The following is a 112,623-nucleotide window of genomic DNA, read 5'->3' on the forward strand; positions in this document are numbered from 1 at the left end:
CCAGCACCCCTATCTGATCATGGAACTCTGCGACGGCTCGTACGCGGAACGGATGCGCACCTCGCCGCTCGGCCCGGCGGAGACCCGCGACCTCGGCGTGAAGATCGCCGACGCGCTGGCCCACTCGCACGCCGCAGGAGTGCTGCACCGCGACGTCAAGCCCGCGAACATCCTGCACTCCGAGTTCAACTCGGCGGTGCTCGCCGACTTCGGGCTGGCGGTGCTGGCCGAGGTGCGCGACGCCTCGGTCACGCTTGAGGTGCTCACCCCCGCGTACGCGCCGCCGGAGATGTTCAGCCACAGCCCGCCCAGCCCCGCCGTGGACGTCTACGCGCTCTGCGCCACGCTCTACGCGGTGATGCACGGCCGGCCGCCGCGCTGGCAGTCCGAGCGCAATCCGAGCCTGGTCACCGTGCTGGAGATGTTCCAGCACCCGATCCCCGGCCTGCCCGGGGTGCCCGAGGAACTGATCGACGTGCTGCGTCTGGGCATGTCCAACGACCCGGGCGAGCGTCCCTCCGCGGTGGAACTGCGCGGCATGCTCGCCGCGCTCCCGCTCGACCCGGGCACCCCGGCGGCCCCGTTCGTCGGCACCGGCGGCCCGTACGGCCGCCCCGGTGGGCCGAGCCCGCGGCAGCCGGTCAAGGACGACCACCCGACCGTGCCGGCCCGGAGCCGGCGCTGGCCGAGGCGCTGGTTCCTCGGCGGGGCCGGCGTGCTCGCGCTGGCCGCCTCCGCCGGCGGTGGCGCCTGGCTGGCCGGCGGTTCACCACCGGCGGTCTCGCCGACCGTGCTGGCCACCGGCGTGGCCGGGGCGACGACGCTGCCCGGGTGCGCGTCCGCCGACGTCCGGCTCCCGACCGGCGCGCGCTGCGGGTCCGAGTTGGAGTGCTACGGCCCGGTGCGGCTGCGCCGCGACCGGGCCGAGGCGAGCCGGGTGCCGTGCGACGGGCAGCACACCTGGGAGACGTACGCCGCGGGCGACCTGCCGGCCTCGCTGGCCGGGGCGGCGCACGACGCGGTCACCGCCGACCCGGGCGTCCGCAGGATCTGCAACACCGGCACGTTCCGGCTGGTCAGCGGCGTCAAGAAGGCGACCGGGTGGAACCTGGAGGTGTTGCCGCCGGCCGCGACCGAGGCCGACCGCACCTACCGCTGCCTGGCCGGGCAGGGCGTGAACGCGCTCGCCCGCCCCACCCTCACCGGTCGCTGAGCCCGTTCCCGGCCCGCTGCTGCTGGCGTACCGACCTCGGGTCGAGCGTCTCCAGCGTGTCCGCGTCGACCGGGTGACCGGCCGGGGCGCGCAGGTTCCGCACCGCGCGCGGGTCGATCGCCTGGAGCGTGTCCGCGTCCACCCCGAGGCCCGGGTCGGAGACCGGCCAGCCCTCGGCTCGCGGGGGTTCGGCGCCGCCGGACTGTCGGGCGGAGGTGACGGTCACGCCGGCGATCATGCCGAGCACGACGCAGACCAGGGCCAGCACGACCGACAGGATGCCGGGCGGCCGCCAGACCGCCAGCGTCACCAGCGCGGCAAGCGTCGCCACGGACGCGACGACGGCCTTCGTCCGCGCACTCGACCTCGGGAACGAACTCACCCGACAAGCATGGCTGAGCGCGTCGACCTGTCAACCGCCGGCATGCGACGGCTTCCCGTCACACGCGTGCTCCACTTCGGAGCGCCAAAAGCGTCGATCGAGAAAAATCGTTACATCGCTTGGTCTTTTGCCGTGTTGGTCCGTGTTCGGGGGCCACCTCGGATGGCCGACAATCCCTAAAGTGGCGGGGGTCGAGGTGTCCTCGACGGATCTGTTCCCCACCGGAAGGCAGCCACATGCCCCGAGTAGTCCGGTCCCTCGCCGCAACAGGGATCGCCGGGATCCTCCTCGCCGGATCGGCGGTCGCGCCCGCCGCGGCCGCCACCCCGCAGCCGCCGACCTACGACCGCACCAGCGCGGCCGAGGCGCGCCGGGTGGATCGCGTGCCGACGCCGAAGCTCGACTGGTACGCCTGCTACGACTACGCCGAGTGCGCCACGGTCCGGCTGCCGCTGGACTACGACCAGCCCAAGGGCGCCACCACCGAGGTGGCGCTGCTCCGGGTCAAGGCCCGCGACCAGCAGCACAAGGTCGGCAGCCTGTTCCTCAACCCGGGCGGCCCGGGCGGCTCCGGCACGGACATCGCGCTCGCCGCGCCCTACTTCCTCGGCGACGACCTGCTCGACCGCTTCGACGTCGTCGGCGTCGACCCGCGCGGCGTGGCGGCCAGCGACAACATCAAGTGCTTCCCGTCCGTGAAGGACCAGGCCAAGGCGTACGCCGGGCTGAACGTCGCCTTCCCGTGGACGAAGGCCGAGGAGAAGGCGTACGTCGCCTCGTCCAAGGCGGTCGGCAGGGCGTGCTCGACCACCGGCAAGCCGCTGACCGGCGCGGCGTCCACCGCCGAGGTGGCCCGCGACATGGACGTGCTGCGCCGGGCGGTAGGCGACAAGAAGCTCAGCTACCTGGGCTTCAGCTACGGCACCGCGCTCGGGCAGTACTACGCCAACATGTTCCCGGACCGGTTCCGCGCGCTCGTCGTGGACGGCGTGCTCAACCCGAACGCCTGGGTCGGTCAGGGCAAGGCCCGCGACCAGCTCCAGGAGACCCGGCTGCGCAGCGCCGACGGCGCCTACAAGGCGCTGCACGAGATCCTGGTCCGGTGCGGCAAGGTCGGCGCCGACAAGTGCGAGCTGGCCGCCAAGGGCGACCCGGTCGCCGCCTACGAGACGGTCGCGAAGCGGCTGCGCAAGAAGCCGGTGGTGATCGACGACCCGGACTACGGCTCCTACACCGTCAGCTACGCCGACTTCGTCGGCGCCACGCTCGGCGCGCTCTACGACCCGTACGGCTGGTCGTCGGTCGTGGAGATCACCGTGCAATTGCTGGCCGCCACCGACCCGGCCGCCGGCAAGGCCGCCACCGCCTCGGCCCGCAAGGCGCTCGCCGCCCGCGCCGCCCAGGCCCGGCAGCAGCGGGGCTACGACTTCCCCTACAACAACGGGCTGGAGACGTTCCTGACCGTCGACTGCACCGACGCCTACCACCCGAAGAGCGCGGACGCCTGGCCGGCGCTGTCGGCCAAGGAGGACCAGCGGGCGCCCTACTTCGGGCGGGCCTGGGCCTGGGGCACCTCGCCCTGCGCCCGCAACACCTGGACGGTGCGCGACGAGGACGCCTACACCGGCCCGTTCAACCGCACCACCGCAGCCCCGGTGCTGGTGGTCGGCAACTACTGGGACCCGGCGACCAACTACCAGGGCGCGGTCGGCTCGGCCCGACTGCTGCCGAACAGCCGGCTGCTGAGCAGCGACAGCTGGGGCCACACCGCGTACGGCACCTCGGCGTGCGTGACCGGCAAGGTCGACGCGTACCTGCTCACCGGCAAGCCGCCGGCCAAGGGCACGCGCTGCGTCGGTGACTCCCAGCCGTTCCAGGACGACCCGTCGGCCGAGCGGGCGGACGCGTCCAAGAGCGAGCTGGCCCGTGCCGGCGAGCCGGGCCGGGGCGAGCCGAAGCGGCTGCCGCCGGTGGCCACCCCGCGGCCCGCGGTCGGCACGCTGACCGTCCGCTGACGGACCCCCGGGGTACGGCGGGCGATCGGGCGCCCGCCGCACCCCGGGCCCGCAGCGACACTGCCCATTGTGTGTCGACCGCTACTCTGGGTGCCCCTGTCGACGTGTCCGTGATCGAGGTGCCCGATGCCCGAGGTTCCGCCCCGCCACCGGCTCCGCTCGCTCGCCACCACGCTGGCCGTGGCGGTCACGCTCACCCTGGCCGCCGCCGCGGGCTGCGACAACCGGCGCGAACCCCCGCTGCCGTCGGTCCTCGACAAGCTGCACGAGTCGCACGTCGACGGCCAGGCGAAAATCAAGATCGGGATCTCCGAGACCGAGCCGCTGATGGGCGAGCTGCGCGACGGCGCGCACACCGGCTTCGACGTCGAGATCGCCCGCTACATCGCCGCGTCGCTCGGCTTCCAGGGCGAACAGCGCATCCAGTGGGTGGCGCTGGACACCGAGGACCGCATCCCCGCGCTCCAGGGCGGCACCGTCGACCTGGTCGTGTCCAGCTTCTCGATGACCGAGGAGCGGGAGAAGCTGATCAGCTTCGCCGGGCCGTACTTCGTCACCACCCAGGAGGTGATGGTGCCGAAGCGGCTGCGGGACCGCGTCCGCACCATCGAGGACCTGCGCCGGCCGGAGCTGAAGATCTGCACCAGCGGCGGCTCCACCACCGAGGCGGAGCTGGAGAAGCACCAGGTCCGGGCGTACGTGGTGAAGACCGTCGGGGACTGCGTACGGGGCATCCGGGAGGGGCGCTACGACGCGGTCAGCTCCGACGAGACCATCCTGGCCGGCTTCCTGTCGCAGTACCCGACCGAGTTCGAGATCGTCGACATGCCGTTCGGCACCAGCGAACTGCTCGGCGTCGGCGTGCCGATCGGCGACCCGGCGCTGCGTGACCTGGTCGCGTTCGCCCTGCAGAAGAGCTACCTGGAGGGTCGGGACGGGATCAGCAGCCCCTGGCTGACCGCCTACAACCGCACGCTCGGGCCGTGGCTGAAGGCGGACAAGTCCCAGCCGCAGCCGCTGAACGTGCCGAAGCTCGTCGACTTCGACGACAAGGCGCCCCGGCGATGACCGCCCCGCCCGAGGCCGCCCCGCCCGAAGGCGACGTGCCGGGCGCCGCCCCGCCGCCCCGTCGGACCCCGACCGGTTCCGGGTCGGTCGGCGCGCCGCCCGCCCGACCCGTACCGCCGCCGGCCGACCCGGCCGAACGCCGCGCCCGGGCCACCCAGTCGTTCTGGACCGCGGTGGTCGGCGTGCCGGCGGTCTTCTCGGTGCTCCGGCTCGGCGTCGAGGCGGGCGGCGAGTTGCAGACCACGCTGCTGCTGGTGGCCAACGTCGGCACCGTCAACCTGCTGGCCGGCTTCCTCACCACGGCCGCCGCGCTGCTCTCCACCGCCCTGGTCGCGGTCTTCGCGCTCGGCGCGGTGCTGCGGGTGAGCGTGGAGCGGATGCCGCCCGGCACCCGCCGCCCGCTCTTCGCCCGATGGGTGGACAGCACCCCCGCCTGGTTCGCGGTGGCCAGCTTCCTGCTCGCGCTGGGCACCTGGCCGCTGCTGTACCTGCCGCTGCTGCTCCCGGCGTTCGTGGCCGCCTTCCAGCTCAGCCCGGAACGGCTGCACGAACAGCGGGCACCCCGCCTGCTGCTGCTCGCCGCCGGCTTCGCCGGATACCTCTGGCTGCTCGGGCCCACCCTGCTCGACGCCGTCCGGCAGCGGGAGGCGCTCGCGTTGACGCTCCTGGTCGTACCCCCGGTGCTGGCGCTCTTCGTGACCGGCCCGCTGCCGGCGGCGGTGATCCGGCCGCTCGCCTCGATCACCGAGGCGGCGGTGCTGGCCATGCTGGTCTGGGCCGCGCTACCGGTGATCACCACGCCGGTGCTGCCGCTGACCGTGACCACCGTCGAGTCGTCACCAGGCGTCATGGAGGACGTCCGTGGCCACGTGGTCACCGTGGACGACGTCGACGTGGTGCTCCTCCAGGAGCGCGGCGGCGTGCGTTACCTGCCGGTCGGCCAGGTACGCGCGCAGGTGCTCTGCCCGAGCGAGGACGAACTGCCCCGGCGGCAACTGCGGGTGCGCGACTTCCACGTGGAGGACTCGCTGTTGGAGGGGCTGGGCCGCCGGGTCCGCCCGGTGCACCGGATCGACGCCGCCTGCCGCACGGCCACCTGAGTTCCGGTCGCGGGCGGACCCGACGACTCAGTAGGACTTGTCCTGGCCCAGCACGTGCTGGGCGACGAAGTTGAGGATCATCTCGCGGCTCACCGGGGCGATCCGGCCGGCGCGCACCGCGCCGAGCAGCGTCGCCACGCCGTACTCGGTGGTCATGCCGGCCCCGCCGAGCGCCTGGACGGCGGTGTCCACGGCGAGCGCGGCGGCCTCGCCGGCCGCGTACTTGGCCATGTTGCCGGAGACGCCGGCCTCCAGGTCGCGGCCGGCGTCGTAGAGCGCCGCCGCCTTCTGGATCATCAGGCGGGCCAGCTCCACCTGCACGGCCGCGTGCGCGAGCGGGTGCGCCACGCCCTGGTGGGAGCCGATCGACCGGCCGCCCCAGACCTTGCGGGTGGCGGTGTAGTCGGACGCCTTCTCGATCGCGTACCGGCCGGTGCCGGCGCCCATCGCGGCGACCGTGATCCGCTCCGGGTTGAGGCCGGCGAACAGCGCCGGCAGGCCGGCGTCCAGCGACTCGCCGACAAGCGCGTCGGCGGGCAGCCGGACGTCGTCCAGGTAGAGCAGGAACTGGTTCTCCGGGGAGAGGATCTCCATGTCGAGCTTGGACTTCTCCAGCCCGGGCGCGTCGGTGGGCACGATGAACAACGCGGGCTTGAGCTTCCCCGTGGCGGAGTCTTCGGTCCTGGCGACCACCAGCACGTGGTCGGCCTCGTCCACGCCGGAGATGTAGACCTTGCGGCCGGAGAGCAGCCAGTCGTCGCCGTCGCGGCGGGCCACCGTGCCGAGCCGGTGGAAGTTCGAGCCGGCGTCCGGTTCGGTGATCGCGAAGACGATCTTCTGTGACCCGTCGGCGAGCCCGGGCAGGTGCTTCTTGCGCTGCTCCTCGGTGCCGTGCTTGGTGATCACGGTGGCGGCGATGGCGGGGGAGACGACGAGCAGCAGCAGCGGGCAGCCCGCCGCGGCCAGCTCCTCGCAGACCAGCGCCAGTTCGGTGATGCCGCCGCCCCCGCCGCCGTACTCGGTGGGGATGTTGACGCCGAGGTAGCCGAGTCGTCCGGCCTCGTGCCACAACTCGGTGGTGTGCTCACCGGCCTTGGCCTTGCGGACGAAGTAGTCGTGGCCGTACCTGCGACCCAGCGCGCGCACGGCGTCGCGGAGCTGGTCCTGTTCGGGCGTGAGGTCGAAGTTCACTGCGGGTCCTCCTCGGGGTCGACCACGGCCAGTACCGCGCCCGTCTCCACCTGGCCGCCGGGCGGCACCGGCAGCTCCGCCACCACGCCGTCGGCCGGGGCGAGCACGGGGTGTTCGAGCTTCATCGCTTCCAGCGTCAGCAGCAGGTCACCGGCGGCGACCCGCTGACCGACCTCGACGTGCACCTTGGCCACGGCGCCGGGCAGCGGCGCGAGCAGCGAACCGGCCGCCAGCGCCGCGGCGGGCCGGGGCAGCCGGGGCAGCTCGGTGAGGCTCGCCGCCCCGTCCGGGCCGTCCACGAAGACCGCCGACCCCACCCGGTGTACGCGGAACGCGTGCCGCACCCCGTCGACGTCGAGCACCACCCCGTCCGGCGCGGCGCTCACCAGCTCCACCAGCGCCGCCGGTGCCGGCTCCGGCTCGGTGTTAAGAGGGGCCCCCTGCTCTACCTCAGGCGTTAACAGGGGGACCCTGCTTTCCCACTCGGCGAGCGCACCGGTGCGGGTGAGGCGGTAGCTGATCTCGATGTCGGTGAAGCGGGTGAGCTGGGGGACGGCGGGCACGTTGCGCCAGCCCGACGGCAGGCCGGCGAGCACCGGGGCGGCGGCCCGGCGCGCGGCGGCACCGGCAAGCGCGGCGGCCAGCGCGGCCAGCGGGAGCCGCTCGGGCGGCAGCAGCGGCGCGAAGACCTCGGGATGCCGGTCCAGGAAGCCGGTGTCCACGTCGGCGGCGGCGAACTCCGGGCTGCGCAGCACCCGGACCAGCAGGTCCCGGTTGGTGGCCACGCCGTGCAGCTCGGCCCGGGCCAGCGCGCCGGCCAGGGCGCGGGCCGCCTCGGCGCGGGTGGGCGCCCAGGCGACCAGCTTGGCGAGCATCGAGTCGTAGTGCACGCCCACCGTCGAGCCGTCCACGACGCCCGAGTCGAGACGCAGGCCGGCGCGGGCCAGGTTCCCGAACTCGCGGTCCACCCCGGGGATCGCGAACCGGTGCAGCGTGCCGGTGGCCGGGCGGTAGCCCTCAGCCGGTTCCTCGGCGCAGAGCCGCACCTCGATGGCGTGGCCCTCGGCGGCCGGGGTCGCCGACACCGGTAGCGGTTCGCCCTCGGCCACCAGCAGTTGCAGCCGGACCAGGTCCAGCCCGGTGGTCAGCTCGGTGACCGGGTGCTCCACCTGAAGGCGGGTGTTCATCTCCAGGAAGTGGACCTGCCCGTCCGGCGCCAGCAGGAACTCCACCGTGCCGGCGCCCACGTAGTCCACCGCTCGGCCGGCCGCCACCGCCGCGGAGTGCAGCCGCGTCCGCACGTCGTCGGGGAGCACGCCCGGCGCCTCCTCGACGATCTTCTGGTGCCGGCGCTGGACGGAGCAGTCGCGTACCCCCTGCGCCACCACCGTGCCGTGGGTGTCGCCGAAGATCTGCACCTCGACGTGCCGGCCACGCTCGACGTACCGCTCGATGAAGACGGTGCCGTCGCCGAACGCCGCCGCCGCCTCGCGGCGCGCGCCCGCCACGGCCTCGGCCAGCCCGGCCGCGTCGCGGACCACCCGCATGCCCCGGCCGCCGCCGCCCGCGCTGGCCTTCACCAGCACCGGGAAGCCGGTGACCTGCTCCGGGTCGGTCCAGGTGGGCAGCATCGGCACGCCCGCGTCGGCGAGCAGCGCCTTCGCGGCCATCTTGTCGCCCATCGCGGCGATCGCCTTGGCCGGCGGCCCCACCCAGGTCAGGCCGGCGTCGGTCACCGCGGCGGCGAACTCGGCGTTCTCGGCGAGGAAGCCGTAGCCGGGGTGCACGGCGTCCGCGCCGGACCGGCGGGCCGCATCCAGGATCAGGTCGATGCGCAGGTACGTCTCGGCGGGCGTGTGGCCCGGCAACCGGACCGCCAGGTCGGCCTCGGCCACGAACGGCGCGTCGGCGTCCGCGTCGGAGTGCACGGCGACCGTGGCCACGCCGAGCGCCCGGCAGGTGGCGAAGACCCGACGGGCGATCTCCCCCCGGTTCGCCACCAGAAGCTTCGTGATCATTCGCGCTGAGCCTGCCTTTCGTTCGCGACTGCGGGACTCCGCTTCGCTGCGTTCCTCGCGCTCACAGGTCACATCCGGAAGACGCCGAAACCGTCGGCGCCCCTCACCGGTCCGTTGTGGATCGCCGACAGGCAGAGCCCGAGGACGGTACGGGTGTCCCGGGGGTCGATCACCCCGTCGTCGTAGAGCCGGCCGGAGAGGAACAGCGCCCCGGACTGCGACTCGATCTGCTGCTCGACCATCATCCGCATGGCGGTGTCGGTGTCCTCGTCGTACTCGCGTCCCCGGGCGGCGGCGGCCTGCCGGGCCACGATCGACAGCACCCCTGCCAACTGCGCCGGCCCCATCACCGCCGACTTCGCGTTCGGCCAGGTGAACAGGAACCTCGGCTCGTACGCCCGGCCGCACATGCCGTAGTTGCCGGCGCCGTAGGAGGCGCCCAGGTTGACCGTCAGGTGGGGCACCGTCGAGTTCGACACCGCATTGATCATCAGGGCGCCGTGCTTGATAATGCCGCGCTGCTCGTACTCGGTGCCGACCATGTAGCCGGTGGTGTTCTGCAGGAAGACGAGCGGCGTGTCGGCCGCGTTGGCGAGCTGGATGAACTGCGCAGCCTTCTGGGCCTCCTCGCTGAACAGCACGCCCCGGGCGTTCGCCAGCACGCCCACCGGCCAGCCGTGCAGCTCGCCCCAACCGGTCACCAGCGCGCTGCCGTAGGCGGGCTTGAACTCGTCGAACGCGCTGTCGTCGAGCACCCGGGCCAGCACCTCGCGCGGGTCGAACGGCACCTTCAGGTCGGCGCTGGCGATGCCGAGCAGCTCCTCCGGGTCGTACCGGGGTGGCCGGGGGGACGGGTTGCGCGGCGGCGGGCCGGCCTTGCGCCAGTTGAGCCGGCGGACGCACTGCCGGGCCAGCCGGACCGCGTCCCGCTCGTCCTCGGCGAGGAAGTCGGCCAGACCGGACGTGCCGGCGTGCATCTTCGCGCCGCCCAGCGACTCGTCGTCGGTCACCTCGCCGGTGGCCATCTTCACCAGCGGCGGCCCGGCCAGGTAGACCTGCGACCGCTCCCGGATCATGATGGTGAAGTCCGACATGCCCGGCACGTACGCGCCGCCGGCGGTGGCGTTGCCGAAGACCACGCTCACCGTGGGGATCTTCGCGGCGGAGAGCCGGGTCAGGTCGCGGAACACCCGCCCGCCGGGGATGAAGATCTCGGCCTGGGTGGGCAGGTCGGCGCCGGCCGACTCGACCAGGTTCACCATCGGCAGCCGGTTGGCCAGCGCGATCTCGCCCGCCCGCCGGGTCTTCGCCAGCGACCACGGGTTGATCGCGCCGCCGCGTACCGTCGGGTCGTTCGCCACGACGAGGCACTCCACGCCCTCGACCACGCCGATGCCGGTCACGGTGCTGGCGCCCACCGGGAAGTCCGTGCCGTACGCGGCCACCGGCGACAGCTCCAGGAACGGGCTGTCCGGGTCGAGCAGCAGCTCGATGCGTTCCCGGGGGAGCAGCTTGCCGCGCTTGTGGTGCCGGGTCACGTACTTCTCGCCGCCGCCGGCGCGGGCCTGGTCCAGCGCCGCGTCCAGCTCGGCGAGGCGTTCCAGCAGCGCGTCGCGGTTGGCCTGAAACGCTGGCGCGGACGGATCGACCGTGCTCTGGAGAACCGTGCTCACAGGCCCATACCCTTCGCGATGATCTCGTTCATGATCTCGGTGGTGCCGCCGCCGATGCCGAGGATGCGGGCGTCCCGGTAGTGCCGCTCCACCTCGGCGTCGCGCAGGTAGCCGAAGCCGCCGTGCAGTTGCAGCGCGGCGTCGACCACGACGTCGCAGGCGGCCACCGCCACGTTCTTCGCCATCGCCACCTCGGTCACCACCGGCTGGCCGGCGGCGACCCGCTCGGCCACCTCGTGCACGTACGCCCGGGCCGCCTCGGCACGGGTGTGCATCTCGGCCAGCCGGTGCCGGACGAGCTGCCGGCCGGCGAGCGGACGGCCGAACGTGGACCGGTCCCGGCACCACCGCACGGCCAGGTCCACGCAGCGCTGCGCGGTCGCGTACGCCTGCGTGGCGAGCGAGAGCCGCTCGGCGGCGAACTGCTGCATGACGGCCAGGAAGGCGGTGTCCTCCGGGCCGACCCGGTTCGCCACCGGTACCCGGACGTCGACGAAGGACAGCTCGGCGGTGTCCGAGCAGTGCCAGCCCAGCTTCTCCAGCCGCCGGCCCACGGTGAACCCGGGCGTGCCCCGGTCGACCACCAGCAGGCTCAGCGAGCCCGAGCCGGGGAAGTCGGTGCAGACCGCGGTGGTCACGAAGTCGGCCCGGACGCCACTGGTGATGTACGTCTTCGACCCGTTCACCACGTAGTGGTCGCCGTCGCGTACCGCGCACGTGCGGATGGCGGCCACGTCCGAACCGCCGTCCGGCTCGGTGATCGCGAGCGCGCCGATCATCGTCCCGGCCAGCGTGGGCCGGACGTACGTGTCGATCAGGTGCGCGTCCTGCGCCGCGATGATGTGCGGGAGCGCGATGCCGTGCGTGAACAACGCGGCGACCAGCCCGGACGAGCCGCCCGAGCGGATGATCTCCTCGGTGACGACGATCGAGTCGAGCAGGTCGCCGCCGCTGCCGCCGACCGACTCGCCGAAGCCGATGCCGAGCAGCCCGACCTTGGCGGCGGTCTCGTGCAGCGACCGGGGCACCTCGCCGGCCCGCTCCCAGTCCGACAGGTGCGGCAGCACCTCCCGGGTGACGAAGGCGCGGGTCAGCTCGCGGAGCTGCCGGCGCTCGGGGGTGTCCACGATGGTCACGCCGGCACCTCCTCGGCCGGCAGGTCGACCACGCGGGCGCGCAGCAGCTCGCCGAGCGCCTTGGCCTGCGGGTCGAACCGGGTGGACGCGGCCACGCCCTGCCCCAGCAGACCCCGGATGACGAAGTTGACCGCCCGCAGGTTCGGCAGCTCGTACCGCTCGACGGTCAGCGTGGCGGTCTCCGGCAGCAGCTCGGCCAGCCGTTCCACGGTGAGCCAGCCGCGCAGCCAGGCCCAGGTGGCGTCCGTGCGGGCCCAGACGCCGAGGTTGGCGTCCCCGCCCTTGTCACCCGACCGCGCCCCCACCACCTCACCCAGCGCCCCCCGCCGGGTGCGGCGTAAGGAGGGGCCCCTTGTTAACGCCTGGTGCATAACAGGGGGCCCCTGCAAACCACCTACCCGCGGCGGCGGGATGGGCACGCGCTCGCCGGAGGGGAGCACCGCCGTGTGCGCCACCGCGTCCTGGGGGATCGTGTCGGCGGTGAACACCCCGTACGGCGTGGCGTCGCCGGGCAGTGTGGTCAGCGTGCAGCCCGGATAGGAGGCCAGCGCCAGCTCCACCGCGGCCGCCGAGAACGCCCGCCCGGCCCGTGCCTTGTCGCCGTCGCGCAGGTGTACGTGCAGCAGCGCGCTCGCCGCCTCCGTGTCGGCGGCGTCCGGGTGGTCGGTGCGGGCGAGCGTGAACTCCAGCCCCTCGGTGCCGACCGCCGCCTCGACCTGGCCCCGGACCAGCGCCGCCTTGGCCGGGATGTCCAGCCCGCACAGCACGAACGTCATCGAGTTGCGGAAGCCGCCCAGGTTGTTGACACCCACCTTGAGGGTGTCCGGCGGCGGCGTGCCGCGCACCCCCCGGACGCGTACCCGGTCCGGGCCCTGCTGCTCCAGCCGTACCGTGTCCAGCCGGGTCACCACGTCCGGGCCGAGGTAGTCCGGCCCGCCCACCTCGTAGAGGAGCTGGGCGGTGACCGTCTCCACGGTGACCGCGCCGCCGGTGCCGGGGTGCTTGGTCAGCACCGACGAGCCGTCCGGGTGCAGCTCGGCGATCGGGAAGCCGGGGCGGTGCCCGCCGTCCGGCAGCTCGGTGAAGAAGCTGAAGTTGCCGCCGGTGACCTGCGCCCCGCACTCGATCAGGTGCCCGGCCACGGTCGCCCCGGCCAGCGCGTCGAGGTCGTCCCGGGTCCAGCCGAAGCGGGCGATGGCCGGCCCGACCGCCAGCGACGCGTCGGTGACCCGGCCGGTGACCACCACGTCGGCGCCCGCGTCGAGGCAGGCCGCGATCCCGAACGCGCCCAGGTACGCGTTCGCGGTCAGCGCGTCCGATCGCTGGAGCGCGTCGCCTTCCACGTACCCCACGCGCACGTCCAGGCCGAGCCGCGCGGCGAGCGACCGGACCGCGTCGGCCAGGCCGGCCGGGTTGAGCCCGCCGGCGTTGGTGACAAGCGTGACCCCGCGCTCCAGCGCGGTGCCGAGCACGCCCTCGGCCTGCCGCAGGAACGTCTTGGCGTAGCCCAGCGACTCGTCGCGCATCCGGTCGCGACCGAGAATCAGCATGGTCAGCTCGGCCAGGTAGTCACCGGTGAGCACGTCGAGCTCGCCGCCGTCCAGCATCTCCCGCCAGGCCGCGAAGCGGTCGCCGTAGAAGCCGGACGCGTTGCCGACCCGCAGCACGCTCACGAGGAGACCCCGCGTGCCGGCTCGCGCTTGCCGCCGGGCGGCCCCGCGAACGCCTGGGCCACGTCCAGCCACTCGTCGGCGACCGGCCCGACGGCGACCAGGGCCAGGTCGGCGCGGTGCCGGCGCTGGGTGACGAGCAGGCAGAAGTCGAGCGCCGGCCCGGTGACCCGGTCCGCCGCGTCCGCCGGCCCGAAGGCCCAGATCTCGTCGCCCGCCGGGGCGGTCAGCTCGACCCGGACCGGGTCCGCCGGCATCGCGCGGCCGTGCGCGGCGAAGCCGTGGCCGAGGGTACGGAAGCCGAGGTGGGCGACGTGCCGCAGCCGCGCTGTCGGGGTACGGGTGACGCCGAGCGCGTCGGCGACGTCCTCGCCGTGCGCCCAGGTCTCCATGATCCGGGCGGTGGCCATCGAGGCGGGCGACATCCGCGTCCCGTACCAGGGCAGTTTCTCGCCGGGCGGGGTGGCGGCCAGGGCCGCCGCGAGCGCGGTCCGGCCATCCCGCCAGCGGGCCAGCAGCGCGGGCGGTGCGGCGAGGAAGGACTCGGCGCCGTCGTCGACCAGGCGGGCCGGGTCGGGCGCGGACAGCACCGAGGCGTAGAAGGCGTCGGGGTCGGTGGCGGCGAGCCCGGCCACGTGGTCGGTCCAGGCCAGGTGGGCGATCTGGTGGGCGACGGTCCACCCAGCGGCGGGGGTGGCCCGGGACCAGTCCTCCGGTGGCAGCGAGCTGACCAGCGCGTCGAGCTGGTCGGACTCGGCGGCGAGATCCGCGAGCAGTGCGGTCGGGTCGACCATGGGGCCTCCGCAGGGTGTGCCGGTCAGGGGCGTCGGGTCAGTGCGGCCCGTGTGCGTCGGTGTCGGTGGTCGGGGTGAGCAGCGTGGCGAGCTGGCGTTTCCAGGTGTGCAGCAGGGCGGTGCGGCGGGTCGAGTCGTCGCTGAGCAGGTTGGCCACGCCCAGCCCGCGCAGCAGGTCGAGGGTGGCCTGCACCGCCTCGCGGACGCCGGGGCGGCTCTCGTCCACGCCGAGCAGCTCGACCGTGAGCCGGTGCATCTCCCGGCCCACGGTGGCCTCCAGCGGCACGAGCGCGTCGCGCAGCTCGGCGTCGGTGCGCGCGGCGACCCAGAGTTCGAGGGCGGCGACGAAGAGCGGCCCGGTGAAGGCCGCGGCGAGCAGGTCGACCACCCGGTCCAGTCGGCGCGGGCCGGCCGGCAGCGCGTCCGCCTCGGTGCGCAGCTCGATCGCCCGGCGCTCGGCGAGGTGGGCGACGGCGGCGGTGACCAGGGCGGCCTTGGTCGGGTAGTGGTGCAGTTGGGCGCCCCGGGAGACGCCCGCCCGGGCGGCCACCACGGTGGTCGTGGTGCCGGACCAGCCGTGCTCCACCAGACACTCGACGGTCGCCTCCAGCAGCCGGGCCTGGGTGGCGCGGCTGCGTTCCTGCTGCGGGACGCGGGTCGGTGCGGTGGGCACGGGGACAGCGTGCCGCCCACGAAACAAACAGTCAAGACTGACTTTTTCTACGCCCGTTTATCCGACACCCCCGGCGGCCGGATTCCGCGATACTGTGCTCCGCTCACGGGGAGGGCACGACATGGACGAATTCGTGCTGGTCGGCGGTTCCGGTTTCCTCGGCACCGCGACCGCCCAGGCACTGCTGGCCGCCGGCGCGCGGGTCACCACAGTGGACCGTCACCCGCCCGCCGAGGCGAACACCGCCGCTGGCCTCGCCTGGATCCGCGCGGACCTGCTCACCGACGACCCGCCCGAGCTGCCACCCGGCCTCGTCGTGGTGCTGCTCGGCGCGAGCGAGCCGCGCCCCCGCCGACCCTGGACGCTGCCCGTCGACAACGCCGTCAGCACGGCCCGGCTGCTGCCCCGGCTGGCCGGCCGGCGGGTCGTGCTCACCTCCTCCGTCGAGATCTACGGCGCGGTGGCCGGCCCGCTCCGTGAGGACACGCCCCCCGCGCTGCCGTGGACCGTCGAGGAGATCGACGACTGGTGCGCGCGAGCCCGCGAACTGGCCCGGACACCCTGCCCGCCCTGGCAGGCCGCCCCGCTGGCCCGCGCGATGGCCGACGCCGACCCCACCGGCCGCTGGACGTACGCGATGGCGAAGCTCGCCCAGGAACGGCTCGTCGCCGGCACCGTCGACCCCGACCGGCTGACCGTGCTCCGGCTCGCGAACGTCGTCGGCGCGGGACAGCACCGGGTCGTCACCCGACTGATCCGCCGCGCCCGCCAGGGGCTGCCGCTGCCGGTCACCGCCGACGCCGTCCGCAGCTTCCTGCCCGCCGACGCGCTCGCCCGGGTGCTGCACGACGGCATCGGCCCCGGCGTCTGGAACGTGGGCGGGGAGCCGGTGCCGCTGGCCGACCTCGCCACCTGGATCCGGGACCTGTGCGGCGCGTCGGCGCCGCTGCTGAGCGTGCCCCGCCAGACGCCGGACAGCTCCGGTCGGGTGGTCACCGACCGGCTCGCCGCCGCCGGCCACCGGATCGGTCCGCTCCGCCCGCACCTGGCGGCGCTGGCCGCCGAGGTGGACGACGGGACACCCCTGTTCCGGCCGCCGCTGCCGGTCGTCGTGCCGCCCCCGCCGGCCAACCCCGACCTGGTGGCCGCCCGCCAGCAGGAGGCGCTCGCCAGCGGCGAGGTCAAGCACGGCAACCGGTGGACGCGGGAACTGACCGAGCGGCTGGGCAAGGAACTGGAACTCGACGACGACCACCGGGTGCTGGTCACCGCGTCCGGCACCGCCGCGCTGCGGATCATGGTCGCGGCCACCGTCGGCCCGGCCCGCCCCGGCGACGTCGCGGTGCTGCCGTCGTACACCTTTCCCGCGACCGCGGAGATCCTGGTCCAACTCGGATACGCGCTGCGCTTCGTGGACGTGGACGCCGCGACCTGGACCCTGGACCCGGCGGCCGTGGCCGCCGCGATCGACCGGGGCGGGGTGCGACTGGTGCTCGGCGTGGACACCTTCGGCAACCCGTGCGACTACCCGGCGCTGCGGGCCGTCTGCGAACCCGCCGGAGTGGCGCTGCTGGCCGACTCCGCCGCCGCGCTCGGCAGCCTGCACCAGGGCCGCCCGGTGGCGCAGCAGGCGCTGGCCCACTCGTACTCGATGAGCTTCGCCAAGGTGGTCTCGGCCGGCGGGGCCGGCGGCGCCCTGGTGCTGCCCGCCGACGCCGCCGAGGCGGTGCTCGCCACGCCGGCCGGCTGGACCCGCTCCGAGCTGATGAACGAGCTGCACGCCGTGGTCGCGGTCGACCAGCTCGCGGAGCTGGACACGCTGGTCCGGCACCGGGCCGAGGTCGCCGAGGTCTACGCGGCCGCCGCGCACACGCTGCCGGTGGGCGTCCAGCGGGTCCGACCCGGAGACCGGCACTGCTGGGTGCACTGGGTGGCCCGGATCGCCGACCGGGACCTGGTGGCGGCGGAGCTGGCCGCCCTCGGCGTGCAGACCAAGCCCTACTTCGCGGCGATCCACCGCGGCCCGCTCGGCGGTGGCGAGCGACTGCCGGTGACCGAACGGCTCGACGCCGAGGCGCTGGCCCTGCCGATGTCCTCGGAACTCACCGTGGAACAGGCCGAACGGGTCGTCGCCGCGCTGCGACGCTGCCTGCGCTGAATCGACCCGGCCGGTCAGGCCGGGAGGCGGCCGGTCATAAGCAACTGCTTGCCGGCGTCGGCGAGGACCGGGTCGTCGCCCAGCCGGCGCTCCAGCGCCAGCAGCGCGTCCCGGTCGGCGGTGAGCCGCTCGGTGAGCCCCGCCCGGCCCAGCGGGCCGGCGCTGACCAGCAACCCGGCGCTGCGCACCTCGACCAGCCCGGCGGCGGCGAACGCGGCCTCCAGCCGGGCGCGGTCCAGCAGGTGCAGGTCGGCGGCGTGCCCGTCGGACCGCCAGACGCCCCGACGCCGGGCCAGCCGGTCCGCCGCCTCGTCGCCCCGACCGTCGCCGACCAGCTCCAGCACCAGCCCCACAAGCGAGTCCACCAGGACGGCCAGCACTCCGCCCGGACGCAGCCAGCCGGCCAGGTGCCGGACCGTGGCCTCCGGGTCGGCGGTGTACTGCAGCGAACCCATGGCCAGCACCGCGCCCGCCGTGGCGGGCAACGTCACCTCGGTCATCGAGCCCGCCACCAGCGTGAAGCCGGGACCGGGCGGGCGGCGGCGCAGCTCGGCGACCATCCCCGGCGCCTGCTCCACGCCGGTCACCGGATGGCCCAGGTCGAGCAGCCGCCGGGCCCAGCGACCCACGCCGCAGCCGGCGTCCACCACCGGCCCGTCCGGCGGCAGCAGCGCCCGCACCCGCTCCCACGCCAGGTCGTCGTACGCCCGCCGGTGCGGCACCGCGAAGTGCTCCTCGTAGCCGGGGGCCAGCGCGTCGTACAGCGGCTGGCTCGGGCGCATCGGCTCAGACAAGGCTGCGCCGCCCCCGCCGCCACTGCCGGTCGGCCAGGTAGGTGCCCGGTCGCCAGCGCAGGTTGAGGCTGTAGTTGCTGCCGCAGCCCACGCACTCCTTGCGGAACAGCTTCGCGTGCTCGGCGCGGTATTCCGGAGCGTCCACGATCTCGGCGATCGGACGTTCCCGGACCGAGGCGGTCGGATCGTGCGCCCAGCAACCGCCGATCTCCCCACGGGAGTGCACCATCAGCTTGAGCTGCGACTCGGCGCAGGGCAGGTCGCGCTGCACCAGGTCGTCGAAGTGCCCGCGCAGGTAGCGCAGCTCCGAGTAGCGCGGCAGCCACCGCCGGTCCGCGCGGGCCATCGCCTCCAGCTCGGCCAGCGCCGCGTCGAGCCGGTCGCCGGCCACGTCGGTCTGCCCGGTCACCGCCTCGGTGCGGAACAGGAACGTCCGGTCGGTGACCAGGTTGAGATAGAGCGTCACGTCCAACTCCTGGGCCAGCGCCGCGATGCCGGGCAGGCTGTCCACGTTGTCCCGCATGACGGTGAAGTTCATCCGCACCTTCAGGCCGAGCCGGTCGCGCTCCGCGATCAGGTTCCGCAGGTGCCGGGTCGTCGTCTCGAACGCGCCGAGCCGGCCCCGGATCCGGTCGTGCACCAACGCCGTCGGGCCGTCGACGGACACGTTGAAGCTGCGTACGCCGGCGGCGAGCACCTCGGTCAAAACGGGCGGGGTGAGCCGGATGCCGTTGGTGTTCAGATGCAGGTGGCGCACCCCCACCTCGGTGGCGTACGCCATCAGCGCCGGCGCGTCCGGCCGGATCAGCGGCTCACCGCCGGTGAAGTTCACCTTGTGGATGCGCAGCGCGACGAGTTGGCGCAGCACGTCCCGCCACTCCTCGGTGGACAGCTCGCCCCTGGTGTTGGTGGTCCAGCAGCCGCAGCTCGTGCAGCGCAGGTTGCAGTTGTCGGTCAGGAACAGCTCCGCGACGAGCGGGCGCACGTGCAGGCGCGGCGCGATCCGCTCCTTGACCGCGAGCCGGCCGAAGAACCAGGCCAGCCGGGCGGTGTCGGTCACGCTCACGGTCGCCTCCGGGTGGTGTCGGGCTCGTTCACGGGCGTCTCCGGGCGACGACAAAGAGGTTGGCCGCGTGGAACAGCCGGCCGTCGAGGTGGATGCCGCGCTCCAGCAGGCGGCGCACCGGGCCGCCGGTCAGCAGCGCCGGGATCTGCAACCAGCGCCAGAACAGGTTGGCGCCGGTCACCGTGGTCGGCGTGAAGCCGGCCGCGTGCAGCAGTCGGAGCAGGTCGGCGGTGCGGTAGTTGGTGTGCCGGTCCCGGCCGACCGACATGTCGCCGCGCAGGTCGTCGGAGAGGTCGGCGAACCGGCTGTGCCACACCTGCGAGCCGAACCGCCACGAGTAGACCCGGCGGTGCAGCCGGGGGAAGTCGAACTTGGCGTTGTCGGGGTCGAGGAAGGTGAACACGTGCCGGCGCGGCACGGTGAGCACCAGCAGCCCGCCGGGAGCGAGCACCCGGTGCGTCTCGGCGAGCACCGCCGCCTCGTCGGGCACGTGCTCCAGCACGTCGAGCAGGCTGACCGAGTCGAAGCGGCCGTCGGCGAAGGGCAGCGGCGCGCCCACGCGGAGCCGGTGCAGTGGCAGGTCCGGGTGGCGGGCGGCCAGCCCGGCCAGGTAGCCCGGGTGCGGGTCGGCGCCCTCGCAGGTCACCGTGCCGTGCTCGTGCAGCGCGGCGAGGAACTCCCCGGGACCGCAGCCCAGGTCGAGGTGCCGGCCGGTGCGCCCGGCCAGCGTCGTCCAGGCGAACGCGTAGCGACGCAGCGGGTGGGTGGCGAAGGGCGGGGCGCCGGTCGCCTCGCCGACGCCGCCCGTCGGACCGGCGGGGCGTTCCTGCGCACGGCCCGTCGGACCGGCGGGACGCTCGTCGGCGTGGCTCATCGGACCAGCCGGGCGCAGAGCGCGTCCAGCGTGTCGGCCAGCCGCGCACCGTCGACCGCCCTCGGCAACTGTCGCTCGGCGACCAGCCGCCGCTGCCGCTCGGGGTGCGCGTCCACCACGGCCGGCAGGTCGGCCACCTCCCAGACCGCGACCACCCGGCCGGAGCGTTCCTCCTCGCGCAGGTAGGCGACCTGGTGGTCGTTGCCCATCTCGCCCCGCGCGGCCTCCCGGGCCACCGCGACCGGCACCCGGCCGAGCCGCTGCACCAGCCGAACCGTGTTGCCCGCGTGGGTGATCACCACGTCGGCCGCCGCGAGCCGCTCCCGCAGGTCGTCCAGGGGCAGGAACGCGGCGTACGGGCAGGGCGGCGTCACGGTCGAGGTGCCGGTCTGGACGAACACCTCGTGCGCGGCGCAGAGCGGCGCGACGGCCTCGACCAGGCGGTCGAACGGCCACGGCCCCATGCCGACGGTGACCAGGACGCGGGCCATGGTCAGTAGAGCTCCCCGATGAGCACCGCGCGGGGCCGGGACGCCAGCAGTGCGGGCCGCTGGACCAGCACGGCGGCGGCGAGCCGGGAGCAGAGTCGGGCGGCGGCCCCGGCCGGCCCGGTCATGTTGAACGTCTCCAGCCAGAGCGACGGCACTCCGAGCAGGCGAGCGGCGAGAAAGACGCCGACGGCCACCCCGGTGCCGGCGGACACCACCACGTCGGGTCGCTCCCGGCGCAGCAGTCGCAGCGCCCGCCAGGTCGCCGGCAGCACCCGGAGCCGGGTGCGGGTGGACAGCTCGGGCTGCCAGTGCACCCGCTGACCGGCCAGCGCGACCTCGGTGTCGGGGGCGTGGACCGCCACCCAGACCGGGTCGTGCCGTTCCCACCAGGGGCGCAGGGCGAGCAGGTCCAGCAGGACACCGCCGCTGCTGGAGACGAGGAGAATCCGGTACCGCCGGCCCATCACGTCACGCTATCGCAGAGTCGCGGCTCAGGGCGTCCCCGTCCAGGTTGGACGGCGGGAACGGTCAGCGACCGTCCCGGGGGCCGAAGACAGTGAGCGCGTCCAGTCCGGCGGACCTGGTCGGACAAGATCGGCTCGGACGGAACCGGCCCGGACCGCGCGAGGCGGGCCGGGCCGGAACGAGGCGGGGCCGGGAGCGCCGGCCGGAGGTGCGTCAGACGCGCGCGCGGCGGGCCAGGCGCTCCGGGTCGAGGATGATGATGCTCTTGCCGTCCAGCCGCAGCCAGCCACGGGAGGCGAAGTCGGCGAGCGCCTTGTTGACCGTCTCCCGGGAGGCGCCGACGAGCTGGGCGATCTCCTCCTGGGTGAGGTCGTGGGTCACCCGCAGCACGCCGCCGTCACGGGTGCCGAACCGGCCGGCCATCTGGAGCAGGTTCTTGGCGACCCGGCCGGGCACGTCCGTGAAGATCAGGTCGGCGAGCGAGTCGTTCGTCCGGCGCAGCCTGCGGGCCAGCACCCGGAGCAACTGCTCGGCGATCTCGGGCCGGTTGTTGAGCCACGGCCGCAGGGCCTGCTTGCGCAGCCGGACCAGCCGGGTGTCGGTGACCGCGGTGGCGGTCGCCGTCCGCGGGCCGGGGTCGAACAGCGACAACTCGCCGACCATGTCCGACGGGCCCATCACGGCGATCAGGTTCTGCCGGCCGTCCGCAGCGCGGCGACCGACCTTGATCTTGCCGGACAGGAGGATGTAGAGACTGTCGCCGGGCTCACCCTCGTTGAAGACGACCTCGCCCTTGCGGACGTCGATCGTCTCCATCTCCTTGGCGAGCGCCTCGGCCGCCTCCGGGTCGACACCCTGGAAGATCCCGCTGCGGGCCAGTACCTCGTCCATCGCGCACCTCCGCCTGCGCGTGCCGTCCGTCGGCCCGGGTCCGCCGTCCGCTGATCCCTCGCGCGCCGCCAGTCTAGGCGCACATGAGCAGGAATCGGAGGTGCACCCCTGGATCCCCGCCCTCCGGGCCGGGCCGGCACCACCCGTTCCCACCTGTGATCGTAGGGTGACCGGCGTGCTGAGTGAGCCGACCCTGACCAGCCGGGCCGAGTCCGGGCGGGACGTCCCGCTGCTGTGCTGGCGGGCGCCGGCGCCGCTGCTGGCGGTCGGGTCCGCCCCGCTGGGTGGGGGGATCGGCGTCCGCCGGTGGGTGCTGAACGCGACAGTGCCGATGTCGTACGACCGGGACGATCCCGCCGCCCACCTGGCCGAACTGGCCCGCGGCCTCGACCTGGACGGGCCCGGGGTCGGGCTGCTGACCGGCGTGGACGTGACCGAGGTGGTGCGCCGGACCGACGGCGGCGTGCGGGTCTGGGCGACCGTCGGGCTGGGCACCCCCGTGTGGGCCGCCGCGCCCGCGCCCGCGACGCCCGCCCAGCGGGTCGGCACGGTCAACATCGTCGTGCACGTGCCCGTCCGGCTCGGCGACGCGGCGCTTGTCAACGCGGTGGCCACCGCGACCGAGGCGAAGGCGCAGGCGATCTGGGAGCTGGGGCTGCCGGCCACCGGCACGGCCACCGACGCGGTCACCGTGCTCTGCCCGGCCGACGGCGAGCCGGCCCCCTACGGCGGTCCCCGCTCGACCTGGGGCGCCCCGCTGGCCCGTGCCGTGCACGCCGCCGTCCGGGCCGGCGGCGCGGGCCCGGTCGTGCCCTGGTCCGACCGGCAGGCCGGCTGACATGCCCTCGTCCGACCGGCGGTCCGTCGAGCCCCGCCGAGAACCGCCGGTCCGGGTGTTCCGGCCATTCGGTCCTCGTCGTGGCGTTCCCGGCACGGTAGCGTCGCCGACGATGTACGCTCCCGCCCGCTCTGCGTCCCGTTCCCGCCGCGCCGTCGGCCCGCACCCCGTCGGCCCCGGCCGGCGCGGCCTGCCCGGCTCGCGCCTCGCCACGCTCGTCGCGCTCCTCGCCGTGCTCCTCGCCGCCGGTTGCTCGGACTCCGGCGGCGGCGACGACCCGATCTGGCAGACCGGGCAGGGCGGGGGTTCGACCGGCTCGGCCGGGCCCGACACGGCCGACCAGCCGGCGGCGCCCGGCGGTGCGACCGAGGCGTCGATCTCGCTCACCGCGACCGGCGACGTGATCATGGGCAACGCGCCGAACCGACTGCCCCCCAACGGCGGCAAGGGCTTCTTCGACGACGTGAAGTCCGCGCTCAAGGGCGATCTGGTGATGGGCAACCTGGAGGAGCCGCTCACCGACGACACCGGCGCCGGCAAGTGCGGCCCGAACCCGCAGAACTGCTACCAGTTCCGGGCCCCGCCGGGCTACGCGGCGCACCTGCGCTCGGCCGGGTTCCAGTTGCTCAACCAGGCCAACAACCACGGCAACGACTACGGGCAGCAGGGCTACGAGAACACCCAGTCGGCGCTGGAGGCGCACGGCCTCAAGCACACCGGCGCGCCGGGCGAGATCACCGTGGTCGACGTCAAGGGCGTCAAGGTGGCGGTGGTCGGCTTCTCGTCGTACCCGTGGTCCAACAGCCTGATCGACCTCGACGCCGCCAAGCAGGTCGTCGAGATGGCCAAGGGGATGGCCAAGCTGGTGGTGGTGCAGGTGCACATGGGCGCCGAGGGCGCCGACCGGACGCGGGTGAAGCCGGGCACCGAGACGTACGTCGGCGAGAACCGGGGCGACCCGATGCGCTTCGCCCGTACCGTGATCGACGCCGGCGCCGACCTGGTGGTCGGGCACGGCCCGCACGTGCTGCGCGGCATGGAGTTCTACCAGGGCCGGCTGATCGCCTACAGCCTGGGCAACTTCGCCGGCGGCGGGAAGTCGCTGAACAGCTCCGGCCGGCTCGGCTGGGGCGGCGTGCTCAAGGTGTCGCTCACCGCCGAGGGGCGTTTCGTCGGCGGCACGTTCACCTCGACCGCGATGAACGGCGTCGGCCGGCCCGCCGTGGACCGGCAGGACCGGGGCCTCGGGCTGGTCCGCGAGGTGACCCGGGCGGACTTCCCGGACACCGGCGCGAAGATCGACGCGTCCGGGAAGATCAGCGCCCCGGCGGGTGGCTGAGCGCACGCCGCCCGCGTCGACCCACCGGAGCGTCGGCCCCGCGACGTAGGCTGGCCGTCGTGACCACGCGCTCCCCCGAGACCGACCTCGGCCGTACGCGTCGGGCCCGCCGCATCGGGCGGGTGCTGACCGAGACCCACCCCGACGCGCACTGTGAACTCGACCACTCCAGCGCGTTGGAGCTGGCGGTCGCCACGATCCTGTCCGCCCAGTGCACCGACAAGAAGGTCAACGAGGTCACGCCGAAGCTCTTCGCCCGCTACCGCAGCGCCGCCGACTACGCCGGGGCGGACCGGGGCGAGATGGAGGAGCTGATCCGGCCCACCGGGTTCTACCGCAACAAGACCAGCTCGCTGATCAACCTGGGCCGGGCGCTCTGCGAGCGCTACGACGGCGAGGTGCCCGGCAAACTGGCCGACCTGGTCACCCTGCCGGGGATCGGGCGTAAGACCGCCAACGTCATCCTCGGCAACGCGTTCGACGTCCCGGGCATCACCGTCGACACCCACTTCCAGCGGCTGGTGCAGCGCTGGCAGCTCACCGCCGAGACCGACCCGGTCAAGATCGAGCACGCGATCGGCGCGCTCTACCCGAAGCGCGACTGGACGATGCTGTCGCACCGGATCATCTTCCACGGCCGCCGGGTCTGCCACGCCCGCAAGCCGGCCTGCGGCGCGTGCACGCTGGCGACGCTCTGCCCCGCCTACGGCACCGGGCCGACCGAGCCGGCCGCGGCGGCGAAGCTGCTGAAGGGGCCCCGTGCGCGGGACCTCGCGGCGGCCGTCGGCCTCGACCCCGAACTGGTGCCGCAGCAGGCGGCCGCGGCGGACGCGCCGTGAACCGCCGGCTCGCCCTCCTGCTGGTCCCGCTGCTGCTCGCCGGGGCGGGCTGCACCGCCACGGCCGAGGAGCCGGCCGGCCCGGCGCCGGCCACCCGGGCGGAACGCCCGTCCCCGTTCGCCGACTGCGCCCCGCTGACCGTCGCGCCGGCCTCGGCCGCGCCGTCGCCGGCCGGCAAGCCCGGTGACCCGCTGCCCGACCTGGCGCTCAACTGCTTCACCGGCGGCGCGCCGGTGAAGCTGCGCGATGTCAAGGGCCCCGCCGTGATCAACGTGTGGGCCTCGTGGTGCCCGCCGTGCCGCAAGGAGCTGCCCGCCTTCCAGCGGCTCAGCGAGCGGGCCGACGGCAGGTTCCAGGTCATCGGCGTGAACAGCCGGGACAGCCGAGGCGGCGCGCAGTCCATCGGCGAGGACTACGGCGTCGCGTTCCCGATGCTCGTCGACCAGGGCGACGCGTTCGAGCGCGCGCTCGAACGCAGCGCCTTCCCGCTGACCGTCCTGGTCGGCGCGGACGGCCGGATCCGGCACGTCGAGGCCACCGGCGCGCTGGACGACGCCCGCCTCGCGACGCTGGTGCGGACCCACCTCGGGGTGCGGGTGTGACCGGACAGCCCCCGGCCTGGTTCGACCCGCTGCTGGGCCGGCTCGGCACCGCGCGGGCGGAGGACTTCACCCGGCTCACCACGCCGGAGACCGGCGGCCGGGAGAGCGCCGTGCTGGTGCTGCTCGGCGAGGAGCCCGGCGCCGGGCCGGACGTGCTCGTCCTGCAACGCGCCGCGACCCTGCGCAACCACGCCGGCCAGCCGGCCTTCCCCGGCGGCGCCGCCGACCCGGAGGACGCCGACGCCCGGGCCACCGCGCTGCGCGAGGCGAACGAGGAGGTCGGCCTCGACCCGTCGAGCGTCACCGTGCTGGCCGAGCTGCCCCGGCTGTGGATCCCGGTCAGCGACTTCGTGGTCACCCCGGTGCTCGCCTGGTGGCACGACCCGCACCCGGTGCACCCGCGCGAGCCGGCCGAGGTCGCGCACGTAGCCCGGCTGCCGGTCGCCGAGCTGGTCGACCCGGACAACCGCATGCGGGTCCGCCACTCCAGCGGCTGGATCGGCCCGGCGTTCTCGGTGCGCGGCATGCTGGTCTGGGGCTTCACCGCCGGGGTGATCGACAGGTTGCTGGAGCTGGGCGGATGGGCCCGGCCCTGGCCACGCTCGCGGGTGGTGGAGCTGCCGCCCGTCGTCGCACCCGCGCCGTCGGCCGGCACCGACGCCGCCGACGAGAGTCCGGTGCGCTGATCACCCGCACGCATCCTCAGGTCACGTTCAGCGAGCGCTGAGCCGCCCGCGGGCCCGGTGCCCGTACCCTTGGGGCGTGTCCGCCGTGGATCTCGTTCTGCTCCTGCTCATGCTCGTGTTCGCGATCAGCGGATACCGTCAGGGCTTCGTCATCGGTGCCCTGTCGTTCTCCGGGTTCTTCCTGGGCGCGTTGCTCGGCCTCCAGATCGGCCCGCTGATCGCCCGGCAGTTCGCGGCCAGCGGCACCCGGGTGCTGGTCTCCCTGGTGGCGATCTTCGGGCTCGCCGTGCTGGGTCAGGCGCTGGCCGGCTGGCTCGGTTCCAACCTGCGCGCGGCCATCACCGGCCCGGCCGGCAAGAAGGTCGACGACGTCGGCGGCGCGTTCATCTCGGTCATCGCGGTCATGCTGGTGGCCTGGCTGGTGGCGGTGCCGCTGGGCTCCTCCTCGGTGCCCTGGCTGGCCGCATCGGTCAAGGACAGCGCGCTGCTCACCGTGGTGGACCGGGTGCTGCCCGACCGGGCCCAGGACCTCTCCACCGCGCTGCGGGACACCGTTGACACCAACGGCTTCCCGGACGTGTTCAACGGGCTGGGCAGCACCAACGCGCGGCAGGTCTCGCCGCCCGACCCGGCGCTGGCGAACTCCCAGGTGGTGCAGAACAGCAAGCGGTCCGTGGTGAAGGTGCTCGGCTCCGCGCCGAGCTGCTCCCGCCGGATCGAGGGCTCCGGCTTCGTCTACGCCGACGACCGGGTGATGACCAACGCGCACGTGGTGGCCGGCACCCGCTCGGTGGCGGTGGAACTGCGCGGCGAGCGCTACGACGGTGAGGTGGTGGTCTACGACCCGGACCGGGACCTGGCCGTGCTCTACGTGCCGGGGCTGCCCGGCCCGTCGCTGCGCTTCGCCGCCGGGGCGGCCGCCAGCGGCGCCGACGCGATCGTCCTCGGCTTCCCCCTCGACGGCCCGTACGACGCCCGGCCGGCCCGGGTCCGCGACGTCGACCGGATCACCGGGCCGGACATCTACTCGTCAGGTGACGTGACGCGGGAGATCTACACGATCCGCGCGCTGGTGCGCAGCGGCAACTCCGGCGGCCCGCTGGTCTCCTCGAACGGCCTGGTGCTCGGGGTGATCTTCGCGGCGGCGGCGGACGACCCGAACACCGGCTTCGCGGTGACCGCCGCCGAGGCGCGGTCGGTGGCGCTGGCCGGCGCGGAGCGTACCCGGGGCGTCGCCACCGGCGACTGCACCTGACAAGCGGTTCTGAACCGGCCGCCCGGCGCGGCGGTCAGCCGCCCGCCGGAGCCCCGGCCGGCGCGACGTCGTCGCCCGGCCGGATCGACGACAGTTTCGCGCGGCCCCAGGTGAGCGTCTTGTCGAGCACCGCCCGCGCCATGATCGCCACGCACGTGCCGCCGTTGAGGAACGAGGCCACCACGTCGCTCGGGTGGTGCATGCCCCGGTACATGCGGGTGAGCGCCACCCCGACCGGCACCAGCACCAGCAGCGTCCACCAGGCGGCCTTGGCCGGGGTGCTGCGCGCCCGCAGCGCCAGGAGCAGCGCCAGGCCGACGTAGAGCGCGGTCGCCGCCGAGGTGTGCCCGGAGGGGAAGCTGGAGGTCGGCGGGGACGCGTCCATGTGCTCCACCGCCGGCCGCTGCCTGTCGATCACCATGGTGGTGAAGAAGAAGACGAGCGCCTGGGCGGTGACCGCCGCGCAGAGGAAGATCGGCTCCCGCCAGCGGTGCAGCACCAGCCGCAGCACCAGCGCGGCCAGCACCGTCACCACGACGATCATCTGAGTGCTGGCCAGCGTGCTGAAGACCAGCGACACGTCGTTCCACCCCGGCGACCGGTCGCCCGCGAACTCGCGGTTCACCCCGTCCTCGACGGTGAACGGCCAGGTGTGCGTCAGCACCCGGGTGACCAGGAGACCCAACCCCACCATGACGGCGAAGAGCAGGGACACCGGCAGCAGGACGCGCCGGGCGATCTGGACCGCGACATCGGACATGAGCCGCCCATTACCCCGCCGCGCGCGCCGCTACGCTCCCCGGCTCTCCGGCCCCGGATCGGCCAGTTCCGGCTCGACCCCCTCGCGCAGCGGCCGGGTCGGACGGTGACCGACGCCGATCCGCCAGGTGGCGAAACCGGCCGCGGTGGCCGCGACCACGGCCACCCCCAGCACCCAGCCGCCCACCACGTCGCTGGTCCAGTGCACGCCGAGCGCGATCCGGCTGAGCCCGGTCACCACCGTGAGCAGCACCGCCGCGGCCCACAACGCGACCCGCCCGGCCGGGCTGTGCCGGGCGAACGGCAGGAAGACCAGCAGCAGCACCCCGGCGGCCAGCGCCGCGTTCAACGCGTGCCCGGACGGGAACGAGTAGCCGGCCGCCCGGGCCACCGGCTCCAGCAGGTCCGGCCGGTTCCGGCCGACAAGCAGCTTGAGCAACGCGCCGAGCAGCCCGCCGACCACCATCGTGGTGACCACCCAGACGGCCAACCGGGGCGCCCGCCGCCACAGCAGCCAGACCACCACGACCGCGGCGGCCACCCGCAGCGGGCCGGGCCCGAAGACGTGCGTCCACACGGTCATCGCCCGGACCCACGCCGGATGCGCCAGCGCGTAGCCGTGGAACGCGTCGGTGACCGACGCGTCCAGCCGGAGCAACGGCGGCCACGCGCCCAGCACCAGCAGGGCGAGCAGGGCGAACGGCACCAGCACCAGGATCGCCGCGGCGGCGGCCAGGGTGAGCCGCAGACCCAGCGACTGGTCGGGGTCCAGGCGGCGGCTCCGCCAGGACCGGTCGCGGGTGGCCGTCGGACCGGTGTTGTTCATGCGCCGTTCACTACCCCGAGTACGCCCCGGTCAGACCGCTCAGCGGCGGACCCGCCGGAACCGGCGCACCATCAGCGCGGCGCCGGTGAGCAGGGCGACGAACAGTGCCACGCCGACCCAGAGCCGCTCCGGCGCGGAGACCTCGGCCTGGCCCGCCGGGCGGGCCGACCAGCCGGTCTGCTTCGGGCCACCGAACGGGTCGCCGCCCTGCCCCGCCGCCGCGGCCCGGGTGCCCGGATCCGCCCCGGGGGCCGGCCCGAAGCCCACCACGCCGGGGGAGGCGTTGTCGTCCAACGGGTTCCGCCCCACCGGTGCCACGTCGGCGGTGAGCGCGGCCACCGGGTCCACCATGCCGTAGCCGAACCGGTCGTCCCGGCCGGTCGGGCCGAGGTCCCGGGCGGTGCTGACCAGGCGGTTGACCACGTCACCGGCGGTCATCTGCGGATAGCGGGCGCGGACCAGGGCGGCCGTCGCGGCGACCAGCGGCGCGGCGAAGCTGGTGCCCTGCACCCGCCAGTAGCCGCCCCGGGACCGGGCGCCGTAGAGGGCGGTGGCCGGCGCGCTGAGGACCGTCTCGTGGCCGGTGATCGAACCGGACCAGAGGTTCTCGCTGTTCCGGTCCAGGCCGGTGACCGCCAGCACGCCCGGCTCGCGGGCCGGATACCAGACCTTGGTGGTGGTCGAGGTGGCCAGGTTGCCGGTGCAGGCGACCACCACCACGTCCCGGGCGAACGCGTAGTCGAGCGCCGCGGCCAGGGCCGGGCTGTCGCCGCTGCCGCCGAGCGACAGGTTGATCACCCGGGCGCCGTGGTCGACCGCCCAGCGCACCGCCTTCGCGATGACCAGGGCGTCGTCGTACCGGTTCTCGGCGTCGAGCACCCGGATCGGCAGGATCTTGGCGTCCGGCGCCAGGCCCACCACACCCCGGTCGTCGTCGTCGCGCCCGGCGATCAGGCCGGCCACCGTGGTGCCGTGCCCGACCGGGTCCGGCTCGGTCCGGCCGGCGTCCGGGTCGACCAGGTCGAGGCCGGGCAACACCTGGCCGGCCAGGTCGGGGTGCGACCCGTCCACCCCGGAGTCGATCACCGCGACCACCACGCCGCGCCCGGTGGAGGTCCGCCAGGCGGTCTTCGCCCGCAGCTCCGCCAACTGCCACTGTTCGTCCCGGACCTGGTCGGTGCGGAGCGCGGCGACCGGGGCGGCCGGCGCGGCGTGCGCCGGCGGGGCCAGCGGGGCGGCGGTGACCGCCAGCGCCGCCGCGGCGGCGAGCAGCGCCCGCCCGGCGAGACGCCGCGACGGCGCGTCGGGACATCCCTGCCGATCCCTGGTCACATTCCCCAGCCATTCCGTCGCTTCCGACACACGCTGCTCGGAGATTACCGGTTGTCCCCGCCGTCACGGGGCAACTCCGCGCTCCCGGTCACCCGGGCGGAAGATGAGCCAACTGGACCAGACGTACGCCCTCACGGCGGGTGACCAGACGGGCCCGGCCCGGCGGCAGCGGCCCGGCCTTCACCTGACCGACGAGCGGCCCCTCCTCCGGCCCGCCCGACATCACCAGCCCCGCCGTGGACAACTCCCGCAACCGCTGGATGATCGGCTCGTACGCGGTCCGGCCCGCGCCCCCGGAACGCCGCGCCAGCACCAGGTGCAGACCCACGTCCCGGGCGTGCGGAAGGTGCTCCTCCAACGCGCGCAGCGGGTTCGTCGGCCCGCCCGCCACCAGGTCGTAGTCGTCCACCAGGACGAACAGCTCCGGCCCGGTCCACCACGAGCGGGTGCGCAACTCGGCCGGGGTCACCTCCGGGCCGGGCTGCCGACCCTGCAGGTAGCCGGCCGCCGACTCGATCAGCTCGGTGGCGTGCGGCGCGGCCGTGCCGTAGCCGATCAGGTGCGGCGTCTCGATCGTGCCCATCAGGCTGCGCCGGTAGTCGACCAGGATCACCCGGGCCTGCTCCGGGGTGAACCGGGCGACGATCGAGGTGGCCAGCGCGCGCAGGAACGACGACTTGCCGCACTCGGCGTCGCCGAAGACCACGAAGTTCGGCTCGGTGGCGAAGTCCAGCACCACCGGGGACAGGTCCGCCTCGGCCACCCCCACCGGGAACGCCAGCCCGGTGGTCGCGTTCCGGTCCAGCTCGGCGTAGGGCAGCACCGGCGGGAGGAGCCGCACCCGGGGCGCCACCGGCCCGGTCCACCCGCCGGCCACGGCCTTGACCAGGTCGCCGGTCTCGCCGCCGGCGGCCAGCCGGGAGTGCGCGGTGAGGAAGTGCAGCCCACCGGCGGTGATGCCGCGTCCCGGCCGCTCCTCCGGCACGGTCGCCGCCAGCGCGCGCTTGACCACCACCGAGTCGGACGGGTCACCGAGACGCAGCTCCAGCCGGGAGCCGAACAGGTCGCGGATCGCCGGCCGGAAGTCCGACCAGCGCAGCGCGCTCGCCACCACGTGCACCCCGTACGCCAGCCCACGGGTGGCCAGCTCGGTGACAAGCGGTTCCAGGTCCTCGTACTCGCCGCGCAGCGTGTTCCAACCGTCGACGACCAGGAACACGTCCCCGAACGGGTCGGCCCCGGCCGCGCCACCCGCCGGGGCCGCGGCCCGCCGGCGACGCCACGCCGCCATCGACTCCACCCCGGACTCGGTGAACCGCCGCTCCCGCTCGGCGAGCAGGCCGGCGACCTCGCCCACGGTGCGGCGGACCGCGGTCCCGTCGGTCCGCCCGCTCACGCCGCCGACGTGCGGCAGGTCGCGCAGCGCGCCGAGCGTCCCGCCGCCGAAGTCGAGACAGTAGACCTGCACCTCGGCCGGCGTGTGGGTGAGCGCCAGCGCGCAGATCAGCGCGCGCAGCAGCCCGGACCGGCCGCTGCGGGTGGTGCCGACCACCGCGACGTGCCCGGCCGCGCCGTCCAGGGCCAGCCACAGCAGGTCCCGCCGCTGCTCGAACGGCTTGTCCACCACGGCCACCGGCACCTGCAACGCGCCGTGCAGCTCGGGATTGGCCACGGTGAGCCCCCGGACCGGGTCGGCGCCGACCGGGCCGAGCAGCTCGTCGAGCGTGGGGGAGGCGTCCAGCGGGGGCAGCCACACCTGGTGCGCCGGCGGGCCCTGCCCGGCGAGCCGGTCGACCATCTTCTCGAGCAGCGTCTCGCCGCTCTCCTCCTCGGCCCCCAGGGCGGCCGGCGTGGTCGGCCGGGGCACCGGGGACAGGTGGGTGGAGAACGCGAGCACCCGCGCCGCGCCGCCGCCGGCGGCGCCCGCTCCGCCGGTGCGGCGACGCACCGCCCCGGAGACGTACGCGGCTTTGAACCGCACGAGCGGGTCGGTGCCGGAGCGCAGGTAGCCGTGCCCCGGACTGCGGGGCAGCTCGTGCGCGTCCGGCACGCCGAGCACCGTCCGGGACTCCAGCGCCGAGAACGTGCGCAACCCGATCCGGTACGACAGGTGGGTGTCCAGCCCGCGCAGCCGCCCCTCCTCCAGCCGCTGGCTGGCCAGCAGCAGGTGCACCCCGAGCGACCGGCCGAGCCGGCCGATCTGCACGAAGAGGTCGATGAAGTCGGGCTTGGCGGAGAGCAGCTCGGAGAACTCGTCGCAGATCAGCAGCAGCGACGGCAGCGGGGCGAGCGGGCTGCCGGCCGCGCGGGCCCGCTCGTAGTCGCGGACGCTCGCGAAGTTGCCGGCCCGGCGCAGCAGCTCCTGCCGGCGCATCAGCTCGCCGTTGATCGCGTCGACCATACGGTCGACAAGCGGCAGCGCGTCGGCCAGGTTGGTGATCACGGCGGCGGTGTGCGGCAACCGCTCGAACGGCGCGAAGGTGGCGCCGCCCTTGAAGTCGACGAGCACGAAGTTGAGCTGCTCGGAGCTGTGCGTGGCGGCCAGCCCGAGGACCAGCGTGCGGAGCAGCTCCGACTTGCCCGAGCCGGTGGCGCCGATCAGCAGCCCGTGCGGGCCCATGCCGTCCAGCGCCGACTCCTTCAGGTCGAGGTCGATCGCCCCGCCGTCGGCGCCCACCCCGATCGGCACCCGCAGCCGGTCCCGGGCGGCGCGCGGCGCCCAGCCCTGCTCGGCGGTGAAACGCTCCGGGTCGCCGAGACCGAGCAGTTCCGGCAGGCCCGGCTCGGCGCCGGGTGGCGCGTCCGGGCCGCGTACCGTGCCGGCCAGCCGCAGCGGCGCGAGCCGCCGGGCGACCGCCTCCGCGTCCGCCGGCGCGAGTGCGTCGGCGGCGCCCACCTCGGCGTGCCCCTCCGCCGAGTGCGAGTGCAACCGGCCGTCGACCAGGTCGAGCAGCAGGGCGTACCGGTCGAGCAGCCGGGGCGGCGGGGTGTCCAGGTCGAGCACGGTGACCGCGTCGATGCCGCCGTCGCCGGCCAGGTCGGTCGCCCCGGTCAGGTCGCCGCCGTCGAGCACCACGACCACGTGCGGCCCGTCGGTCGCCGGGCCGTGCGGGCTGAACCGGGACCGGCTGCCGAGCACGTCGCCGAGGAGGTGTTCCAGATCGGCGGCGGAGCTGGTGACCAGGCGCACCGGGCCGAGCGCGTCGGTGCGGGCCGGATGGTGGGCGTGCGGCAGCCACTTCACCCACTCCCACCGGTCCCGGCGTTCCGGGCCGGCGCAGACCGCGACCAGCAGCTCGTCGGGGGCGTGGAAGACGGCGAGCTGGGTGAGCACCGCCCGGGCCAGCGCCTGCGCGGCCGGCGAGCCGGAGCCGCGCACCTCGCCGGCCGGGCCGCGCACGAAGACCCGGGCGAAGCTGCGCAGCGACAGCGCCACCGGCAGGTCCGGCACCACCGAGTACGCGTCGAGGAAGCGCCGCAGCGCCCCGGCGGTCATCGGCTCCAGCTCCTCCAGCGGCCTGGTGACCGGCGGGACCAGCGGGGTGGCCAGCGTCTGCGGCCCGACGCCGACCCGGACCACGGCGAAGTCCGGGTCGCCGGGGCGGCGCTCCCACACCCGGTGGCTGTCGACGGTGGACCAGAGCCGCCCCGGCTCCGGGTGCCGGTAGGACAGGCCGGCCCGCTGGGCGCCGGCGGTCTCCCGGACCCGGCGGCGCAGGGTGGCCAGGTGCCGCAGGTACTCCCGGCGGGCGGCCATCAGCTCCGACTTCTTCGGCCCGGCGTTGCCCCAGGTGGTCACCAGCATCGCCAGCGAGGAGAGTCCGAACATCCCGCCCACCACGTACGAGTAGGCGCCGCCGCCCCGGCCGAACATCATCGCCATCGCCACCGTGCCGCCGAGCATCGGCAGCACCAGCAGCGCCTGCTGCCAGCGCCCACCGGTCGCCGCGGGGATCTCCGGCGGCGCCTCGACGGGCAGCTCGCCGACCGGGATCTCCGGGGCCGGTCGGCGTGGCGGCCGCTTGATGACGACAGTGGACACACAGCCTCCCATGGCTCTCGGTAACCCGAGCCTGGCTCATAGTAGGTAAAGTCCTCTCGTCCGTCAGCCCACCGATCCGGCTCGATGATGGAGATACGTCGATGACAAGCGGGCTCGCCCGGGTCACGATCAGCGCGCCCCGCCGCCGCGTCGACGTGGCCCTGCCGGAGCAGGTTCCCCTGGCCGAGCTGCTGCCGGAGGTGCTGCGGCACGCCGGGGAGGGGCTCGCCGACGACGGCGAACGGCACGGCGGGTGGGTGCTGCGCCGCACCGACGGCGCGGTGCTGGCCACCGCCCAGGCGCTGCTGCCGCAGGGCGTCCGCGACGGCGAGGTGCTGCACCTCGTGCCGGCCCGCGCCGAGTGGCCCGAGCTGGAGTACGACGACGTGGTCGAGGCGATCGTCGACGGTGCCCGCCGCCGGGGCGCCGCCTGGTCGGCCGGGGCCACCCGGGTCGCCGCGCTGGCCGGCGCCGCCGTGCCGCTCGGAGTCGGGCTGGTCGCCGTGCTGGCCGCCGGTCCCGGGGGAGACGGCTGGCCGGTCGCCGCCGCGGTCGCGCTGATCCTGGTGCTCGCCGCCGGCGCGGCCTCCCGCGCCTACTCCGACGGCCCGGCCGGCGTCACCCTCGGCGGATATGCGCTGCCCTGGGCGGCGGCGGCCGGCGCGCTCGCGGTCGGCTCCGGCGATCCGGTCGGCCCGGTCCCCGGCCTGCGCTGGGTCGGCGCGCCCGAGCTGCTCGTCGGCTCGGTGGGGCTGCTGCTGGCGGCGGTGCTCGCCCTGCTCGGCGTGGCGCACCGGTCCCGGGTCCCGGTGGCCGGCGTGACGGTCGGCGTGGCCGGCGCGGCGGTCGCCCTCGGGGCGTTGCCGCTCGGCCCGGCCGGCGCGGCGGCGGTGCTGCTCGCCGTGCTGGTCTTCGCGCTCGGCGGGCTGCCGCTGCTGGCCATCCGGGTCGGCAAGCTACCCCTGCCGCCGCTCACCCTGCCCACCCCGGCCGGCACCCGTGACCTGCCCGACCGGGGGCGGGTGCACGCGGCGGTGGCCCGGGCCGAGGAGGCGCTGACCGGGATGCTGCTCGGGCACGCGGTGCTGGCGGTGGGCGCCGCCGCGGTGCTGGTGGCCACCGGCGGGACGGCCGGGCGGCTGCTGGTCGCGGTCGGTTGCGCGGTGCTGCTGCTGCGCTCCCGGCTCTTCGTGGCGGTCCGGCACCGGGTGCCCGCCGTCACCGCCGGGCTGGCCGGCTACCTGCTGCTCGGCGCGGTGCTCGCGGAGCGGGCAGGGCCGGGCGGCCGGCTCGCGCTGACCGCCGGCGGGCTGGCCCTGGCCCTGGTGGCGGTCACCGCCGGCGCCACGTACGCCCGCCGGGCGGTCTCGCCGTACCTGGGCCGGCTGGCCGACCTGACCGACACCGCGCTGGTGGTCGCGGTGGTGCCGGTGGCCTGCGCGGTGCTCGACCTCTACGACCGGGCCCGTGGCCTGCTGGCCTGAACACGACGAAGCCCGGGTCGACCGTGCGACCCGGGCCCCGAGAAGTCTCGCCGTCAGTGCAGCGTCTCGCCGCGCTCCGCGGCCTCCTTGGCCCGGCGGTACGAGTTGACGATCTCCGCCTCGGCCTCGACCCGACCCACCCAGGTGGCGCCCTCGACCGACTTGCCCGGCTCCAGGTCCTTGTAGACCTCGAAGAAGTGCTGGATCTCCAGGCGGTCGAACTCGCCCAGGTGGTGGATGTCGCGCAGGTGCTCCTGGCGCGGGTCCTCGTAGGGCACGCAGAGGACCTTGTCGTCGCCGCCCTTCTCGTCGGTCATCCGGAACATGCCGATGGTGCGGCAGCGGATCAGGCAACCCGGGAAGGTCGGCTCGGGCACCAGCACCAGCGCGTCCAGCGGGTCGCCGTCCTCGCCCAGGGTGCCCTCGATGAAGCCGTAGTCGGCGGGGTACTGGGTGGAGGTGAAGAGGGTGCGGTCCAGCCGGATCCGGCCGGTCGCGTGGTCCACCTCGTACTTGTTGCGGTGACCCTTGGGGATCTCAACCGTGACGTCGAAATCCATCTTCCACGCTCCCTCGTTTGCCCACGCTGGCTAACGGAAACCACCGGCTCGCCGCCCGCCCGGGGAGGAACGCCCCCCGTCGGCTCCGGCCGCCGCATAGTGTTCGGACCGAAGTAGTGTCACCCAAGGCGATTTCGAGCGGGGGAGGAGGGGGCCGTGGGGAGGGAAGATTCACACTACCGCCCCGAGGGGGTTGACGGCCGGCGGTCCGCCGGATCCGGTTCCGGGCCCGCCGGCGCCACCGGGCGGGTGTCCGTCCCCGGCGCCAACGTCACCCACCGTGGCGCCCCCGCCACCGGGTCGGCCCGTGTCGGCCGCCCCGACGACCGGGCGCACCCGGGCGCCTGGCCGGCCCCGATCCCGGTGAGCCCGCCCGTCCCGCCGGTCGGGACGGCCCCGCCGCCGCCCGCCGCGCCGCCCGCCGGCCCGCGCCGCCGGGGCCGGCTGATCGCGGTGCTCGCCACGGTGCTGGTGCTGGTCCTCGCCACGGCCGGGCTGGCCGTGCTCCGACCCGGCCCGGTCGCCGGCTGGCTGGGCAGCGAGGCCACCCCGTCCGGCGCGACCGCCGCGCCGCCCGAGCCCGACCCGCAGGCGGTGCTCGCCGGCCCGGACGCCAACGCGCCGCTGCCCAGCGGCGCCGGCATCCGCGCCGCCCTGGATCCGCTGGTGCGCGCCGCCGTCCTCGGCGACCGGGTGAACGTGTCGGTGGCGGACGTGACCACCGGCCAGGCGCTCTACGGCAGCGGACCGGACACGCCCACCGTGCCCGCCTCGGTGACCAAGCTGGCCACCGCCGTGGCGGTGCTCTCCGCGCGCGGTCCGGCCCACCGGATCCCCACCCGCGCGGTGGCCGGCGCCAACCCGGGCGAGGTGGTCCTGGTCGGCGGCGGCGACCCCACCCTGGCGGTGGACCGCAAGAACGCCTTCTACCCGGGCGCGGCCCGGCTGGACGACCTCGCCGCCCAGGTGCGCACCGCGCTCGGCGGCACCGCGCCGACGAAGGTGATCGTGGACTCGTCGCTGTTCAGCGGCCCGGTCTTCGAGCCCGGCTGGGACGCGGACATCCCCACCGGCGGGTTCGGCGCGGCGATCACCGCGTTGATGACCGACGGCGCCCGCAAGGACCCGGCGCGGGCCCGGCGCACCGCCGAGGAGACCAACCACGCCGCGGACCGGGTCCCCGATCCCGACCTGACCGCCGGCCGGCAGTTCGCGAAGTTGCTCGGGCTCGCCGGGAGCGCCGCGCAGGTGACGCGGGGGACCGCGCCGGCCGCCGGTGCGGCCGGCCAGCCCGGCGCCGAGCTGGGCAAGGTCGAGTCGCTGCCGGTGATCCGGCAGGTCGACATCATGATCAGCGACAGCGACAACGTGATCGCCGAGGCGATGGCCCGTCAGGTCGCGTTGGCCAAGGGCAAGCCCGGCTCCTTCGCCGGCGGCGCGGCGGCCACCGACGAGGTGCTCGGCGGGCTGGGGCTGCCGGCCGGCGAGATCAGCCTGGCCGACGGCAGCGGCCTGTCCCGCACCAACCGGATCAGCCCGTCCCTGCTCACCGACCTGATCACGCTCGCCGGGAACGGGAGCCACCCGGAGCTGGCCGCGATCTTCGGCGGCCTGCCGGTCGGCGGCTGGTCCGGCACGCTGGACGAGCGCTACCGGGCGGACGCCACCCGGACCGGCGCGGGCGTGGTGCGCGCCAAGACCGGCACGCTGAGCGGGGTGAACGCCATCGCCGGGACGGTGACCACCGCCGACGGCCGGCTGCTCACGTTCGCCGTGCTCACCGACCGGACGCAGGGCTCGCTCGACGAGACCCGGCAGGCGCTCGACCGGATCACGTCCGCGCTGGCCGGCTGCGGCTGTCGCTGACCGACGGACGTCGATCGGCCGCCGCGAGCCCGGGTGGGGGTGTCGCGGCGCGGGTACGGTGGGTTCATGGCGCAGTTCGTGGACTGGGATCTGGCCGCCGCCACCGCGGGGGCGCTGAGCAAGTCGGGCCCTCGGGTGTCGTACTCCGAGGCCACCGACGTGGTCGGCGACCTGCGCCGGCTGACCGAGGAGGCGGCCGGTCACGTGGCCGACTACACCGGCCTGCGGGCCCAGGTGGCCCACCCGCCGGTACGGGTGGTCGACCGCCGGGACTGGGCGGCGGCCAACATCGCCGGCCTGCGCGAGGTGGTCACCCCGCTTGTCGAGCGCCTCTCCGGCGACAAGCGCCCGGGCGCGTTCACCGAGGCGGTCGGCTCCCGGCTCACCGGGGTGCAGGCCGGCACCGTGCTGGCCTACCTGTCCGGCCGGGTGCTCGGCCAGTACGAGGTCTTCGCCGGCGACCCCGGCCAGTTGCTGCTGGTGGCCCCGAACATCGTCGAGGTGGAGCGGAAGCTCGGCGCCGACCCGCGCGACTTCCGGTTGTGGGTCTGCCTGCACGAGGTGACCCACCGCACCCAGTTCACCGCCGTGCCGTGGATGCGCGCCTACTTCCTCGGTGAGGTGCAGGCGTTCGTGGACGCCTCGCAGGGTGGCGAGCACGTGCTGGAGCGCCTGCGCCGTGGCGTGGCCACGCTCTCCGACGCGGTCAAGGACCCGGACAGCCGCGCCAGCGTGCTCGACATCGTGCAGACCCCGGCGCAGCGCGCCGTGCTGGACCGGTTGACCGCGCTGATGACGCTGCTGGAGGGGCACGCCGAGTTCGTGATGGACGGCGTCGGCCCGACGGTCATCCCCAGCGTCGAGTCGATCCGGGCGGCGTTCAACCGCCGCCGGGAGTCCGGCAACCCGCTGGAGAAGGCGATCCGGCGGCTGCTCGGCGTCGAGGTCAAGATGCGCCAGTACGCCGAGGGGCGCAAGTTCGTGCACGGCGTGGTGGAGCGGGTCGGCATGGTCGGCTTCAACAAGATCTTCTCTTCGCCGCTGACGCTGCCCCGGCTCGACGAGCTGGGTGACCCGGAGGCCTGGGTGTCCCGGGTGCACGGGCCGGCCGGTGCCACCCCGACCGCCGGCTGAACCGGCCGCGCCGCCCGGCCGGGTGCCGCCCACCCCGTCGCCGGCGCCGGCCGTCGCCGCCGTGCGCCTCGCGGTACGCCGGCTGCTGACCGGGCTGCCCGGTGCCGGCCCGGTGCTGGTGGCCTGCTCCGGCGGCCCGGACTCGCTGGCCCTGGCCGCGGCCACCGCGTTCGTGGCGCCCCGGCTCGGCCGCCCGGCCGGCCTGCTGACCGTCGACCACGCCCTGCAACCGGGCTCGACCGAGCGGGCCGACGCGGTCGCCGGCTGGGCCCGTACCGCCGGGTTCGACCTGGTCGAGGTGCTTCCGGTGCGGGTGGCCGGCCGGCCCGGCGGCCCGGAGGCGGCTGCCCGCACCGCCCGCTACGAGGCGCTGGTCGCGGCCGCGAAGCGCTGCGACGCGGCCGGGGTGCTGCTCGGGCACACCCGGGACGACCAGGCGGAGACCGTGCTGCTCGCGCTGGCGCGGGGCGCCGGGCCGCGTGGGCTGTCCGGGATGCCGGAGCGGCGGGAGCTGTACGGGGTGCCGCTGCTGCGTCCGCTGCTCGACGTGGCGCGGTCCGACACCGCTGCGGCCTGCGCCGCGCTCGGCCTGACCGCGTGGGCCGACCCGCACAACACCGACCCGGCGTACGCGCGGGCCCGGGTGCGGGCCGAGGCGTTGCCGGCGCTCGTCGACGCGCTCGGGCCGGCGGTGGTGGCGAACCTGGCCCGGACCGCCCGCCTGCTCGCGGCCGACGCCGCCGCGTTGGACGCGCTGGCCGCCGCTGCGCTGGACGACGTCCGGGCGGCCGGCGGCGGGCTCTCGGTGGACGGGCTGGCCGCGTTGCCGGCGGCGGTCCGCACCCGGGTGCTGCACGCCTGGGCGCGGGAGCTGGGCGCGCCGCCGGCCGACCTGTCCCACCGGCACGTGGCGGCGCTGGACGCCCTGGTCACCGACTGGCGCGGGCAGGGCCCCGCGCACCTGCCCGGCGGCCTGCCGGTGCGCCGCGATTCAAGCCGCCTGGTGCAAGGAGGGGGCCCCGCTTAACGCCTCCGGTATAGGCGGGGGCCCCGCTTGACGAGGCAGCGCGGGCCGGTCAGGCGTCGACGCGCTCGCGGAAGGTGGTCCGGTATGCCTGCGGCGTGGTGCCGACCCGGCGGGTGAAGTGGTGCCGCAGCGCGGCCGCGTCGCCGAAGCCGGCCCGGCCGGCGACGCTCTCCACGGTGAGCGCGGTGTCCTCCAGCAACCGGCGGGCCAGCAGCACCCGCTGGTTGGTGAGCCAGTCGTGCGGCGTGGTGCCGGTCTCGGCGCGGAACCGGCGGGCGAAGGTGCGCGGGGCCATCTGAGCCCGGGCGGCCAGCTCGTCCACGGTCACGGCGCGGTCCAGGTGGCCCATCAGCCACTCCAGCACCGGTTCGAGGGTGGGCGCCTCCGGCGCCTTCGGGATGGGCGCCTCGACGTACTGGGCCTGGCCGCCGTCGCGGTGCGGCGGGACGACCATCCGCCGGGCCAGCCGGGTGGCCACGGCCGAGCCGTGCTCCTGGCGGACCAGATGCAGGCAGGCGTCGATCCCGGCGGCGGTGCCGGCGCTGGTGAGCAGCCGGCCGTCCTGCACGTAGAGCGAGTTGCACCGGACCCGGGCGGTGGGGAACTGCTCCTGGAGCTCGTCCACGTGCCGCCAGTGCGTGGTGCAGTCGCGGCCGTCGAGCAGGCCGGCCCGGCCCAGCACGAACGCGCCGGAGCAGACGCTGAGCAGCCACGCGCCCCGCTCGGCGGCGCGCCGTAGCGCGGCGAGGACGGGCTCCGGCACGGCGGTGTCGCCCGAGTGCGCCGGCACCGCCACCAGGTCGGCGTCGTCGACCGGGGCGAGGTCGGCGGTGGGGGTGAGCAGAAAGCCGGAGCGGCTGCGCACCGGCCCGCCGTCGGCGGTGCAGACGTCGAACCGGTAGCCCGGGAAGCCGTCGACGGTGCGGTCGGTGCCGAACACCTCGGCGAGCACGCCGAGTTCGAACGCGGCGACCTCGTCGAGGGCGATGACGGCGACCGAGCGGAGCATGTGACGAGGGTAACCCGACAGGTGGCAGAAAATCGATGCCCAATGGCATGTCTGCCACTGTCCGCACCAGACGGCGGGCCGCAGACTTGGTGGTGTCCGGTGCGCACCGGCGGCGAAATCAGCCTCAACCATCTGAAAGCGAGCGCCGCCGTGACCGTTCTGCTGCTCCTGCTCTTTCTGTTCCTCCTCGTCGGGGCCAGCGCCCTCGGGCTCACCGCCGACACCCGCGACTCGGCCGACTGGAAGCCGACCGACGACGGGCGGCGCTGGCGCTCCCGCACCTGCTGAGGTGATTTGTTCTGTTCGCGCCGAATATCCCCGGCGGGACCGCGCCAAAAGGGGCGGCCCCGCCGACGGAGGCCATCCGGCGTACGGCAGGCTAGGAGCATGGCTGACGGCTCCTGGTACGACGCCGACATCGACCACGTGATCATCTCCGAGGCGCAGATCCGCGAGAAGACGGCGGAGCTGGCCAAGCAGGTCTCGGCGGACTACGCGCACGTCGAGGACGGTCTCCTGCTCGTCTGCGTGCTCAAGGGCGCGGTCATGTTCATGGCCGACTTCGCCCGCGCGCTGGGCCGCCAGGGCCCGCCCGCCGAGCTGGAGTTCATGGCCGTCTCGTCGTACGGCCAGGGCACCACCTCCTCCGGCGTGGTGCGCATCCTCAAGGACCTGGACCGCGACATCGCCGGCCGGCACGTGGTGGTGGTCGAGGACATCGTCGACTCCGGCCTCACCCTCTCCTGGCTGCTGCGCTACCTGGAGTCGCGCTCCGCGGCCAGCGTCGAGGTGGTCGCCCTGTTCCGCAAGCCGGACGCGGTGAAGGTCGAGGTGCCGGTGAAGTACGTCGGCTTCGACATCCCGACCGAGTTCGTCGTGGGCTACGGCCTCGACTTCGGCGAGCGCTACCGCGAGGTGCCGTACGTCGGGGTGCTGAAGCCCGAGGTCTACGCGCGCGCCTGAACCGCCGTCCGGGTCGCTCGTCAGCGGACGTTCAGCGGGCTCTCAGTCTTTCGGTCTACGGTAGGGGCCGGTGACGTGGAGGCACCCTCCACGCCCGACCTTCCGGGCCGCAAGACCGTGCGGCGTGGGCGGGTCGGGTGCGGAGCTCCCCGCCACGCCGGCTCAAACCCTGGTTCGCCCTACGCGTAAGTGCCGGGCTCACAAGCTCACACCTCGCTCGCATCGAGTCATCAATGTGCGCGACTGCGGGGCTCGCAAGCTCACTCCTCGCGCGCACGGTGTACCGTCGAATGACCGTGGTGCGGCAGTTCGCGCGCCCCGGGGGTCGGGCCGGCCCGCACGGCGGCTCCGGCCGCCGCCCGAGGCGGCGACACCATTCAGACGGTCAGGACGTCGATCAGGAGGATGCGGGCGTCTCGGCGCCCGACGACAGCATGGAACGTACGCGTTTCTTCCGCCGACCGGTGGTCTGGATCATCCTGGTCATCCTCGGCGCCGTTGTGCTCAGTCAACTGTTCACCGCTGGTCCGAGCTACCACCGGGTGGACACATCCGTTGCGCTCGACCAGCTCAATAAGGGTGGCATCGACAAGGTCGTCTTCCAGGACAAGGAGCAGACGCTCCAGCTCGACCTGAAGGACAAGGCCAAGTTCGGCGACACCACCACCGACAAGATCGAGGCGCAGTTCCCCTACGAGGTCGGCGGCCAGGTCTGGAACCAGGTCCGCGAGGCCGAGGCGGCGGACCGGATCACCGGTGCGGTCGACACCAAGGTGTCGTCGGACAGCATCTGGGTCAGCCTGCTGGTCAACCTCCTCCCCATCGCGCTGCTCGTGCTCCTGCTGCTGTTCTTCATGTCGCAGATGCAGGGCGGCGGCTCGCGGGTGCTCAACTTCGGCAAGTCCAAGGCGAAGATGATCACCAAGGACACCCCGAAGACCACCTTCGCGGACGTGGCCGGGGCGGAAGAGGCAGTCGAGGAACTGCACGAGATCAAGGACTTCCTGCAGAACCCGGCGAAATACCAGGCCCTGGGCGCCAAGATCCCGAAGGGCGTGCTGCTCTTCGGCCCGCCCGGCACCGGTAAGACGCTGCTGGCCCGGGCCGTGGCCGGCGAGGCCGGGGTGCCGTTCTACTCCATCTCCGGCTCCGACTTCGTCGAGATGTTCGTCGGTGTCGGCGCCAGCCGGGTCCGCGACCTCTTCGAGCAGGCCAAGTCGAACGCCCCGGCGATCGTCTTCGTCGACGAGATCGACGCGGTCGGCCGGCACCGCGGCGCCGGCATGGGCGGCGGCCACGACGAGCGGGAGCAGACCCTCAACCAGCTCCTGGTCGAGATGGACGGCTTCGACACCAAGGGCGGCGTCATCCTGATCGCCGCCACCAACCGGCCGGACATCCTCGACCCGGCGCTGCTGCGCCCGGGCCGGTTCGACAGGCAGATCCCGGTCGACGCCCCCGACATGGAGGGCCGCAAGGCCATCCTCCGGGTGCACGCCAAGGGCAAGCCGTTCACGCCCGACGTCGACCTCGACGCGGTCGCCCGGCGTACCCCGGGCTTCTCCGGCGCCGACCTGGCCAACGTGATCAACGAGTCCGCGCTGCTCACCGCGCGCAAGGAGCAGCGGGCGATCTCCAACGACTCGCTCGAGGAGTCGATCGACCGGGTGATCGCCGGTCCGCAGCGCCGGACCCGGGTGATGAGCGACCAGGAAAAGAAGATCACCGCGTACCACGAGGGTGGACACGCGCTGGTCGCCTGGGCGCTGCCGCACGCCGCGCCGGTGCACAAGGTGACCATCCTGTCCCGTGGCCGGTCGCTGGGTCACACGCTGGTCCTCCCCACCGAGGACAAGTACACCCAGACCCGGGCCGAGATGATCGACACCCTGGCGTACGCGCTGGGCGGCCGGGCGGCCGAGGAACTCGTGTTCCACGAGCCGACCACCGGCGCCGGCAACGACATCGAGAAGGCCACCCAACTGGCCCGCGCGATGATCACCCAGTACGGCATGAGCTCCAAGCTCGGTGCGATCAAGTACGGCACCAGCGGCGACGAGCCGTTCCTCGGCCGCAACATGGGCCACGAGCGGGACTACTCCGACTCGGTGGCCGCCGAGATCGACAGCGAGATGCGCGCGCTGATCGAGCTGGCCCACGACGAGGCCTGGGAGATCCTGGTGGAATACCGGGACGTGCTGGACAACATGGTCCTCGAGCTGATGGAGAAGGAGACCCTCTCCACCGCCGACATGGCCCGGATCGCCGCCCGGGTGGTCAAGCGCCCGCCGATGGCGCCCTACCACGGCTTCGGCAAGCGCCAGCCCTCCACCGAGCCGCCGGTGCTCACCCCGGCCGAGAAGGACGCGCTGCAGAAGCAGGCCACGGCCGACGGCATCTCGGTCGGCGGATCCAGCAACAACTCGGACGGTACGCACTGAGCACCGACCCGACGGCCGGCTCCCCCCACCGGGAGCCGGCCGTTTCCGCTACCGAGCCCGACGGCGACGACGCGCTCGACTACGTCGCCGCGCGCCTGATCAGCGGCAAGCTGACCGGCGGCCCGGTCGAGGACAGTGTCGACCTGCCCCGGATCGAGAAAGCCGTCCGGGAGATCCTCATCGCGGTAGGCGAGGACCCCGACCGGGACGGCCTCCAGCAGACCCCCGCCCGGGTCGCCCGCGCCTACGCCGAACTCTTCGCCGGCCTCCGCGTCGACCCGGCGCAGGTGCTCCGCACCACCTTCGAGGCCAACCACGAAGAGCTGGTGCTGGTCCGGGACATCGACGTGATGAGCCTCTGCGAGCACCACCTGCTGCCGTTCAGGGGCAGCGCGCACATCGGCTACATCCCCGGCCCGGACGGCCGGATCACCGGCCTGTCCAAGCTGGCCCGGCTGGTCGAGGTGTTCGCCCGCCGGCCGCAGGTGCAGGAACGGCTCACCTCGCAGATCGCCGACCTGCTGATGTCCAGCCTCGCCCCGCGCGGGGTCATCGTGGTGCTCGAGTGCGAGCACATGTGCATGGCCATGCGCGGCATCCAGAAGTCCGGCGCCAAGACCATCACCTCGGCCGTCCGGGGCGGCCTGCAGAACGACGCCAAGTCGCGGGCCGAGGCGATGGCCCTGATCATGCACCGCTGACCCGACGGCTCCCCGGCCGCGCGCTCCCCACCCGAGGAGGCGCGGCCGTCGCCGTTCCCGGCGGCGACGATCAGTCGGGCAGCATGGCCAGCAGCAGGCCGGCGGCGGTGAGCACCGCCGGGACCAGGCAGACCAGCGCACCGAACCGGGGCGTCCGGTCCACCCGGTCGGTCGGGCGCGGACGGAAGACCCGCCCCACCGCCAACCAGCCCAGCATGAACGCGACAGCCGGCAGCGGCAGCCCCACCAGCAGCGCCAGCACGGTCACCGGACCCGGGCCGGCCACCGCGTAGAGCACGAGTTGCAGCAGCGGCACCACAAGCGCCACCGGCCCGTACACCAGCAGGTTGCGCGGGCGGGACGGCAAGCGGGCCAGCCGGGGCAGGCCGCGCGCGGACAGGGTGTCGTCGGCCGCGTCCGCCCAGCCGCCGGCCACACGCAGCGTTGCCAGCACCGCCGACGGCCCACCCGCCATCGACCGGGCCGCCTCGGTCACCTCAGGCGGCGTCGGGACCAGGGAGATCGCCGGCACCCCCGCCTCACGAAGCCGGGACTGCTGGGACGCCAGCCGCTCGCGTACCCCGGTCAGCTCCTCGCGGGCCGCCGCCACCGACCGGGCCTGCTCCCCGGCGGCGGTCGCCGCCGACCGGCGTACGCCGTCGAGCTGCCGCGTGGCCGCCACGTATTCCGCCCAGGCCGACCCGGCGGGGTCCACCGCCACCGTAGGGTCACCGGCCCGCGGCCCCGGCACCAGCGTCGGAGTCTCGCTCATCAGGCCGCCTCCCCGGCGCCGAACGGCACGAAGACCGTGCCCTGCTCCTCCGGGCCGTCCCAGAGCACCGCGCGACCGGGGCGCGGCTCCCACCACACCGGACGGTCGAACAGCCGCTCCAGCCGGCCACCGGGCACGTCGGTGACCGCCACGGCGGTGAGCTTGTCCACCTCGCCCTCCGGGCCGAGCAGCCCGGCCAACGGGCCCGGCGTGCGCCACCAGCCGAGCAGGTGCCGGCCGGTCGGCGGCCCCTCCAACAGCAGCGACCGCAGGAGCTCCGGGGGCAGCTCGGTGGCGTCCGGCACGTCCGACCCGAACACCACCAGGTAGCCCGGCTCGCCCGCCTCGATCGCCGCCCGCAGCCCGGCCGCGTCGACCGTCTCCACCCGGTGCCGGCCGGACAGCTCGGCGGCGAGCACACCGGCCGGCTCGGCCGAACCGTTCGCCAGCGGCGCCAGCACGAACCGGCCCGGCTCCGGCTGCGCCGCCGCCGCACTGCGCACCGCCGTCACCAGCAGCCGCTCCGCCTCCTCGTCGCGGCCCAGCACGGCCAGGTTCCGCCCGGCGGCCGGGCCGAGCGGCACCGCCACCGTGGTGCGCCGGACGTCCACCGCGCGACCCAGCAGCGCGGCCGGCGCGTGGACCCGCCCGGACAGCGCGGCCCGATGACGCGGGTCGTTCGCGAGCAGCGGGCGGGCGTAACCGGCGAACACCACAGGCGGGACGGACCCCTCCGGCCGGGCCGACCAGAGCCGCCGCCGCAGGTCGGTGAGGACCTCCGGATCGCCGTACGGGTCCGGGAAGCGGATCATCCGCTCGTGGCCGCGGGTCGCGCCGCGCGGACCGCCCAGCCCACCGGCCGTGTTGACCACCGCGCTGCCCACCGGCAGGCCCGCCGCCGAGTCGTTCGCCGGCTCCAGCACCGCCGAACCGCCGGGCAGCGCCACCCGCACCGGGAACTGCCCGAGCAGCGGATCGCGCGGGCCGCCGATGCCCAGGTCACCCTCGCCCGCCAGGACCAGGTGGATCCCGTACGCGCGGGCGGCGCGGGCCAGCGCGTCCAACCGGGCCAGCAGGTCGGTGGCGAGCCGGTCCCGCTCGCGCAGCACCAGTGGGAAGTTGTCGATCACGCAGACGACGCGGGGCAGCGGCTGGTGCTGGCGCAACTCGGCGTAGCGCTGCCCGCCGGCCCGCCGCGACGCCTCCTCCCGGCGACGCACCTCCGCCTCCAGCTCGCCGAGCAGGTCCGCCACGTACTCCCGGTCGGCGGCCATCCCGGCGGCGCGGACCTGCGGCACCCAGGACCGGTCCCGCTCGGTCTGGAGGAACTCCACGAACGACTCGCCGTCGCCCAGATCGGCCAGATAGAACGCCAGCTCGTCCGGGCCGTAGCGAGTGGCCAGCCCGAACAACGCGTCGGTGAGGAACGCCGACCGGCCCGCCTGCGAGCGGCCGCTCACCAGCCAGTGCGGGGTCAGCTCGGTGAAGCCGAGACTCACCGGGCGCCCCGCCGCGTCGCCCACCGTGGTGCTGAGCCCGTCGACCGAGTCGGCGGTCCACAACCCGTCCGACGGCAGCAGGTCGGCCAGGGCCAGCCGGGAACCGTCCTCGATCTGCCGGGCCAACCGCCGGCACACCTCGGTCACCAGCTCCGCCGGCGGATCGTCGTCCACGAACACCGGCGAGTTCAACCCGCCCGGCGACTCCGCGCCCGGGCTGCTGAACCCGGCCGCCGGCGGGTCACCGACAAGCGCGTACGCGGTGCGCACCGCGAGCGGGGTGGCCCGGGGCAACGGGCCGTCGCCGGGCCACCCGGCGACCACCAGGTGCAGGCCGGCGCGCGGCCCCCGATCGGCCAGGTCGACGAGCCGACCCAGGTCGGTGGCGGTCGCGCCGTCCGGCAGCGCGGCCACCACGAGCAGCAGCGTGCGATCGTGACCACGCTGTCGGGCCGTCCCGGCGGCCACCCACTGCTCCGCCTCGGCCAGCACCGCGTGCCACCCGGCGAGGTCGGTGGCCGGCGGCGACAGCAGGCCCGCGTCGGCGAGCGCCGCGAAACCGGCGAACGTGTCACCGCCACCCCCGTCGACCACCCGGGCCAGCACGGCACCCGCCGGTGTCGCCGCGAACAGGCGCAGCAGCAGCGCCCGGAGCAGCCCCGCCACCCGAGGCTCCCCGGCGTCGACGTCGACGCACAGGTGGCCGCTGCCGAACAGGGGCACCAGCGTGGGGAAACGGGCGTCGTCCAGTGGCGCGGCGGCACCGACCCGCACCCAACCCGGAGGGCCGTCGCCCGGCGCGGTGGACGGCGTCAACGCCTCCAGCGGCGCGCCGGCCCAACCGGGCGCCACCCGCTCGGCCGCCGCCCGCAGGCGCTCGGCCAACTCGTACTGTCGATGATGGTCCGCCGGCGCCGGCCGGATCTCGTCGAGGATGCCGGCCGCCGCGGTCGCCGCAGCCTCGGCCCGCCGGTGCAGCGCGGCGGCCCGGCCGGCACGCGCCTTCGGAGTCGCCACCGCGTCCACCTCTCTTCCCGAGGCCGACATCTTCCCCCCGAGCTGTGACGGTAACCCAGCCAGGAGCCGTCCACCGGGATGTCGGTCGGCGCGGTGAGCTGCGCGGCGGTGAGCAGCCTCACCCGATCGCGGGCCGGCCTCCGCCCGGCGGTTCGCCACGATCCGCCAGTTCTGAGGCATTGGGTACGCGGCGCGTAGCCGATAGCCTCAGGAGGTGGAATCAGTGCAGCCCCCCGCCGGTTCCCAGGTCTCCCGCGTACCGGCGCAGCGGACCCCGCCGGAGCAGTTGGCGCCCCCCGCGCCCGCTCCGGCTCCGGTGCGGCCGAAGCGCCCGCTGCGCACCGTTCTCGCGATCGTGGCGGGGGTGTTGGCGTTGCTCTGCACGGGCGGCGCGGTGGTCGGTTTCGTCCTGTACGACCGGGCGACCGCCCCGGACCGCAGCGCCCCGGACGTGGTCGTGGACAACTACCTCCGGGCCTTTCTGGTGGACCGTAACGACACCAAAGCGAAGGAGTTCACGTGTGTTGGACGGGCCAGCCTGGACGGGTTGCGTGCGCTTAGAGACGACCTGGTCGCCAGGGAGCAGCGGTTCAGCACGACGATCTCGGTCAGTTGGGGTCCGCTGACGGCCCAAGAGTCCGGCGACGTAGCGGTGGTCGAGGTCGAAATCATCAGCTCCGCTTCCGTGGACGGCGTGTCGCAGGCTGACCGGCAGGGCTGGCGGTTCGAGACGAGGCGCGAGAACGGTTGGGGAGTTTGTGCCGCTCAGCGCGCCGGTTGAGACAGCCCTATTCCAACCAGAGGAGGTGGACCGGAACCTCCAGGGTGGTGGGGGCCTGGCCGCGCCAGGCCCAGCGGTACCACTCCAGTTCCGGCGCCACCCGGACGCAGATGTCGCCCTCCGCGCCGGCATAGGTCTCGGTGACCGCGCGTAGGTCACGCCGCTCCGCGCCGCCGTCCACGTGCACCACCCGTCGCCCGGTCACGGCGTCGGCCTCGAACACCGCCGTCGGCGGCCGGCGGGTCGGCGTGTCGAGGGAGACCAACTGCAGGCCCGATCCGGTGGACGCCGGGGACGGTCGCCGCTCGCCTACCGTCTCGACCCAGACGCGTTCCACCGGCACCAGCGGCGCGAACACCTCCACCTGCTCGGACTCGGCCCGGTACCACTCGTGTTCCGGAATGACCGGCACGTAGGTGCGGCTGCCCTGCACCACCCGCTCGTCGGCCCGCAGGTCGCCCCGCCAGCCCAGGCCGGGCAGGCCGACCAGCACGCGGCGACCGCGCAGCTCGGCGTCGCCGACGGCGGGCACGACGTCGATCGGGCGGGGCGGAAGCGGAGCCCAGTCGGGCCGGTCCGCGAAAGGGTCGGGAAGGGGATCGCTCACCTGCGGGACCTCACTCGGTCTCGCCCAGGGGCGCGCCCCGTTCGCGCATGAACGGCACCGGGTTCTCGGCGCCGTTGCTCGACCGGTCGCTGTCGTGGTGCACCTCGAAGTGCAGGTGCGGACCGGAGGAGTTGCCGCTGGTGCCGGAGAGCCCGATCACCTCGCCGGCCGCGACCTCCTGGCCGGGCCGGACCTTGGGCCGTTCGATCATGTGACAGTAGCGGGTGATGAACCCGCCGGCGTGCAGGATGTCCACGAACCAGCCGCAGCCGCCCTTGTCCGGCCAGCCGTCCCGGTCGCAGTCCCGTCGACCGGAGTGGTCGGGGTCGCACTTGGACACCAGCACCCGCCCGGCCGACGCGGCATGGATCGGGGTCCGCTTGCCCGCGGCCAGGTCCACGCCGTCGTGGCTCGGGCGGGCATCGGTCCGGAAGCCGGAGACCACGCCGCCGGGCAGCGGCGCGGTCCAGCCGGAGGCGGCGATCCGCGCCCCGGCGGCGGCGTCGCAGACGGCCTTGCCGGCGATCTCGACGGTCCGGGCCGCCCCACCGGCGAGCGCGTCGACGATCCGCCCGGCCAGCTCCTCGTGCTTGGCGTAGGCGTCGGGGAACGCGCTGACCTGCACCCGCTGCGCCACCACCGTGAGCGGTCGCTGCTGCCAGTTCGGCACCTTGACCATCTTCTGGTAGAACTTGCGGGCCGTGTAGGAGGGTGTCATCCGCTGCTCGACGCTGCCCCAGCCGGGCCGCTGCTGGAACAGGCCCAGCGAGTCGTGGTCGGCGCCGACGCCCTCGTGCGGCAGCGCCAGCGACGCCGGCACCGTGGTGTTGGCCAGGTTGCGCAGCGCGGACTCCTGCATCGCGGTGGCGAGCGCGATGACCCAGCCGCGGGCGGGGAGCTTCATGTCCTGCCCGACCTTGATGATGACGGCGGCGTTGCGCAACTGGCCGTCGCCGTACTCGGCGAAGCGCGGCATGTCGCCGGTCAGGTTCACCTCGTAGGCGGGGTCGCAGCTCAGGCCGGCGAGCTTCGGGTCCTCCGGGTCGCCACCCAGTTCGGTGAGGAAGAAGGCGCCGGCACCGCCGACGCAGCAGAGCAGCGTGAGCACGGCGGTGACCGCGGTGGCCAGCACGCCGACCCGCAGCTTGCGGCGGACCCGCACGGCCGCGGCCGGCCCGGTGCTCACGACCGCTCCCAGTCGACCGCGTCCACCAGCCACGGTCCGTCCTCGGCGACCAGGTCGAGCCGGAGCGTGCCGCTGTCCAGCGGGATCGACGCCTCCACGAAGGACTCGGTGCGGGGGCGGAGCGTCGGCGGGCCGGTGGGCCGTCGCGCGGGCACGGTCTCCGGGTCGGCGCCGCTCATCTTCTCCACCAGCGCCGGCGTGGAGAGCGGGCGCAGTCGGGCCTGCCAGGCGTCGCCGGAGCTGCCCGGGCCGGTCAGCCACGCGGTGGTGAACCGCTCGGCCACCTGCTCGGGCGTGGGTTCACCCGAGCGGGTCCTCGGGGCGACCGCGGCCGGCGGGCTGGACAGCACCCCGTCCTCGCCGGCCTCGGGATCCACGGTGCTGATCGGCTGGGTGGGGCGGACGGCCACGCCGGCACCCGGGTCCCCGGGACCGGAGACGAGCCGGGCCGCGCCGATCACGCCGAAGATGAGCACGGCGATCACCAGCGCGACGCCGAGCCGGGACCGCAGGACCCGGGTGAAGAGGAATTCCACCGCCCGCCGCACCGGAGTCATCTCGCCTCGGAGCGGATCCGCGGTGCCGGCCGGGTGGCCGGGGCGTCACGACCCGCCGAGTCCGGCCGGTAGACGGCGTAGGACGGCGCCTCCTCGGGCACGTCCGGCTCGGTCCAGGTGGACGGCGCGCGGCGCGGCCGGGGCGCGGTGGCGGGACGGCCGCCCCGGCGCTCGGTCGCGGGCGCCTCGTCCGGCCGTTCCCGCCCGTCCGGGCGCTCCCTCTCCTCTGTCGTGGCCGAGTGCGCCGGGTCCTCGTGCCGGGCCTCCGGCCGGAGACTGCGCTGGTCGGCCACCGCGCCGCGCCGACGGCCGAACGCCGGCTCGTTGGTGCCGCCGGGCTCGGCCACGTCCAGCCGGGCGGCGACCCGCATGTCGCGGAAGAACCGGCGGTGCCACGAGCCGGCCGAGCTGACCGCCTCGCTGCTGTCCTTGCCGCCGAGCTGGGTGATCCGCCGGTACGGCCGCAGCAGCAGCCACCCCACCACCCCGCAGAGCCAGACCAGCACCACCTGGAGCCAGCCGGGCAGCGTGGCCGTGTTCATGATCAGATCGACCGCGAAGAGGTAGACGGCCGCGCCGGTGCCGAAGATGGCGATGTTGAACACGGCGGCGACCACGGCGTTCGCGAGCCGGCGGAGGCCGGCGCTGGCCGGGCGCATCAGGCCGACCGTGCCGAGGATCGGCGCGGCGATCACCGCCCACCGGAAGATCAGGAAGCCGAGCAGCACCAGCACCGACGCGGTCAGGTCGAACATGGCGAAGAGCAGCGAGGCCAGGACCGCGATGAAGCCGGCCCCGATCCGGTCCATGTCCTTGGTGCCCTGGAGGTACTCGTACGCCTCCGGGTCCTCCGACTTGACCTGCTCGGCGACCCTGGCCCACTGCTGCTGCTTCGCCTTGATGGTGCCCTCGCGCGTCGCCGGGTTCTGGCGGAGCTTCTCCGACTCTTCCCAGGTCAGGGACTTGGCGTCGTAGAGGGCCGGACCGTACTTCTTCGCGGTCTCGCTGTCCGCCGAGCCGAGCACACCCCGCAGCCAGTTGCGGTAGAGCATGGTCTCGGTGGCGGTGTCACTGGCCCGTACGGCGGGTGGGCGCTTGTCGACGCAGGCGCTCGGGTTGGGCAGGACGCACTTGTCCGGTGGGATGTCCTTCGTGGCGGGGCCGACCGCGTCGTGCACCACGCCGAGTGTGGTGATCAGTGTGCTGTCGGCGATGTTCGCGGACTTCACCGGCCAGGCCGCCAGCGCGGTCACCGCCACCATCACCAGGATGGCCCAGCCGGCCGTGGTCATCGCGTTGCTCATGTCCGACTGGCGGGAGCGCCAGAGCAGGTAGAGGCCGACGACGCAGATGGTGATGATGCCGAAGACGCTGAACACCTTCTGGTAGACCGCCTTGGTGGCCTGCTCCACCAGTGGATCCGCCCAGCGCCACATGGTCCGGGGGTCCCAGGCGCGTTCCCGCAACGCGTTCGACGCGCCGATCACCGCGTTGGCGAACATGAACTCGCCGTTCGCCACCATCGTGGTGAAGCGGTAGTCCGGGTGGAGCACCGACGAGGCGCAGCCGCCGTCCACGTCGTACGTGGTGTAGCTGTAGCCGGCGTATCCGTAGTCGCTGTAGAGGCCCTTCGGGCCGGGCTGCTTGGCGGAGTCGGGCCGGGAGGCGAACCAGCCGGCCAGGCCGGAGTCGGGCGCGCCGGGCACCGGTGCGTTACGGCACTCGACCTGGTCCTCGCTGACCGCCTTGAGCCGGTTGACGCAGGCGCGGAAGTCGGTCTGCCACTCCTTGGTGCTGCACAGCTCGGCCCGTGCCCGGGTGGTCGGGCCGGCGGCCTGCGCCGGTGTGGCGCCGATCAGCGGCCAGGAGATCGTGGCCCCGGCGAGTACGCCGAGAGCGATGAGGAGCGCCGTGATCCGTGCCCGGGCCCTCGCCATGTCACGCCTCCAGATCAGCCAGCACGGTCGGCAGTTGCCCGGCGGCCTGGGCGACCGCGGCGGGGGTGGTGTCCAGGTGCTTGAGCAGCCCGTCGACGTACGACACGTCGACCCGGACCTTCTGCACGCGTCCGTCGACGTCGCGCATGACGAACTCACGGAACCCGAGCCGGTTGGCCGAGCCGCTGTCGGCCTGGGAGAGCGAGGCGAGTGTCGCCTCGTAGCCGTCGTCGACAGGCACCCGCAGCAGCCGCAGCGCCTCGGAGGCGATCTCGCTGTCCTCGGCGATCCGGCCGACGAAGACGGTGGAGACGAGGTTCTGCACGTCGAGGCCGAGGATGTCCTTCGGGTTCTGCGAGGCGACGAGCGCGGCCAGGTTCCACTTGCGGGAGTCGCGGGCGAGCCGGACCAGGAACGACCGGCCGGAGCGCCAGCCCTCCATGAAGTGCGCCTCGTCCAGGCCGACGAGTTTGCGGGAGGACATCGAGCCGCCGTAGCAGCGGCGGACCGCGAGCCGGTGCGCGGTGTGCAGCATCGGCAGGGCCAGCGCCTCCTCGGCCGACCAGTACTCTCGCTCGATCTTGAGGTCGGGCAGTCTCAGACCGGCCATGGTGATCACGGTGAGCGCGGCGTCGGCGCCGAGCAGCCCCTCCGGCGGTCGGCCGAAGAAGAGCATGGCCAGCGGCATCTCGGCGGTGTCGAGCAGCAGGTTGGCCAGCTCGCGGCCGGCGTCGTCGTCGAGGCCCTGGAGGCAGGCCACCACGTCGTCCAGGGTGGACGTCTCCTCGGCCGGCACCTGGCGCACCGCGTGCCGGAACAGCGTGGCGGTGGACGCCTCCCGGGCCACCTGTGGCGGCACCAGCATCATGCAGATGTCCTGCACCAGCATGCGGCGTTCGGCACGGGCGTTGGAGACGGCGATCTCGAACTCCCGGTCCCCGGCCGGCCCGGTGGGGAACTCGCTGCGCAGCGGTGTGGGGATCAGCGCGTAGGGCGCCAGGGTGCCCTGCTCGGAGCCGGTCAGGTTGAGCACCCGCGAGTAGGGCGCCAGCTCGGGCATGGCACAGAGCCGGGCCAGCGGGCCGGAGGGGTCGAGCAGCGTCACCTGCACGCCCCGTCGCGCGGACAGGTAGCCGAGCGCGCCGAGCAGGGTGGACTTGCCACCGCCGGGCTCGGCGACGAAGACGGCGAGGCCGGAGCGCTCCCGCACCTCCATCGGGAAGTGCAGGTCGAGGAAGACCGGGCGGCGGCAGGTGCCGGCGGTCCGGCCGATCAGGTCGCCGCGCCGGTCGCCGACGGTGCTCGCGGCCTGCGGCAGCGCGGCGGCGAGCAGGTTGACAGGCATCCGCCGGACGTAACCGGTGTTGGCGATCGGCTCGCCGGGGATGAACTCGCGGGCCAGCCAGTCCTGGTTCTTCGGGTGCTGGAGCGAGATCCGCAGCTCCCGGGAGTAGAGCTGGATGAGCCGGCGGGCCCGTTCCAGGCACTCCTCCCGGGTGCGACCGCCGACCGCGATGCGGTGCCAGCCGTGCGCGCGGGCGGAGTCGACGGGCAGGCCGGTGGTCATCTCGTCGCCGATCACCAGCGCCCGCTTGGCCAACCGCTCCAGCTCGGGCGGGGCGTCGATGCCGTGCTCGGCGTAGTCGAGCTGCTGGGAGCGGATCATCCGGAGCCGGTGTTCGAGGTTCCGGAAGGAGTCGTTGGGGCCGAGGATGTCGACCCGGGTGGACAGCTCCATCGGCCACGGCAGCCGCTCGTGGAAGTGCAGCCAGGGCTCGTGCCGTTCGGGGATCTCCAGCGGCTCCATCCGGCCGACCGCGAGCACTGCCACGTGCCGCTCCTCGCCGGTCATCCGGTTGACCAGCTTGACCGTCGAGCCGTAGGGCGTGCGGTAGCGCTCGACCTGCTCGGTGAGGGCCAGCAGGTCGCCGCGTTCCCACCGGCCGTTGGTGATCGGGGAGAGCACGCCTGGCGGCGCCATGCAGAGCGCCACCGAGCGGTAGAGCAGCCATTCCAGCTCGGGCGCGCTGACCCGGCGGCCGCGCATGCCGAACGCGCCGAGCACCTCGTCGAACTGCTCGACGGTGCGGCCGAGGCGGCGTCGCTCGCCGTCGGCGGTGCCCCGGCCGAACGTGCGCAGCAGCCGCTCGGTGAGCGAGTCGCCGAGCGACCGGCGGGCGAAGGTGACGCCGAGGTAGGTCTGGCCCTCGGCGTGGTTGACCGACATCAGGTGCCGCTGGGCGGCGACCAGGTGGTCGGCCCAGCCGGTCGTGCCGGGCACGTCGGGCAGCGGGGCGGCGGTGAGCCCGTCGATGGTGCGGGCCCACTCGTCGGCCGGGAACGGCCGGGTGGTCCGGCGCAGGTGCAGCCGGAACCCGGCCAGGCCGGCGTACTGCTCGGAGATCGCCGAGAGCAGCGCCTCGCGTTCCGCGTCCGGGCGGAACGCCCAGCGCACCTCGGGCAGCCAGTACCACGCGGTGACCGTGTTGGGGGTGAAGGTGAGGTGCCCGGCGATCTCGGTGATGGCCAGCTCGACCGAGGGGTCCCGGTCGCCGAACTTGATCTTCGGGGCGCGGACCCGGACCGGCCTGGCCGGCTTGTTCCGACGGTCGGCGGAACGCTGCCGGGGCGGCGTCACCTCCCGGTGCGCCGGCCGGCCGACCTCGCGCGACGGCGCGGCCGGCAGCGGGTACGCGTCCACCGGCTCGGGTGCCGGCTCGCGCCGCTCGTTGTGGCGGGCGGGGGCACGCGTCCCGGCCGGGGTCGGCGGGACGGCGGCGGGTTCGGCGACCGGCTCCGGCTCGGCGGTGGGCCGGAGCGCGGGCAGCCGGTCACCGGCCTGCGACGGCACCCGGCTGCGGGTGGCGGGCGGCGGGTCGAGCGCGGGTGGCGGCGTGGGCGCGGCGATCGCGGGCTCGGGGCGGGGGCGCCCCACCGCGCGTACGCCGGGGGTGTGCTCCCGGACCGGCGGCTCGGGTTCGGCCGGCGGGGCCGCCTCGACCGGCGCGACGGGCTGGTGCGGGATCGGCAGGGCGTCGCGGCCCACGCCGCGTCGGGGCGGCGCCACCACCGGTTCCACCTGGGTGGTCGGCGGGGTGGCCGGGGCGACGGGGCGTCGGCCCCGGGGCGACGCGCCGCCGAACAGGTCGAGGAAGGGCGAGTCGATGTCGCCGTCGGGGCGGACCGGCTCGCGGGGTTCGGCGCCGCGCGGGGCGAGTGGACGCGGTGGCTGGAAGACGCCGACCCGGCCGTGCCCCGGACTGGTGACGAGCGCGGTGTCCAGGACGACCTCGTCGCGCTCCTCGTCAGACGGGTAGTCGAACGACCGCGCACGGTGACCGGGCGAGCCGGCCGGACGCCCGGCCGGGGAACCCGGCGTGGAAGAGCGACTCATGCGACCGCCTCACCCGCGTCGTTCGTCTGCACCGTCGGTGTGCGCCCGGTCATGCCAGTTCCTCCCGGATCCTGATCCGGCTCGCGACGAGGCGCGGGTCCCGCAGCTCGGCGGCCGGCTCCCGGGTGCGTCGCCAGTCGGTCAGCGCGGTCCGGATGACCATGCGCGCCGGCCGGTCCGGGTCGACGTACCGGAAGATGAACGAGGTCGTCACGATGGCGAGTGAGATCTCCCAGGCGGGGAAGAGCTCGACCTGGAGCGTGAACAACCAGTGGATGAACACGTAGAGGGGGACGAGCAGCATGAACAGGCCGTACTGGGCGTACGGCAGGTGGACGGGAAGGGTGTAGCCGGGCGGGCCCAGGTAGACCAGGCGTGCCCGGTAGATGTCGTCGTCGGTGCGCAGCCGCATCGTCGCCCAACGCCCTACTCGAAGATGAGGTTGATCAGGTAGTCGCCGACGAAGAAGAGTGTGGCCGCGCCGGCGATGAAGGCCAACCCGATGATGGCGATGGCCGAGCTGGTCAGCACCTTGGAGATCTCGCCCCGGCTGGCGCGGCCGATGAAGATGACGCCGAGCACGGCGAGCAGGATCGGCGCGACCTTGCTGGCGAAGAAGGTGACGACGTTGTCGGTGTCGATGCCCTTCGGGGCCGGCTCGGCGAGTGGAGTCGACGCCAGGGTGTGGAGCGCGTGGTCGACGGCGTTCGTCGCCGTTGCCATGAGCTCGATGGCGATCACTGGAAACCTCCCCAAAGGTCGCGGCCGGCGGCGCCGCGGTGGTGGTGCAGTTAGGCAAGCCTGGCGGGATGGTGCTCGTCAGGAACAGCGCACTCGACGCTGAGTCCGTCACTCGCCACGTAGGGTGGTGAGTTATGGGCGGATTCGTCCCGCTTCGGCCCTCCCTCCAGGCTTCGCCATCTCGATGCTGGGCAATTCCAAAGCGTACGGGCCGGCCACCTTTGCGACAAGCCGCGAAGAGTTGACCCGCTTCGACCCGGACGACCGATCGTACACCTGTTCTAACGCGCACGTCAGGCCGGTCGGATCCGGCGCGCGCCCGGTGGCCGGAAGCCCTGTCGGCGAACGGTACTGTCGGGTCCGTGACCGATCTGGTACGAGCGGACGCCCCGGTGGTGATGGGCGTCCTCAACGTCACCCCCGACTCCTTCTCCGACGGCGGCAGATACGCCGATCTGGCCGCCGCCGTCGCACACGGGGTGCGACTCCGCGCGGCCGGGGCGGACCTCGTCGACGTCGGCGGCGAGTCCACCCGCCCCGGCGCCGACCGGATCGACGCGGAGACCGAGATCGCCCGGGTGCTGCCGGTGATCCGCGAGCTGAGCGCCGCCGGCATCCCGGTCAGCATCGACACCAGCCGGGCCCGGGTCGCCGAGACCGCGCTCGCCGGGGGCGCGGCCGTGGTGAACGACGTCTCCGGCGGGCTCGCCGACCCGGACATGGCCCGGGTGGTCCGCGACGCCGGCTGCCCCTGGGTGCTGATGCACTGGCGCGGGCACTCCCGGCAGATGCGCGACCTGGCCACGTACACCGACGTGGTGGCCGACGTCCGGGCCGAGCTGGGGCAGCGGGTCGACGCGGCGCTCGCCGCCGGCGTCGCCGCCGACCGGATCATCGTCGACCCGGGGCTCGGCTTCGCCAAGACCGCGGCGCACAACTGGGAACTCAGCGCCCGCCTGCCCGAGCTGGTCGACCTCGGCTTCCCGCTGCTGTTCGGGTCCAGCCGCAAGTCCTACCTGGGCCGGCTGCTCGCCGACCCGGCCGGCGTGCCCCGCCCAACCGCCGAGCGGGAGGCCGCGACGGTGGCGACGAGCGTGCTGGCGGTGGCGGCCGGCGCCTGGGGGGTGCGCGTGCACGACGTCCGCGCCACCGCGGACGCGCTCGCCGTCTGGCGGGCCACCGGCAGTCCCCGTCTGGCGGCCGGGGCGCGGGCCGGCGCGACCGCCGGCGGGATCGGAGGGGACCGGTGACCGACCGGATCGAGCTGACCGGCCTGCGCGCGCACGGCCGGCACGGCGTCTACGACTTCGAGCGCGCCCAGGGGCAGGAGTTCGTGGTCGACGCGGTGCTCGAACTCGACCTGGCCCCGGCCGCCCGCTCCGACGAGGTGACCGACACCGTGCACTACGGCGAGCTGGCCGAGCGGCTGGTCGCGGTCGTCACCGGCGAACCGGTGAACCTGATCGAGACGCTCGCCGACCGGCTGCTGGCGGTCTGCCTGGCCGAGCCCCGGGTCGCCGCCGCGACGGTGACCGTGCACAAGCCGGAGGCCCCGATCCCGCACGCCTTCCGGGACGTGGCCGTCACCATGCGGCGTACCCGGTGACCCGGGCCGTGCTGTCGATCGGCAGCAACCTCGGCGACCGCCTCGACCACCTGCGCGGCGCGGTGGCCGCCCTCGGCGACGCCGTGGTGCTGGTCTCCGGCGTCTACGAGACTCCACCGTGGGGAGACGCGGCGCAGCCCGCGTACCTGAACGCGGCGGTGATGGTCGTCGACCCGGCGGCCGCGCCGGGCGACTGGCTGGCGCGGGCCCGGGCCGCGGAGGCGGCGGCCGGGCGGACCCGCGACCCGGCCCGGCGGTACGGGCCGCGCACGCTGGACGTGGACGTGATCGCGGTCTGGGACGCCGCCGGGCAGCCGGTGCTCGCCGACGACCCCGAGCTGACCCTCCCGCACCCGCGCGCCCACCTGCGCGCGTTCGTGCTGCGGCCGTGGATCGACATCGAACCGCACGGTCGGCTGCCCGGGCACGGCTGGTTGACCGACCTGCTCAACGCCGAGCCGCTGGCCGCGGACGCCCTGGAACTGAGCCCACGCCCCGATCTGACGCTAGAGTCGGACGCATGAGTACGGCCCGGAACCCGCAGGACCCCGACCGCTTCCGGATGGGTCCGACCCGGGTCTCCACGCTCGTGGTGGCCGGGTTGGCCGCCGCCGCGGTGGCCTGGCTGCTGATCAGCGGCTTCTACTACGACTTCGCCCCCGACCTGCCCTGGCTGCCGGTGGTCACGCTGGCCGGGCTGGCCGTGCTGGAGGGCTACGCGGCGGCCAACACCCGCAGCCGGATCGAGCGGCGGCCTGGTCGGGAGCCGGTGAACCCGCTGCTGGTCGCCCGGTTCGTCGTGCTCGCCAAGGCGTCCGCGCTGGCCGGGGCCATCTTCACCGGGTTCTACGCCGGGCTCACCGGCTGGCTGTTCGTGGAGCGCACCAACGCCGCCGTCAGCGACCGCCCGGCCGCGGTGGCCGGCCTGGTGGCCTCGCTGGCGCTGGTCACGGCCGCGCTCTGGTTGGAGCGCTCGTGCCGGGTGCCCGAGCAGGAGGACGACGAGGACCGCGAGCCGGGCGACCGGGAGACGCCGCGCGGGCGTCGCTGATCAGAGGGTTCCCCCACCCCGCGCCCGCAGGTACCGTCCCTGGCGACCGGAGAGCGACGGCCGCCGCCGGTCCGCCCGCGGCGTGGGCCGGACGCGGCCACCTGGGAGGCACGGGCCAATGGGGTACGACGAGTCGGGCCGGACGGTCCCACCGGAGACGTCGTCCGGCGTGCCCGCCGCGGTGCTGGAGAACGTCTTCGACGACCCGTCGCACGGCGAGCCCGGCCGGGACCGGATCGCGGTGCACGTGGTCTGGGAGTTCCTGCTGCTCGCCGGCCTGGTGGCGGTGACCTGGCTGCTCTGGCGGGAGGACTCCGACGCGTTGCGCGGCGGCGCGCTGAAGACGCTGCTGGTCGACGTGGCCGGGCTCGGCCTGCTCACCCTGGCCGCCGGCCTGAGCCTGCGGGCGGGCGCGGTCAACCTGGCGATCGGCCCGGTCGCGCTGGCCGCCGCGCTGCACTACGCCGAGCAGGGTGACCAGGGCGCCCGGGAGGCGCTGCTGCCGGCGCTCGCGGTGGCGGCGGTCGGCGGGTTGGCGCTCGCCCTGGTCGTGGTGGTGCTGCACGTGCCCGGCTGGGCGGCGAGCCTGGCCGCCGCGGCCGGCGTGATCGTCTGGCTGGAGCGGCGGACCGCACCGGTCACCGTCCAGGGCGACTACGACCCCCGGCGCACCGCGCTCTACCTCTTCGTCGGCTTCGCCGCGGTGGCAGTCCTCGGCGGCCTGTTCGGCGCGATCAAACCGGTGCGCCGGCTGATCGGCCGGTTCCGTCCGGTCGCCGACCCGGCCCGCCGGCGCGGCGCGGTGGCCGCCACGGTGACCGCGCTCGCGATCGTCGCCTCCACGGTGCTCGCCATGTTCGGCGGGATGCTGATCGCCGCGAACGGCGACGGCACGGTCACCCCGGGCACCGGCCTGGACTGGTCGGTGCTGGCGGTCGGCACGGTGCTGCTCGGCGGCACCAGCGCGTACGGCCGGCGCGGCGGCATCTTCGGCGCGCTGCTCTCGGTCTGCCTGGTGGTGGTGTTCCTGGCCTGGACCGTGGCGCACGACTGGACGGTCAGCCGGTGGGCGGTCGGCGGGGCCGCCCTCGGCGCCGGGCTGCTGGTCACCCGGCTGGTGGAGACGTTCGGGCGGCCCCGCCCCGCGCCGCCCGGTCCGGGCGCGTCCGGCCCGCTGCGGCCGACCGGCGACGGCACGCTCAGCAGCGGTTGGGCGATGACGCCGGCGCCCGAGCCGACCGACACCTGGCCGTCGGTGCTGCCGGTACGCGGCGACACCGACACGCCTGTCGACGCGTGGGAGGCGCCGCGCTGGGAGAGCGAGCCGCGCCGCTGGGACGCCGACGGCCGCTGACGCCGCCGGTGGCGTCGCGTCCGGCGGGCCGGAGCTGATCTCGTTGGTTAGGCTCGGCGGCATGACGGAGACTCCTGCCCCCGGCGGCCGTACCTTCGACGAGCTCGACAAGCTCTCCACCGAGGAGCTGCGCGAGCAGGCGTTCCACCTGGCCCGGGAGCGTCGCGACGTGGGGTTCTTCTGGTCGGTGCTGCGGCACCTGCCGAACGCCGACGAGGCCGCCGCCCTGGACGGGGCGCCGAACTCGGTCGGGCCGACCATCGACGAGGCCAACGCGCTGTGGCGTGAGCTGACCGGGCACGGCTACGAGGAGTCCGCGCCGCTGCTGCGCGCCGCCTTCATCGACTACCTGATGAAGCACTGACCCGATGGCCGTCCGCCGGCCGGCGGCGGCTGCGCGGTGGGGCAGGTTTGCCCGGCGCGGCGGCCCGGGAACTGATCGTGCCATGGCCCTCACCAACCGCCCCCGCACCGTCTCCCGGTACGGCACGGCCGCCGGCACCGGCACGCTCGCCGCGTTCCTGCTCGTCGCGGTCGGTGGCAGCCCGATGTACGTGGGCTGGGCGCAGGGCCACACCGACCCGACCGGCGCCGGCGGGTGGTTCCTGCGGCTGCTGGCCTGGCCGGCCTGGCGGTGGCACGCGGACGAGGGGCTGTTCACCGCCAACCTCCGGGCGATCCTGCTGATCGTGGCGGCCGCGGCGCTGCTCTACCTGCTGCCCGGCCCGCAGGTGGACCGGGTGGCCGCCTCGGGCAGCCAGTTCCTCTCCGGCTGGGGCGCGTACGCCCTGGCCGCCGGCATCGCCGCGTTGCTCGCCACGCTCCTCGGGCCGGGCGGCACGCTCTACGCCGCCTTCCAGGCCGCGAGCGCCGGCGTCACGTACGGCTTCTTCGCCGGCTGGATCGTCGGCCTGGCCAGCCTGGGTGGCCGCGCCTGACCGGGCCGGACGGTCGGCCCGGCCCGGCCCCGGGCGGGGCCGGTCTCAGTCCACCGCGCCCAGGGTCAGCACCCGGGTGCGGGTCAGCAGCCCGACCGGGCGGCCCTCCTCGGTGACCACCGCCTGCTCGGCACCGGAGGTGAGCAGCGCGCCCAGCGCCTCGTAGGCCGAGCCGCCCAGCGCCACGGTGGGCAGCCCGGCGCCCTCGTCGGCCGGGAGCGGGTCGAGCACCGCGTGGGTGACCGGGGTGACGGCGAGCCGGCGGATGCCCCGGTCGGCGCCGACGAACTCGCGGACGAACGCCGAGGCGGGCGAGCCGAGCAGCGCGGCCGGGGTGTCGTACTGCTCCAGCACGCCGCCCTCGGACAGCACCGCGATGCGGTCGCCCAGCCGGACCGCCTCGTCGAGGTCGTGGGTGACCAGCACGATGGTCTTGCGGACCTCGGCCTGCAACCGGAGGAACTCCTCCTGCAACCGGGTCCGGACGATCGGGTCGACGGCCGAGAACGGCTCGTCCATCAGCAGCACCACCGGGTCGGCGGCGAGCGCCCGGGCGACGCCCACCCGCTGCCGCTGGCCGCCGGAGAGCTCGTGCGGGTAGCGCCTGCCGAACTGCGCCGGGTCGAGGCCGACCAGCTCCAGCAACTCCCCGACCCGGTTGCGGGTGCGGTCCCGGGACCAGCCCAGCAGCCCCGGCACGGTGGCCACGTTGGCGGCCACGGTCTGGTGCGGGAACAGGCCGACGTTCTGGATCACGTAGCCGATCCGGCGGCGCAGCGTCACCGGGTCGACCCGGGTGACGTCGTCGTCGCCGAGCAGGATCCGCCCGTCCGTCGGCTCGATCAACCGGTTGATCATCCGCAGCACGGTGGACTTGCCGCAGCCGGACGGGCCGATCAGCACCACCAGCTCGCCGGCCTTGACCTCAAGGCTCAGCTCGCGGACCGCCTCGGTGCCGTCCGGGTAGCGCTTGCGGATGCGCTCCAACGTGATCGAGGCGGCGCCGTGACCGGCGGTGGTCTCCGGGGTAACGTCCACGTGTGTTCCTCCACCTGAGCTACCGGGCCGCCCCGGGTAATCCGTGGTTCTCCTGGCAGTACGTGCGGGACAACTCTGACAGCATCCTCGCCGCGCTGCGCGAGCACACCTGGCTGACCGCCCGGGCGGTGGTGATCGCCGCGCTGGTGGCGCTCCCGCTCGCGGTGGCAGCGTACTGGTTCCGGTCGCTTGCCGCGTCCATCCTGGCGCTGACCGGGGTGCTCTACACGATCCCGTCGCTGGCGCTGTTCGCCTTCCTCGCCCCCTATCTCGGCATCGGCGCGGCGACGGTGCTCACCGTGGTGGCGCTCTACGCGCTGCTGGTCATCGTGCGCAACACGCTGGCCGGGCTGAACCAGGTGCCGCCGGAGGTGCGGGAGGCCGCCGAGGGCATGGGCTACGGCCGGTGGGGCCGGCTGTTCCGGATCGAGCTGCCGCTGGCGCTGCCCGGCATCCTCACCGGCGTCCGGCTGGCGACGGTGTCCACGGTCGCGCTGGTCACGGTGGGGGTGGTGGTCGGCCGGGGCGGCCTCGGGCAGCTCATCTTCGCCGGCTTCCAGAACAACTTCTACAAGGCGCAGATCATGACCGGCACGGTGCTCTGCGTGTTGCTGGCCCTGGTGCTCGACCTGATCCTGGCCGGGGTGGGTCGGCTGCTCACCCCCTGGCTGCGCGGGAGAACCTCATGAACCCGGTGCAGGCGGCGTGGATCTGGCTGAACGACCCGCTCAACTGGACCAACCCGGGCGGGGTGCTGGACCGGCTCGGTGAGCACCTGAGCATGTCCGCCCTGGCGGTGCTGCTCGGCTGCCTGGTGGCCTGGCCGGTCGGTCTCTGGCTCGGGCACAGCGGCCGGGGCGGCGGGCTGGTGCTGCTGGTCTCCAACGTGACCCTGGCGATCCCGACCCTGGCCCTGCTCACCATCCTGCCGCTGACCTTCCTCGGGTTCGGCCGGACGTCCGTGGTGGTGGCGCTCGCGGTGTTCGCGGTGCCGCCGCTGCTGGCGAACGCGTACACCGGGGTGCGGCAGGCCGATGCGGAGGCCCGGGACGCCGCGCGCGGGATGGGCCTGTCCGGCGGTCAGGTGCTGCGCCGGGTGGAGCTGCCGCTCGCGGTGCCCTACCTGGCGGCCGGGTTCCGGACCGCGTCCGTGCAGGTCGTGGCGACCGCCGCGCTGGCGTCCTTCGTGAACGGCGGCGGGCTGGGGCAGATCATCCGGGCCGGCTTCGGCCTGGACATCGCCGCCGGCGGCGGTCAGATCATCGCCGGCGGCGTGCTGGTGGCCGGGTTGGCGATGCTTGTCGAGGCGGTGCTCGCGGTGGTGGAGCGGTTGGTGACGCCGCGTCCGCTGCGCCGGGTCCGGCGGCGGGCGAACCGCCGCGCCGAGGCGGCCACCGCCGGCGGCTGACCCGGCCCGACCCCCGGGGTGAGTGCCGGGTCACCGTCCGGGTGACGATCGGATGACGAAAACCGCTCCGAATTTGTCGGTCGGCTCCGGAAGATGTTGGGTGAAGTCGCGGGCGGCGTTCGGATCGCCCGTCGGACACGCGGCCGGCCCGAAGGGGTCGCGCCGGGACACGGAAGGCGGGCAGTGATGCGCGCACGTTCACGGCTGGCCGCGGGGGCCTTCGGGGCCCTCGTCGCGGCGAGCCTCCTCACCGGTTGCGGCGACGCCGGTTCGTCCGGCACCGACGCCCCCGAGGCGGGTGCCTCGGGCGCCGGCTGCGCCCCGGTGGCGGGTGACCAGCTTGTCGTCCTCACCGACGACAAGAAGCTCCAGAACACCGACAACGTCCTGCCCGCGATCAACGCGAAGGCGGCCACCCCGCCGCTGGTCGCCGCGCTCGACAAGGTCTCCGCGAAGCTCGACACGCCGAAGCTGATCCAGCTCAACCGGGCGGTCGACGTCGACCGCAAGACCCCGCAGGTGGCGGCGCAGGAGTTCGCCGGCGCCAACGGCGTGACCGACGGGATCGAGAAGGGCCCGGGCGGCCAGGTGACCGTCGGCGCGGGCAACTTCAGCGAGAGCCAGACCGTCGCCGAGCTCTACAAGATCGCGCTCACCGCCGCCGGCTACCAGGTCAAGGTGCAGACGATCGGCAACCGGGAGCTCTACGAGCCGGCCCTGGAGAAGGGGCAGATCCAGGTCGTCCCGGAATACGCCGCCACGATGGCCGAGTTCCTCAACACCAAGGCCAACGGCAAGGACGCCCAGCCGGTCTCCTCGCCCGAGCTGGACAAGACGGTCTCGGCGCTCAAGACCCAGGGCGACAAGGCCGGCCTGGTGTTCGGCCAGCCGTCCCAGGCGCAGGACCAGAACGCGTTCGCGGCCACCAAGGCCTTCGCCGACAAGTACGGCGTGTCGACCCTCTCCGACCTGGCCGCGAAGTGCTCCGGCCAGGCCACCGTGCTGGCCGGCCCGCCGGAGTGCCCGCAGCGGCCGAAGTGCCAGGCCGGTCTCGTCCAGGTCTACGACTTCAAGGCCGGCTCGTTCAGTTCGCTGGACGCGGGCGGCCCGCAGACCAAGAATGCGCTGAAGACCGGTTCCGCAAGCGTCGGCCTGGTCTTCTCCTCCGACGCCGCGCTCGCCACGAGCTGATCCACCGCCGCCGGCCGGTCACGTCGACCGGCCGGCGGCGTCCCACCCGGGTGGCAGCACGCTCAGCGGTCCGTGCACCCGGCCGCGCCGACCCGTTCCCCTCCGGTGGAACTCTCGGTACTGTGCGATCCCATGCCAGCCTCGGTCTCCCTCGCCGACAAGCGCACCCCGACGCTGCTGACCGTCCTGTTCTGGATCGGTGTGGGTCTGGCGCCCCTGGCGGCGCTGATCCTGCTGGTCGCGGACGGCAACGGCACGCTCCGGTTCGGTGCTGTGCTCGCGATCCTCGCCGTCGTGCTGATCGGCCTCTCCATCGCGTTGCGGGCCGAGCCCGGCGGTGTCGGCGTGGAGGAGTTGCGCGAGGAGCTTGAACAGCTCCGCCGGGAGTTGCGGGCCGAGATCGTGGCCGCCGCCCAGCGCGGCAACCAGGCCCTCGACCAGGCGCGCCGGGCGGAGGAAGCGGCAGGCGCGGTCCGCCACCGGCTCGACGCGGCGGCCGCGGGGCTGGCCGCCGCGCCCGTGGAGGAGCGGCCGGGCGGCCGGGCCCGGGTGCCGGCCGCCGGCGCGTACGAGGCGGGTCGGGCCCACCACGACGAGGACGAACCCGGCGGTCGCTACGGCGTCGACGAGCGGGCCGAGCCGTCCCGGGCGGGCCGCCACGACGTCGAGCGGACCGGGTCCGACACGTACCCGGCCGAGGGCCGGGCTCGCCCCGAGCCGCCCGCCGCCGGCCGCGACAGGGAGCGCCAGGGGTTCGGCGGTCAGGGCGCCGACGTGACCCGACCGGGCGCCCGACGGGCGGAGTTCGACGGGCGCGACGCGGAGCCGGCCCGATCCGGCGGACGCGGGCCGGAGCGCGGCTCGGCCGGCGTGTACGGGGCGGCGCGGGTGCCGCAGCCGGGGGACCGGTCGGACTCCCGCCCGGTCGGCGTGGTCCACCACACCGAGACGGTGCACGTCACCACGCGGCACACCATCGTGGGTGGCGGCGACCATTCCGGTTCCCGGTACGGCGGGTTCGCCGGCCGGTGGTCACCGGAGGCGGACCGGGAGCGCGGCGCCGGACCGGGCGAGTACCGCGGCGCGGGCCGGGAGGACCAGCCACGCGGCGGCGAGGACGTGGACGGCTGGCCGGGGAGCCTGCGGGCCGGCGACGGGAACGGCTGGACCGGCGACCGGACCGGACCGGCCACCGACGGAAACGGGTGGACCGGCGACGCGGCCGGGTGGACCGGCGACGGTTCCGGCCGGGCCGGCGGCGAGCATCCCTGGGCGAGCGTCGGCAGGTCCGCCGGCGGTGGGCGGGGCTGGACGTCGCGGGCCGGCGACGACGACCGGGACCGGCCGACGGACGAACCGCCACCGGTACCGGAGTGGCCGCGGGCCGAGCGGTACGGGCCGACGCCGACGCCGGACCGGTACGGCCGCGCCGAGCCTGTCGATCGTCCCGGCCGGTCGACGCCCTCCGGGTCGGACGGCGAGGACTGGTCGGAGCTGCGCGCCGGCAACAGGTGGGCGGCGGTCCGCGACGACGGTCAGGGGCGGGAACTCCGGGTCGGTGAGCGACGGGCCGCGGTGCACGCCGACGGCGGCGGCACCGAGTACCGGATCGAGGACCGTTGGGCCGCGGTACGCGCCGCGCCCGGCGAGTACGGCACCCCGTCCCGCTCCGACCCCGATGCGTCGTACGACGGCTCGGGCTCGTCGTGGCCGGACCCGGACCACGAGGAGTCCGGCTGGGCGCCGGAGGGCCGACCGGCGCTGCCGGCGGGCGGGGTGCCGGTGCCGCACGAGTGGCGCCCGCCGACCCAGCGCAGCGGCCAGCCGGAGTGGCGTCAGGTCGAGCCGGAGTGGCGGCGACCGGACTCGGAACGGCGGCGACCGGAGGTGAAGTGGCAGCCCGAGCCGGAGTGGCGACAGCCCGAACCGGCGTGGCGGCAGCCCGAACCGGAACGGCGACAGCCCGAGCCGCAGTGGCACCGGCCGGAGCCGGGCGGTTACGGCCCGCCGCCCCGGGACACCGACCGCTGGCGCTGACCGCCGGCCCGGTGCCACCGGGCCGGGGCCGGCAGCCGCCGGGACGGCGTCACTTGTCGATGTCGCCGACCACGAAGAACATCGAGCCGAGGATGGCGATCAGGTCCGGCACCAGGCACCCGGGGAGCAGCGTCGACAGCGCCTGCACGTTCGCGTACGAGGCGGTGCGCAGCTTGAGCCGCCACGGCGTCTTCTCGCCCCGTGACACGAGGTAGTAGCCGTTGATGCCGAGCGGGTTCTCGGTCCAGGCGTACGTGTGCCCCTCGGGCGCCTTGACCACCTTGGGCAGCCGGGTGTTCACCGGACCGGAGATGCGGTCCACCCGGTCCAGGCACTGCTCGGCGAGGTCGAGCGACGCGTACACCTGGTCGAGCAGCACCTCGAACCGGGCGTGGCAGTCCCCGGCGGTCTTCGTCACCACCGGCACGTCGAGCTGGTCGTAGGCCAGGTAGGGCTCGTCCCGGCGCAGGTCCAGGTCGAGCCCGGAGGCCCGGCCGACCGGCCCGGACGCGCCGAACGCGGCGGCGTCGGCGGCGGAGAGCACGCCGACGCCGACGGTGCGGGCCAGGAAGATCTCGTTGCGCCGGATCAGGTGGTCCAGGTCGGGCATGCGCCGGCGTACCTCGCCGATGGCGGCGCGGGCGCGCCCGGTCCAGCCGGCCGGCACCTCCTCCTTGAGGCCGCCGACCCGGTTGAACATGTAGTGGATCCGGCCGCCGGAGACCTCCTCCATCACCGCCTGGATGGTCTCCCGTTCCCGGAACGCGTAGAACATCGGCGTGATCGCGCCGATCTCCAGCGGATAGGAGCCGAGGAACATCAGGTGGTTGAGCACGCGGTTCAGCTCGGCCAGCGCCATCCGCAGCCAGGTGGCGCGCTCGGGCACCTCCATGCCCATCAGCCGTTCGACCGCGAGCACCACGCCCAGCTCGTTGGAGAACGCGGAGAGCCAGTCGTGCCGGTTGGCGAGCACGATGATCTGCCGGTAGTCGCGTACCTCGAAGAGCTTCTCCGCGCCCCGGTGCATGTAGCCGACGATCGGCTCGGCGGCGACCACCCGCTCCCCGTCGAGCACCAGGCGCAGCCGCAGCACGCCGTGCGTGGACGGGTGCTGCGGTCCGATGTTGAGCACCATGTCGGTGCCGAGCTGCTCACCGCCGGCCCCGGTGCCGACGGTCAGCTCGCGGAGGTCGCCGGCGTCCGTGGTCATGCCCGTCATCGTGCCATGGTCGCCTCGGGCGCAACGCCGACCGGCTGGCGCAGCCACAGGTGCCCGCCGAGGCCGGCCGGGTCGGTCAGCTCGGCCACCGCCGACGCGGCGGCCAGCGCCCGCAGGTAGCCGGCCGGGTCCCGGGAGGCCAGGCTCAGCGGCGGTCGCCCACCGTCGGCCCCGAGCGCCCGCAGCGCCTCCCGCTGCGAGACCAGGGTGTACGCGCACCGCGCGACCCGCTCACCGGCGGAGGCGACCGAGTCCATGGCGACGTGCGCGGTCACGTCGCAGGACCCGTCCGGCACCGGCGGGACCTGCCGCCCGCCCCGGTACCCGGTCAACGTCCCGTCCACCGGCCGGGAGTCCCGCAGGTGCCCGTAGTCCACGGCCAACGCCAGCCCCCGCTCGATCCGCCCCACCGCCCCCGCCCACGCCTCGTCCCGTCCCCGCCCGATCTCCACCCGCCCCCACCCGTCGCCCCACCGGCCGTCCCACCCACCCGGCTGCCCGTCCGCCGGGCCGTGCCCCCCGTCGTCGATCAAGGAGTTTGCGTCGTCGTCCGGGACCCCGCCCGACGCGAACTCCTTGGTCACCGGGGACGGGTGGGGCGGCAGGGGCCACCAGGTGGTCAGCCAGGCGACGTCGGCGGGGGAGAGTGGGGGGCCGGGGGCCTCCTCGCCGGAGGTGGGGTCGACCATGACGTGGCGCCAGCCGTCGCCGGTGTGGGTGGCGACGTCCAGGGGGACGTTGTCCAGCCACTCGGTGGCCAGCAGCAGGCCGGTGATCCGCTCCGGGATCTCGTCCTGCCAGTCGATCTCCGGCGGCAGGTCGTCGGGGCGGGTGGCCCGTTCCACCGCGACCGGACGGATCCGGGCGGCCAGCTCGGGGGCGGCGTGCGCCAGCAGCGCCCGGAGCAGTTCGCCCCGGCCGGCGCCCACGTCGACCACGTCCAGCTCGTCCGGCCGCCCCAGCGCCTCGTCCAGCACGGCGAGCTGCCGCGCCACGGCGGCGGCGAACGCCGGTGAGGCGTGCACGCTGGTGCGGAAGTGGGCGGCGGGGCCGGCGCCGGCGACGAAGAAGCCACCCGGCCCGTAGAGCGCCCGCTCCATCGCGTCGCGCCAGCGCAGACAGGCGTCACCTGAGGTCACCCGCCGACCCTAAGCCGCCCCGGCGCGCCACCGGAGCGGACGGCTCGTGCGGCCGGTGAAGGTTTTCACACCTTCTTGTTCCCGGTCTGTCACCCGGGCGCATACTTGCCATCGACCGGTACCCCCTTCGAGGACTGGATCGCTGCCATGAGCGCACCGCTGCGCCCGCGGGCCCTCCGCGCCCCGCTCGCCTTCCCCCGTACCCTCACCGTCGGTGTGCTCGGCGCCGGCCGGGTCGGCGCCGTGCTCGGCGCGGCCCTCGCCGCCGCCGGTCACCGGGTGGTCGCCGCGTCCGGTTCGTCCGGCGCCTCGCGGGCCCGGTCGGCGCTGCTGCTTCCGCAGACCCCGCACCGCTCCGCGCCCGCCGTGGCGCGCGCCGCCACCGACCTGCTGATCGTGGCAGTGCCCGACGACGCCCTGGCCGCGGTGGTCGCCGACCTGGCGGCCGGCGGCGCGCTCCGCCCCGGGCAGGTGGTGGCGCACACCTCCGGCGCGCACGGTCTGGCCGTGCTGGCCCCGGCCGTCGCGGCCGGCGCCCGGCCGCTCGCGTTGCACCCCGCGATGACCTTCACCGGTACGCCGGACGACCTGTCCCGCCTGGCCGGCGCCTCCTACGGGGTGACCACCCCGGCCGAGCTGCGCCCGTTCGCGGCCCGGCTGGTGGCCGACCTGGGCGGGGTGCCCGAGTGGGTGGGCGAGGCCGAGCGGCCGCTCTACCACGCGGCGCTGGCGCACGGCGCCAACCACCTGGTGACACTGGTCAACGACGCGGCCGACCGGCTGCGCGACGCCGGGGTGGACCGGCCGGAGAAGGTGCTCGCCCCGCTGCTGCGGGCCGCCCTGGAGAACGCGCTGCGTCTCGGCGACGACGCGTTGACCGGCCCGGTCTCCCGGGGCGACGCGGGCACCGTACGCCGGCACCTGGACCGGCTGTCCGCGACCGCGCCGGAATCCGTACCGGCCTACCTGGCGTTGGCCCGACGGACGGCGGACCGTGCCGTCGCGGCGGGCCGGCTGCGCCCGGCGGACGCGGCGCCGCTGTTCGACGTGCTGGACGGGATGGAGGTGGCTTCCTCGTGGTGACCGTGGTGCACACGCGCAAGGAGTTGGCGGCGGCCCGGGACGGGCTGACCGGCAGGGTCGGCGTGGTGATGACCATGGGCGCGCTGCACGACGGGCACGAGACGCTGCTGCGGGCCGCCCGGGAGCGGGCCGACCACGTGCTGGTGACCGTGTTCGTGAACCCGCTCCAGTTCGGCCCGAACGAGGACTTCGACCGCTACCCGCGCACGCTCGACGCCGACCTGGAGATCTGCCGCCGGGCCGGGGTGGACGTGGTCTTCGCGCCACCGGTCAGCGAGATGTATCCGCAGGGGCAGCCGACGGTGCGGCTGAACCCGGGACCGCTCGGCGAGGACCTGGAGGGCCTGAGCCGGCCCGGCTTCTTCCACGGGGTGCTCACCGTGGTCATGAAGCTGCTCCAGCTCACCCGCCCCGACCTGGCCTTCTTCGGCGAGAAGGACTACCAGCAGCTCACCCTGGTCCGGCGGATGGTCCGCGACCTCGACGTGCCGACCGAGATCGTCGGCGTGCCGACCGTCCGGGAGCCGGACGGGCTGGCCCTGTCCAGCCGCAACCGCTACCTGTCCGCCGAACAGCGGCGGGCCGCGCTCAGCCTCTCCGCCGCGCTGCGCGCCGGCGCCGAGGCGGCCGGGCGGGGCGAGGACGCGGGGGCGGTGCTGGCCGCGGCGCACGGAGCCTTCGACCCGGGTACGCCGGACGCCCGCCTGGACTACCTGGTGCTCACCGACACCGATCTGGAGCCCGGCCCGGTCACCGGTTCCGCCCGGCTGCTGATCGCGGCCTGGGTCGGCGCCACCCGCCTGATCGACAACACGGCGATCCACCTCGCGCCGCGTCCCTGACCCCACCACCACGAATCGCGGAAAGGCACCCCGATGCTCCGGACCATGCTCAAGTCGAAGATCCACCGTGCCACGGTGACCCAGGCCGACCTGCACTACGTCGGCTCGGTGACGGTGGACGAGGATCTGCTCGACGCGGCGGACCTGCTCCCCGGTGAGCAGGTCGCGATCGTGGACATCACCAACGGCGCCCGCCTGGAGACGTACGTGATCCCGGGTCGGCGGGGCAGCGGCGTGATCGGCATCAACGGCGCCGCCGCGCACCTGGTGCACCCCGGTGACCTGGTCATCCTCATCTCGTACGGGCAGATGGACGACGCCGAGGCGCGCACCTGGCAGCCGCGGGTGGTGCACGTCGACGCCGACAACCGCGTCGTCGACCTCACCGCCGACCCGACGACTGCCGCCCCCGGCACCGCCGGCGACCCCGTCCCCAACCCCCTGGCCGCCTCCCTCTCCTGACCCGTCGCGAGCGCGGTCTGTCACCGGAAGGTCATTTTCGGCTACCCTGGGCGCACCGTCGGAATCGACGGTCGTCGGGCTGGGGGAGGCGCGATGGGCCGTGCGATGCGAAGCCTCGTCGCCGTCGTGCTCGCGGGCGTGCTGTCGACCGCGTGCGCCTCGACCGGCGGGCTGGACGGTGACCTCGGCGACGACTGGGCGGCCATGCCACCGGCCGGTCCGTTCACCCCGGTGGCCGGGGTCTGCCAGGTTTCCGACTTCACCCCCACCGTGGGGCTGCCGGCGTACGCGCCGGTGGGCTGCGACCTGCCGCACCGGGTCGAGACGGTGCACGTCGGCACGTTCACCGTCGACCGGCCCGCTCCGCCTGCGGTGGGCTCGCCGGAGATGCGCACCGCGTTCGGCGAGTGCGACACCCGGGCCCGGGGCTACGTGGGCGACGACTGGCGGGCCGGGCGGCTCCGGCTGGCCGTGGCGGTGCCCACCGGCACCGGCTGGACGGCCGGCTCCCGGTGGTACCGGTGCGACCTGACCGAGCTGAACACGGTCGAGGCGGCGGCCGTGGTGGTGACCCGCACCGGCAGCCTGCGCGACGCGTTGAAGCCGCCGTCCCGGCTGCGCCTGGGCTGCCAGCGGACCGGGCAGGAACGGGGCCGGGTGCAGACGCTCACGTCGGCCGACTGTGCCGTGGCGCACGACGCCGAGTTCGCCGGCGTGTGGGTGGCGCCGGACCGCCCGTACCCGAAGAAGCCGGCGGACTGGGCGCCGCTCTACGCCGGCTGCTTCGGCGCCATCGCGCGCTTCTCCGGGGTGCCCGCCGACGGGACCCTGCGCTACCGCAGCGACGTGGTGGTCCGGCCGCCCGGCCCGGGCCGCTGGGTGGTCGGCGACCGGGGTGTCCGCTGCTACCTGTGGCTCAGCGACCGCACGGTGACCGGCTCGCTGAAGGGCGCCGGCCCGGCCCGGCTGCCGGTCCGGACGAGGTAGCCGAAACCACTCGTCCCGCCCCCGCCACCCGGGACGAGGAAGCTTCGGGTTGACTGTGCCCATGGACGTACCCACCGTCGACCTGCCGGCGCTGCCCCGGCTGCTCGCCGCGCCCGCGCCCGGCTGGGTGGAGACCACCGACGTGATCGTCGTCGGCTCCGGGGTGGCCGGGCTGACCGCCGCGCTGCACCTGCGCGAGGCCGGCCTGCACGTCACCGTCGTCACCAAGGTCGACATGGACGAGGGCTCCACCCGGTGGGCGCAGGGCGGCATCGCCGCGGTGCTCGACCCGGCGGACAGCCCGGACGCGCACGCGTACGACACCGAGGTGGCCGGCGTCGGCCTCTGCGACCCGGCGGCGGTCCGGGTGCTTGTCGAGGAGGGCCCGGTCCGGCTGCGCGAGCTGATGCGGATCGGGGCGGAGTTCGACCGCAACCCGGACGGCTCGCTGATGCTCGGCCGGGAGGGCGGCCACCGGGCCGACCGGATCGTGCACGCCGGCGGCGACGCCACCGGCGCCGAGGTGCAGCGGGCGTTGCACGCGGCGGTACGCCGCGACCCGTGGATCCGGCTTGTCGAGCACGCCCTGGTGCTGGACCTGCTGCGCGCGCCGGGCGACGGTCCGGGTGGGCTCGGCCGGGCCTGCGGGATCACGCTGCACGTGCTCGGCGAGGGCAGCGAGGACGGCGTCGGCGCGATCCTCGGCCGCGCGGTGGTGCTGGCCACCGGCGGGATGGGGCAGGTCTTCGCGGCCACCACCAACCCGGCGGTCTCCACCGGCGACGGGGTGGCCCTGGCGCTGCGCGCCGGCGCGGCCGTCACCGACCTGGAGTTCGTCCAGTTCCACCCGACTGCGTTGATCGTGCCGGCCGGCGGGCCGGGCGCCGGTCTGGCGCAGCAGCCGCTGGTCTCCGAGGCGCTGCGGGGCGAGGGCGCCCACCTGGTCGACGGCGACGGCAAGCGGTTCATGGTGGGCCAGCACGAGCTGGCCGAGCTGGCCCCCCGGGACGTGGTGGCCAAGGGCATCCACCGGGTGCTCCTCGCCACCGGGGCGGACCACGTCTTCCTGGACGCGCGGCACCTGGGCGGCGACTTCCTGGCCCGGCGGTTCCCCACCATCGTGGCGTCCTGCCTGGCCATCGGCGTGGACCCGGCGACCGACCTGATCCCGGTCGCGCCGGCCGCCCACTACGCCTCCGGCGGCGTCCGCACCGACCTGCGCGGCCGCACCTCGATCCCCGGCCTGTACGCCTGCGGCGAGGTGGCCTGCACCGGGGTGCACGGCGCCAACCGGCTGGCCAGCAATTCGCTGCTGGAGGGGCTGGTCTTCTCCCGCCGGATCGCCGAGGACGTCGCCGCCGGGCTGCCCGAGCAGGCCCGGCCGGCGGAGACCGGCGCGTGGGTGGGCGGCGAGGGGCGGTTGGTGCCGGCGGCGGGCACGCCGGAGCTGCAACGGGCGATGACCCGGGGCGCGGGTGTGCTCCGCTCGGCGGAGACGCTCGCCGCGACCGCCGGCGCGCTGACCGGGCTGGCCGGGGGGCGGGGCGTGCCGCGGACCGCCGACTGGGAGGCGACGAACCTGATCACCGTGGCGTCGACGCTCGTCGCGGCCGCGTACGCCCGCGCGGAGACGCGGGGCTGCCACTGGCGGGAGGACCACCCGGCCGCCGACGACCGGTGGCGGGGGCACCTGGTGGCCGAGGTGGGCACGGACGGCCGGTTGACCGAGAGCTGGAAGGAAAGCTGATGATCGAGTCGACGGTGCGGGCGTTGCGGGACGGCGGCCTGGACCCGGACCGGGTCCGGCACGTGGTCCTCGACGCGCTGGCCGAGGACCTGGGCCCGGACTTCCTCGACGTCACGAGCGTGGCCACCGTGCCGGACGCGCAGCAGGACACCGCCGACCTGGTGGCGCGCGAGGACGGGGTGGTCGCCGGGCTGCCGGTGGCCGCCGCCGTGTTCGAGCTGGTGGGCGAGGTGACCGGCGCCGGGCGTACGGTCGCGGTGTCGCTGGTGGCCCGGGACGGTCAGCGGGTGGCGCGCGGCGACGTGCTGGCCACCGTGGCCGGGCCGACCCGGCTGCTGCTCACCGCCGAGCGGACGGCGCTCAACCTGCTCTCCCGGATGTCCGGGGTGGCGACCCACACCCGGGCCTGGGCCGACGCGCTGGCCGGCACGAAGGCGATGGTGCTGGACACCCGCAAGACCACGCCGGGGCTGCGGGCGCTGGAGAAGTACGCGGTCCGGGCCGGCGGCGGCACCAACAAGCGGATGGGCCTGCACGACGTCGCCATGATCAAGGACAACCACAAGCTGGCGGCCGGCGGCATCACCCCGGCGTTCCGGCGGGTCCGGGAGGCGTTCCCGGAGGTGCCGGTGCAGGTCGAGGTGGACACGCTGGCCGAGGCGGTGGAGGCGGTCGAGGCCGGGGCGGACTTCCTGCTGCTGGACAACATGACCCCGGAGCAGTTGCGGGCGGTGGTGGCCGCGGTGGGCGACCGGGCGGAGCTGGAGGCGACCGGCGGGCTGACCCTGCCGGTGGCGGCCGAGTACGGGGCGACAGGCGTCGACTTCCTCTCGGTCGGCGCGCTCACCCACTCCTCGCCGATCCTCGACATCGCCCTCGACCTGCGCCCGAGTTGACCGTCTAGGCTGCCGCTGTGCTGCTCTGCATCGACATCGGAAACACCAACACCGTGCTGGCGACCTTCGACGGCGACAAGCTGGTGCACTCCTGGCGGATCAAGACCGACGCCCGGTCCACCGCGGACGAGCTGGGCCTGATGTTCCGTGGGCTGCTGGCCGGTGACGCTGTGGAGATCACCGGGGTGGCCGCGTGCTCCACCGTGCCGGCCGCGTTGCGCTCGCTGCGCACCATGCTGGGTCGCTACTACGCCGACCTGCCCAGCGTGATCGTCGAGCCGGGCGTGCGCACCGGGGTGCAGCTCGCCATCGACAACCCGAAGGAGGTGGGCGCGGACCGGGTGGTGAACACGCTCGCCGCGTACACGCTCTACGGCGGGCCGTCGATCGTGGTGGACTTCGGCACCACCACCAACTTCGACGTGATCAGCGATCGGGGCGAGTTCCTCGGCGGGGCGTTCGCGCCGGGCATCGAGATCTCGTTCGACGCGCTGGCCGCCCGCGCCGCGCAGTTGCGCAAGGTGGAGGCCACCCGGCCGCGCTCGGTGATCGGCAAGAACACCGTCGAGTGCCTCCAGTCCGGCCTCTACTTCGGCTTCGCCGGGCAGGTGGACCGGATCGTCGAGCGGATGTCCGAGGAGTTGGGCGAGGTGAAGGCGGTCATCGCCACCGGTGGCCTGGCCTCGCTGGTGGTGGGGGAGTGCCGCACCATCACGCACCACGAGCCGATGATCACCCTGATCGGCCTGCGGATGGTCTACGACCGCAACACCTGAAAGGAGGGGCCCCCTGTTAACGCCTCAGGTAGAGGAGGGGCCCCTTCTCAACGCCGGCGGGCCCGGAGCACGATCGTGCGGTACGGCAGCTCCACAGCGGCCCGGCCGGCCAGCTCGGGGTGGGTGGCGAACAGCTCCGTCAGCCCTGTGTCGACCCGCGCCCGCTCGGCCGGGGTGGCGGTCAGCCAGTAGGAGCGGGTGTGCAGCATCGCCACCAGCTCGTCCGGCGTGAGCGTGGTGGCGTGGCCGAACTCGCCGACCTCGACCGGGGTGAAGGCGGTGCCGAAGTCGGCGTACCTCTCGACCACGTCGCCGGCGTTGTGGTCGAGGTGGGCGATCCGGGTCAGCTCGGCCACCCAGTCGACCCGCTCGTCGCGGACGTTCCACACCGGCGCGAACGTGCCGCCGGGGCGCAGCACCCGGGCCACCTCGGCGTGCGCCGCGTCCCGGTCGAACCAGTGGTAGGCCTGGCCGACCAGCACCGCGTCCGCGTCGCCGTCCGGCAGCGGCACCGACTCGGCGCTGCCGGCGAGCGCCGTCGTGCCCGGCGTCGCGGCGGCCAGTTGCGCCCGCATCCCGGGATCCGGCTCCACCGGTACGACGTGATGCCCGAGCGCGGCCACGCCACGGGTGAGGATGCCGGTGCCGGCGCCGAGGTCGACGACCCGGGCCGGGGCGGGCCGCCCGTCCAGCGCCCACCGCAGCGCCGACTCGGGATAGCGGGGCCGGAACCGGTCGTACTCGGCGGCGGCGACGCCGAACGAGAGCGCCGCAGTGGGGTCGGTCATGGCGGGCAGGTTATCCGGTGAGGCCGCCGGAACGCTTGAGTAGGCTCGTGGGCTGACCCCGCCGATGTTCCCAGGCTTGAGGAAGCGTGCCGTGACCGAGCAGAACGCCTTGCCGACAGACCCCGCCGACGACCTTCCGGAGCAGATGAAGGTCCGCCGGGAGAAGCGGGACCGGATGCTCGCCGAGGGCGTCGAGCCGTACCCGGTCGGTTTTCCCCGGACCACCACCCTGGCGAAGCTCCGCGAGCGCTACGCCGACCTGCCCACCGACACCGCCACCGGCGACCGGGCCTCGGTCACCGGCCGGGTGATCTTCATCCGCAACACCGGGAAGCTCTGCTTCGCCACGTTGCGCGACGGCGACGGCACCGAGCTGCAGGCGATGCTCTCGCTGGACCGGGTCGGCGCGGAGCGGCTGGCGGACTGGAAGCGCCTGGTCGACCTCGGTGACCATGTCGGGGTCACCGGCGAGGTGATCACCAGCCGGCGCGGCGAGCTGTCGGTGCTGGCCGACGAGTGGGCGGTGACCGCCAAGGCGCTGCGTCCGCTGCCGGTGGCGCACAAGCCGCTGAGCGAGGAGTCCCGGGTCCGCCAGCGCTACGTGGATCTGGTGGTCCGCCCGCAGGCCCGGCAGATGGTCCGCACCCGGGCCGCCGCGGTGCGCAGCCTGCGCGACACCCTGCACGGGCAGGACTTCGTCGAGGTCGAGACGCCGATGCTGCAGTTGCTGCACGGCGGCGCGGCGGCCCGCCCATTCGTGACCCACAGCAATGCGCTCGATACCGATCTGTATCTCCGAATCGCGCCGGAACTGTTTCTCAAGCGTGCGGTCGTGGGTGGCGTCGACCGCGTCTTCGAGATCAACCGCAACTTCCGTAATGAGGGCATCGACTCCTCGCACTCGCCGGAGTTCGCGATGCTGGAGACCTACGAGGCCTACGGCGACTACGACACGATGGCCGTGCTGACCCGGAATCTCGTGCAGCAGGCCGCGATCGCGGTCGCCGGCTCGACGACCGTGACGCATGCCGACGGCCGGGAGTTCGACCTGGGCGGCGAGTGGCGGTCGGTGACGCTGTTCGGTGTTCTTTCCGAAGCGCTCGGTGAGGAGGTCACCGTCCGCACCGAAAGGTCACGCCTGGTCGAGTACGCGGACAAGGTCGGTCTCTCCGTCGACCCGAAGTGGGGGCCGGGCAAGCTGGCCGAGGAGTTGTTCGAGGAACTGGTGGTGCCGTCGTTGCAGGCGCCCACGTTCGTCCGCGACTACCCGGAGGAGACCAGCCCGTTGACCCGGGCGCACCGCAGCGAGCCGGGGCTGGCCGAGAAGTGGGATCTCTACGTGCTGGGATTCGAGCTGGGCACCGCGTACTCCGAGCTGGTCGACCCGGTGGTGCAGCGGGAGCGGCTGGTGGCCCAGGCGCAGCTCGCGGCGCGTGGCGACGACGAGGCCATGCGTCTCGACGAGGACTTTCTCCGGGCGATGGAGTACGGAATGCCGCCGGCCGGTGGTATGGGAATGGGAATCGACCGGCTGCTGATGGCGTTGACCGGCCTCGGAATTCGGGAAACCATCCTGTTCCCCTTGGTCCGCCCCGAGTAGGCGGGCAAAGCTTCTCCACCTCGTTACGCCGTCCTATTGACGGGGCAAGCGTCGGGCAGGTTATTGTGCTCGGTGTATTGCAGGAGCACAGCCCTGCTCGAAAGGAATGTGGGACGTGGCCAAGCAGATCATTCACAAGCTGGTCGATGACCTGGACGGCGGGGACGCTGACGAGACCGTCAAGTTCGCGCTCGACGGCGTGCAGTACGAGATCGACCTCTCCGCCTCCAACGCTGAAAAATTGCGTGGTGAATTTGCGCAGTACATCGCGCACGGCACGAAGGTCGGTCGAGGCGGGGTGGTCGTGGGTGGCCGGGCGGCGCGCGGCCGGGGCGGCGCGACCGCCGACCGCGAGCAGAACAAGGCGATCCGGGAGTGGGCCAAGAGCAACGGCAAGGACATCTCCGACCGGGGTCGGATCCCGCAGGAGATCGTGGACGAGTTCCACGCGAAGGCGGGGCGCTGATCCCGACGCGCGCGACGGCTGGACCCGACGCCGGCCCGGAGGACGACTCCGGGCCGGCGTCGGCGTTTCCCGACCGGCCGCGTCGGATGTCCGGTCCCGCCCCGGGGTGGGCGGTGGGGCGGTCCGGCGGGAAGAAACCGGCGCCCGGTGCAGTTGTCCACAGGCGGTGGAGATTCCGTCCACAGGCTGTGGACGACCGCCGCGGGGGCGCATGGACCCCTCGCGAGCCCTTCGACCGGGCCGTCCACCGGCGGTCGAATTTCGCTCTGCGCGTACAGGCGGGGGTCCCGGAACACCTCCTGAGCGTGGACGGTTGGCAGAAACGACGTCGGAACGGTCATCCAGGGGGTCACACGACCTCAGCGGAGACGGTCCGCGGCGATAGAGTAAGGAGGCACGGACGCCCGTCCCGGACGTCCGCGCACCGGCCCCGCCGAGATCTGACCATCAAGGCGCACGGCATGTGAGGAGCACGAGGGCATGTTCGAGCGGTTCACCGACCGAGCGCGACGGGTTGTCGTCCTGGCCCAAGAAGAGGCCCGGATGCTCAACCACAACTACATCGGCACGGAGCACATCCTGCTGGGCCTGATCCACGAGGGTGAGGGCGTGGCGGCCAAGGCCCTGGAGAGCCTCGGCATCTCCCTGGAGGGTGTGCGCCAGCAGGTCGAGGAGATCATCGGCCAGGGCCAGCAGGCGCCGAGCGGGCACATCCCGTTCACGCCGCGGGCCAAGAAGGTGCTGGAGCTGTCACTGCGCGAGGCGCTGCAGCTCGGCCACAACTACATCGGCACCGAGCACATCCTGCTCGGCCTGATCCGCGAGGGTGAGGGCGTCGCCGCCCAGGTGCTGGTCAAGCTCGGCGCCGACCTCAACCGGGTCCGCCAGCAGGTGATCCAGCTCCTCTCCGGCTACCAGGGCAAGGAGCCGGCCGCCGCCGGCGCCGCGCCCGGCGAGGCCGCGCCGTCGACCAGCCTGGTGCTGGACCAGTTCGGCCGGAACCTCACCCAGGCCGCCCGCGAGGGCAAGCTCGACCCGGTCATCGGGCGCGAGAAGGAGATCGAGCGGGTCATGCAGGTGCTGTCCCGCCGCACCAAGAACAACCCGGTGCTGATCGGCGAGCCCGGCGTCGGCAAGACCGCCGTGGTCGAGGGGCTGTCCCAGAAGATCATCAAGGGCGAGGTGCCCGAGACGCTGAAGGACAAGCAGCTCTACACGCTCGACCTCGGCGCCCTGGTCGCCGGCTCCCGCTACCGCGGTGACTTCGAGGAGCGCCTGAAGAAGGTGCTCAAGGAGATCCGCACCCGCGGCGACATCATCCTGTTCATCGACGAGATCCACACCCTGGTGGGTGCGGGCGCGGCCGAGGGCGCGATCGACGCCGCCAGCATCCTCAAGCCGATGCTGGCCCGTGGCGAGCTGCAGACCATCGGCGCCACCACGCTCGACGAATACCGCAAGCACCTGGAGAAGGACGCCGCGCTGGAGCGTCGTTTCCAGCCGATCCAGGTGGGTGAGCCGTCGCTGGCCCACACCATCGAGATCCTCAAGGGCCTGCGGGACCGCTACGAGGCGCACCACCGGGTGAGCATCACCGACGCCGCTCTCGTGGCCGCCGCGACGCTCGCCGACAGGTACATCTCCGACCGCTTCCTGCCGGACAAGGCGATCGACCTGATCGACGAGGCCGGCGCCCGGATGCGGATCCGCCGGATGACCGCGCCGCCGGACCTGCGCGACTTCGACGAGCGCATCGCCCAGGTGCGCCGCGACAAGGAGTCCGCGATCGACGCGCAGGACTTCGAGCGGGCCGCCCAGCTCCGCGACAAGGAGAAGCAGCTCCTCGGCCAGAAGGCCCAGCGGGAGAAGGAGTGGAAGGCCGGTGACCTGGACGTCGTCAGCGAGGTCGACGACGAGCAGATCGCCGAGGTGCTCGGCAACTGGACCGGCATCCCGGTCTACAAGCTGACCGAGGAGGAGACCTCGCGCCTGCTGCGCATGGAGGACGAGCTGCACAAGCGCGTCATCGGCCAGGAGGACGCGGTCAAGGCGGTCTCGAAGGCGATCCGGCGGACCCGGGCCGGCCTGAAGGACCCGAAGCGCCCGTCCGGCTCGTTCATCTTCGCCGGCCCGTCCGGTGTCGGTAAGACCGAGCTGTCCAAGGCGCTCGCCGAGTTCCTGTTCGGCAGCGAGGACGCGCTGATCCAGCTCGACATGTCCGAGTTCCACGACCGCTACACGGTCTCCCGGCTGGTGGGTGCCCCTCCCGGCTACGTCGGCTACGACGAGGGCGGCCAGCTGACCGAGAAGGTGCGTCGCCGGCCGTTCTCGGTGGTCCTCTTCGACGAGATCGAGAAGGCCCACCCGGACGTGTTCAACACGCTCCTGCAGATCCTGGAGGACGGCCGTCTCACCGACGGTCAGGGCCGGATCGTGGACTTCAAGAACACGGTCATCATCCTGACCACCAACCTGGGCACGCGCGACGTGGCCAAGGCGGTGTCGCTGGGCTTCCAGCAGTCGGAGGACTCCGAGTCCAACTACGACCGGATGAAGCAGAAGGTCAACGACGAGCTGAAGCAGCACTTCCGGCCCGAGTTCCTGAACCGGATCGACGACACCATCGTCTTCCACCAGCTGCGTGAGAACGAGATCCTGCAGATCGTGGACATCATGATCCAGCGGATCGAGGGCCAGCTGCGCAACAAGGACATGGGCCTGGAGCTGACCGACAACGCCAAGAAGTACCTAGCGAAGAAGGGCTTCGACCCGGTGCTGGGCGCGCGGCCGCTGCGTCGCACGATCCAGCGCGACATCGAGGACAACCTGTCCGAGCGGATCCTGTTCAACGAGCTGACCCCGGGTCAGATCGTGGTGGTCGACTGCGAGGGCGACCCGGAGAACATCGACAAGTCCAAGCTCGTCTTCCGGGGTGCGGACCGGCCGGACGCCGTGCCGGACGCGGTCCCGGCGGATCTCGGCGCCGCCGCCACCGGTGCGGACGACACCGCCGCGTAAGGACGGGCGACACACCAGGTTCCAGGGCGACGGCCCCGGTCGGCGAGAGCCACCGGGGCCGTCGCCTTTCTCGGTCCGGCCGGGGTGAGGTCAGGGCAGGGGGATAGGGGCGGATGGGCCGTCGCCGGCCAGCCGGAAGGACTCCGGCCCGACCGGTTCCACCAGGCCGTCGGTGACCAGGCCGGTGAGCGCCCGGGCCCGCTGCACGTCGTCGTGCCAGACCTGGTCCAGCCGCTGGTGCGGCACCGGACCGGTGGAGTCCCGGAGCACGGCGAGGAGCAGGCCGCGTACCTGCCGGTCGGTCCCGGCGTAGCGCTGCGGACGGCGGGTCGGCCCGGTCGGCGCGGCCTGTCCGGAGGCCCGCCACGCGCAGCTCGACTCGACCGGGCACACCGCGCACCGGGGTGCCCGGGCGGTGCACACGACCGCGCCGAGTTCCATGAACGCCGCGCTGGCCAGGGCGGCCGCGGCCGGCTCGGCCGGCAGCAACTCCTCGGTGGCGACCAGGTCGGCGGGGCGGGTGGTCGGTCCGGCGTCGGGCTCGCCGGCAATGGCCCGGCACACCACCCGCCGGACGTTGGTGTCGACCACCGGGTGCCGCTGCCCGTACGCGAACGCGGCCACCGCCCGGGCGGTGTACGTGCCGACCCCGGGCAACGCCAGCAACTGTTCCAGCCGGTCGGGTACCACGCCGCCGTGCCGCTCCACGATCGCCACCGCGCACTCGCGCAGGCGTACCGCCCGGCGGGGGTAGCCGAGCCGGCCCCACATCCGGATCGCCTCGGCCGGGGTGTCCTCGGCGAGCGCGCGCGGCTCCGGCCAGCGGGCCAGCCACGCCTCCCACGCCGGCACCACCCGGACCACGGGCGTCTGCTGGAGCATGACCTCGCTGACCAGGATCGCCCACGCGCCGATGCCGGGGTGGCGCCACGGCAGGTCGCGGGCGTTGCGCTCGTACCACCGGCTGACCTGGGTGGCGAAGGTGGGTTCAGTCATGGCGGAGCCGATGATGTCACGGGGGGCTTTCCCGCAGGGTGGGCGGGCCGGGTGGGCGGCTGCGGTGGATCTTCGGCGGCGGGGCAGAATGTCCGAATGAACGAGCTCGCGATCACCGTCATCGGCCGGGACCGGCCGGGCATCGTGGCCGACGTCGCGGAGGTCCTCGCCGGGCTCGGCGCGAACCTCACCGACTCGACGATGACCCGGCTGCGGGGGCACTTCGCGATGACCCTGATCTGTACCGGGCCGGCCGCCGCCGACGTGGAGGCCGCGTTCGCCCCGCTCGCCGCCGACGGGCACCTGCTGGCGACCGTACGCGCGGTCACCCCGGACGGTGCCAGCGAGCCGGCCGGCGAGCCGTACGTGCTGGCGGTGCACGGCGCGGACCGGATGGGCATCGTGGCGGCGATGACCCGGGTGCTGGCGGACGCCGGCGGCAACGTGACCGACCTGAGCACCCGGCTGACCGGTTCGCTCTACGTGGTGGTCGCCGAGGTGGAGTTGCCGCCGGGCAGCTCGGACGAGGTGGCCGGCCGGCTCACCCGGGCCGCGGCGGAACTGGGTGTCGGGGTCAGCCTCCGCCCGGCGGACACGGACCTGCTGTGACCGGCCAGGAGTACGCCGGCCTGGGTGGCTGGACGCCGGAGAAGCTGGGCGTCGCCGGCGAGGTGCGTCAGGTGGTGGCCGCCCCGGAGCCGGTGCTGAGCCGGCCCGGTCCGGACGTCGACCCGACCTCGGCCGAGGTGGTGCGGCTCGCGGCCGACCTGGTCGCCACCATGCGGGTCTCGCCGGGTTGCGTGGGCCTGGCGGCGCCCCAGGTCGGTGTGAGCGCGCAGGTGTTCGCGGTGGACGTGACCGGGCATCCGAAGGCGGTCACCGTGCACGGCACGTTCGTGCTCTGCAACGCCCGGGTGGTGGAGGCGAGCCGGTGGAAGGCCGGCCGGGAGGGCTGCATGTCGGTGCCGGACCTGACCGGTGACGTGAAGCGGGCCAGCCGTCTGGTGGTGGAGGGGATGCTGCCGGGCAGCGGGGAGTCGGTGCGGTTGGTCACGGACGGTTTCGAGGCGCGTGCGCTCCAGCACGAGATCGACCACTGCGCCGGGTTGCTCTTCCTCGACCAGGTCGCCGGCGCGCACGCCGTCTACCAGCGCAAGGTCTATCTCTGACCGTGGTGGGCGCGATCCACTTTGGAGGGCCGCGTGGGCGTCGCACGCGGTTACCGGCGCGTCGGACCGGCGTGCCGAGCACCGCGCGGCTACGGTAGGCGCATCATGCGTCTGACGGTCGGCCCCCTGTCCCCCGCCGTGTACTGGCGGCGTCGCGCCGTCGTGCTCGGTGCGGGGTTGCTCTTCCTGATTGTCCTGCTCTATTCCTGCACCGGGACGGACAAGAACACCGGCGCGCCGGGCGGCGACCCGTCTCCGGGCGGCTCGGCCGCGGCGCCGGCTCCCACCGGCTCGGTGCTGAGCCCGCAGTCGACGGGTCCGTCGCCCACGCCGGGTGCCTCCGGCGACAGCGGCGGCGGCGCCAACACGGGCGGCGGCACGAGCACCGGTGGTGGCACGGGCACCGACGGCGGCGGGAGCACCGGGGGTGGCTCGGGCACCGGTGACGGTGGCGCGTCGGGGGAGCCGGTCTCCGCCGACGGCGCCTGCACCGACTCGGAGATCCAGGTGACGCCGGTGGCGGTGCCGGCGAACGCCCAGCGGGGCACCGTGGTCACGCTGCGCCTCAAGATCAAGAACGTGTCGAACCGTACGTGCAGCCGCGACGTCGGCGCCGACCTCCAGGAGCTGTACGTCAAGGCCGGCGCGGAGAAGGTCTGGTCGTCCGACACCTGCGGCACCGGCAAGGGCTCGGACGTGCAGTCGTTCACGCCCAACTTCGAGCGCGCCTACGAGCTGGGCTGGAACGGGCGGGACACCAGCCGCTGCGAGGCCGGGCTGGCCGCCGGCCCGTACGCCCCGATCGGCACGTACCAGGTCTTCGCCCGGGTCGGCACCAAGATCAGCGAGCCGGTGAAGCTGACCGTCACCGGCTGAGGCGGGTCAGACGTACCGCTCCAGGATGGACGCCTCGGCGAGCCGCGACAGGCCCTCGCGGACCCCACGGGCGCGGGCGTCGCCCACCCCCTCGACCGCCTGGAGGTCTTCCACGGTCGCGCCGAGCAGCCGCTGGAGGCTGCCGAAATGCACCACCAGCCGGTCGACCACGGCCGCCGGCAGCCGCGGCACCTTGGCCAGCAGGCGGAACCCGCGCGGGCTGACCGCCGCGTCGAGCGCGTCGGAGGCGGACGGGTAGCCGATGGCCTTGGCCACCGCCACCAGGTCGATCAGCTCGGTGGCGCTGAGCAGGTCCAGCTCGACCAGCCCCTCGTCGAGCGTGCGCGACTTGCGGCCCACCGGCAGGTAGTCGCGGATGACCAGGGTGCGGTCGGCGTCCACGCCAGCCATCAGCTCGTCGAGCTGGAGCGCCAGCAGGCGGCCGTCGGTGCCCAGCTCCACCACGTAACCGGCGATCTCGTCGGCGATCCGCCGCACCATCTCCAGCCGCTGCACCACCGCCACCGCGTCGCGGACGGTGACCAGGTCCTCGATCTCCAGCGCGGAGAGCGTGCCGGAGACCTCGTCCAGCCGGAGCTTGTAGCGCTCCAGCGTCGCCAGCGCCTGGTTGGCGCGGGACAGGATGGCCGCCGAGTCGTCCAGGACGTGCCGCTGGCCGTTCACGTAGAGGCTGATGATCCGCATCGACTGGCTCACCGAGATGACCGGGTAGCCGGTCTGCCGGGCCACCCGCTCGGCGGTGCGGTGCCGGGTGCCGGACTCCTCGGTGGGGATGGACGGGTCGGGCATCAGGTGCGCGCCGGCCTGGACGATCCGGGTGCCGTCGCTGGAGAGCACCACCGCGCCGTCCATCTTGCACAGCTCGCGGACCCGGGTGGCGGAGAACTCCACGTCCATCGGGAAGCCGCCGGTGCAGATCTGCTCGACCACCTTGTCGTAGCCGAGCACGATCAGCGCGCCGGTGCGGCCGCGCAGGATCCGCTCCAGGCCGTCGCGGAGCGCGGTGCCCGGCGCCATGAGGGCGAGGTTGGCGCGCAGCGGATCGGCGCCGGCGCCGCCGACGCTCCCGGACACGCTCACGCTGATGGCGCGGCTGGGGTTGCCGCTCACGGCGCCGGTGCGGGCGTGCGGCGTCGCCGTTGCGGGCTTGGTGGCATCGCGGTCGATCGGCACGGGCACAGTCTACGGACTGCGGAGCGGTGGGTGCTCTCGTGGTTACTGTGATGTGTCACGATGCCGGGTCCGCCCCGCCGCGTGACCTGTCCGGAAACGCCCGGCCGATCCCCGCGCACGGCCACGCACGGTCACCCGGCGGATGCGCGAGCGGCTGCCTGGAGCGCCGCCCGCACGTCCGTGACCTCGATCACGCGCATGTTCTCCTGGGTCACGCCGCTGCTGCCGGGGCCGCACCCCGGCGGGACCAGCGCCGTCCGGAAGCCCAGCCGGGTGGCCTCGGCCAGCCGGCGGGGCACCGCGCCGACCCGTCGCACCTCGCCGGTGAGCCCGACCTCGCCGATGGCGACCAGGTGCGGGTCGAGCGCCAGGTTGAGCCCGCCGGAGGCCACCGCGAGCGCCACCGCGAGGTCGGCCGCCGGCTCGACCACCCGGATGCCGCCGACGGTGGCGGCGAAGACCTCCCGGTCGTGCAGGGTCAGCCGTTCGGTGCGCCGCTGGAGCACCGCCAGGACCATGGCGAGCCGGGCGCCGTCGAGGCCGGAGACGGTGCGGCGGGGAGAACCGGCGACGGTCGCCCCGATCAGCGCCTGCACCTCGGTGACAAGCGCCCGCCGGCCCTCCATGGCCACTGTCACGCAGGTGCCCGGCACCGGCTCGGAATAGCGGGTCAGGAAGAGGCCGGACGGGTCGGCCAGGCTGCTGATGCCGCCCTCGTGCATCTCGAAGCAGCCCACCTCGTCGGCCGCGCCGAACCGGTTCTTCACGCCGCGCACCATGCGCAGCGACGAGTGCTTGTCGCCCTCGAAGTGGAGCACCACGTCGACCAGGTGCTCCAGCACGCGCGGGCCGGCCACCTGGCCGTCCTTGGTGACGTGCCCGACCAGCACGGTGGCGACCCCGCGCTCCTTGGCGACCGCGACCAGCGCCGCGGTGACCGCGCGCACCTGGGTCACGCCGCCCGGCACGCCCTCGGTGCCGGTGGTGGAGATGGTCTGCACCGAGTCGAGCACCAGCAGCCCCGGCTTGACCGCGTCGAGGTGACCGAGCACCGCCGCCAGGTCGCTCTCGGCGGCCAGGTAGAGCTGGTCGTGCAGGGTGCCCATCCGCTCGGCGCGCAGCCGGACCTGGCTGACCGACTCCTCGCCGCTGACCACCAGCGACGGGCTGCCCGCGCCGGCGGCCCACTGCTGGGCCACGTCGAGCAGCAGGGTCGACTTGCCGACGCCCGGCTCGCCGGCCAGCAGCACCACGGCGCCGGGGACCAGGCCGCCGCCGAGCACCCGGTCGAGCTCGCTCACCCCGGTCGCCCGGGCCCGGGCCGGCGCGGCGCTGATGGTGGCGATCGGGCGGGCCGGCTCGGCAGGCATCCGGGAGCTGACCACCCGGCCGGAGACCATCGGGCCGGTGACTGTCGACTCGACCACCGAGCCCCACTCGCCGCACTCGGGGCACCGGCCCACCCACTTGGGGGGCTGGTGACCGCAGGCGTCGCACTCGTAGGCGGGGCGGGGTTCGCGGGCGGCGGCGCGGCCGCGGCCGGCGCCGGCGCGGGACGAGGTCGATCGGGGCGTGGTCACCACCGGACGCTAACCGGGTGGTACGACGAAAGCCCACCGGAGAAACGACGACACCGCCGGTGTGGCGCAGGCCACCGCGGCGGTGTCGACGGAACCGGTACGGCGTCAGCCGTGGCTGCCACCCTCGGTGCCGCCCTCTTCGGCGGAGTGCTCACGCGGGTTGACGACAGGCGACGGCGGCGCCTCCGGGGTCAGCGGCACGCCGATCGGCGCCGGCGTGGAGATCACGTTGCCGTTGCCGAAGTCGAAGGTCAGGTTGACCTGCTGGCCGACGAGCAGCTTCTGGTTCAGGCCGACGAGCTGGAGGAACCGCGGGTTGCCGCTGTTGAGCTGGGCGTAGCCGAGCGCCGGGATCTCGATCCGGGCCGGCTGGCCGGCGGGCGCCGCGCTGCTCTCCGACGGCGACGGGCCGGCCGAGACGGAACCGCTCTCCGACGGGGAGGCGGGCACCTCCAGCGACTGGCTGGGCGACGCGCTCGGGTCGGTGGCGGTGGGCGAGGCCGAGGCCGGCTCGGTCGGCGAGCCGGTCGGGGTGGCCTCGCCGCTGGACCCGGCGCCGCCGGTCAGCACGATCTCGCGGGCGCTGTCGGTGGTGACGGTCACCGTCACCGGCGCCTTGCTGTCGTTGTAGATCACCACGTTGAGCGGCGCGTCCGCGCCCGCCTCGTAGCCCTTCGGCCCGGGGAACCGCACGTAGAGGCCGCGCACCTGGTAGAGGTTGTCCGAGGTCTGGACGTTGACGCCCTGAACTGACGGGATCTTGTTGGCGGTCTCGGCGATCTGCCCGGCGCCGCACCCGGACAGCAGCAGGCTCGCCGCCGCCGCCGTGCCGGCCAGCAGCAGGGCCGGCCCCCGGGAACCCCTGATCGAGCGCGTCACGTCGGTCCTCCTCGTCACGATCCCCACCCGGTCGACAGCCGGGCACGGGGTGGCCATACCCGCGCAGACCGCTCTCCAGGGTAGTTGGAGCTGATCGAGGCCCGCACGCGGACCCGGCAATGCCACCTCCGGAGGGGACCGCTCAGACCACCCGGCCGTTCGCCACCAGCAACACCACATCGATGAGCGCCACCACCAGCACCGCCCGGAAGGCGGCCACCGGGCGACCGCCGGCCCGGGCGGTGGCGCGTCCGGCGTACCAACCGAGGGCCGGGACCGCGACGGCGGCGGCGACCGCCGACAGGCCGGTCCACGACGGCGGTCCGGGCGGGCCGAACACCAGCGCGAGGGTGGCCGCGAGGAGCAGCCCGGCGGCGGCCAGCCGGCTGCCCGCCGGGCCGAGCCGGTGCGGCAGGCCGCGCACCCCGGTGCGGGCGTCGTCGGCGAGGTCGGGCAGCACGTTGGCGAAGTGCGCCCCGGCGCCGAGCAGTGCGGCGGCGGCCACCAGCCAGGCCGGCGGCGCGGGCGAGCCGGGCAGCGCCAGCACCACGAACGCGGGCAGCGCGCCGAACGAGATCGCGTAGGGGAGCACCGACACCGGCGTCGACTTCAGCGGCCAGTTGTAGAGCAGCGCGGAGACCAGCCCCCCGGTGGCGCAGGCCGCCGCGACCGGGCCGGTGGGCAGCGCCAGCAGCGGCGTGGCGACGGCCGCCACCAGCGTCGCCCGGGCCAGCGTCGGCCGGGCGACCGCGCCGGTGGTCACCGGCTTGTCGGTACGCCCCACCGCGGCGTCCCGCTCGGCGTCGATCAGGTCGTTGCTCCAGCCGACGGCGAGTTGGCTGGCGAGCACCGTCAGCGCCACCGTCGCGATCCCGCCGGCGGTGTGCCCGACGCCGGCGGCGAGCAGCGCGGCGACCACGACGACCGCCGCCGCCGGCTCCGGATGGCTCGCCCTGACCAGCCCTAACACCCGCGTCGACATAAGGGAAGTCTGGTCGTTACCGGGGAGTCGTGCCACGCTCGGTCCATGCCAGAAGCGTCCCCGGTGGTCGGTCCGCGCCGGGCGCTGCCCCCGAACGACCCCCGGCAGTACGACGACCTGGCCGGCGAGTGGTGGCGGCCGGACGGCGCCTTCGCGATGCTGCACTGGCTGGCCCGCGCCCGCGCGGCCCTGGTGCCCCCGGCGTCCACCCGGGACGACCTGCTCGTCGACCTGGGCTGCGGGGCGGGGCTGCTCGCGCCGCACCTGGCCGGCAAGGGCTACCGGCACGTCGGGGTGGACCTGACCCGCTCCGCGCTCGACCAGGCCGCCGCGCACGGCGTGACGGTGCTCCAGGGCGACGCGACGGCGGTGCCGCTCGCCGACGGGTGTGCCGCCGTGGTGTCCGCCGGTGAGCTGCTGGAGCACGTGCCGGACTGGCGGCGCGCGGTGGCCGAGGCGTGCCGGCTGCTGCGGCCGGGCGGCCTGCTGGTGCTGGACACGCTCAACGACACGCTGCTGGCCCGACTGGTCGCGGTGGAGTTGGGCGAGCGGCTGCCCACGGTCCCACGCGGCATCCACGATCCCCGGCTGTTCGTGGACGCCCGCGCGCTGGTCGCCGAGTGCGCCCGGCACGGCGTGGCGTTGCGCCTGCGCGGCGTCCGGCCCGAGCTGGGCGGCACGCTCGCCTGGTTGCTGCGCCGGTGGCGGGGCGGCGACCGTCCGGTGCGGACGGAGCCGCGCATCGTGCCGACCCGGTCGACCGCGGTGCTCTATCAGGGCAGTGGGCGCCGGGGCGGGTAGCCGGGGCCACCCGGGGTAAGGGACGTCGAGAAGGGGGCGGACATGACTGTGCACGCGCTGGAGGCGGCCCGCCGGTTGGCGCCACGACTGGCCGCCCGCGCGGCCGGGCACGACCGGGACGGCTCGTTCCCCGTCGACGACTTCGCCGACCTGCGCGAGGCCGGCCTGTTCGGGCTGATGGTCCCGCGTGAGCTGGGCGGGTCGGGCGCGACGTTCGCCGAGTACGCCGCCGTCGCCACCGAACTGGCCCGGGGCAACGGCGCGACCGCGCTGGTGTTCAACATGCACGCCTCGGTGACCGGGGCGCTGGGCGCGGTCACCGAGGAACTGGCCGAGGCGCTCGGCGTACCGGACGAGGCGCTTGCCGCCCGGGACCGGCTGCTGCGCGCGGCGGCCGACGGCGCCTGGTACGCGGTGGCGATGAGCGAGCGCGGCGCCGGCGCCCGGCTGTCCCAGCTCAGCACGGTCTACGAGCCGGTCGACGGCGGCTGGCACGTCAAGGGCAGCAAGACCTTCTGCTCCGGCGCCGGCCACCCGGACGGCTATCTGGTCGCCGCGCGCAGCGCCACCGACGAGTCGGTGGTCTCCCAGCTCCTGGTCCCGGCCGGGGACGGGATCACGGTAGAGCCGACCTGGGACTCGCTCGGCATGCGCGCCACCTCCTCGCACGACCTGCACCTGGACGTGACCGTGCCGGCCGACCGGCTGCTCGGCGGCGTGGAGGGGCTGGCCCTGGTGGTGGCCCAGCTCATGCCGCACTGGCTGGTGGCCAGCTACGCCGCCGTCTACGTCGGGGTGGCCCGGGCCGCGATCGACGCGGCGGCCGAGCACCTGAACGCCCGCAACCTGTCCGGGTTGCCGGCGGTCCGGGCCCGGCTGGGGCGGGCGGACGCGGCCACCGCCGCCGCCGAGCTGGTGGTCGCGGAGGCGGCCCGTCGGGTCGACGAGGAGCCCGGCTCCGCCGAGACGAACCGCTGGGTGTGGCGGGCGAAGCTGCTCGCCGGCACCACTGCCGCGGAGGTGGCGGCGTCCATGCTGGAGGCCGCCGGCACGTCGGCGACCCGCCGGGGTCATCCGCTGGAGCGGCTCTACCGGGACGCCCGGTGCGGCTCGCTGCACCCGGCCACCTCCGACGTGTGCGCCGACTGGCTGGGCATCGCCGCGCTCGGCGGCGACCCGGACCGGGACGGCACGGTCCCTCGTTGGTGAGCAGAGCGGGGCGCGGTCCCTCATGGGTGAGCGGAGCGGAGCAAGCTGTCGAGAGGTGGGGGACGTGGGCGTACCGGTGATCGCGGGTCTGGGCATGGCGCTGCCGCCGGGCGCCGCGCAGGACGAGCTGTGGACGGGCTTCTTCGAGAAACACTTCTCGGGCACCACCCGGGTGTTGGCCGAGAAGATCTTCGCCAACTCCGGGGTGACCCGCCGGCAGGCGGCGGTGAACCCGCTGCTGGAGGACGTCTCGGACTGGCCGACCGAGCGCCGCATGCGCCGTTATCAGGTGGAGGCGTTGCCGCTGGGCAAGGAGGCGGTCGGCCGGGCGCTCACCGCCGCCGGCCTGGACGCCTCCGACATCGGCCTGTTCGTGGTCTGTTCCTGCACCGGGTACGCGACCCCGGGGCTGGACATCCTGCTCGCCCGGGACCTCGGCATGGCCCCGAACACGCAGCGCGTGTTCGTTGGCCACATGGGCTGCTACGCGGCCCTGCCCGGGCTGGGCGCGGCGAGCGACTTCGTCACCGCCCGGCAGCGGCCCGCGCTGCTGCTCTGCGCGGAGCTGACCAGCCTGCACATCCAGCCGGCGAGCGCGCGGGTGGACACCCAGCAGATCGTCTCGCACGCGCTCTTCTCGGACGCCGCGGTCGCCGCCGTGCTCGTGCCCGGCGCCCGGGGGTACGCGGTGCGCGAGGTCGCCTCCGTCACCGACACCTCCACCGCCGACCACATGACCTGGGACGTCACCGACACCGGCTTCCGGATGGGGCTGTCGCCGAAGGTGCCGAAGGTGCTCTCCCGGTTCGTCGGTGACCTGGTGGACGACCTGTTGGCCCGGCACGGGTACGACAGGTCCGGGGTGGACGGCTGGGCGGTGCACCCGGGCGGTCCACGCATCCTCAACGTGGTGGAGCGGGAGCTGGCCCTGCCCCCGTCGGCGCTTGCCGCGTCCCGGGAGACGTTGGCCGAGCACGGCAACTGTTCGTCCCCGACGGTGCTGCTGATCCTGGACCGGTTGGCCCGTACGCCGTCGCCGCCGCGTCGGGTGGTGATGCTCGCGTTCGGGCCGGGTCTGACGCTCTACGCGGCGCTGTTGGAGCGCGCGGGCTGACCGGCCCGCCCGATACCCTGACGGCCATGGCCTCCGAGGAGCGGATCCGGTCGGCGGCGCTGGTCGGCCTGACCGTGCTGGTGTTGACGCTCGGCGCGTGGTGGTGGCGGTCGGCGGCGCCGTGGCTCGGCACGACCCGGGGTTCGACCACGGAGGATCTGGTCCGGTCCCGGGTCGAGGCGGACGCGGCGAGCGGGCGGGCGCTGCCGGGCGGGTCGACCGGGTCCGACACGGTGGTGGTCGACCCGGGCTCCGGCGAGGTGCGCGCCGAGCCGGGCCGGTCGTTCTGGGTCCATGTCGATCCCGACGGTGCGACCCGGCCGCTGGAGGTGTCGCACGTGGTGTGGCGGGAGACGTCCCGGCTGACGGCGGGCGGGCCGCCGGTGGTCCGGCAGGCCAATCCCTCGTCCGGCGACACCTACCGGTTGTCGGTGCGCTGTGCCGGCGAGGGGGCGGTCGCGGTGCGGGTGACCGGGGCCGGTGACGACGACGTGGAGCGGGTGCTGAACTGCGGGGGCCGGGTGGACGTCCCGCTGCTGGAGGGCACCGGCTCGCCGGTGTGGGTGCGGTTCGCCCCGCTGCGGGGCGAGGCGGAGCTGGACGCCCGGCTGGAGGCGCTCTACTGAGCCGGGGTCAGCCGGCCAGGCGGGCCAGGTCGGCCTGGTAGTCGGCCGCCGGGCCGAGTTCGGGCACCAGCCGCACCAGCGCGCCCCGCCGGTCCACCAGCAGCGCGGCGGCGGTGCCGGGGTGGGCCGACAGGTGCAGGTAGGAGCGGAGCCCGCCGGCCGGGTCGCCCAGCGGACGTACGCCGGTGACGACGGCGGGCCCGGCGCTGCGGCCCTCGGTCACGGTGACCACGGTGACCCCGGGGGGCGCGGTGGCCGCGGCGGTGCCGACCTGGTCGGCGCAGGCGCACGCGTCGACCAGGATGATCATGGCGGGTAGCAGGCTGCGCAGCGGCACCGGGGTGTTGTCCGCCCCGACCAGGTCCAACGCCGGCAGCGGGCCGACCGGCGACGGCGCGGCCGTGGTGACCCGGGGCAGCACGGTCGGCCCGCCGGTGCGGGGTCGGGGCCAGGTGACGGCGGCCAGCCCGGCCAGCGTGACAAGCATCGAGACCAGGAGCACCAGCAGGGGCAGCCCGAGCCGGAGCCGGGGCGCCCGGTGGGCGTGCCGGGGATCGCGGCGCAGCTCCCGGCGCACCTGCCGGGCCTCCTCGGCGAGCGCCGAGGCGTCGTCGGGGACGACCACCCGGCCCCATTCCGGGGGCAGCCCACCGAGCCCGTCCGGCGGCCCCTGGCCGTCAGCGTCAGGCACGCCCATCGGACCCCCAGAACGTCTCGGTGAGCGGACGTCGCGTCCGCCTACCAGCGTCCCGCACCGGGGGCCGTACCGCCACACCTGGGCGCGGACGGAGTTACGGAGCTACCATGGAAGGAGCGCATCGCCCTAGATTTGCGACGTTCCGACTGCCCACACCCGGTTGTCATCTGACAGTCACGGAGCGTGCCCAAATCATCGACTTGACCTCCTGTCAAGCCGAAGAAATACCTCTCACAGGGCCCCTGAGCTGCGCCAACGGTCAGGACAGCGGTGAGACATCGGTGCCTGAGCGTGTTACCCTAGACACAGCGAAAGGGGTTTCGAACCTATGGTTTTCAGTGTCGGCGAGACCGTTGTTTACCCCCACCACGGGGCCGCACTCATCGAGGCAATCGAGACTCGGGTCATCAAGGGCGAGCCGAGGGAATACCTCGTCCTGAGGGTCGCGCAGGGTGACCTGACGGTCCGGGTGCCCGCCGAGAACGCCGAGATCGTGGGTGTGCGCGAGGTGGTCGGCGAAGAGGGCCTGGGCAAGGTCTTCGACGTGCTCCGTGCACCGCACACCGAGGAGCCGACCAACTGGTCGCGGCGTTACAAGGCGAATCTGGAGAAGCTGGCCTCCGGCAATCCGCTGAAGGTGGCCGAGGTCGTCCGCGACCTGTGGCGCCGGGAGCGGGAGCGGGGCCTGTCGGCGGGCGAGAAGCGCATGCTCGCCAAGGCCCGTGACATCCTCGTGGGCGAGGTCGCGCTGGCCGAGAAGAGCACCAAGGACGAGGCGGAGACGCTGCTCGACAAGGTGCTGACCGAGGCCTGATCCGCAACCCTGCCTCTACCCGCACCACAGCGAACGAAACCGAGGACCGCGACGTGACCGCGCAGCTCAATCCGCGCGGTGACGTCGCGGTCCTCGTTCCTGCGGCCGGCGCCGGGGTACGCCTCGGCCCGGGCGCTCCCAAGGCGCTCCGCCCGCTCGCCGGCGAGCCGCTGCTGGTGCACGCCGTCCGCCGGATCGCCGCCGCGTCCTCGGTGCACACCATCGTGGTGGCCGCGCCGGCCGCCGACGTCGAGTCGGTGCGGACGCTGCTCGCGCCGGTGGCGCCGGTGACGGTGGTGCCGGGCGGGGCCGAACGCCAGGCGTCCGTGGCGGCGGCCCTCGCGGCCGTTCCCGCCGGGCCGGAGATCGTCCTGGTCCACGACGCCGCCCGGGCGCTCACCCCGCCGGAGCTGGTCGAGTCGGTGGCCGCGGCGGTCCGGGGCGGGCACGACGCGGTGATCCCGGTCCTGCCGGTGGTCGACACGATCAAGGAGGTCGACGTCGTCGAGCGGGTGCTCGGCACTGTCGACCGGGCGGCGCTGCGCGCGGTGCAGACCCCCCAGGGCTTCCGCCGGGCGGTGCTGGCCGCCGCGCACCGGGCGGCCGGGGACCCGCTCACCGACGACGCCGGCCTGGTGGAGAAGCAGGGCGTCACGGTGGTCTGCGTACCCGGCTCGGAACTGGCCATGAAGATCACCCGCCCGTTCGACCTGGCTCTGGCCGAACACCTCCTGACCATCACCCCCTGACCAGCGAGGGGCGGCGCGTACCCTCTGGTCATGATCGTTCCTCGGGTGGCCGTCGGCACCGACGTGCACGCGTTCGCCGCCGGGCGGCCCTGCTGGGTCGCCGGCCTGCACTGGCCGGACCAGGACGGCCTGGCCGGCCACTCGGACGCCGACGTGGTCGCGCACGCCGCCTGCAACGCGCTGCTCTCCGCCGCCGGCCTCGGCGACCTGGGCGCGAACTTCGGGGTCGACCAGCCGGAGTGGGCGGGCGCCTCCGGAGTGGCCCTGCTGACCGAGTCGGCTCGGCGGGTGCGGGCGGCGGGCTTCGCGATCGGCAACGTGTCCGTGCAGGTGGTCGGCAACCGGCCCAAGATCGGGCCGCGCCGGGACGAGGCGCAGCGGGTGCTCTCCGAGGCGGTCGGCGCCCCGGTCACGGTGTCCGCGGCCACCACCGACGGCCTGGGCTTCCCCGGGCGCGGCGAGGGGTTGGCCGGCATCGCGGTGGCGCTGGTGTACCAGGCGCCGGCGGACTGACGCGGCGGCCGGGGACGCCGACCGCCGCACCGTGGTCAGTCGACGTCGGTGCAGACGTTGTGCGTGGTGCCGTGCAGCATCGTGATGGTCTTGTCGTAGGTGGGGGTGAACGCCACCCGGAACTGGCCGTCGACGATCCACAGCCCCTTCGGCAGCGAACCGGCGTTCTCCCGGAAGCCGAGCAGCACCGGACCGGTGACATACCAGGTCATCGACCCGTCGGGGCGGTAGACGACGAGTGACGTGCCGCTCGCGTCGGCCGTGGCGGTGGCCCCCGTCTCCAGGTTGGTCACCCGGTCGACGAGCGCGCCGGTGAACAACTCCCGCTTCGGGGAGCCGTCCGGATAGGTGTCCAACGTCAGCTTCCGTACCTCGTCGACGACCGGCTCCACCCGTACCGCGAACTCGCACCGGGCGCCGGCGGGCATCTCGAACGCCTCCTGGGGCGCCGGCACCCAGGCGCCGGGCGCGCCGTCGGCGGCGGACGCCGCACCGGGAACGGCCGCCACCACGGCGGCCACCACCGACGCCACCGCGACGCTCATCCTGCTGAACCGCATGTTCACTCCATCCGTCCCGCTGATCAAGGGCGATCCCAGCGTCACCGGGGCGGCTCACCACCGGCTCACCACCGGGGCGGTGGCACCGGGCCGTCCGACCCGCGCCACCGACCCCCGGTCGGGCCGACCGACCACCCGCTCACCACCTGACGACAACCGCCCGGACCGGCCGGGTCGTCCTGATCGGTATGGACTTCCGACTGCTCGGACCGTTCGAGGCGCGCCACGAGGGCCGGACCGTCGAGGTCGGCAGCCGCCGGCAGGAGCGTTGCCTGCTCGGGCTGCTGCTGCTCGACCCGGGTCGGGTGGTGCCGACCGACCGCCTCGTCGACCTGCTGTGGAACGGCCGGCCGCCGGCCTCGGCGCGCGCCACGGTGCAGACGTACATCGGGCGGCTGCGGGCGGCGCTGCACCCGTACGGGGTGCGGATCGACACCGGCGGCGAGGGCTATCGCGTCGACGTCACCGGGCATCGCGTCGACGTCGACGAGTTCGGTGAGCTGGTCCGGGCGGCGGGCGCGGTCGCCGACCCCGCCGAGCGGGTGCGGTTGCTCGACCGGGGGCTCGCCCTCTGGCGGGGTCCGCTGCTCGCCGACGCGGCGGACGGCGACCTGCGGGACCGGCTGCGCGGCACGGTCGAGGAGCTGCGGCTGGTGGCGGTGGAGCTGCGCGCCGAGGCGCGGCTCGCGCTGGGCCAGCACGCCCCGGTGATCGCCGAGCTGATGCCGGCGGCGACCCGGCACCCCACCCGCGAGCAGCTCCTGGCCGTGCTGATGACCGCCCTGTACCGGGGTGGCCGGCGGGCCGACGCGCTGCGGCTCTACCGCGCCACCCGGGACCTGCTCGCGGCGGACTTCGGCGTCGAGCCGGGGCCACGGCTGCGCGAGGTGCACCGCCGGGTGGTGGCCGGCGACGACCGGCTCGACCGGATCGGCCGACCGATGTACGAGGTGCGGGTCCGCGACGAGAGCCTGCCGTGGAGCGTCGGCGGCCATCCCGCGCTGGACTTCTGCAACACGCTCGCCGGGTGGGGCCTCGTGTCCCCGCTGCCCGGCGCCGAGTGGCTGCGCGGCTATCGGACCCTGGCCGTCTGGGCGGGACACGTCGGGTTGGCCGACGAGGCGGCGGTGAGCCGGCTGCTGCACCTCGCGCGCCGCGACCCGGACACGGCGGAGCGGGTGCTCGCCGAGGCCCGTACGCTCCGGGCCGCCCTCCGCGCCTGCCTGGTCGATCCGGCGGACCGTCGGGCCTTCGACGCGGTCGCCCGGGCCGCCGAGGTGGCCGCCCGGGCGCTGGTGTTCCGGCGCGAGGGGGACGGGCGCGGGCGCTGGTGGATCGACCTCGCCGCCGGGCTGCGGCTGCCCCTGCACGCCGCCGCGTTCAGCGGCGCCCAACTGCTCGCCGATCCGACCCGGCTCACGGTCCGGGCCTGCCCGGACGAGCGCTGCGGGTGGCTGTTCCTCGACGAGAGCGGCCTGCGGCGCTGGTGCAGCCTGGGCACCTGCGGGGGCACGCCCTGCCGCGGCGCCTGACCGTGGTCGGGTGGCGGGTCGGGCGGTTACGCTCGCCGGGATGCCGAGTGACGCCGCCTCCGACCAGTCCGCCGCCGACGGTTTCCTGCAACGCGCCCACCTCCTCGCCGAGCTGGGCCGCTACGACGAGGGGATCGGCGAGCTGACCGCGCTGATCGCCGGCGAGCCCGCGCACGTCCAGGCGTTGACCATGCTGGCCCGGATGCAGCTCGCCGCCGACCGCCCCACCGAGGCGCTCACCACCGCCGAGACGGCCGTGGCGGCCGCCCCGGGCGCGGTGCCGCCGCTTGTGACACGCGGGCTCGCGCTGCTGGACCTGGAGCGCTGGAAGGACGCCGCGGGCACCGCCGAGGAGATCCTGGCGCTCGGCCCCGCCGAGGCGTACGCGCAGCGCAGTGCCGCCGCGATCCTCTCCGCCGCGCGCAACGGGCAGCCGGCGCTGGACGCGGCCTGGCGCGGGGTGGAGCTGGCCCCGGACGAGCCGGAGGGGCATCTGGTGCTCGGCCTGGTCGCGGTCCGGCTGGAGCTGTTCGACCTGGCCGAGCGGGCCTACCGGGAGGCGTTGCGACTGGACCCGGAGCTGGCCGGGGCGGGACGGGACCCGGGGGTGGCCCGGTTGGAGCGGCGCCGCTACGCGGAGACGCTGGAGCGCCTGACCGAGGCGGCCGACATCTCCCCGACCGGCCCCGATCCGGAGCGGACCGCCGACGCCGGCCTGCGCCGGCTGGTGCTGTCGGCCGCCGGCTGGTCGCTGGTGCTCACCGTGCTGGTCGCCGCGCTGGCCCCGACCGCGCCCGCCGCGTCCCGGCTGCTGGCCGTGCTGGCCGCGGTCGGGGTCGGGTTGCTGGCGGGCGTGCCCGCGTCCCGGCTGCCCGGCGCGCGGGACGCCATGTCGCGCGGTCTGTCTCCGGCCGTCTACGCGGTGGCCGCGGCGCCGCTGCTGCTGGCGGTGTATGCCCTGGTCGGCGGCCCGTGGCCGCTGGTGGGTGCGATCACTGCCACGGTGGTCGCCGGATTCACCGTGTTCCGCCGGGGGTAGGAAAATCGAATGCTGACCGTCAACGCCTACGCGGCGACGTCCGCGTCCGATCCGCTCACGCCGACCACGATCGAGCGGCGTGACCTCGCACCGGACGACGTCCTCATCGACATCAAGTTCGCCGGCATCTGCCACTCCGACATCCACACCGCGCGCAGCGAGTGGGGCCCGACCACCTACCCGATCGTCGTCGGTCACGAGATCGCCGGCGTGGTGCGCGAGGTCGGCTCCGCGGTGACCACGTTCGCCGTCGGCGACCGGGTGGGCGTCGGCTGCATGGTCGACTCCTGCCGGGAGTGCGACAACTGCCGTAGGGGCCTGGAGCAGTACTGCCTGAAGGGCAACATCGGCACGTACGGGGCGGTGGGCCGGGACGGCCGGCCGACCCAGGGCGGCTACTCGCAGGCCATCGTGGTGACCGAGTCCTTCGTGCTGCGGATCCCGGACGGCATCGAGCTGGACGCCGCCGCGCCGCTGCTCTGCGCCGGCATCACCACCTACTCACCGCTGCGGCACTGGAACGCCGGGCCGGGCCGCAAGGTGGCCGTGATCGGCATGGGCGGGCTCGGCCACATGGCCGTCAAGCTGGCGCACGCCATGGGCGCCGAGGTGACCGTGCTGTCCCAGTCGCTGAAGAAGCGGGAGGACGGGCTGCGGCTCGGCGCCGACCACTACTTCGCCACCTCGGACGAGGCGACGTTCACCGACCTGGCCGGCTCGTTCGACCTGATCGTCAACACCGTCAGCGCGGCCATCGACCTGGACGCCTACCTGGGGCTGCTGGCCGTGGACGGGACGCTCGTCAACGTCGGCGCGCCGGAGGACCCGCTGTCGGTGCGCGCGTTCTCGCTGATCCCGGCCCGGCGGTCGTTCGCCGGCTCGATGATCGGCGGCATCGCCGAGACCCAGGAGATGCTCGACTTCTGCGCCGAGCACGGGCTGGGCGCGGAGATCGAGGTGATCGGTGCCGACAAGATCAACGAGGCGTACGAGCGGGTGCTCGCCTCGGACGTGCGCTACCGCTTCGTCATCGACGCGTCGACGTTCTGACGACCGGCACACGAGAAGGGGCCGCGTCCGCGCGGCCCCTTCTCGTGGTACGTCAGGGCTTGCGCGCCCAGGTCCAGGCGTAGCCGTCGTCCTCGCAGGCGGTGCCCGCGTCGCAGAGGTCCAGCGGGCGGAACGTGTCCACCATGACCGCCAGCTCGTCGAAGGAGTCCGCCCCGATGGACCGCTCGGCGGCGCCCGGCTGGGGGCCGTGGGTGAAGCCGGACGGGTGCAGCGAGATCGAGCCCTGCTCGATGCCGGAGCCGCGCCGGGCCTCGTAGTTGCCGCCGGTGTAGAACAGCATCTCGTCGGAGTCGACGTTGTGGTGGTTGTACGGCACCGGGATGGCGGCCGGGTGGTAGTCCACCTTGCGCGGCACGAACGAGCAGATCACGAAGTTCGGGCCCTGGAACGTCTGGTGTACCGGCGGCGGCTGGTGGATGCGCCCGGTGATCGGCTCGAAGTCGTGGATGGAGAACGCCCACGGGTACATGTGCCCGTCCCAGCCCACGACGTCGAACGGGTGGTTCGCATAAACATGACGCGTCCAAGCTGTGCCGCTGCCACCCGGGCCTGCGGCCCGAGACCGGTGCCGGACCAGCACCTCGACCTCCTCGCCGTCAACGAGCAGCGGGGTGTCCGGCCCTCGGACGTCGCGCTCGCAGTAGGGCGAGTGCTCCAGGAACTGCCCGCGTAGGGAGAGGTAGCGCTTGGGCGGGCCGATGTGGCCGGCGGCCTCGACGGCGAGCAGCCGGGTCGGCTCGTCGCCGGTGGGCACCAGGCGGTGGATGGTCGAGGTGGGGATCACGACGTAGTCGCCGGCCACCACGTCGAGCACGCCGAACGGCGACTCCACCCGCATCGAGCCGGATTCCAGGTAGAGGCAGTGGTCGCCGGCGGCGTCGCGGAACAGCGGTGAGGGCCGGTCGGCGAGCACGTACGCGATCCGGACGTCGTCGTTGGCGAGCAGGTACTGCCGGCCGAGCACCGGGTCGGCGCCGGTGCCGTCGAGCTTGTGGGTGCGCAGGTGGCGCGGCTTGAGCGGCAGGTTCGGCACCCGCGTGACCGTGGGCGGGGCGAACTCCTCGGCGGCGAGGATCGCGGTCGGCGCGTGGCGGTGGTAGAGCAGCGACGAGTCGGAGGAGAAGCCCTCCTGGCCGACCAGTTCCTCCGCGTAGAGCGTGCCGTCCGGCTGCCGGAACTGGGTGTGGCGCTTGCGGGGCACCTCGCCCACGCTGCGGTAGTAGGGCATCTCGCCTCCCGTTATGTCCCGTCTCCGGCCGGTGGCGTCCGATAATCGGACGCTGTTGTCCGTTCCTCGTAGCGTCCCGTACATTCTTGTCTCGTGTCAACGCAGGTGCCCCGCCTCCTCGCCGGCCTGGTGGACGACGCCGCGGTCTTCCCCCCGGGCAGCGCCGCGCTGCCCGACGCGGTGACCGCGCACCGCACCCACCGCACGGCCTGGTACGCCGACCTGGTCGGCCCGCTGCTGCTGCCCGCCTCGGAGATCCAGCGAGGCGCGCTCAGCGGCCTGGTCGAGCCGGGCCTCGTCATCGGGCTGATCGGTGACACCGGTTTGGACCAGCTCCCCGTCGCGCTGTCCGCCCTCGGACCCGACGGGGTGACCGCCCGGCAGGTCGAGGCGCCGGTCGCCAAGCGCGGCGAGGACCCGCAGCCCGGCCTGGCCGAGCTGGTCGCGCTCGCCGGCCGGCTCGACGGCGCCGCCGTCTACGCGGAGGTCCCGCTGACCTTCGGGTTGATGGGCGCGCTGGACACGCTCGCGCGGGCGCGCGCCGACGGGCTGCCGGTGGCCGCCAAGTTCCGCACCGGTGGGCTCGCCGCCGAGCTGTTCCCGACCCCTGTCGAGCTGGCCGCGGTGATCTGCGCCTGCCACGAACGGGACCTGCCGTTCAAGCTCACCGCCGGGCTGCACCACGCGATCCGGCACCGCGACCCGGAGACCGGCTTCACCCACCACGGCTTCGTCAACGTGCTGGCCGCCACGCTTGCCGCCGCCGAGGGCGCCCGGGTGGACGCGGTGGCCGAGCTGCTGACCGCCACCGACCCGGTGCGCGTGGTCGAGTCGGCCCGGGCCCGGCGCGAGTCCCCGCGCCCGCTCTGGGTCGGGTACGGCTCGTGCAGCATCTCGGAACCACTTACCGATCTGATCCGGCTGGGGCTGGTGAACGGAGGCTTCGCATGACCGAACGCACCGAGCGGAGCGAGGGCCGTGAGGGCATGCCCGGCCGGCACAGCATGAGCTGGGTTGACGGGGCGGCGGGGTCGCCGTACGGGGTGACGAACCTGCCGTACGGCGTGTTCCGGCACGGCGACCGCGAGCCGCGGATCGGCGTCCGGATCGGCGACCTCGTGCTCGACCTGGCCGGCGCCGAGGGCGCCGGTCTGGTGCTGGCCGGCGGCGCGCTGGGTCACCGGACGCTGAACGCCTTCCTGGCGCTCGGCCGGCCGCAGTGGACCGCCGTCCGGGAACGGGTCACCGAGCTGCTCACCGACCCGGCGCACCGGCCCGCGGTGGAGCCGCTGCTGGTGCCGGTCCGCGAGGTCGAGCTGCTGCTGCCGTTCGAGGTGGCGGACTACGTGGACTTCTATTCGTCGGAGCACCACGCCGGCAACGTCGGGCAGATCTTCCGGCCCGGCCAGCCGCCGCTGCTGCCGAACTGGAAGCACGTGCCGATCGGCTACCACGGCCGGGCCGGGACGGTGGTCGTCTCCGGCACCCCGGTGGTGCGCCCCACCGGGCAGCGGGCCAGCGCGCAGGGCCCCACCACCGGGGCCTCGGTACGCCTGGACATCGAGGCCGAGGTCGGCTTCGTGGTCGGCGTACCGAGCCGGCTCGGCGACCGCGTGTCGGTGGACGACTTCGCCGACCACGTCTTCGGCGTGGTGCTGGTCAACGACTGGTCGGCCCGGGACATCCAGGCATGGGAGTACCAGCCGCTCGGCCCGTTCCTCGGCAAGTCGTTCGCCACCTCGGTCTCCGGCTGGGTCACGCCGCTGGCGGCGCTCGCCGACGCGTTCGTGCCCGCGCCCGACCAGGACCCGCCGGTGCAGGACTACCTCCACGACACCCCGCACCTCGGGTTGGACCTGACCCTGTCGGTGGTGTGGAACGGCGAGCGGGTGGCCGACCCGCCGTTCGCCACCATGTACTGGACCCCGGCCCAGCAGCTCGCCCACCTCACCGTCAACGGGGCGTCGCTGCGCGCCGGCGACCTCTACGCCTCCGGCACCGTCTCCGGCCCGGAACGCGACCAGGTCGGTTCGTTCCTGGAACTCACCTGGGGCGGGACCGAGCCGGTGAAGTTCGCCGACGGCAGCCGGCGGACGTTCCTGGAGGACGGCGACACGGTGACGATCACCGCCACCGCGCCCGGTCCGGACGGCACCACGATCGCGCTCGGCGAGGTGACCGGAACGGTCCTCCCGGCCCGCTGAGATCCACCTTCCGCATCGACGGCCCCGATCGCACCTGCTGTGCGATCGGGGCCGTTTCGTCGTGCGTTGATCGACGCGGGTCGCGTGCGCCCGGGCGGTGCCGGTCCGGTGCGTACGCGAGGAGTGAACACAGGAAGGACCGAGCATGTCCGAGTTGACCGGCGCCGTCTGGCGCACCAGCAGCCGCTCCAACGATCAGGGCCTCTGCGTCGAGGTGGCCACCAACGTGGTGACCGCGCACGGCGTGGTGGGCGTACGCGACTCGAAGGACCCGGACGGTCCGGCGCTCGCGGTGAGCCCGCCGGGCTGGACCGCGTTCGTCACGGCGTTGCGGGGCGACGCCTTGCGCGGCTGACCGATCCCGCCGGACCCCGGCGCCCCGGTCGGGGCGCCGGTGGTGGAAATGTCACTTCGGGGCTCCCGTCGACAGGTCACTGCCCGTACCGTGGACGACACGGGAGGTGCCATGTCGACGGTGACCGTTTCCGCCTTCATCGAAGCGCAGGACGCCGATCTGTGGCGCCTGCTCACCGACCTCCCGGCCCGCGCCGACTGGCTCTCCGCGGTGGGCGCGGTCGAGGTGCTCACCGACGGCGGGTTCTTTCCCGGCACCACCTGGCGGGAGACCCGGGCGCGACCGGACGGCGGCGCCGAGCCGGAGGAGTTCGAGGTGGTCGAGGCGACCGCCCCACGCCGGCTGGTGCTCTGCTCGCCCGGCGCCGGCGTCGACTACCGGATCACCTGGACCCTGCGCACCGTCGAGCGGCGGCGACGCGGCTGCACCGAGGTCACCGTCCGGCAGGAGGCGGTGCCGACCCGACCCTACGGGCGGGTGCTGGCCCTGATCCTCGGCGGCCTGGCCGCCCGGGCGGTGGAGGGCGCGCTCCGGCGGGACCTGGCCGACCTGGCCCTGGCCGCCCGCCCCGCACGCTCCGCCGAGGCCGCCTGAGGCTCGTCCCGCCGGGCAACCCGATCGTGGTCCGGCCCCGGCCGGTAGGGTGCCGGGGCGGAGGTGGCGGATGGCGAAGGCCGGCAGGCGACGGGCCCTGATGGCGCTGGTGGCGGTGCTTGCCGTCGCGGCGTCGGTCGCCGTGGTCGTCCGGGTGCTCGCGCCGGCCGAGGTCGAGACCGTGGCCCGGGACCTGTACCCGGCGGCGCCCGCGCCGACCGCCGGGGTGATCGGGCGGCTTCCGGTGGCGCCGCTCGTCGTGGACGGCCGGCTCCGCGTCTACGCCGGCACCCGCCAGGTGTACGCGGACCAGCCGGTCACCGGCGGGCACCGGGTCACCCCGTTCTGGTCCTACCGCCGCTGGCCCGCCACGCTGGTCGGGGTGCTCGCCGAGGGCAGGACGGTGGTCAGCCGCTGGTCCGACGGGAAGCTGGTGGCGCTTGACGCGCGTACCGGCCGGGTGGCCTGGCGGGTCGACGGCCCGGCGCCGGGCTCGGTGCCGAAGCCCCGCCGCACGTTCGCCAGCACGGTCTGGGACCCGGCCGGACTGCACGTGGCGCGCACCGCCGACGGCCTCGACGTGCTGCTCGCGACCGGTCCGGGCGCGGCCGGCGGCTACGCGCTGGCCGACGGCCGCCGGCTCTGGCGCGCCGACCTCGGCCGGGGCTGCCGGGTCGACGTGGGCAGCACCGCGAGCGGCGAGCTGGTCGGCGTGGACACCTGCGACGGGCCGGCCGCGGTCGAGCTGCGGGACGCGGCGACAGGCGAGGTACGGACCCGGTGGCGCCCGCCGGGCGCGTCCGGTCAGCTCGTCGTCACCCCGGTCGGCTGCCGCGCCGGGCACTCCGGTTGCCGTGGCCTGCGTACCGCCGAGCCGGGCGGTGGGAACAGTCGGGGCTGGCTGGTCACCGACCCGGGTGAGCCGACGGCCGCCCCCGGCCTTGACGCCCCGGAGTCGGTGCTGGACGGCGAGCGGGTGGTGGACACCGCCGGTGGCGTGGTGACCGGGCGGTCGCCGCGCACCGGCGAGGAGCTGTGGCGGCGGGCGGACATCCATCCGGCGCGGGTGCTCGCCACCGAGCCGGGCCGGGTGCACCTGCTCACCGACCGGCGGGAGCTGGTCACGATCGACCCGCTCACCGGCGCGACCCGGTCCGACTTCGTGTTCACCGCCGGCCGGGACGGGATCGGCTGGCAGCCGGGTCGGGCGTACGCGGTGGGCGGCTACGTCGCCGTCGAGCGCGTACGGGAGCACGCCTCCCCGGATGACGACGACCAGGGTTGGTTCCTGATGGCCGAACCGGTGCTGCTCGCCGCCACCTGAGCGACCCGCCGGTGAGAAGGGGCCCCTTCTCGACGCCAGGCGTTAAGAAGGGGCCCTTCCTTACACCAGGGCGGTTTCGGCGGCGGCCAGGAACGCGTCGTTCTCGGCGGGGGTGCCGATGGTGACCCGCACCCCGTCGCCGGGGAACGGCCGCACGATCACGCCGCGCGCCTCGCACGTCTTGCCGAACGCCACCGCCCGCTCGCCCAGCGGCAGCCAGACGAAGTTGGCCTGGCTCTCCGGCACGTCCGGCACGAACTTGCGCAGCGCCTCGGTGACCCGGTCCCGCTCGGCCACGACAAGCGCGCAGCGCCGCTCGACCTCGTCGGCCTGGGCCAGCGCGGCCAACGCGCCGGCCTGGGCGGCCATGCTCGTGGAGAACGGGGTGACCACCTTGCGGACCGCGGCGGCCACCGCCGGCGCGGCGACCAGCCAGCCGATCCGCAGGCCGGCGAGGCCCCACGCCTTGGACAGCGTGCGCAGCACCGCGACGTTCGGCCGGTCCAGGTAGCCGAGGCCGTCGGGCACCTCGGCGTCGGTGACGAACTCCCGGTACGCCTCGTCGATCACCACCAGCACGTCGTCCGGCACCGCGTCGAGGAAGCGGTCCAGGTCGGCCTTGCGGATCGCCGTGCCGGTCGGGTTGTTCGGGTTGCAGACCAGGATCATCCGGGTCCGGTCGGTAACCGCCGCCGCCATCGCCGCGAGGTCGTGCCCGTGGCCGGCGTCGTTCGGCACCCGCACGCTCGTCGCGCCGCTGGTCGCCGCGATGATCGGGTACGCCTCGAAGGAGCGCCACGAGTAGATCAGCTCGTCACCGGGCAGGCAGGTGGCCCGGACCAGGTGCTCGGCCAGCGCCACCGAGCCGCAGCCGGTGGCGATCCGGTCGGCGTCCACGCCGTAGCGTTCGGCGAGCGCCTGGCGCAGCGCCACCACGCCCATGTCCGGATAGCGGTGCGAACCGGCGACCGCCTCGGCGACCGCCTCCACCACGCCGGGCAGCGGGCCGTACGGCACCTCGTTGCTGGCCAGCTTGATCGCCTCGGGCAGGCCCAGCTCGCGGGCCAGGTCGGCCGGGCTGCGGCCGGGCACGTAGTTGGGCAACGCGTCCAGGTCGGCGCGGGTGAGCCGCAGCGGAGGGTGGTGACGGCCGGTGTCGGTCATGGGGTGTCTCCCGGGGGGTCGGCGCGGTCGTGCGGGGCGGTACGGGGGTCGGGACGGTCGCGGGGGAGCTGGACGACCACGGTCTGCGCCCGTTTGTCGTGCAGCGCCTGGCGCAGCGGCTGGTCGAACAGCGGCGAGACGGCGTCGACGAACTGGAGCAGCAGGCCCAGCCCGCAGCAGTACCAGAGCAGCGTCGGCATGCCGAGCGTGCTCCACCGCCGGAACGCCCGGCCGAAGCCGAGCGGCTGGTCCGCCTCGACCGGCAGCGCGCGGACGCCGGCCATCCGCTTGCCGAAGGTCTGCCCGCGCGCCGCCATCGACGGCACCTCGTAGGCGAACCAGAGCGCGGTGGCGATCAGCAGGATGACGACCTGCAACCCGCCGGCCTGGTCGTCGATCTGGGGCAGCCCCTCGGTGGAGGTGTCGCCGTTGACCGCCCGGCGCATCGTCTCCCGCAGGTAGGGCGAGATCGCCTCGAAGTAGCGCCAGACGAACCAGCCGTTGACCAGCGCGTTGAGCAGGAACACCACGCCCAGGTCGATCAGGCGGGCGACCAGCCGGGCGCCGTACGAGGCGAGCGGCAGTCCGTGCGGTCGCGGGATCGGCTGGCGGCCCGGCCACTGCGGGTACGGCCAGCCCGGCGGCGGCCCCTGCTGACCGGGCTGCCCCTGCTGGCCCGGCCACGGCCCGGCCTGACCCGGCCGGCCCGGCCACGGTCCGGCGTGACCCGGCTGGCCCGGCTGCCCCGGCCAGGGGCCGGCCTGTCCGGGCGCGCCGGAGGTGGGGATCGGCCCCGTCGCGACGGAGGTCGACCGGTCGGCCGTCGCGGCGGCGGCAGGCGTCGCGGCCGGCTCGGGCTCGGCGGGCGGGGGCCCGTCGGGCGGGGTGACGTCGACCGGGATGGGCGCGCCGATCCACCCCTCCCCGTCCCACCAGCGGCGGGTCTCCGGTTCGGCGGGGTCGACGTACCAGCCGGGTTCCAGACTCACGGTGCCGTCCTCGTTCCGCTCACGGTCCAACCTTAACGACGACCGTGTTGGCGAACTTGTCGTGGAGGCACTGCTGCCAGGGCTTGTCCCAGAGCTGCCAGAAGCCGTCGAGGTAGTTGAGGAACGGCACCAGCGACCCGGCGACGAACTCGACGAGGTAACGCTTGCCGAGCATGCCCCGGGTCAGCGTGGCACCGGGCTGCGCCGGCACGATCCGCAGCTTCATCACCTTCTTGCCCAGCGTCTGGCCGCTGCGGCGGGCGTACTCCACGTGGTAGAGCCAGTAGAAGACCAGCAGCAGCAGGAACAGGCCCAGCTCGGCCAGGAGCACCGGCAGGAAGAAGTCGGTAAGCATCGTCGACGGGTCGGGGCCGGTGGGGCCGGCCCGGTCCAGATCGTCGATCGCCCGGTAGAAGACCAGGAAGAAGACCGGCGCGAAGAGCACCATCGCCACCCCCGAGGCCACCGCGGTGTCGATCAGCCAGGCCAGCAGGCGGTCGGCGAAGCTGGCCAGTGGCCGCCCGTCCGGCGCGACCGCGGGCGCGGCGGTCGGCGGGTACGGCGCGTACCCGGGTGGGGGTGGTGGGTAGCCGGGCAGGCCCGCCCACGTCGGCGGGGTGTGCTGCGCGGGCACCGCCGGGCCGGTGGGCGGCGCGAAGCCGCCGCCCGCGGGCGGGGGCCCGGCGGGCGGCGGCGTCGTGTTCGGGGGAGGCTGGGTCACGCGGACAGTGTCACAGATTGCCGCGCTTCTCCTGCTCCCGCTCGATCGCCTCGAACAGGGCCTTGAAGTTGCCCTTGCCGAAGCCGAGGGAGCCGTGCCGCTCGATCAGCTCGAAGAAGACGGTGGGGCGGTCTTGCACCGGCTTGGTGAAGATCTGGAGCAGGTAGCCGTCCTCGTCCCGGTCCACCAGGATCTTGCGGGACTGAAGCTCCTCGATCGGCACCCGGACGTTGCCGATGCGGGCGCGCAGCTCCGGGTCCTGGTAGTAGGAGTCCGGGGTGTCCAGGAACTCGACGCCGGCCGCCCGCATGGCGTCCACGCTGGCCAGGATGTCGTTGGTGGCCACCGCGACGTGCTGGGCGCCCGGACCCCGGTAGAACTCCAGGTACTCGTCGATCTGCGACTTCTTGCGGGCCACCGCCGGCTCGTTGAGCGGGAACTTCACCTTGCGGGTGCCGCTCGCGACCACCTTGCTCATCAGCGCGGAGTAGTCGGTGGCGATGTCGTCGCCGACGAACTCGGCCATGTTGGTGAAGCCCATGACCCGCTTGTAGAACTCGACCCACTCGTCCATCCGGCCCAGCTCCACGTTGCCTACGACGTGGTCGACGGCCTGGAAGAAGCGCTTCGGCTGGAGGCCGGCGTCGATCATCGGCTGCCGGTCCACGATCGGGCCGCGGGCGACGAAGCCGGGCAGGAAGACGCCGGTGTAGCGGGAGCGGTCGACGAGCGTGTGCCGGGTGTCCCCGTACGCGCCGATGGACGCCATCCGGACCGTGCCGTGCTCGTCGCTGACGTCGTGCGGCTCGACCAGGCCGGTGGCGCCCTGCGCGGTGGCGTGCGCATAGGCGGCGTCGACGTCCGGCACCTCCAGCGCGATGTCGGAGATGCCGTCGCTGTGCTTGGCCACGTGCTCCGCGCCGTCGGCGTCCGGGCGGACCACGCCGGTCAGCACGAACCGGGCCGAACCGCTGGTCAGCACGTACTGCGCGTGGTCCCGGTAGCCCTGCTCCGGCCCGCGGTAGGCGACGCAGGTCATGCCGTAGGCGGTGGAGTAGTAGTGCGCCGCCTGCTTGGCGTTGCCGACCAGGAAGTGCAGGTGGTCCAGGCCCTTCACCGGGAACGGGTCCCGGCTGATGTCGTGGTCGACGGCGCCGACGAGAACGTCGGCGTCGGCCTCGTCGGTGGACTGGGGTCGGTCGATCGCCTGGGTCATGGTGGCCTCCCTCGCGTACCGGCCGGCCTCGTGGGCCGCCGTGGATGTGCTTCCGGCGAGCATCGCCGGACCGCCTCCGGTTGGGCAATAGTCAGTGGTTTTCCTGGTCAGGTTGCGCATTCGGTACGGTGAACCATGATGAACACTGGTCAGGATGTACAGCTCGACGAGTTGGACGCGCGCTTGATCGAACTGCTCGCGGAGGAGCCCCGGATCGGCGTGCTGGAGTGCTCGCGGCGGCTCGGGGTGGCCCGGGGCACGGTCCAGGCGCGGCTGGACAAGCTCGTCGGGCGGGGCGTGGTGGGCGGCTTCGGGCCGGAGATCTCGCCTGCCGCGATCGGCTTCGGGGTGACCAGCTTCGTCACCCTGGAGATCAGCCAGCGGCACGGCCACGACCAGGTGACCGCGCACCTGGCCGCCATCCCGGAGGTGCTGGAGGCGCACACCATCACCGGATCCAGCGACCTGCTGTGCCGCATCGTGGCCCGCTCGAACACCGACCTCCAGCGGGTCATCGACCAGATCGTCGCCTCGGAGGGCATCCGGCGCGCCTCGACCATCATCGCGCTGGCCGAACAGATCCCGTACCGCACGTTGCCGCTGGTCCGCTCCGCGGCCCAGCGGGAAGGAAGGGCCCCCGCTTAACGCCTTCCGCAGAGCAGGGGCCCCCTCTTAACATCCGAACCCGGGTAAGAAGCGGCGCGACACGCCCCGCGCGGACCCCGGGAGAACGGTGATCGTCGCTACGGTGTCCGTGTGAAGGGCCTAGGCGTACGCGGCTGGTTGCTGCTCGGGCTCGTCACCGTGGTCGTGCTCGCCGCCACCGGGGTGTGGAACCCCTTCCCCCGCCTCTGGGACTGGGTCGACCGCAGCCAGCCGATCTCCGAGCCGGACGTGGCCTGGCAGCAGCGGGTC

General features: G+C 74.4%; 106 protein-coding genes (1 of these 106 only partly in view). 61 read left to right on the forward strand and 45 right to left on the reverse strand.

Annotation, left to right across the window (positions count from 1 at the left end; translation table 11 throughout):
- On the forward strand, positions 1–1,213 hold a 1,213-nt coding region (locus ACIA5A_RS16345), incomplete at its 5' end, for a protein kinase (RefSeq protein ID WP_396762257.1).
- On the opposite strand, the gene ACIA5A_RS16350 is transcribed toward ACIA5A_RS16345, so the two are convergent.
- On the reverse strand, positions 1,200–1,595 hold the full coding sequence (locus tag ACIA5A_RS16350; protein ID WP_396762260.1) for a hypothetical protein: 396 nt from the start codon (positions 1,593–1,595) through the stop codon (positions 1,200–1,202). The two genes, ACIA5A_RS16345 and ACIA5A_RS16350, sit on opposite strands and share 14 nt — an antisense overlap.
- Positions 1,596–1,831: 236 nt before the next feature.
- On the opposite strand from ACIA5A_RS16350, the gene ACIA5A_RS16355 reads away from it, so the two are divergent.
- From ACIA5A_RS16355 to ACIA5A_RS16365, 3 genes are all read left to right on the forward strand, one after another.
- Positions 1,832–3,610: an alpha/beta hydrolase gene (locus ACIA5A_RS16355; RefSeq protein ID WP_396762263.1), complete on the forward strand. Its 1,779-nt coding sequence runs from the start codon at positions 1,832–1,834 to the stop codon at positions 3,608–3,610.
- Positions 3,611–3,736: 126 nt separating this feature from the next.
- Complete coding sequence (locus tag ACIA5A_RS16360; protein ID WP_181570778.1) at positions 3,737–4,678, forward strand: transporter substrate-binding domain-containing protein; 942 nt, start codon at positions 3,737–3,739, stop codon at positions 4,676–4,678.
- Positions 4,675–5,778 (forward strand): hypothetical protein, encoded by a 1,104-nt coding sequence (locus ACIA5A_RS16365; protein ID WP_181570777.1) that lies wholly within the window; start codon positions 4,675–4,677, stop codon positions 5,776–5,778. The genes ACIA5A_RS16360 and ACIA5A_RS16365 overlap by 4 nt, the downstream gene beginning before the upstream one ends.
- A gap of 27 nt (positions 5,779–5,805) precedes the next feature.
- On the opposite strand, the gene ACIA5A_RS16370 is transcribed toward ACIA5A_RS16365, so the two are convergent.
- The 7 genes from ACIA5A_RS16370 to ACIA5A_RS16400 form a co-directional block, all read right to left on the reverse strand.
- Positions 5,806–6,969 carry an acyl-CoA dehydrogenase family protein gene (locus ACIA5A_RS16370; RefSeq protein WP_396762266.1) on the reverse strand — a complete coding sequence of 388 codons (1,164 nt, stop codon included), beginning with the start codon at positions 6,967–6,969 and terminating at the stop codon, positions 5,806–5,808.
- Positions 6,966–8,987: a biotin carboxylase N-terminal domain-containing protein gene (locus tag ACIA5A_RS16375; RefSeq protein WP_396762269.1), complete on the reverse strand. Its 2,022-nt coding sequence runs from the start codon at positions 8,985–8,987 to the stop codon at positions 6,966–6,968. The genes ACIA5A_RS16370 and ACIA5A_RS16375 overlap by 4 nt, the downstream gene beginning before the upstream one ends.
- 68 nt (positions 8,988–9,055) lie before the next feature.
- On the reverse strand, positions 9,056–10,660 hold the full coding sequence (locus ACIA5A_RS16380) for an acyl-CoA carboxylase subunit beta (RefSeq protein WP_396762272.1): 1,605 nt from the start codon (positions 10,658–10,660) through the stop codon (positions 9,056–9,058).
- Positions 10,657–11,796, reverse strand: a complete 1,140-nt coding sequence (locus ACIA5A_RS16385) for an acyl-CoA dehydrogenase family protein (protein ID WP_396762274.1) — start codon at positions 11,794–11,796, stop codon at positions 10,657–10,659. The genes ACIA5A_RS16380 and ACIA5A_RS16385 overlap by 4 nt, the downstream gene beginning before the upstream one ends.
- Complete coding sequence (locus tag ACIA5A_RS16390; protein ID WP_396762277.1) at positions 11,793–13,469, reverse strand: acyclic terpene utilization AtuA family protein; 1,677 nt, start codon at positions 13,467–13,469, stop codon at positions 11,793–11,795. The genes ACIA5A_RS16385 and ACIA5A_RS16390 overlap by 4 nt, the downstream gene beginning before the upstream one ends.
- The gene (locus ACIA5A_RS16395; protein WP_396762280.1) at positions 13,466–14,260 is read right to left on the reverse strand and encodes a TIGR03084 family metal-binding protein; all 795 of its coding nucleotides are present in this window, start codon (positions 14,258–14,260) and stop codon (positions 13,466–13,468) included. Before ACIA5A_RS16395 ends, ACIA5A_RS16390 begins: the two co-directional genes overlap by 4 nt.
- A gap of 37 nt (positions 14,261–14,297) precedes the next feature.
- On the reverse strand, positions 14,298–14,933 hold the full coding sequence (locus tag ACIA5A_RS16400) for a TetR/AcrR family transcriptional regulator (protein WP_396762283.1): 636 nt from the start codon (positions 14,931–14,933) through the stop codon (positions 14,298–14,300).
- 121 nt (positions 14,934–15,054) lie between these two features.
- Here ACIA5A_RS16400 and ACIA5A_RS16405 point away from each other — a divergent pair, with 121 nt between their 5' ends.
- Positions 15,055–17,091, forward strand: coding sequence for an aminotransferase class I/II-fold pyridoxal phosphate-dependent enzyme (locus tag ACIA5A_RS16405; RefSeq protein ID WP_396762286.1), 2,037 nt, complete (start codon positions 15,055–15,057; stop codon positions 17,089–17,091).
- A gap of 14 nt (positions 17,092–17,105) precedes the next feature.
- Here the strand turns inward: ACIA5A_RS16405 and ACIA5A_RS16410 are convergent, their stop codons facing one another.
- From ACIA5A_RS16410 to ACIA5A_RS16435, 6 genes are all read right to left on the reverse strand, one after another.
- On the reverse strand, positions 17,106–17,873 hold the full coding sequence (locus ACIA5A_RS16410; RefSeq protein ID WP_396762289.1) for a class I SAM-dependent methyltransferase: 768 nt from the start codon (positions 17,871–17,873) through the stop codon (positions 17,106–17,108).
- A 4-nt stretch (positions 17,874–17,877) separates the two neighbouring features.
- Positions 17,878–18,951: a radical SAM protein gene (locus ACIA5A_RS16415; RefSeq protein WP_396762292.1), complete on the reverse strand. Its 1,074-nt coding sequence runs from the start codon at positions 18,949–18,951 to the stop codon at positions 17,878–17,880.
- Between the two features lie 28 nt (positions 18,952–18,979).
- A complete protein-coding gene (locus ACIA5A_RS16420) occupies positions 18,980–19,825 on the reverse strand; it encodes a class I SAM-dependent methyltransferase (protein WP_396762295.1) in 846 nt (281 codons plus the stop codon).
- Positions 19,822–20,316 carry a hypothetical protein gene (locus ACIA5A_RS16425; RefSeq protein WP_396762298.1) on the reverse strand — a complete coding sequence of 165 codons (495 nt, stop codon included), beginning with the start codon at positions 20,314–20,316 and terminating at the stop codon, positions 19,822–19,824. Before ACIA5A_RS16425 ends, ACIA5A_RS16420 begins: the two co-directional genes overlap by 4 nt.
- Before the next feature lie 2 nt (positions 20,317–20,318).
- Positions 20,319–20,780, reverse strand: coding sequence for a glycosyltransferase (locus tag ACIA5A_RS16430; protein ID WP_396762300.1), 462 nt, complete (start codon positions 20,778–20,780; stop codon positions 20,319–20,321).
- Positions 20,781–20,994: 214 nt separating this feature from the next.
- Positions 20,995–21,672, reverse strand: a complete 678-nt coding sequence (locus tag ACIA5A_RS16435; RefSeq protein WP_088976469.1) for a Crp/Fnr family transcriptional regulator — start codon at positions 21,670–21,672, stop codon at positions 20,995–20,997.
- 175 nt (positions 21,673–21,847) lie between these two features.
- On the opposite strand from ACIA5A_RS16435, the gene ACIA5A_RS16440 reads away from it, so the two are divergent.
- The 6 genes from ACIA5A_RS16440 (at position 21,848) to ACIA5A_RS16465 (ending at position 27,231) form a co-directional block, all read left to right on the forward strand.
- Positions 21,848–22,510 carry an adenosylcobinamide amidohydrolase gene (locus ACIA5A_RS16440; RefSeq protein WP_396762303.1) on the forward strand — a complete coding sequence of 221 codons (663 nt, stop codon included), beginning with the start codon at positions 21,848–21,850 and terminating at the stop codon, positions 22,508–22,510.
- A 190-nt stretch (positions 22,511–22,700) separates the two neighbouring features.
- Complete coding sequence (locus tag ACIA5A_RS16445) at positions 22,701–23,849, forward strand: CapA family protein (RefSeq protein WP_396762642.1); 1,149 nt, start codon at positions 22,701–22,703, stop codon at positions 23,847–23,849.
- A gap of 59 nt (positions 23,850–23,908) precedes the next feature.
- On the forward strand, positions 23,909–24,688 hold the full coding sequence (gene nth, locus ACIA5A_RS16450; RefSeq protein WP_396762306.1) for an endonuclease III: 780 nt from the start codon (positions 23,909–23,911) through the stop codon (positions 24,686–24,688).
- Positions 24,685–25,290 (forward strand): TlpA disulfide reductase family protein, encoded by a 606-nt coding sequence (locus ACIA5A_RS16455; protein WP_181570760.1) that lies wholly within the window; start codon positions 24,685–24,687, stop codon positions 25,288–25,290. The genes nth and ACIA5A_RS16455 overlap by 4 nt, the downstream gene beginning before the upstream one ends.
- Positions 25,287–25,976 (forward strand): NUDIX hydrolase, encoded by a 690-nt coding sequence (locus ACIA5A_RS16460; RefSeq protein WP_396762309.1) that lies wholly within the window; start codon positions 25,287–25,289, stop codon positions 25,974–25,976. The genes ACIA5A_RS16455 and ACIA5A_RS16460 overlap by 4 nt, the downstream gene beginning before the upstream one ends.
- Before the next feature lie 76 nt (positions 25,977–26,052).
- On the forward strand, positions 26,053–27,231 hold the full coding sequence (locus tag ACIA5A_RS16465; RefSeq protein ID WP_181570758.1) for a MarP family serine protease: 1,179 nt from the start codon (positions 26,053–26,055) through the stop codon (positions 27,229–27,231).
- A 34-nt stretch (positions 27,232–27,265) separates the two neighbouring features.
- Here ACIA5A_RS16465 and ACIA5A_RS16470 read toward each other — a convergent pair whose 3' ends face one another.
- The 4 genes from ACIA5A_RS16470 to eccCa form a co-directional block, all read right to left on the reverse strand.
- Positions 27,266–27,991, reverse strand: coding sequence for a phosphatase PAP2 family protein (locus ACIA5A_RS16470; protein WP_396762313.1), 726 nt, complete (start codon positions 27,989–27,991; stop codon positions 27,266–27,268).
- 30 nt (positions 27,992–28,021) lie between these two features.
- Complete coding sequence (locus tag ACIA5A_RS16475) at positions 28,022–28,816, reverse strand: phosphatase PAP2 family protein (RefSeq protein ID WP_396762316.1); 795 nt, start codon at positions 28,814–28,816, stop codon at positions 28,022–28,024.
- 39 nt (positions 28,817–28,855) lie between these two features.
- Positions 28,856–30,157, reverse strand: a complete 1,302-nt coding sequence (mycP, locus tag ACIA5A_RS16480; RefSeq protein ID WP_396762645.1) for a type VII secretion-associated serine protease mycosin — start codon at positions 30,155–30,157, stop codon at positions 28,856–28,858.
- Positions 30,158–30,236: 79 nt separating this feature from the next.
- The gene (gene eccCa, locus ACIA5A_RS16485; RefSeq protein WP_396762319.1) at positions 30,237–34,190 is read right to left on the reverse strand and encodes a type VII secretion protein EccCa; all 3,954 of its coding nucleotides are present in this window, start codon (positions 34,188–34,190) and stop codon (positions 30,237–30,239) included.
- A gap of 101 nt (positions 34,191–34,291) precedes the next feature.
- On the opposite strand from eccCa, the gene eccD reads away from it, so the two are divergent.
- Positions 34,292–35,674: a type VII secretion integral membrane protein EccD gene (gene eccD / locus ACIA5A_RS16490; RefSeq protein WP_396762322.1), complete on the forward strand. Its 1,383-nt coding sequence runs from the start codon at positions 34,292–34,294 to the stop codon at positions 35,672–35,674.
- 53 nt (positions 35,675–35,727) lie between these two features.
- On the opposite strand, the gene ACIA5A_RS16495 is transcribed toward eccD, so the two are convergent.
- Entirely contained in the window at positions 35,728–36,234 is a 507-nt protein-coding gene (locus tag ACIA5A_RS16495; protein WP_091070192.1) for an inorganic diphosphatase, read from the reverse strand.
- A gap of 453 nt (positions 36,235–36,687) precedes the next feature.
- On the opposite strand from ACIA5A_RS16495, the gene dacB reads away from it, so the two are divergent.
- From dacB to tilS, 3 genes are all read left to right on the forward strand, one after another.
- Positions 36,688–38,100, forward strand: a complete 1,413-nt coding sequence (gene dacB / locus ACIA5A_RS16500) for a D-alanyl-D-alanine carboxypeptidase/D-alanyl-D-alanine-endopeptidase (RefSeq protein ID WP_396762648.1) — start codon at positions 36,688–36,690, stop codon at positions 38,098–38,100.
- A gap of 66 nt (positions 38,101–38,166) precedes the next feature.
- Complete coding sequence (locus ACIA5A_RS16505; RefSeq protein ID WP_396762325.1) at positions 38,167–39,234, forward strand: zinc-dependent metalloprotease; 1,068 nt, start codon at positions 38,167–38,169, stop codon at positions 39,232–39,234.
- Positions 39,235–39,256: 22 nt separating this feature from the next.
- Positions 39,257–40,261 (forward strand): tRNA lysidine(34) synthetase TilS, encoded by a 1,005-nt coding sequence (gene tilS, locus ACIA5A_RS16510; protein WP_396762651.1) that lies wholly within the window; start codon positions 39,257–39,259, stop codon positions 40,259–40,261.
- 49 nt (positions 40,262–40,310) lie between these two features.
- On the opposite strand, the gene ACIA5A_RS16515 is transcribed toward tilS, so the two are convergent.
- Positions 40,311–41,270: a GlxA family transcriptional regulator gene (locus ACIA5A_RS16515; protein ID WP_396762328.1), complete on the reverse strand. Its 960-nt coding sequence runs from the start codon at positions 41,268–41,270 to the stop codon at positions 40,311–40,313.
- Positions 41,271–41,420: 150 nt separating this feature from the next.
- On the opposite strand from ACIA5A_RS16515, the gene ACIA5A_RS16520 reads away from it, so the two are divergent.
- The 4 genes from ACIA5A_RS16520 (at position 41,421) to folE (ending at position 45,375) form a co-directional block, all read left to right on the forward strand.
- Positions 41,421–41,558: a hypothetical protein gene (locus ACIA5A_RS16520; RefSeq protein WP_181570747.1), complete on the forward strand. Its 138-nt coding sequence runs from the start codon at positions 41,421–41,423 to the stop codon at positions 41,556–41,558.
- 99 nt (positions 41,559–41,657) lie between these two features.
- Positions 41,658–42,233, forward strand: coding sequence for a hypoxanthine phosphoribosyltransferase (hpt, locus tag ACIA5A_RS16525; RefSeq protein WP_396762331.1), 576 nt, complete (start codon positions 41,658–41,660; stop codon positions 42,231–42,233).
- Positions 42,234–42,667: 434 nt separating this feature from the next.
- Positions 42,668–44,674, forward strand: a complete 2,007-nt coding sequence (gene ftsH, locus ACIA5A_RS16530) for an ATP-dependent zinc metalloprotease FtsH (RefSeq protein ID WP_396762334.1) — start codon at positions 42,668–42,670, stop codon at positions 44,672–44,674.
- A complete protein-coding gene (gene folE / locus ACIA5A_RS16535; protein ID WP_396762654.1) occupies positions 44,671–45,375 on the forward strand; it encodes a GTP cyclohydrolase I FolE in 705 nt (234 codons plus the stop codon). Before ftsH ends, folE begins: the two co-directional genes overlap by 4 nt.
- Before the next feature lie 70 nt (positions 45,376–45,445).
- Here the strand turns inward: folE and ACIA5A_RS16540 are convergent, their stop codons facing one another.
- Positions 45,446–46,147, reverse strand: a complete 702-nt coding sequence (locus ACIA5A_RS16540; protein ID WP_396762337.1) for a hypothetical protein — start codon at positions 46,145–46,147, stop codon at positions 45,446–45,448.
- Positions 46,147–48,672 carry an FtsK/SpoIIIE domain-containing protein gene (locus ACIA5A_RS16545; protein ID WP_396762340.1) on the reverse strand — a complete coding sequence of 842 codons (2,526 nt, stop codon included), beginning with the start codon at positions 48,670–48,672 and terminating at the stop codon, positions 46,147–46,149. The genes ACIA5A_RS16540 and ACIA5A_RS16545 overlap by 1 nt, the downstream gene beginning before the upstream one ends.
- A gap of 214 nt (positions 48,673–48,886) precedes the next feature.
- On the opposite strand from ACIA5A_RS16545, the gene ACIA5A_RS16550 reads away from it, so the two are divergent.
- Positions 48,887–49,444, forward strand: coding sequence for a hypothetical protein (locus ACIA5A_RS16550; RefSeq protein WP_396762657.1), 558 nt, complete (start codon positions 48,887–48,889; stop codon positions 49,442–49,444).
- A 7-nt stretch (positions 49,445–49,451) separates the two neighbouring features.
- Here ACIA5A_RS16550 and ACIA5A_RS16555 read toward each other — a convergent pair whose 3' ends face one another.
- The 7 genes from ACIA5A_RS16555 to ACIA5A_RS16585 are packed head-to-tail and all read right to left on the reverse strand — an operon-like array spanning position 49,452 to position 57,866.
- Positions 49,452–50,051 (reverse strand): hypothetical protein, encoded by a 600-nt coding sequence (locus tag ACIA5A_RS16555; protein ID WP_396762343.1) that lies wholly within the window; start codon positions 50,049–50,051, stop codon positions 49,452–49,454.
- A gap of 10 nt (positions 50,052–50,061) precedes the next feature.
- Entirely contained in the window at positions 50,062–51,237 is a 1,176-nt protein-coding gene (locus ACIA5A_RS16560; protein ID WP_396762346.1) for a M23 family metallopeptidase, read from the reverse strand.
- Entirely contained in the window at positions 51,234–51,794 is a 561-nt protein-coding gene (locus tag ACIA5A_RS16565; RefSeq protein ID WP_396762348.1) for a hypothetical protein, read from the reverse strand. Before ACIA5A_RS16565 ends, ACIA5A_RS16560 begins: the two co-directional genes overlap by 4 nt.
- Positions 51,791–53,731 carry an MFS transporter gene (locus tag ACIA5A_RS16570; protein WP_396762351.1) on the reverse strand — a complete coding sequence of 647 codons (1,941 nt, stop codon included), beginning with the start codon at positions 53,729–53,731 and terminating at the stop codon, positions 51,791–51,793. The genes ACIA5A_RS16565 and ACIA5A_RS16570 overlap by 4 nt, the downstream gene beginning before the upstream one ends.
- 1 nt (position 53,732) lies before the next feature.
- The gene (locus ACIA5A_RS16575; RefSeq protein ID WP_396762354.1) at positions 53,733–57,125 is read right to left on the reverse strand and encodes an ATP-binding protein; all 3,393 of its coding nucleotides are present in this window, start codon (positions 57,123–57,125) and stop codon (positions 53,733–53,735) included.
- A 49-nt stretch (positions 57,126–57,174) separates the two neighbouring features.
- The gene (locus ACIA5A_RS16580; protein ID WP_089157613.1) at positions 57,175–57,537 is read right to left on the reverse strand and encodes a hypothetical protein; all 363 of its coding nucleotides are present in this window, start codon (positions 57,535–57,537) and stop codon (positions 57,175–57,177) included.
- Positions 57,538–57,551: 14 nt separating this feature from the next.
- A complete protein-coding gene (locus ACIA5A_RS16585; RefSeq protein ID WP_396762357.1) occupies positions 57,552–57,866 on the reverse strand; it encodes a hypothetical protein in 315 nt (104 codons plus the stop codon).
- A 362-nt stretch (positions 57,867–58,228) separates the two neighbouring features.
- Between ACIA5A_RS16585 and folP the strand changes: the two genes are divergently transcribed.
- The 7 genes from folP to ACIA5A_RS16620 all read left to right on the forward strand — a co-directional run bounded on the left by folP (position 58,229) and on the right by ACIA5A_RS16620 (position 62,815).
- Positions 58,229–59,116, forward strand: coding sequence for a dihydropteroate synthase (folP, locus tag ACIA5A_RS16590; RefSeq protein ID WP_396762360.1), 888 nt, complete (start codon positions 58,229–58,231; stop codon positions 59,114–59,116).
- Complete coding sequence (folB, locus tag ACIA5A_RS16595) at positions 59,113–59,472, forward strand: dihydroneopterin aldolase (RefSeq protein WP_396762363.1); 360 nt, start codon at positions 59,113–59,115, stop codon at positions 59,470–59,472. Before folP ends, folB begins: the two co-directional genes overlap by 4 nt.
- Complete coding sequence (gene folK / locus ACIA5A_RS16600; protein ID WP_396762366.1) at positions 59,469–59,996, forward strand: 2-amino-4-hydroxy-6-hydroxymethyldihydropteridine diphosphokinase; 528 nt, start codon at positions 59,469–59,471, stop codon at positions 59,994–59,996. Before folB ends, folK begins: the two co-directional genes overlap by 4 nt.
- Positions 59,997–60,034: 38 nt before the next feature.
- Entirely contained in the window at positions 60,035–60,523 is a 489-nt protein-coding gene (locus ACIA5A_RS16605) for a DUF3180 domain-containing protein (RefSeq protein ID WP_396762660.1), read from the forward strand.
- A 118-nt stretch (positions 60,524–60,641) separates the two neighbouring features.
- A complete protein-coding gene (locus ACIA5A_RS16610) occupies positions 60,642–61,877 on the forward strand; it encodes an ABC transporter permease (protein ID WP_396762369.1) in 1,236 nt (411 codons plus the stop codon).
- A gap of 61 nt (positions 61,878–61,938) precedes the next feature.
- Positions 61,939–62,241, forward strand: a complete 303-nt coding sequence (locus tag ACIA5A_RS16615; RefSeq protein WP_120572796.1) for a hypothetical protein — start codon at positions 61,939–61,941, stop codon at positions 62,239–62,241.
- 82 nt (positions 62,242–62,323) lie between these two features.
- Positions 62,324–62,815, forward strand: coding sequence for a hypothetical protein (locus ACIA5A_RS16620; protein WP_181570732.1), 492 nt, complete (start codon positions 62,324–62,326; stop codon positions 62,813–62,815).
- A 45-nt stretch (positions 62,816–62,860) separates the two neighbouring features.
- On the opposite strand, the gene ACIA5A_RS16625 is transcribed toward ACIA5A_RS16620, so the two are convergent.
- Positions 62,861–63,853 (reverse strand): ABC transporter ATP-binding protein, encoded by a 993-nt coding sequence (locus tag ACIA5A_RS16625; RefSeq protein ID WP_396762373.1) that lies wholly within the window; start codon positions 63,851–63,853, stop codon positions 62,861–62,863.
- 2 nt (positions 63,854–63,855) lie between these two features.
- Here ACIA5A_RS16625 and ACIA5A_RS16630 point away from each other — a divergent pair, with 2 nt between their 5' ends.
- The 4 genes from ACIA5A_RS16630 (at position 63,856) to ACIA5A_RS16645 (ending at position 68,489) form a co-directional block, all read left to right on the forward strand.
- Complete coding sequence (locus ACIA5A_RS16630; RefSeq protein WP_396762376.1) at positions 63,856–64,542, forward strand: ABC transporter permease; 687 nt, start codon at positions 63,856–63,858, stop codon at positions 64,540–64,542.
- On the forward strand, positions 64,539–65,261 hold the full coding sequence (locus ACIA5A_RS16635) for an ABC transporter permease (protein WP_396762379.1): 723 nt from the start codon (positions 64,539–64,541) through the stop codon (positions 65,259–65,261). Before ACIA5A_RS16630 ends, ACIA5A_RS16635 begins: the two co-directional genes overlap by 4 nt.
- Positions 65,262–65,447: 186 nt before the next feature.
- Positions 65,448–66,452: a glycine betaine ABC transporter substrate-binding protein gene (locus tag ACIA5A_RS16640; RefSeq protein WP_396762382.1), complete on the forward strand. Its 1,005-nt coding sequence runs from the start codon at positions 65,448–65,450 to the stop codon at positions 66,450–66,452.
- Between the two features lie 132 nt (positions 66,453–66,584).
- Positions 66,585–68,489, forward strand: a complete 1,905-nt coding sequence (locus ACIA5A_RS16645) for a hypothetical protein (RefSeq protein ID WP_396762385.1) — start codon at positions 66,585–66,587, stop codon at positions 68,487–68,489.
- 49 nt (positions 68,490–68,538) lie between these two features.
- Here ACIA5A_RS16645 and ACIA5A_RS16650 read toward each other — a convergent pair whose 3' ends face one another.
- Positions 68,539–69,708, reverse strand: a complete 1,170-nt coding sequence (locus tag ACIA5A_RS16650) for an NADH-quinone oxidoreductase subunit D (protein WP_278109098.1) — start codon at positions 69,706–69,708, stop codon at positions 68,539–68,541.
- Complete coding sequence (locus tag ACIA5A_RS16655) at positions 69,705–70,808, reverse strand: SAM-dependent methyltransferase (protein ID WP_396762662.1); 1,104 nt, start codon at positions 70,806–70,808, stop codon at positions 69,705–69,707. The genes ACIA5A_RS16650 and ACIA5A_RS16655 overlap by 4 nt, the downstream gene beginning before the upstream one ends.
- A 186-nt stretch (positions 70,809–70,994) precedes the next feature.
- Here ACIA5A_RS16655 and ACIA5A_RS16660 point away from each other — a divergent pair, with 186 nt between their 5' ends.
- From ACIA5A_RS16660 to ACIA5A_RS16690, 7 genes are all read left to right on the forward strand, one after another.
- Positions 70,995–71,930 (forward strand): Rossmann-like and DUF2520 domain-containing protein, encoded by a 936-nt coding sequence (locus tag ACIA5A_RS16660; protein WP_396762389.1) that lies wholly within the window; start codon positions 70,995–70,997, stop codon positions 71,928–71,930.
- Positions 71,924–72,772, forward strand: a complete 849-nt coding sequence (gene panC / locus ACIA5A_RS16665) for a pantoate--beta-alanine ligase (RefSeq protein ID WP_396762392.1) — start codon at positions 71,924–71,926, stop codon at positions 72,770–72,772. Before ACIA5A_RS16660 ends, panC begins: the two co-directional genes overlap by 7 nt.
- A gap of 33 nt (positions 72,773–72,805) precedes the next feature.
- Positions 72,806–73,234, forward strand: a complete 429-nt coding sequence (gene panD / locus ACIA5A_RS16670) for an aspartate 1-decarboxylase (protein ID WP_396762395.1) — start codon at positions 72,806–72,808, stop codon at positions 73,232–73,234.
- Between the two features lie 93 nt (positions 73,235–73,327).
- Positions 73,328–74,221, forward strand: a complete 894-nt coding sequence (locus ACIA5A_RS16675) for a septum formation family protein (protein WP_396762398.1) — start codon at positions 73,328–73,330, stop codon at positions 74,219–74,221.
- A gap of 61 nt (positions 74,222–74,282) precedes the next feature.
- Entirely contained in the window at positions 74,283–75,968 is a 1,686-nt protein-coding gene (locus tag ACIA5A_RS16680; protein ID WP_396762401.1) for an L-aspartate oxidase, read from the forward strand.
- Positions 75,968–76,864, forward strand: a complete 897-nt coding sequence (gene nadC / locus ACIA5A_RS16685; RefSeq protein ID WP_396762404.1) for a carboxylating nicotinate-nucleotide diphosphorylase — start codon at positions 75,968–75,970, stop codon at positions 76,862–76,864. Before ACIA5A_RS16680 ends, nadC begins: the two co-directional genes overlap by 1 nt.
- 17 nt (positions 76,865–76,881) lie before the next feature.
- Entirely contained in the window at positions 76,882–77,640 is a 759-nt protein-coding gene (locus ACIA5A_RS16690; protein ID WP_396762407.1) for a type III pantothenate kinase, read from the forward strand.
- A 47-nt stretch (positions 77,641–77,687) separates the two neighbouring features.
- On the opposite strand, the gene ACIA5A_RS16695 is transcribed toward ACIA5A_RS16690, so the two are convergent.
- Positions 77,688–78,428, reverse strand: a complete 741-nt coding sequence (locus tag ACIA5A_RS16695) for a class I SAM-dependent methyltransferase (RefSeq protein WP_396762410.1) — start codon at positions 78,426–78,428, stop codon at positions 77,688–77,690.
- Between the two features lie 91 nt (positions 78,429–78,519).
- Here ACIA5A_RS16695 and lysS point away from each other — a divergent pair, with 91 nt between their 5' ends.
- The 3 genes from lysS (at position 78,520) to ACIA5A_RS16710 (ending at position 83,512) form a co-directional block, all read left to right on the forward strand.
- On the forward strand, positions 78,520–80,028 hold the full coding sequence (gene lysS, locus ACIA5A_RS16700; protein ID WP_396762413.1) for a lysine--tRNA ligase: 1,509 nt from the start codon (positions 78,520–78,522) through the stop codon (positions 80,026–80,028).
- Between the two features lie 115 nt (positions 80,029–80,143).
- Positions 80,144–80,494 carry an Lsr2 family protein gene (locus ACIA5A_RS16705; protein ID WP_396762416.1) on the forward strand — a complete coding sequence of 117 codons (351 nt, stop codon included), beginning with the start codon at positions 80,144–80,146 and terminating at the stop codon, positions 80,492–80,494.
- Between the two features lie 480 nt (positions 80,495–80,974).
- Complete coding sequence (locus ACIA5A_RS16710) at positions 80,975–83,512, forward strand: ATP-dependent Clp protease ATP-binding subunit (RefSeq protein WP_181570717.1); 2,538 nt, start codon at positions 80,975–80,977, stop codon at positions 83,510–83,512.
- Positions 83,513–83,602: 90 nt separating this feature from the next.
- Here the strand turns inward: ACIA5A_RS16710 and ACIA5A_RS16715 are convergent, their stop codons facing one another.
- The gene (locus tag ACIA5A_RS16715) at positions 83,603–84,508 is read right to left on the reverse strand and encodes an A/G-specific adenine glycosylase (protein WP_396762420.1); all 906 of its coding nucleotides are present in this window, start codon (positions 84,506–84,508) and stop codon (positions 83,603–83,605) included.
- A gap of 96 nt (positions 84,509–84,604) precedes the next feature.
- Here ACIA5A_RS16715 and ACIA5A_RS16720 point away from each other — a divergent pair, with 96 nt between their 5' ends.
- From ACIA5A_RS16720 to ACIA5A_RS16730, 3 genes are all read left to right on the forward strand, one after another.
- Positions 84,605–85,117 carry a glycine cleavage system protein R gene (locus tag ACIA5A_RS16720; RefSeq protein WP_396762423.1) on the forward strand — a complete coding sequence of 171 codons (513 nt, stop codon included), beginning with the start codon at positions 84,605–84,607 and terminating at the stop codon, positions 85,115–85,117.
- Positions 85,114–85,677, forward strand: coding sequence for a peptide deformylase (locus ACIA5A_RS16725; RefSeq protein ID WP_396762426.1), 564 nt, complete (start codon positions 85,114–85,116; stop codon positions 85,675–85,677). Before ACIA5A_RS16720 ends, ACIA5A_RS16725 begins: the two co-directional genes overlap by 4 nt.
- A 105-nt stretch (positions 85,678–85,782) precedes the next feature.
- Positions 85,783–86,553, forward strand: coding sequence for a hypothetical protein (locus ACIA5A_RS16730; RefSeq protein ID WP_396762429.1), 771 nt, complete (start codon positions 85,783–85,785; stop codon positions 86,551–86,553).
- A 6-nt stretch (positions 86,554–86,559) separates the two neighbouring features.
- Here the strand turns inward: ACIA5A_RS16730 and disA are convergent, their stop codons facing one another.
- The 4 genes from disA to ACIA5A_RS16750 all read right to left on the reverse strand — a co-directional run bounded on the left by disA (position 86,560) and on the right by ACIA5A_RS16750 (position 91,188).
- A complete protein-coding gene (gene disA, locus ACIA5A_RS16735) occupies positions 86,560–87,747 on the reverse strand; it encodes a DNA integrity scanning diadenylate cyclase DisA (RefSeq protein WP_396762432.1) in 1,188 nt (395 codons plus the stop codon).
- Positions 87,748–87,878: 131 nt separating this feature from the next.
- Complete coding sequence (gene radA / locus ACIA5A_RS16740) at positions 87,879–89,327, reverse strand: DNA repair protein RadA (protein WP_396762435.1); 1,449 nt, start codon at positions 89,325–89,327, stop codon at positions 87,879–87,881.
- Positions 89,328–89,432: 105 nt separating this feature from the next.
- Positions 89,433–90,206: a hypothetical protein gene (locus ACIA5A_RS16745; protein ID WP_396762438.1), complete on the reverse strand. Its 774-nt coding sequence runs from the start codon at positions 90,204–90,206 to the stop codon at positions 89,433–89,435.
- A gap of 142 nt (positions 90,207–90,348) precedes the next feature.
- Positions 90,349–91,188, reverse strand: a complete 840-nt coding sequence (locus ACIA5A_RS16750; protein ID WP_396762441.1) for a UbiA family prenyltransferase — start codon at positions 91,186–91,188, stop codon at positions 90,349–90,351.
- A 45-nt stretch (positions 91,189–91,233) separates the two neighbouring features.
- Between ACIA5A_RS16750 and ACIA5A_RS16755 the strand changes: the two genes are divergently transcribed.
- From ACIA5A_RS16755 to ACIA5A_RS16770, 4 genes are read left to right on the forward strand one after another with little or no spacing between them, the layout of a single operon-like run.
- The gene (locus ACIA5A_RS16755; protein WP_396762444.1) at positions 91,234–91,989 is read left to right on the forward strand and encodes a methyltransferase domain-containing protein; all 756 of its coding nucleotides are present in this window, start codon (positions 91,234–91,236) and stop codon (positions 91,987–91,989) included.
- A 42-nt stretch (positions 91,990–92,031) separates the two neighbouring features.
- On the forward strand, positions 92,032–93,198 hold the full coding sequence (locus ACIA5A_RS16760; RefSeq protein WP_396762447.1) for an acyl-CoA dehydrogenase family protein: 1,167 nt from the start codon (positions 92,032–92,034) through the stop codon (positions 93,196–93,198).
- Positions 93,199–93,253: 55 nt separating this feature from the next.
- Positions 93,254–94,312 carry a type III polyketide synthase gene (locus ACIA5A_RS16765; RefSeq protein ID WP_396762449.1) on the forward strand — a complete coding sequence of 353 codons (1,059 nt, stop codon included), beginning with the start codon at positions 93,254–93,256 and terminating at the stop codon, positions 94,310–94,312.
- A gap of 26 nt (positions 94,313–94,338) precedes the next feature.
- Positions 94,339–94,938 (forward strand): hypothetical protein, encoded by a 600-nt coding sequence (locus ACIA5A_RS16770; protein ID WP_396762452.1) that lies wholly within the window; start codon positions 94,339–94,341, stop codon positions 94,936–94,938.
- A gap of 7 nt (positions 94,939–94,945) precedes the next feature.
- On the opposite strand, the gene ACIA5A_RS16775 is transcribed toward ACIA5A_RS16770, so the two are convergent.
- Positions 94,946–95,635 (reverse strand): hypothetical protein, encoded by a 690-nt coding sequence (locus tag ACIA5A_RS16775; protein ID WP_396762455.1) that lies wholly within the window; start codon positions 95,633–95,635, stop codon positions 94,946–94,948.
- A 328-nt stretch (positions 95,636–95,963) separates the two neighbouring features.
- On the opposite strand from ACIA5A_RS16775, the gene ACIA5A_RS16780 reads away from it, so the two are divergent.
- The 3 genes from ACIA5A_RS16780 to ispF are packed head-to-tail and all read left to right on the forward strand — an operon-like array spanning position 95,964 to position 97,711.
- Positions 95,964–96,449 (forward strand): CarD family transcriptional regulator, encoded by a 486-nt coding sequence (locus tag ACIA5A_RS16780; RefSeq protein WP_013288937.1) that lies wholly within the window; start codon positions 95,964–95,966, stop codon positions 96,447–96,449.
- A 53-nt stretch (positions 96,450–96,502) separates the two neighbouring features.
- On the forward strand, positions 96,503–97,198 hold the full coding sequence (gene ispD, locus ACIA5A_RS16785; RefSeq protein ID WP_396762459.1) for a 2-C-methyl-D-erythritol 4-phosphate cytidylyltransferase: 696 nt from the start codon (positions 96,503–96,505) through the stop codon (positions 97,196–97,198).
- A 30-nt stretch (positions 97,199–97,228) separates the two neighbouring features.
- The gene (gene ispF / locus ACIA5A_RS16790; RefSeq protein ID WP_396762461.1) at positions 97,229–97,711 is read left to right on the forward strand and encodes a 2-C-methyl-D-erythritol 2,4-cyclodiphosphate synthase; all 483 of its coding nucleotides are present in this window, start codon (positions 97,229–97,231) and stop codon (positions 97,709–97,711) included.
- Between the two features lie 35 nt (positions 97,712–97,746).
- Here ispF and ACIA5A_RS16795 read toward each other — a convergent pair whose 3' ends face one another.
- Complete coding sequence (locus ACIA5A_RS16795; RefSeq protein ID WP_396762464.1) at positions 97,747–98,271, reverse strand: hypothetical protein; 525 nt, start codon at positions 98,269–98,271, stop codon at positions 97,747–97,749.
- Between the two features lie 188 nt (positions 98,272–98,459).
- Between ACIA5A_RS16795 and ACIA5A_RS16800 the strand changes: the two genes are divergently transcribed.
- The 3 genes from ACIA5A_RS16800 to ACIA5A_RS16810 are packed head-to-tail and all read left to right on the forward strand — an operon-like array spanning position 98,460 to position 101,892.
- Complete coding sequence (locus ACIA5A_RS16800; RefSeq protein WP_396762467.1) at positions 98,460–99,803, forward strand: BTAD domain-containing putative transcriptional regulator; 1,344 nt, start codon at positions 98,460–98,462, stop codon at positions 99,801–99,803.
- Positions 99,804–99,843: 40 nt separating this feature from the next.
- Complete coding sequence (locus tag ACIA5A_RS16805) at positions 99,844–100,842, forward strand: tetratricopeptide repeat protein (RefSeq protein WP_396762469.1); 999 nt, start codon at positions 99,844–99,846, stop codon at positions 100,840–100,842.
- Positions 100,843–100,851: 9 nt separating this feature from the next.
- A complete protein-coding gene (locus ACIA5A_RS16810) occupies positions 100,852–101,892 on the forward strand; it encodes an NAD(P)-dependent alcohol dehydrogenase (protein ID WP_396762471.1) in 1,041 nt (346 codons plus the stop codon).
- Between the two features lie 52 nt (positions 101,893–101,944).
- On the opposite strand, the gene ACIA5A_RS16815 is transcribed toward ACIA5A_RS16810, so the two are convergent.
- The gene (locus ACIA5A_RS16815; RefSeq protein ID WP_396762474.1) at positions 101,945–103,141 is read right to left on the reverse strand and encodes a homogentisate 1,2-dioxygenase; all 1,197 of its coding nucleotides are present in this window, start codon (positions 103,139–103,141) and stop codon (positions 101,945–101,947) included.
- 93 nt (positions 103,142–103,234) lie between these two features.
- Here ACIA5A_RS16815 and ACIA5A_RS16820 point away from each other — a divergent pair, with 93 nt between their 5' ends.
- From ACIA5A_RS16820 to ACIA5A_RS16840, 5 genes are all read left to right on the forward strand, one after another.
- Complete coding sequence (locus tag ACIA5A_RS16820; protein WP_396762477.1) at positions 103,235–104,092, forward strand: hypothetical protein; 858 nt, start codon at positions 103,235–103,237, stop codon at positions 104,090–104,092.
- A gap of 53 nt (positions 104,093–104,145) precedes the next feature.
- Positions 104,146–105,345 carry a fumarylacetoacetase gene (fahA, locus tag ACIA5A_RS16825; protein ID WP_396762664.1) on the forward strand — a complete coding sequence of 400 codons (1,200 nt, stop codon included), beginning with the start codon at positions 104,146–104,148 and terminating at the stop codon, positions 105,343–105,345.
- Positions 105,346–105,490: 145 nt separating this feature from the next.
- Positions 105,491–105,700: a DUF397 domain-containing protein gene (locus ACIA5A_RS16830; protein ID WP_396762479.1), complete on the forward strand. Its 210-nt coding sequence runs from the start codon at positions 105,491–105,493 to the stop codon at positions 105,698–105,700.
- 111 nt (positions 105,701–105,811) lie between these two features.
- The gene (locus ACIA5A_RS16835) at positions 105,812–106,294 is read left to right on the forward strand and encodes an SRPBCC family protein (RefSeq protein WP_396762482.1); all 483 of its coding nucleotides are present in this window, start codon (positions 105,812–105,814) and stop codon (positions 106,292–106,294) included.
- A gap of 70 nt (positions 106,295–106,364) precedes the next feature.
- Positions 106,365–107,618: a PQQ-binding-like beta-propeller repeat protein gene (locus ACIA5A_RS16840; protein ID WP_396762485.1), complete on the forward strand. Its 1,254-nt coding sequence runs from the start codon at positions 106,365–106,367 to the stop codon at positions 107,616–107,618.
- A 60-nt stretch (positions 107,619–107,678) separates the two neighbouring features.
- On the opposite strand, the gene hisC is transcribed toward ACIA5A_RS16840, so the two are convergent.
- The 4 genes from hisC to hppD are packed head-to-tail and all read right to left on the reverse strand — an operon-like array spanning position 107,679 to position 111,708.
- Positions 107,679–108,782, reverse strand: coding sequence for a histidinol-phosphate transaminase (gene hisC / locus ACIA5A_RS16845; protein WP_396762488.1), 1,104 nt, complete (start codon positions 108,780–108,782; stop codon positions 107,679–107,681).
- Complete coding sequence (locus ACIA5A_RS16850; protein WP_396762491.1) at positions 108,779–109,771, reverse strand: RDD family protein; 993 nt, start codon at positions 109,769–109,771, stop codon at positions 108,779–108,781. The genes hisC and ACIA5A_RS16850 overlap by 4 nt, the downstream gene beginning before the upstream one ends.
- Before the next feature lie 19 nt (positions 109,772–109,790).
- Positions 109,791–110,492, reverse strand: a complete 702-nt coding sequence (locus ACIA5A_RS16855) for an RDD family protein (RefSeq protein ID WP_396762494.1) — start codon at positions 110,490–110,492, stop codon at positions 109,791–109,793.
- Between the two features lie 10 nt (positions 110,493–110,502).
- Positions 110,503–111,708, reverse strand: coding sequence for a 4-hydroxyphenylpyruvate dioxygenase (gene hppD, locus ACIA5A_RS16860; protein WP_396762497.1), 1,206 nt, complete (start codon positions 111,706–111,708; stop codon positions 110,503–110,505).
- Positions 111,709–111,846: 138 nt separating this feature from the next.
- Here hppD and ACIA5A_RS16865 point away from each other — a divergent pair, with 138 nt between their 5' ends.
- Positions 111,847–112,353, forward strand: coding sequence for an Lrp/AsnC family transcriptional regulator (locus ACIA5A_RS16865; protein WP_396762500.1), 507 nt, complete (start codon positions 111,847–111,849; stop codon positions 112,351–112,353).
- A gap of 138 nt (positions 112,354–112,491) precedes the next feature.
- On the forward strand, positions 112,492–112,623 hold the start of the coding sequence (locus tag ACIA5A_RS16870; RefSeq protein ID WP_396762667.1) for a PQQ-binding-like beta-propeller repeat protein. 1,266 nt of this gene lie beyond the right edge of the window; only the first 132 of its 1,398 coding nucleotides appear in the window; it begins with the start codon at positions 112,492–112,494; its stop codon lies beyond the right edge, outside the window.

It is taken from the genome of Micromonospora sp. NPDC051300, assembly GCF_044455315.1.
GTDB lineage: Bacteria > Actinomycetota > Actinomycetes > Mycobacteriales > Micromonosporaceae > Micromonospora > Micromonospora robiginosa.

Coding starts and splice junctions, on each gene's coding strand:
- ACIA5A_RS16355 (WP_396762263.1), top strand. CDS start 1,832: ATGCCCCGAGTAGTCCGGTCCCTCGCCGCAACAGGGATCGCCGGGATC.
- ACIA5A_RS16360 (WP_181570778.1), top strand. CDS start 3,737: ATGCCCGAGGTTCCGCCCCGCCACCGGCTCCGCTCGCTCGCCACCACG.
- ACIA5A_RS16365 (WP_181570777.1), top strand. CDS start 4,675: ATGACCGCCCCGCCCGAGGCCGCCCCGCCCGAAGGCGACGTGCCGGGC.
- ACIA5A_RS16375 (WP_396762269.1), bottom strand. CDS start 8,987: ATGATCACGAAGCTTCTGGTGGCGAACCGGGGGGAGATCGCCCGTCGG.
- ACIA5A_RS16395 (WP_396762280.1), bottom strand. CDS start 14,260: ATGGTCGACCCGACCGCACTGCTCGCGGATCTCGCCGCCGAGTCCGAC.
- ACIA5A_RS16405 (WP_396762286.1), top strand. CDS start 15,055: ATGGACGAATTCGTGCTGGTCGGCGGTTCCGGTTTCCTCGGCACCGCG.
- ACIA5A_RS16410 (WP_396762289.1), bottom strand. CDS start 17,873: ATGCGCCCGAGCCAGCCGCTGTACGACGCGCTGGCCCCCGGCTACGAG.
- ACIA5A_RS16420 (WP_396762295.1), bottom strand. CDS start 19,825: ATGAGCCACGCCGACGAGCGTCCCGCCGGTCCGACGGGCCGTGCGCAG.
- ACIA5A_RS16425 (WP_396762298.1), bottom strand. CDS start 20,316: ATGGCCCGCGTCCTGGTCACCGTCGGCATGGGGCCGTGGCCGTTCGAC.
- ACIA5A_RS16430 (WP_396762300.1), bottom strand. CDS start 20,780: ATGGGCCGGCGGTACCGGATTCTCCTCGTCTCCAGCAGCGGCGGTGTC.
- ACIA5A_RS16435 (WP_088976469.1), bottom strand. CDS start 21,672: ATGGACGAGGTACTGGCCCGCAGCGGGATCTTCCAGGGTGTCGACCCG.
- ACIA5A_RS16470 (WP_396762313.1), bottom strand. CDS start 27,991: ATGTCCGATGTCGCGGTCCAGATCGCCCGGCGCGTCCTGCTGCCGGTG.
- ACIA5A_RS16475 (WP_396762316.1), bottom strand. CDS start 28,816: ATGAACAACACCGGTCCGACGGCCACCCGCGACCGGTCCTGGCGGAGC.
- eccD (WP_396762322.1), top strand. CDS start 34,292: ATGACAAGCGGGCTCGCCCGGGTCACGATCAGCGCGCCCCGCCGCCGC.
- ACIA5A_RS16495 (WP_091070192.1), bottom strand. CDS start 36,234: ATGGATTTCGACGTCACGGTTGAGATCCCCAAGGGTCACCGCAACAAG.
- ACIA5A_RS16505 (WP_396762325.1), top strand. CDS start 38,167: ATGGCGCAGTTCGTGGACTGGGATCTGGCCGCCGCCACCGCGGGGGCG.
- ACIA5A_RS16515 (WP_396762328.1), bottom strand. CDS start 41,270: ATGCTCCGCTCGGTCGCCGTCATCGCCCTCGACGAGGTCGCCGCGTTC.
- hpt (WP_396762331.1), top strand. CDS start 41,658: ATGGCTGACGGCTCCTGGTACGACGCCGACATCGACCACGTGATCATC.
- ftsH (WP_396762334.1), top strand. CDS start 42,668: ATGGAACGTACGCGTTTCTTCCGCCGACCGGTGGTCTGGATCATCCTG.
- ACIA5A_RS16540 (WP_396762337.1), bottom strand. CDS start 46,147: ATGAGCGAGACTCCGACGCTGGTGCCGGGGCCGCGGGCCGGTGACCCT.
- ACIA5A_RS16565 (WP_396762348.1), bottom strand. CDS start 51,794: ATGACTCCGGTGCGGCGGGCGGTGGAATTCCTCTTCACCCGGGTCCTG.
- ACIA5A_RS16570 (WP_396762351.1), bottom strand. CDS start 53,731: ATGGCGAGGGCCCGGGCACGGATCACGGCGCTCCTCATCGCTCTCGGC.
- ACIA5A_RS16575 (WP_396762354.1), bottom strand. CDS start 57,125: ATGAGTCGCTCTTCCACGCCGGGTTCCCCGGCCGGGCGTCCGGCCGGC.
- ACIA5A_RS16580 (WP_089157613.1), bottom strand. CDS start 57,537: ATGCGGCTGCGCACCGACGACGACATCTACCGGGCACGCCTGGTCTAC.
- ACIA5A_RS16605 (WP_396762660.1), top strand. CDS start 60,035: ATGGGTCCGACCCGGGTCTCCACGCTCGTGGTGGCCGGGTTGGCCGCC.
- ACIA5A_RS16610 (WP_396762369.1), top strand. CDS start 60,642: ATGGGGTACGACGAGTCGGGCCGGACGGTCCCACCGGAGACGTCGTCC.
- ACIA5A_RS16615 (WP_120572796.1), top strand. CDS start 61,939: ATGACGGAGACTCCTGCCCCCGGCGGCCGTACCTTCGACGAGCTCGAC.
- ACIA5A_RS16620 (WP_181570732.1), top strand. CDS start 62,324: ATGGCCCTCACCAACCGCCCCCGCACCGTCTCCCGGTACGGCACGGCC.
- ACIA5A_RS16635 (WP_396762379.1), top strand. CDS start 64,539: ATGAACCCGGTGCAGGCGGCGTGGATCTGGCTGAACGACCCGCTCAAC.
- ACIA5A_RS16640 (WP_396762382.1), top strand. CDS start 65,448: ATGCGCGCACGTTCACGGCTGGCCGCGGGGGCCTTCGGGGCCCTCGTC.
- ACIA5A_RS16645 (WP_396762385.1), top strand. CDS start 66,585: ATGCCAGCCTCGGTCTCCCTCGCCGACAAGCGCACCCCGACGCTGCTG.
- ACIA5A_RS16650 (WP_278109098.1), bottom strand. CDS start 69,708: ATGACGGGCATGACCACGGACGCCGGCGACCTCCGCGAGCTGACCGTC.
- ACIA5A_RS16655 (WP_396762662.1), bottom strand. CDS start 70,808: ATGGAGCGGGCGCTCTACGGGCCGGGTGGCTTCTTCGTCGCCGGCGCC.
- ACIA5A_RS16660 (WP_396762389.1), top strand. CDS start 70,995: ATGAGCGCACCGCTGCGCCCGCGGGCCCTCCGCGCCCCGCTCGCCTTC.
- panD (WP_396762395.1), top strand. CDS start 72,806: ATGCTCCGGACCATGCTCAAGTCGAAGATCCACCGTGCCACGGTGACC.
- ACIA5A_RS16675 (WP_396762398.1), top strand. CDS start 73,328: ATGGGCCGTGCGATGCGAAGCCTCGTCGCCGTCGTGCTCGCGGGCGTG.
- ACIA5A_RS16680 (WP_396762401.1), top strand. CDS start 74,283: ATGGACGTACCCACCGTCGACCTGCCGGCGCTGCCCCGGCTGCTCGCC.
- nadC (WP_396762404.1), top strand. CDS start 75,968: ATGATCGAGTCGACGGTGCGGGCGTTGCGGGACGGCGGCCTGGACCCG.
- ACIA5A_RS16695 (WP_396762410.1), bottom strand. CDS start 78,428: ATGACCGACCCCACTGCGGCGCTCTCGTTCGGCGTCGCCGCCGCCGAG.
- ACIA5A_RS16710 (WP_181570717.1), top strand. CDS start 80,975: ATGTTCGAGCGGTTCACCGACCGAGCGCGACGGGTTGTCGTCCTGGCC.
- ACIA5A_RS16715 (WP_396762420.1), bottom strand. CDS start 84,508: ATGACTGAACCCACCTTCGCCACCCAGGTCAGCCGGTGGTACGAGCGC.
- ACIA5A_RS16720 (WP_396762423.1), top strand. CDS start 84,605: ATGAACGAGCTCGCGATCACCGTCATCGGCCGGGACCGGCCGGGCATC.
- ACIA5A_RS16730 (WP_396762429.1), top strand. CDS start 85,783: ATGCGTCTGACGGTCGGCCCCCTGTCCCCCGCCGTGTACTGGCGGCGT.
- ACIA5A_RS16750 (WP_396762441.1), bottom strand. CDS start 91,188: ATGTCGACGCGGGTGTTAGGGCTGGTCAGGGCGAGCCATCCGGAGCCG.
- ACIA5A_RS16755 (WP_396762444.1), top strand. CDS start 91,234: ATGCCAGAAGCGTCCCCGGTGGTCGGTCCGCGCCGGGCGCTGCCCCCG.
- ACIA5A_RS16760 (WP_396762447.1), top strand. CDS start 92,032: ATGACTGTGCACGCGCTGGAGGCGGCCCGCCGGTTGGCGCCACGACTG.
- ACIA5A_RS16770 (WP_396762452.1), top strand. CDS start 94,339: ATGGCCTCCGAGGAGCGGATCCGGTCGGCGGCGCTGGTCGGCCTGACC.
- ACIA5A_RS16775 (WP_396762455.1), bottom strand. CDS start 95,635: ATGGGCGTGCCTGACGCTGACGGCCAGGGGCCGCCGGACGGGCTCGGT.
- ACIA5A_RS16780 (WP_013288937.1), top strand. CDS start 95,964: ATGGTTTTCAGTGTCGGCGAGACCGTTGTTTACCCCCACCACGGGGCC.
- ispF (WP_396762461.1), top strand. CDS start 97,229: ATGATCGTTCCTCGGGTGGCCGTCGGCACCGACGTGCACGCGTTCGCC.
- ACIA5A_RS16795 (WP_396762464.1), bottom strand. CDS start 98,271: ATGCGGTTCAGCAGGATGAGCGTCGCGGTGGCGTCGGTGGTGGCCGCC.
- ACIA5A_RS16800 (WP_396762467.1), top strand. CDS start 98,460: ATGGACTTCCGACTGCTCGGACCGTTCGAGGCGCGCCACGAGGGCCGG.
- ACIA5A_RS16805 (WP_396762469.1), top strand. CDS start 99,844: ATGCCGAGTGACGCCGCCTCCGACCAGTCCGCCGCCGACGGTTTCCTG.
- ACIA5A_RS16810 (WP_396762471.1), top strand. CDS start 100,852: ATGCTGACCGTCAACGCCTACGCGGCGACGTCCGCGTCCGATCCGCTC.
- ACIA5A_RS16815 (WP_396762474.1), bottom strand. CDS start 103,141: ATGCCCTACTACCGCAGCGTGGGCGAGGTGCCCCGCAAGCGCCACACC.
- fahA (WP_396762664.1), top strand. CDS start 104,146: ATGAGCTGGGTTGACGGGGCGGCGGGGTCGCCGTACGGGGTGACGAAC.
- ACIA5A_RS16830 (WP_396762479.1), top strand. CDS start 105,491: ATGTCCGAGTTGACCGGCGCCGTCTGGCGCACCAGCAGCCGCTCCAAC.
- ACIA5A_RS16835 (WP_396762482.1), top strand. CDS start 105,812: ATGTCGACGGTGACCGTTTCCGCCTTCATCGAAGCGCAGGACGCCGAT.
- ACIA5A_RS16840 (WP_396762485.1), top strand. CDS start 106,365: ATGGCGAAGGCCGGCAGGCGACGGGCCCTGATGGCGCTGGTGGCGGTG.
- hisC (WP_396762488.1), bottom strand. CDS start 108,782: ATGACCGACACCGGCCGTCACCACCCTCCGCTGCGGCTCACCCGCGCC.
- hppD (WP_396762497.1), bottom strand. CDS start 111,708: ATGACCCAGGCGATCGACCGACCCCAGTCCACCGACGAGGCCGACGCC.
- ACIA5A_RS16865 (WP_396762500.1), top strand. CDS start 111,847: ATGAACACTGGTCAGGATGTACAGCTCGACGAGTTGGACGCGCGCTTG.